We start from the raw sequence: 112,444 nt of genomic DNA on the forward strand, positions 1-112,444 counted from the left end.
ACCGGCCTCGTGCTCCTTCAGGATCCCGATGATCTGCTCGTCCGAAAAGCGGTTGCGCTTCATCCTCTGGTCCTCATCTCGGGCCAGAGCGAACTTCACAATGGATTAGGGCAGAGGGGCAACGTCATCGGCGCCGGCAGAAGGCGGCGAGATACAGACGCCCATCATGCTTGGCAAAGAATTCTGACAAGAGAGGGGCCGTCTTCTGCAAGGCATTCAAGGTCACGGCTTTTTCATGCTCGTAGGGCTCCAGCATGATTGAGCGTGGTACGGGATTAGAAGCGCTAGGAATCGTGATGTCCCAGTAGTCTCCCGTATCCGGATGATGGATAAGGTCGAAGGCGGCCGGTCCAAACTGCTCGACGGATACCAACTCGATGTCGGGGACCCGTGACATCAATCCTTTCAGGGCCCTCTCGTTGAAGAGCGACACGTGATACGGTGGCACAACATTCGCTGACGACCCCTGCGACAAGGTAGCATTCAGTTCGGAGAAGTGCGGGACCACCGTGACGAGCCAGCCTCCCGGCCGAACAAGACGGGCGTAACTGGTCAAGAACTCGTAGGGCTCGGGGATATGCTCCAGCACCGCCACTGAAGAGACGACGTCAAACCGCTCGCCGGCCGCAAGCAATTTAGCCGGGTCGTCGTTGACCACGTCAAAGTTGAACAAGCTTCTCGCAATCTCGATCGACTGGGGATTGAGCTCATTCAACGTGACCTTCCAATCGGGACGCATCTCCTGGATGAGGTTCGCGAATGCGCCTAGCCCGCCGCCGACATCGAGCCAGGCGCCTCGCTGAAGCCCGGCCGTCGCCCTGTCGACAATCTCACGCAGCACCTCGAGCGGCGCCGAGAAGGGGGTGCCAACGCCGCCTTCCTTCAGTAGGGGAAGTTCAAAAAGCTCGCGCGTCCGCGTATAATAGGCCCCGGCATAGAGCTTTTTCAGAATGTCGTCAGGAGGAAACGGGTCGACACAGACGAAGCCGCAATCGGCGCAACGCGCATGGCTGAAGCCGTACTTCTCGAAAACCGGCGTCAGCGGTCCCCCTGTGCAGGCAGGGCACCGTTTATGTCGCGGCCATTTTTCGGGGTAGCCGCCGTTTCCAAAGCATATCGCTTCGATCTCACCTCGCAGCGTCAGACTCTGCGCTTCCGTCGGCGCTTCCGCTCCCGCCTCAATCGAGGCAGGGAGCTCGCCGTCAGCGGGCGCCGCCTCTATCGCTGTGCCGACAGATTCGCTGGTCTCGTCGCTTTTGGCTGAAATCGCACTCGCTCCGTCGACGCCACGCAAATGGGTTAGTCGCGCGTCGAAGAAAACGGGCGCGCCAACGTCCATGCCGGCATCGTCGACGCTGAATGGATAGTAAAAATGTCTATACTCGTAAAATTCCCAAGTCCCTGGAGTGTTTGGAACGAGGCCTATCGAAAGAAAATACTCTCCTTTCCTAAATGGCGTATAGTCAAATTCAAGAATTACTACTCCCTTTTCTGCAGGTCGTTTTCGGTCGCTGGCATCAAAATAAGTATCTCTTGTTTCGCCTGGTCGAATATTTTGTGTGAAGTATTGCGCTACCGCGGAGAGATCATAGCGTCCATTCACGGCCAATGCTACGCCGAGGGTCTCTTCAGGGACATCTCCTTCGACGCGGTAGTGAATTCTCAACGTAAACGGCTTCAGTAGAGTCAACCGTGTCGTGAGCTCGCCAAGCGCATCGAGCATTTCGACACTATCGATAAACACCGGCCCGCGCCGGAAAATATGACGCTCGCCGTCGCCAGCTGCCTCGACGATATCCTTCAACGAGCTGCTGCCGCTCGGCGGCTCGGCCGTCGGGGCTTCAACTGTCAGCTCCGCTGTTTGGCGCCCGCTCTCAGTCCCTGCACGAGTGTCGAGGTCATCGTCGACAGTCTCGATCCAGCTTGCCGAGTCCGCCTGCTGATGCGCAGTCAAGTCATAAGCCTGGACAACGTTGATAGCCGGGCCGATCATTCGGACCTGGCCATGCTCCATCCAGATCACCCGCTGGCACAACTGCGCCAGTAAGCCCGTGCCATGGGACACCAAGAGGACGGTCCGCCCGCCCGAGCAGAGATTCCGGATGCGTCTCATGCACTTCTGCACGAACGCGGAATCACCCGCGGCCAGCGCCTCGTCGATGATCAGGATGTCGGGCTCGACGGCTGTTGCGATCGAGAATGCCAGCCGCGAATGCATGCCGCTCGAATACGTCTTGACCGGCCGTTCGATGAATTCGGCAAGACCGCTGAAGTCGATGATCTCTTCGATCTTGCGATCGATCTCATCGCGATCCATGCCGTATAGCAGGCCGCTGAGATAAATGTTCTCACGCCCGGAATACTCGGGATTGAACCCGAGGCCCAGCTCTAGGATCGCCGTAACCCGGCCGCTGATGTCGACCTTGCCGTAGGTCGGCTCCAGCACGCCTGTTATGACTTTGAGAAGCGTCGACTTGCCCGCGCCGTTCGAGCCGATGATGCCAAGGACTTCGCCGCGAGCGACTTGGAAGCTCACACCATCCAGCGCGCGGAAAACCTTGTGCCGCTTGCGACGCGTAAGAACCTCAACAGCGAGATCGATGGGTTTGGCGTAGACCTCGTATTCCTTCACGAGGCCGTCAACTCGAATGGCAATATCACTCACGGCATGAAAACCTTACACGACACTCGAAAAGTGATGACGCAGCCGAGAAAAGACGTACGACCCCAAGATGAGCATGGCCGCAGAAAAGCAGCTCAATGCAACCCAGGGCGAAATGCTCGTGATCTTGCCATGATAGATAACATCCTGATAACACCAGACAAGATAACTATATGGATTCATTGAAATCAAGAATTGCAACGGCTTCGGTACCATTCCAGGAAGATAAACAATCGGAACTAGGTAGATATTAACAGTTACGAACACTCTCACCAGTTCCGGGATATCTCTGAAGTACGGCGTTAAAGACGCCAGCAACAGAGCCCACCCCCAAAGCAGGCAAAGATGCAGCATAAAAAGAAGCGGCAAGAGCAGGAAACTTAATTGAATCTGTCCGCGCGTTATACTCGTGTAAATGAGGACGCAGGCAAAGAGCAGGCCCTGCACCGTCAGTGACGACAGAATCGTTTTCGCAACCAGAACCTCAGCTGGAAAAGTGACCTTCTTGACGATCGCCGAGTTGGCGATGACGACATTTGCAGATCGAGACAGGACATCTGCAGTCAAGATCCAGGGAGCCAGGCCAGAAAACAGATAGACCAGATAATCGGTCGGCCCGCGCTCCCCGATGCGGACGCTGAACACGACCGAGAACAAGAACGCGTTGACTGCGAACATCAGGATGGGGTGCACGGCAAGCCAAACGACGCCCGCCATCTGGCCCGCATGCAGATCCGTCATCTCACGACGCGCCATCTCACGCACGAGCCCGCGATGACGCCAGACCGAACGCGCGATATCGAGAACACCGAGCCCTAGTTCATGTGGAGCGGCAGCACGTCGCAAATGCTGTTCTCCAGCCAGTTCGCTACTCATTGTCCTCGCCTTGGATCGCCATGCCGCGCCCTAGCGCTTCTGGAACAGCAGCTAGGAATATCTCCGCACATCCGGCACGAAGTGCGCGTGGCTCATCATGCAGCGGGTGATAGTCGCTTTGTTGGCCTTCGTCCACTCGACGGTGCGGCGGATGCCGTCCTCATGCGGCACCTGTGCGGTGAAGCCGAGCTTTTCGCGGGCCTTGTCGGTGGCGGCGAAGCGCTGGCCGGAGCGGTCCCAGTCGCGTGCCGGCGTCAGGGCGATCGGGGTCGCGTTGCCGGTGGCGGCGTTGATGCGCTCGGCGAGTTCGCGGATCGAGACCTCGGCGCCCGAGCCGAGATTGTAGATCTCGCCGGGCTCGCCCCTGAGGCCGCACGCCATCAGGCCGCGCGCCATGTCCTCGACGAAGATGAAGTCGCGCGTCGCGATGCCGCCGTTCTCGACCGGCAGTGCCTCGCCGTGCAGCGATTTCCAGATGAAGGTCGGCGTGACATTGCGCCACACCGTCGCCGGCGTGCCGCGCCAGCGCCCGGCCCCCAGGATCTCGCCCGGCCCGTAGACGTTCTGGAAGCGCGCCTTGACGAAGGGCAGGCCGTGCCGGGTGAAATAGTAGTTGCCGTACATCTCGCCGATCAGCTTCGAGATCGAGTACGGGCTGTCGTGGAAGAGCGAGACCGGCGCGTCCTCGCTCGTCGCGGTGGCGCCGTCGAAGGTCTTGGCCGCGACCGCGCAGCCGGCCGCCGAATACACCACCTTCTTCAGCGTCCTGATGTCCTTCAGCCGCTCGAACAGCTTCAGCGTGGTCAGCGTGTTGTTCTCGTGATCCATCAGCGGATCGTGGATCGACGACTGGTTCCCGTGGAAGCAGGCGAGGTGATAGGCGTAGTCGAGGTCGTCGTCGAGCTCGCGCAGGATGCGTTCGCTGGTGATCGGCCCCGAGACCAGCGTCACCGCCGGGTCGTCCGGGACGTTGACCGGGTCGGCCGAGAGGAAGTTGTCGACGATGGTCAGCTTGCGCGGCTTCTCGCGCAGGATCTGCCTGACCAGGTTGGAGCCGACGAAGCCGGCGCCGCCGACGACCAGCACGTTCTGACCGCCGAAGCCGGCGCCCTGCGAACCAGACATTATGGGGAAGAACTCCGAATCGAAAATATGACTCTCAGGGCAGCGCCGCGAAGCGCGCCTCGGAGAACACCATGTAGCACAGCTGCTGGCTCGAGCGCATCGACAACATCGCTTCCCGGTCCATGTCGAAGATGATCGCCGGACCTGCGATCGAGAACTCGCGTCCGTTTACGAGCAGGCGGTCACCCTCCTGCGGCCGGCACCCGGCCTGCCCCGAGACCTGCAGGGAGACGCGGTACTTGCCCTGGGCGACGAAGCGGAGCGATGTCAGCCGGTTCTTGCGCTCAGGGACGATGTCTCCGACGTAATTGGGGAGGTGCTCGAAGCGCTCGATCATCTCGGGTCCATCGGGCACGGAGACAGTGACGAGCCCCTTGCCGTCGACCAGGACATCGAGTTCGGGACGGCGCAGATACGCCAAGGGATCGCCACGGTTGGCCCGCGCGAACAGAGACCAGGCGTCGAAGGCGTTCTCGAGGCCCTCTCCGTCGGGGTTCGCCCTGATCTCTTCCAGGCTCTTGAACTGGATACCGCCGCCTTCGCGAGGAACGGCGAAGCCCCAGGTCACGTCGATGAAGCGCCACCCGCCCAGAAAGAACACCTCCACCGCGATATGGCTCTCGCGCATGCCCTCGGTGCTGTAGAAGAACTGGACAGGCCTCGCCTTGACTCCCAGCGCCTCCATGATCGCCAGGAAAGCCTCGACATGGTTGCCGCAGATGCCGGCGCCCTCCTCCAGGCAGGTCTCGCTATTGGTCGGCAGCCTGCTCTTGGCGCGAGCGAGCAGGTAGGAGTAGCGCCCGGTGCTGAGCGCCGCCCGCACGGCGTTCGCCCCCTCGACAGCGGCGAACGCCTTGAAGAGTTCGCCCGGATCGAGATCCTTGTCCGGATAGACCGTACTGATTGCATGGGCGGCACTGCCCACACGGCAGGCCATCCGCAGGATGCCCGTCGGTTGGCTCCCGCAGTCGGCGAAGCGTGCCGGGTCGGTGCCGCGCAGATCCACGGGCCTTGCGTTGCCGGCAGGAGCCGGATTCCGGGGAGGAACTATCCCCGAAGCCGCCCGCTCATCCGACATTGCAGTCGCCGGCGCCTCGGGAGGAGGCACCAGGCCCGGACGATAGTGGACAACGGCCATTGCGATCGCCGTCACTGCGCCCAGAGCGACCAGAATTCGACTTCGCCCAGATGTCACCGCCCACGCCTCCACCGGATATATGAGGTCGCATGGCTTCCAATCGTCGTGGAACGATCTCCAACCTGGGCGTTTGTTCTACAACTTCAGATAGACAGTCAAGCCGGCGCCTTGAGATGGCTGTAGATCGCGGTGACGCCATGCTCGTCGTACCAGGCCAGCATGCGCCGGATCGTCTGCTCGAAGGAGTAGCGCGGCCGCCAGCCGAAGGTCGCGATCGTCTTCGCCGGGTCGAGCACCACGGCGGGCACGTCGTCCGCGCCCGGCTCGACTTCGGGAACCGGCTCCGACAGCGTGACGCCGAGATGGTCGACGACGATGTCGAAGATCTCCTTGATGCTGTGGCCCGTGCCGGTCGAGACGTTGAACAGCCCGGTCGGTGCGCCCTCCGCCATCACCGCGTCCATCACCGAGAAGAAATCGTCCATGTCGATGAAATCGCGCACCGTCTTCGAGCAGAAGCAGCCCTTGCCGGCCTTCAGCCTGGTGTAGAAGGTCGGGATCGGGCCGATCGCCAGGCGCGGGCCGGTGACGTTGGCGAGGCGCAGCGAGACGAAGGGCAGGCCGGAGACGGCGAGATAGTTCTCGCCGGCCTGCTTCGAGATGCCGTAGCTGGTAAACGGCCGCGCCGGCGCGTCCGCCGGGATCGGCAGCGTGTCGGGCCTGCCATAGCCGAGCGCGGTGTGGAAGTTGACGAAGCGCTTGACCCCCGCCGCCTTCGCCGCCTCGACGACATGGATCGTGCCCTCGACATTGGTGCGCGTGTCCTCGACCCAATCGTCCGGGTCCTTGTAGGCCGCGGCCGAATGGATCACATGGCTGGGCCTGAACTCGGCGAACAGCCGGTCGATCAGATCCCGGTCCTGCACCTTGCCCTCGACGACGCGCATCGCCGGATGGGCTTCCGGCAGCGAGCCGCGATGGCCCGTCGCGAAATTGTCGAGCACGAGCACCTCGTGCCCCGCCTCGAGATAGCGCTCGGTCAGGTTCGAGCCGAGGCAGCCGGCGCCGCCGGTGATCAGGATGCGCATGCCCGTCTCAGCCCTTCGCCGCCGTCTTGATGTCGGCACGGGCCTCCTTGAGATGGGTGTAGCCACCGACGACGCCCTCCTTCTCCCAGCGTTCGACCGAGAGCCGCGCGATCTCCTCGAGCGCGGTGAAGGTCACGTCGCCGAAATCGGCGAAGGTGCGCGAGGGATCGAGCAGGATCGAGGCCGCGTCGTCCGGGCCGAGCGGCTTCACCTCCGGCTCGGGGTAGTCGTTGAGCTTCATCGCCTTCACGACGGCGTCGTAGAGCTCCTTGATCGCCACGTCCTTGCCGGACGAGAAATGGTAGGTGCCGTTGCCCTTGCCGTCGGCAGCCTGGACCACGACCCTGGCGAGGTCGCCGGCATAGCAGAAATCGCGCCGCGCCGGCGTCACGAAGCACTTCTTCCCCTCTGCCAGACGCCCATAAAAAATCGGCAATGGCCCGGAGACATTGCGCGGGCCGATGACGTTGGCGAGGCGGAAGGTCACCCAGTCGACGCCGGAGAACTGGACATAGTGCTCGCCGGCTGTCTTCGAGATCGCATAGCTCGAGTTCACGGGGTTGATCGGGTGGTCGAGCTGGATCGGCTGCTGCAGCGGCTTGGTGCCGTAGCACAGCGCCGTCTGGAAATAGATCAGCCGGCCGACCTTGTGCAGCTTGCAGGCCTTGGCGATGTTGGCGCCGCCGACCGCATTGACCAGCGCGTCGGTCTCCCAATCCTCGGGATCCTTGTAGGACGCCGCGGTGTGCACGACGACGTCGGGCCTGAAGTCGGAGAAGAGCTGGTCGACCAGCTTCCAGTCCGTGATCGAGCCCTCGACCTGGGTCAGGCGCTCCTGATCGAGCAGGTTGTCGCGACGGCCGGTCGAGAAATTCTCCAGCGACATCACGGTATCGCCACGCGCGAGGAACATGTCCGCCGCCGTCGAACCCACTTGGCCGGAGCCGCCGGTAATGAAGACCTTCATGCTGCTGTTCCTGTGAGTGCGGGTTCTACTGGGCCGCGACGCGCGCGGGCTCGACCTCGTCGAGCATCCGCCGGTAGCCGGCGGCGCGGTCGTGGAAGATCTGGTGCCAGAGCTCGAGGCTGAGCAGCCCCCAGGTCTTGCGCGAGAAGCGCTCGCCCTTGTCGAAATTGGCGAGGATGGCGTCGCTGTTGAAGAATTCGCGACGGCGGTTCTTCTGGGTCGAGAAGATGTCGGCGACCATGCCGTTGAGCTCGCCCGAGAACCATTCCTTCAGCGGCACCGGGAAGCCCATCTTGTCGCGCCGCTGCGCCAGCTCCTGCGGCAGATCGGCGGCGAAGGTCGACTTGATGAAATGCTTCATCTGGCCGCCCTTGAACTTGATGTCGGCCGGGATCGTCGCGGCGAACTCGACGACCGGGTGGTCGAGCAGCGGCACCCGCGATTCCAGCCCGTGCGCCATCGACATCCGGTCCTCGACCTGCAGCAGCGCCGGCAGCAGGCACTTGAAGTCGAAATGCGTCATCGAGTCGAAATAGGCCTCCTTGCGGACATTGCGCTCGGAATTGAAGATCGCCTGGAAGCGCGAGAACACGCCGGCGAGGTCGAGGGCCGACCAGTCGACCTCGCTGCCCATGTCGGCCGAGCGGTCGATCAGGCGGAAATAGCGCTCGTCGAGCGGACCGAACAGCCCCTTGGAGAAAAGCTGCCGGATCAGCGGCTTGTATTCCTGCAGCACCGTCAGATGCGGGATGATCGATTCCGGCGTCACGACGAAGTTGCCGCTGTGCTGCGTGCCGTCGATCGAGGCCTTCAGGGCCTGTTCGAGATAGGCGATCAGATAGCGGGCGTAGCCGCCGAAGATTTCGTCGCCGCCCTGGCCGCCGAGCACGACCTTGACATGCTGCGCGGCGAGTTTCGACACCATGAACTGCGGAAACGAGCCGGGCCCGGCGACGGGCGTATCGAGGTGATAGACGACCTTCTCGATGCTGTCGCGGAAGTCGCTCGCGGTGATCTCGATCTGGTGCAGGTCGATGCCGCCGTCGCGGCAGGCGGCCTCGGCATAGGAGCTTTCGTCGTAGCCGGGGAACTCGGTGAACTTGCCATGGAAGCCGATCCGGCCCGACGCCTCCTCGCGCCCGGCGAGGATGCCGATCAGGCTGGAGTCGATGCCGCCCGAGATATAGGCGCCGACCGGCACGTCGGAGCGCAGATGAACCTTGACCGAGTCGGCGAGCCGGGCGCGCATCTCCTCGCCGAACCAGCGCGGCGTATGGCTCCAGTCGATGTCGTAATGCACGTCCCAATAGCGGAAGACGCGCACCTCGCCCTTCTCCACGGTCAGCGCATGCCCCGGCAGCAGGGTATGAACATGCCGGAACAGCGTCTTCTCGCCGATCGTGTACTGGAAGGTCATGTACTCCGCGAGCGCGTCCGGATCGGTCGCGATCTCGGGCAGCACCGGCAGCAGCGCCTTCATCTCGGAGGCGAAGTAGAGCGTGCCGTCGACCACCGTGTAGTAGAACGGCTTGATCCCGAAGCGGTCACGCGCGGCGAAGAAGCGCTCGCCGTCCCACAAGCCGAAGGCGAACATGCCGCGCAGGTGCTGCAGGCAATCGACGCCCCATCTCGCATAGGCCGCGAGCACGGTCTCGGTGTCGGAGGAGGACCGGAAATCCCAGCCGGATTTCAGCTCCGCCATCAGCTCGATGTAATTGTAGATCTCGCCGTTGAAGGTGATGACCGTCCCGTCATTGCCGGCCATCGGCTGACGACCGGCGGGCGACAGGTCGATGATGGCGAGGCGGCGATGGGCAAGCCCGCAGATATCGCCCGGAGCGCACCAGAAGCCATGGCCGTCAGGGCCACGATGGGCGATCAGTCGATTCATCGCGGCGAGCGCATTGGCAAGCTTCGCGACCGGCTGGCGCGTCAGGGAGACGGCGCCTGCAATTCCACACATGAATAGACCTTCTCTGCCGTCGGCCTCCTCGCAGCCAGGAGGCATCGACCTTAGCGAGACGAATTTGGATGACGCCGTTTAGCAGGCCGGTCGCAACTTGTCAGCTTCGCCCTCGCGGCCCCGACGGTCACATCGTGACGCCGAAGCGTTCGCCCCAGATGCCGAGGTTCACGATCCGCCAGAGCGTGAAATCGAGTGGACGTCCGCCGTCCAGCATGTCCTTGGCGAGCGCGCGCACGCCGTCGGCATTCATCAGCCCGGGATAACGGACGAGCGTCTTCTCGATGCCGTCCTCGACCAGACCGCGCAGCGGCCCGCGGAACCAGATCTGTTCCGGCGTCGCGAAGCCGAGCTTGTCGCGGCGCTCCCGTACGATCTCGGGCAGGACGTGGCTCATCCCCTTGCGCAGCACGCGCTTGGTATCTCCGCCGACGATCTTGTGGTCGTTGCCGAGCGCGAGGTCGAACTCGACCAGCGGGTGATCGAGGAAAGGGACCCGCGCCTCGATCGAATGCGCCATCGAGTTCCTGTCCTCCCAATGCAGCAGCATCGCGAGATTGGAACCATAGGTCATCGTCAGGCACAGCGAGCGGATATCGGTGACCGGCGGCAGGCCGAGCTCGTCGCTGGCCAGCTGAAAGGCGCCTTTCGGATTGCCGGCCTCACGCAGTATGTCGGTGCCGAGCCAATCATGTTGCGTCAGCGCCCGATGCTGGCGCCGCAGCACACCGGCGAGGTTCGCAGGCAGCAGCGGCACGAGATGGTTGCGGATCTGCTCGTAGATCGAGGTGCCATGATAGCGATTGCGCTCGACGATGGTGCGCAGCAACTGGTCGAACTGACGCCGCCGAGTCAGGTCGGCCATATAATAGGGAAAGCTGCCATGGTAGCCGGCGAGTTGCTCGTCGGCGCCCTGCCCGTCGAGCATCACCTTGACGCCGACCCGGCGCGCCTCCTCGAACACGCACCATTGCGCGAAGATCGAAGTCGAACCGAAGGGCTCGTCCTGATGCCAGGTGATGTCGGAGGCGCGCTGGAAGACGTCCTCGGCCTTTGGAAAGATGTAGTGCGGATCGGTATGAGCATGCGCCACGACCGCATCCATGAACGGCTTTTCGTCGACGCTCTTTTCGGCGTAGCAGGCCGAGACGGTGTTGACCCTCGAACCACCGGTGCCCGAGCCCATCATCTCGGACATCAGGCACACGATGCTCGACGAATCGAGACCGCCCGACAGGCAGGAGCCGACCGGCACGTCCGAGCGCAGATGGAGCCGCACGGAGTCGGTCAGCAATTCACGGAAGCGCGCGGCGGCCTCGCCCTCGGAGATCGACAGCGCGCCTGCCGTCGCGGGATACCAGCGCCGCACCGCGACGGTCAGCGGCCCTGACCCGCTGGCGTCGACCATGGCGCATTCGCCGCCGCGCAACTGCGCCACGCCGTCGAACATCGTCTCGGCGGTATGGTCGGCGATGCCGGAGGCGAGGAAGTCGTGGACGCGCGCGATGTTCATGCGGCCGCCGAGCCCGGGCAGACCGAGCAGCTGCTTGATCTCCGAAGCGAAGGCGGCGCCACGCGGCGTGGCGAAGAAATAGAGGGGCTTGATGCCGTAGCGGTCGCGCGCCGCGAACAGCTTCTTGTCGCGGTCGTCCCAGATCAGGAAGGCGAACATGCCGCGCAGCCGTCGAAGCGCATCCTCGCCCCACAGCATGTAGGCGCGCAACAGGACTTCGGAATCCGAATCGCTGACGAAGACCTCGCCCCGTGCGCGCATTTCCTCGCGCAGCTCGATGTAGTTGTAGATCTCGCCGTTGAAGACGAGGTGATAACGGCCGGAGGCGTCGGCCATGGGCTGCAGCCCGGCGTCGGAGACATCGATGATCGCAAGGCGTCGATGGCCGAGCGCGACCGGGCCGGCGGCACTCCCATAGACCTGCCAACCGCGGCCATCAGGCCCGCGATGCGCAACGATATCGATGCGCGCCGGATCGGGCTCGAAGCCGACAGAAGCAAACAGGCCGCACATGCGCAGGAATCTCCATCGGCGAGAGAGGCTCCTCTTATCTGAGCAGTGTCTGCGGCGAAAGCCCGGCGCATGGGGTCCGGCCACTCAGCTCTCTCGCCGGTCGGTCTTGCCCCTGCTGGCCGTCCCGATTGGACCTTGCCGGCGAAAATGACTATCAGCCGCGCTGGTGCCACGCCGGCTCGCGGCGGGGGCGGCGTTGAGGACTGCAGGCTGCATGTCCATGCGAAGATGGGATGCGGATTTGATTGGGACATGGGCGCGATGAAGATCCTGCTCCTGCATGACCTCATGCCGGCGCGGCCATTGCGCCGCCAGCTCGCCAACCAGTGTTTCCTGCTCCAGAAATACCGCCCGGGGACCGAAACCGTTCTGCACGCGGCCGGCGATCCGGTCGACGACGCGCTGCGGCATGGCGACTTCGACGCGATCGTGCTCGATGTCTCGTTCCTGTGCTGGCGCTGGGTGAAGCCCCGATCGATGTTCGAGGCGTTCCTGCGCGATTACGCCTGGGTGCCGGCGCACCCTGCGGTCAAGCTGGCCTTTCCTCAGGACGATTATGATCACCAGGCGGTGCTGGACGAGTGGCTGTCGTCCTGGCGGGTCGACGTGGTCTTTTCTCCGCTCGCGCATCTGGCGACCGTTCTTTACCCGAAGACCGCGCAGACCGGGCAGATTCGCCCCTTCCTCACCGGCTATGTCGACGATGTCGACCTCGCCATCGCCGAGCGCGGCCGTCTGCCGATCGCCGAGCGCCGGCTCGACCTCGCCTATCGGGCCCGGCCGCTGCTGCCGAATTTCGGCGAGCTCGGCCGGCTGAAGACGCGCATCGCCGAGGTCGTCGCGCCGGCTGCACGCCAGGCCGGGCTCGTCGTCGATGTCTCGACCGATCCGGCCGATACGATCTTCGGCGACGGCTGGCTGAACTTCCTCGGGTCGGCGCGCTATGTGCTGGGGACGCCGAGCGGCTCCAGCGTGATCGATGCACACGGCGAGATCGGCGCTGCGATCGCAGCCTTCACGGCGGCGCATCCCGGCGCCTCCTTCGATGAGATCACCCGGGCCTGCGTGCCGCCGGAGGCGACGCGACATCGCATGGAGGCCTTGTCGCCGCGCGTGTTCGAAACGGCGCTGAGCGGCGCCTGCCAGATCCTGGTGCGCGGCGAGTACGGGCCGCTCGAGCCGGACCGGCACTATATTCCGCTCGAGCCCGACTTCTCGAATCTCGAGGCGGTGATCGCGCGGCTCGGCGACCATGAGCGGGCCCAGCGCATCGCCGACGACTGCTTCACGCTCGTCACCACGGCCGACGAGCTGCATTATCGCCACGCCGCGGACGCGCTCGAACGCGCGGTGGCGGAGCGCTGGCTGGCGCGCGGCGACACGGAACGGGCGCAGCGAATCACGGCACGGCAGCCGGTTTCCACGGCGGAGGTGGTCGAGCGCGCCCTGTGTGCGGATATTCGGGGACGCCAGGGACTGCTCGGCGGGTTGGCCGGCCAGCTCGCCGGGGCGACGACCGGCGACCCGATCCAGATCAGCCGCTTCAACGAGCTCGGGCTCGTGGTGGCGAGCCGCTGGCAGCAGCTCGCCGGTCATGCCAGAGCCGAGACCGCGCGGGCCGAGGCGGAGCGGGACCGGACGGCGATCCTGCTGCAGCAGCTCGCCGCGGTCGAGGCCCGCGTCGAAGGATACGAGAATGCCTCGATTGCCAGGCTCGCCCGCATGATGGCAAAACGCCTGCTCCGGCGCCTCGGGTTGCGCTAGTTCGCGGGCTTGCCCGCTTCAGGAATGGATTGTTCGATGGCGTTCGGTGTCGACGAGCTTGCGGCGGGGGTCCGGCGCCTCGGTGTCCGGGAGGGCCACACCGTTCTCGTCCGCGCCGCCCTCAAGGCGATCGGCCCGGTCGAGGGCGGTGCTGCGCGCGGCTTGATCGAGGCCGTGCTGTCGGTGATCGGCCCCACCGGCACGATGGTGGGGCTCGCCTTCACCCCGGCCTATCCGCGCGGCAACCGCAATCCCGCGCATGTCTGGCGGCCCGGCACGCCGAGCGCGACCGGCGGGCTCGCCTCGGCGATGATGAACTGGCCGAAGGCATTCGGCAGCCGCCATCCCACCAATGGCTTCATCGCCATCGGTGCGCGCGCCGAGGAATTGCTGGCCGATCACGACCATACCAAGCCGTGCTTCCATCCGATGAACCGGATCGTCGAATGGGGCGGGCATATGGTCCTGGTCGGCTGCGTCAGCTCGAGCCCGGGATTCTCGACCGTGCACCTGGCGCAGGAACATCTCGGCCTTTCGACACAGACGATCCGCCCCGGCCTGTTCGGCAGCTATTTCGAGAATGATGGCAAGGTCGAGTGGTTCGCGCGCATCGACGAACCCGGCTGCAGCATGGGATTCAGTAAATTCTATGCCGACTATGTCCGCGAAGGGGAGCTTCGCGTCGGCGATGTCGGCGATGCCTATTCGCTCGGCATCGATGCCGCTGCGGCCTACGAGATTGAACGGCGCAAGCTCGAGCGTGATCATCGCGCCGCGCTCTGCGACCGCCCCGATTGCTATGGTTGCCGCGGGATCTGGCGGTACAATAAAAAAGATTGGCCGCGCTATTGGGGACGTGAATACGGGCGCCGCGTGCTTTCGCGGTTGAGGCTCGGATAGTCATGCCGGCATCCCTGTCGATGCCGGAGCATGCGTCCGGGGTTGTTGGCCGTTCGGAGCTCTGGAGAACTGCCCCTTGCGGTTTGGTCCTTCCCCGAACTGACCCAAATTGGGCCGAGACCCCTGACGCTGCCTTGGTCAGCTTGCCGGCAGCGCAAAAAAATGGCATGCGGGCCGGCCCGTGATCGAGGTTCCATGCAGCGGCTGTTTGCCTGCTCCCGGTCCGGGAGCCGGCGATCATTGAGGGCGGTAGGCCGTGTTGCAGGACGTGCATGAGGAGCCGATTCCGGTGAGTGCGGCAGCGCGGCGCCATGTCGAGCTGACCGTGCGGAGCTGGCTGGGCCTGCCGGAAGACGATCCGACGCCGGTGCCGGCGATGCCGGAAAGGCTGGTCCGCCTGTTCTTGCGCAGCGAGGAGTGGGAGATCGCCTCGCGCGACCAATGGGGCAATTTCGAGCACGGCCTGGCCGACAACGCGCTGCGCGGAGCGTTGTGGGAGCCCGAGGTCGATCAGTGGGTCGAAGCGGTCGGGCGCCAGCTCCCGTCGACGGCCAGGCGCCTGCCGATGTGGCCGCATGGCCACCGCTTCGCGCTGTGCCTGTCACATGATGTCGACGCCATCTCGACGCAGTATTCCAGGTTGCAGCTCCTGCGATTGAAACGCCGTGAGTTGCTGGCGCGGGCCACGCGCAGCAAGGAGGAGGAGCGCTTCCTGAGCGACTTCCCGCGCGCCTATTCCCTTCTGGCGGCGGGGCGTGGCAACGACGTCGCATCCGCGACGAGCGAGTCGATGGAGCGCGCCATTGCCGTCGAGGACGAGTTCGGGATCAGGGGATCCTACTTCTTCCCGGTCTGGCCGCCGCGCGAGGACAGCCCCTATGACTGCCTTTATGAGGCGGATGATCGCTATACCTATCGCGGTCGGCAGATGACGGCACGCGACATCATGATCGAGCTGGCACAGCAGGGGCATGATGTCGGCCTGCACGGGGGCTACCATACCGCGTTGAAGCTCGAGAACTTCCTGCACGAGAAGCACCTGCTGGAAGACGAAACCGGATTGTCGATCACCACGACGCGGCAGCACTGGCTGCACTGGGATGCGAGGATCACCCCCCGGCTTCACCAGCAGGCGGGCATCACAGCCGACTCCACGCTCGGCTATAATCGCAATGTGGGGTTCCGCGCCGGCACTTCGAAGCCGTATCGCTTCTTCGACGTCGGTCAGGACTGCGTGCTCGATCTGATCGAGCTGCCGATGGTCCTGATGGACGGCTCCGTCTTCTCGACCGTCGCGCTCGAGATGGACCTGGCGCGGTCCAAGCGCCTGGCGAAGCGGATCATAGACAGTACGATCGCGACCGAAGGCTGCGTCTCGCTGCTCTTCCACCCCGAGAACCTCGCCGACCCCGATACGTTCGCCCTCTATCGCTGGTGCGTGGCGTATTGCATGGAGCAGGGGGCCTGGGGCGCGTCGGTGAAGCAGATCGAACTCTGGTGGCGCGAGAGGCTGGCAAAGCTGGCTGCCGCGGGCGATACCGAGGTTGCCGCCTGATGCCGGTGCGATGCAGGTAGTTCACTGAGCGCTATGATGAATGATCAATCGCTGGATCGGCGGCCGAGACTCTGCCTGATTTCATTCTCGCCGATCGCCGACGATGCGCGCGTCCGTCGCCATGCCGACACGCTCATGGCGGCAGGCTGGGATGTGGTCGCGGTCGGGCTGCCAGGGGCCAAATCGACTCCCCCGGCCTGGAAGATCATCGACACCTTGCCTGCATTGGCTGCGCCGAGCGCGCCGGAGGCGCCGCAGGAGCCTGCAGAAGGCGCTGGTGACGGGGCTCCCGACGATGCGGTCGCGGTCGTGCCCGCTGCGAGCGAGCCGCAGGGACGGCCTCCGAGAAGCTTCGTGAGACGGCTCCTGGCCTTCTGCTACTGGCGCACGCTCGGCCTCGCCCAACGCCTTCAGCAGGCGAGCGGAATACCGGTCCGCAGCATCATCCAGCGCATCATCAACCTGCCCGGCACGATCAGCCGTCGTCTGGTCACGCCGCTGGTCCGGCGTTTCGTCCCGCAGCAGATGAAGGAGATGACGCTCAGCCAGATGCGGAGCTATCTCCCGCTGCTCAAGGCCCATGTCAGCCGCAAGGCGGCGCTCGACATCTACTGGTCCTGGGGCAACATGCAGGAGATGTATCAAAAGGCGCAGGGCGTCGAGGCCGATCTGTGGATCGCCAATGACTGGTCGACCTTGCCGATCGTCGCCCGCCTGATCGAGGAGAAGGGCGGCGTCTATCTCTATGACAGCCACGAGTTCGCGACCGAGGAATATCCCAACGATCCCTGGTGGCGGCTTTTCACGCAGCCTGTCGCCAAGGCTGTCGAGCGGACCTACATCGCGGGCGCCAGGCACAGCTTCTCGGTCTCGCCGGGGATTTCGAAGGCGTTGAACGCGCTCTATCGCCTCTCGCCGCCAAACGAAGTGCTGCGCAACATGCCGGGGCGGATCGATCTCTCCTTCCGCCCGACGGGCGAGCGCATCGAAGTGCTCTATCACGGCATCCTGTCGCCCTCGCGCGGGCTCGAGGCCGCGATCCGGAGCGTTCCGCAATGGCGTCCGGAATTCCATCTGACGATCAGGGGCCCCGGCAGTCCGGCCTATCTCGCCTCCCTGCGCAAGCTCATCAGGCAGACCGGCGTCAACGATCGGGTGACGCTGGCCGAACCCCTGCCGATGATCGAGCTCGTCCGCGCCGCAACCGCCTTCGACATCGGGTTCTTCGCCCTGCTCGACGATTCCCCGCAGAACAAATACGTGCTGCCCAACAAGTTCTTCGAGTACGTCAATGCCGGGCTGGCGCTATGCGTTTCCGACTGTCCGGATATGGCCGAGCTGCTGAATCGGCATGATCTCGGTGTCCTGATGAAGTCGACGTCTCCCGACGATATCGCCCGAGCGATCAACAGCCTGGATCGGGCCGGCATCGACCGCTTCAAGCGTCATTCCATCGCCGCCGCCGAAACCCTGTGCTGGGAGGCGGAACAGGAGAAATTGCTGCGTGCCTGCAATCAGGCTATTGGGCGCACCGTCGTGGCGGCCTGAGCGGATCCTGGCATGTGTGGCATCTGGTTTTCGGTCGGCGTCGCGCCCGATCCTCGTTTCATCGACATCGTCGCCCATCGAGGCCCCGACGGGCGCGGCTGGGAGACCTATGACAGCGTGGCGGGACCGGTCGCGCTCGGCCATCGCCGGCTGGCGATCATCGATGTCAGCGATGCGGGCCTGCAGCCCATGGCCGATGCCACGGGGCGCTATCACCTCGTCTTCAACGGCGAGATCTACAACTATGTCGAGCTGAAGGAGGAGCTGGAGGCGAAGGGCGTCCGCTTCCAGTCGCACTCGGACAGCGAGGTCCTGCTCGCCTCCTACATCCACTGGGGCGAGGACTGCCTGCAGCGCTTTCGCGGGATGTTCGCCTTCGCGATCTACGACCGGCGCGACCAGGTGCTCTTCGCGGCGCGGGATCGCTACGGCATCAAACCGCTCTATGTCCATAATTCCGCGCAGGGCATCGGCTTCGGCTCCGAGATCAAGCAGCTGCTGGAAATGCCGCATGTCGTGCGGCGCGTGAATCTCGAGCGGACCTACGACTATCTCTATGCCGGCCTGACCGATCACGCCCGCGACACGATGTTCCAGGGCGTCGAGCATATCCGTGCCGGCGAGTGCGTGAAGCTGGACCTGCGCCGCTGGCGTCCCGGCGAGCCGCTTCCGCTCCTGCGCTGGTACCGGCTGCCGGAGGTCGGTTCGATCGACATCTCCGAGGCCGAGGCGGCGGAGCGCTTCCGCGAGCTGTTCATCTCCTCGATCAAGCTGCATCTGCGCTCGGACGTGACCATCGGATCCTGTCTTTCCGGCGGTCTCGATTCCTCAGCCGTGGTCGCGCAGATCGACCGCGAGCTCGCTGGCAGCGGCGCCAGGCTCAATACCGTCAGCGCCTGCTTCGAGGGCAGCGAGGTCGACGAGAGCCGCTATATCGACATCGTCAATCGCGCCACCGCGACGATCGGCCACAAGACCTATCCGGATTTTGCCGATGTCCTCGACGCGGCCAAGACGATCACCTGGCATCAGGACGAACCCTACGGCTCATCGAGCATCTTCGCGCAGTGGTGCGTCTTCAAGGAGGCCCACGCGCAAGGCATCAAGGTGATGCTCGACGGCCAGGGAGCCGACGAAATCCTCGGCGGCTACAGCAGCGCCTTCTTCTATCATTTCCGCGCGCTGGCGGCGCAGGGCCGCTATCTCGAACTGGCGCGCGGCCTGCTGGAGCGGAAGTTCCACAACGGCGCCGGACTGGCCGAGCAGATTCGCTGGATCGATTGGCCGCGACCGCTCGCCCACCTGCTGCGCCGCAGCCGGAACATGTCGGCGCCGGCGAACATCGATTGGATCGCCTCGCCGGTCTGGCCGTCGCATCTGCGGGAGAAGGGCCCGTTCGATGCGATGGTCGCACGCGACGGCATGGAGCCCGTGACGTCGCTCGGCCGGCTCTGCGCCGCAAGCCTCCATTCGAACCTCCCGATGCTGCTGCACTGGGAGGACCGCAACTCGATGGCACATGCGATCGAGGCACGCGTGCCCTTCCTGGACCATCCCCTGGTCGATTTCTGCATCGGCCTGGGCGATCGTCACAAGGTGGTCGGCGGCGAGACGAAACGGGTGATGCGCCGCGGCCTCGAGGGCGTCCTGCCGCCCGAGATCGCGCGCCGCCGTGACAAGATCGGCTTCCAGGCCCCGGAACAGGCCTGGTACCGGGGCCCGCTCAAGGAGGGCATGCTCGCCGGCCTCGAGGAGACGATCGCACAGTTCGGCGATCTGCTCGACGTGCCCCGGACGCGCCAATTCGCCAGCGAGATGCTGGCTGGTGTGCGTCCGGTCGATTTCACCATCTGGCGCCTGGTCAATATGGGGCTCTGGGGGCGCACTTTCGCGGTCACCCTCTGACGGCCGCGATGCCGGCATCGCCCGGTTGCCGGCCCTGCGCAGGGCCGGCGACCGAACCTTGGCTTGCTTGCAATCCCGATGACGCTTGGCTAAGGCAGCCGCGGCGTGCGCCGTAGCAGGAGCCGAATTTCCGTATGTTGTTCACCTCGGCGCAGTTCATTTTCCTGTACTTGCCGATCGTCCTGGCCGGGTTCTTCCTGATCGGTAGCTTCAGCCGCCCTCTGGCGGCGGCCTGGCTCACGCTCGGCTCGCTGTTCTTCTACGGATACTGGGACGCGAAATACGTCGTCCTGCTGCTGATCTCGATCAGCATGAACTACAGCCTGGGGTATTTCCTTCAGACATCGTCGGACAAGCGGCGGAAGGGGATGGTCCTGGCGCTGGGCGTCAGCGCCAACCTGCTGCTGCTCGGCTACTACAAGTACACGAACTTCATCGTCGCCAACGTCGCTGCGATGACGGGGCTGGACTGGACCATCGACCAGATCGTCCTGCCGCTCGGAATCTCGTTCTTCACCTTCACGCAGATCGCCTTCCTGGTCGATGCCAAGCGGGGAGAGGCGCGCGAGCTCAACCCCATCCATTACGCGCTGTTCGTCACCTATTTCCCGCATCTGATCGCAGGGCCGATCCTGCATCACAAGCAGATGATGCCGCAGTTCGGCCGGGCGGAGACCTATTCGCCGACCCTGGAGAACATCGTCGTCGGACTGACGATCTTCCTCATCGGCCTGTTCAAGAAGCTGGTGCTGGCCGATGAGGTCGCTCCCTACGCCACCGCGGTGTTCGAGGCCGCAGCCGCCGGCAAGCCGCTGAGCTTCCAGGAGGGGTGGATCGGGGCGCTGTCATACACGCTGCAGCTCTATTTCGACTTCTCCGGCTATTCGGACATGGCGATCGGGCTGTCGCGCCTGTTCGGCATCCAGCTGCCGATCAACTTCAACTCGCCCTACAAGGCGTTCAGCATCATCGATTTCTGGCGGCGCTGGCACATCACCCTGTCGACCTTCCTGCGCGACTACCTCTACATCTCGCTTGGTGGCAGCCGGCGCGGCGAGCGGCGACGCTACCTCAACCTGTTCCTCACCATGCTGCTCGGCGGCATCTGGCACGGAGCGGGCTGGACCTTCGTCGTCTGGGGAGCGCTGCATGGCGCCTACCTGATCGTGAACCATGGCTGGCGCGCGGTCTGCGCGCGATGGCGGATCGAGCCGAAAGGGCCGCTCTGGGCTGCGGCCTGCTGGCTCCTGACCTTCATCGCGGTCGTCCTCGCCTGGGTCTATTTCAGGGCACCGTCGATCGGGGCCGCGCATGCCGTCCTGGGTGCGATGGCGAACCCATGGCTGGCTGTCGCCGCGCCGGCGCTGGCGCCGTCCAAGGCATGGCTCCTCTGCGCGCTGCTGCTGGCGATCGCGCTGTCGATGCCCAACACGCAGGAGTTCATGGCCTCGTTCCGTCCAGGATGGGAGTTCCGCGGACAGGGGACCCAGCCCGGCTGGTGGCGCTGGCGGCCGCAAGGAACATTCGCGCTCTACGTCGGCGGGCTCGGCGCGGCCGTGGTGCTGACCAGCATCTGGTCGACCCAGACCATCCGCGAATTCCTGTATTTCCAGTTCTGAGGAGCGGCGGATGCGACGCTACCTCGCGATTGTCCTGCTGCTGACCTGCCTGCCGGCCCTGGCCATCGCGGGCTTCAACTATGTGGTCGATCCCGTCCAGTATTTCCGCCCGGCGCGCTTCTACAAGCCGGGCATCTACACCCAGGAACGGTTCCTCTATCCGGCGCTGATCCGGCACCAGCCCTATGACGGCGTGATCATCGGCACCTCGACGGCGATGACGATCCGTCCGAGCCTGGTCAACCGGGCCTTCGGCGGCCAGTTCCTCAAGCTGACCATGAACGGCGGCCGCCCCAGCGAGCAGGCCATGGTGCTGGACGCCGCCCTCAAGCACAGCGAGACGCCGCTCAGGACCGTGATCTGGGGCATCGACCCGCATATGTGGGTCTATCCGGTCAACGACCGCAACCAGCTCTATTTCTTCCCGGAATACCTCTACAAGCCCGATCCGCTCGGCGTGCTGCGCTCGTATCTGCTCAGCCGCGACATCACGGCGATGTCGTGGACGTCGCTCTACAACCATCGCTATAATCAGGTGCCCGGCATCGACCTCGACAATGTCGGCAACTGGGTCGAGTATTTCGCCCAGTTCAAATATACCTGCAGCGCGGTCGAGACGCAGGTTTCGAAGTTCGTGCCGCGCGATGCGCGCGTGCCGGTGACGCCGCCGACGCCGGAAGCCGTCGCGCAGAACGGCGCCGTGCTGAATGCGAATTTCGAGCAGAATCTGCTGCCGCTGATCCGCGCCAACCCGCAGACGCAGTTCTATCTCTATAATCCGCCCTATTCGCGGGCCGAAGCGTTCTACCTGGCGGCCAAGGCGCCGGGAGCGCTCGAGGCCCGGCAGCGCTTCAAGGAAAGACTTGAACAACTCGCGCGCGAGAACGCTAATATACATTATTATGATTTCGAACAGTGGCGCGACATCACCGATAATCTCGATAACTATTATGACTACCAGCACCATAGCAAGGCAATCAACGACGCGATGTTCGAGTACATGGCGCGCCATCCCGGGCTTGCGACGTCCGGGCAATGGATCGAAGCGATGCGCGGGTTGAGCTATCAGGACGTCTTCAAGCAGTGCTTTCCCCAGGAGGTCGAGGCGGCGCGCGGCACGCCGCGACCCTGACGATCGGAGCGGGCGGCAATGCCAAACGGCCGGTTTCCGGCCTTCGCGCTCCGCTGACGTAGCGCGCAATCCAGCCCGGACTCGCTCGACGGCCAGCCGCGAGGTCGCGGCAGCCGAGTGTCCGCGCATCGACAGGTCCGGCACCATCGTGTAACAGGCCGGCAGCGGCGCCGGCTCTGGTTGTGGCCTCGAACCCAGCACCTTGGATCTCATGTCAGGCCTAGCAGCAGAACGCTTCGACTCCGTCGTCATGCTGACCTGGTCGGATTGGCATACCGAGCCGCGAAGCAACCGCCATCACTATGCTGTGCGCTTTGCCCGTCGCTGGCCGACCTTCTTCGTCCAGACGAACGGTCACGGCGACGCCATTACCTTCGAGCCGGTCGCAGGGCACGACATCACGATCGTCCGGATCGGGCCGATCTACAGCCCGGCTCAAGCCGCGCGCCTCGCCGCGGCGCTGCGCGAGCGCGGCGTCTCCCGGCCGCTGGTCTGGCTCTACAATCTCTTCATCGCGGGAGCGGTCGCCCGGCTGCATCCGGCCGCCGTGGTGTATCACGCGACCGAGGACTACCTCGCCAAGGCCGACAGCGTCAGCATAACGGCGAACGATCTTTCGGGGCTGGCTTCGGCGGCGATCAGGCGAGCCGACCTGGTCGTCGCGGTTTCGGAAGGGGTGGCCGAGAGCCATCGCCTCGCGGTGCCGGCCGGCAAGCCGGTCGTCGTCCTTCCGAACGGCTGCGATTTCGCTTTCTGGCAGCAGACGGGCGCGAGCGACTATAGGCGTCCCGCCGCCGGCAAGGTCGCCCTGTTCCAGGGCGGCATCAACGGCCGGCTGGATTTTCCGCTGCTGATCAGGCTCACGGAGCTGCTGCCGGACTGGCAATTCTGGTTCTGTGGAAAAGCCGCCGATGGTGGCGACGGCTGGGTCCGGCTCCAGCGCCAGCCCAATGTGAAATATCATGGCCTGCTCGACAGCGCCGGCATCGCCGAGCTCGCGCGCCAATCCCGCGTCGGGCTGATTCCGTTCAAGGACAGCGGCCTGATGCGCAGGTCGCTGCCGCTGAAGGCCTATGAATATCTCGCCTGTGGCCTGCCCGTCGTCACGACGCCGATCGATGCCCTGGCGGACCGTCCCGACCTGTTCGCGGCCGCGACGGACGCGGACGGGTTTGCCGAAGCGATCCGGCGGCTGGAATCTTCGCGCGAGGATGCCGCGATGATCGCAAGCCGGCTCGAGGCTGCATCGCGCAGTTCCTACGATATTCGTTTCGATGACCTGCTGTCCCATCTCGATCAGGTCATCGCGCGCCGCGTTCAGCTGCGTCCGGCGCTGAACGTGCTGATGCTCTACGATGATCGTTCCGCTCACGTCAGTACGGTCGCCGAGCATCTCGAGGGCTTCCGCAAGCATTCGCGGCATCGCTTCTTCTTTCTGCCCGCAACGGAGTTCGTCGGCCTGGCGGACAGCGGGGATGCCGCGCTGGACCTGTCCTGCTATGATGCGCTGATCGTCCACTATTCGGTCAGGGTTTCCGTCAGGAGCCACCTCTCGTCGGGGATCGCGGCGGCTGTTGCGGCCTATCGGGGGCCGAAACTTCTCTTCGTCCAGGACGAATACGACAACGTCGAAACGACGCGGCGCTGGATGGAGCGGCTCGGCATCGATGCGCTCTACACGACAGTCCCGCGGCAGGGGCTCGATTTCGTCTATCCGCGCGCCCGTTTCCCCAAGGTCGACTTCATTCCGACGCTCACGGGCTATGTTCCCGAAGACCCGTCCATCGATGCGTTTGCGATGCCGATGTCGGAGCGCAGGCTGCGTATCGCCTATCGCGGCCGTTCGCTCTCGCATCACTACGGGGCGCTCGCCCGCGAGAAATACAGCATCGGCGTCGATGTGAAGCGGCTCGCGCAGGCGCGGGGGGTGGCCGTCGATATCGAGGTCGACGAAGGCAAGCGCATCTACGGGAGCGACTGGTATCGCTTCATCGGCTCGGCGCGCGCGACGCTCGGCACGGAGAGCGGCAGCAATGTGTTCGATATCGATGGTAGGCTCGCAAAGCTCGCCCATGAAAACAAGGGCCTGGCATACGAAGCCTTCGCTGAGCGCTACCTGAAGGAGCATGAGGGCCTGGTGACGATGAACCAGGTTTCCCCGAAGATTTTCGAGGCGATTCGCCTGCGTACCGCGCTGGTCCTGTTCGACGGCGAGTACTCCGGCGTGGTGCGGGCCGACGACCATTACATTCCGTTGGCGAAGGACTATTCCAATATCGACGAGGTTCTTTCGCGGCTGGAGGATGTCGATTTTCTCGAAGCCATGACGGCGCGGGCCTATGAGGACGTCATCGCGACCGGCAGATATTCGCTTCGTGGCTTCGTGGAGGGGGTCGACGACTATCTGTCGCAACGGGCGATGGGGCGGCGCAGGGCGACCCTTCTCAGCACGCCGGTGGCGGCGATCTATGATGACGAGGCCGCCGACCTGCTCTTGCGGCCAGGGCCTGACGGGATGTTGCTCAGCGATGTCGTGCTTGCGCAGCAGCCCGACCGCGATCAAGTCGCGCGGATCGGCCAGGCGCTTGCCGCAGCCGCGGGCGGCAAGGACAAGGAGCCCGGGAACACGATCGACCTGCGGGGCCATGAGGGGAGCCGGAAGCGCGGCCCCGCCTTCCTTGTTCTCCGGGCTCTCTGGCGCGCTCTGCCCGAGCGGCTTCAGGTCACGCTCCTGGACCGCGCCCAGGCCCTGCTCGGTTCCGATGATCGCTCGTCCTCGCTGGCCAAGGTGACCAGACGCTTCTTGCGCGCAGTGCAGCGGCGCCGTGGCGGCGTGCTATAGCGCGGCTCGCGATCGAAGCGGGGAGGGGTGTTTCATTTGCCCGAGAATGGTCCGGACGCCGCGCTCCAAAGAGCGAGCGTCCTTTGCATGCCGTGCAGCCTCGCATCGACCCGTCCCGCTCCCAACCCGCCGCAGCCATATCAGGGGCCAGCCCAATGAGTATCAAGGTGGGTGCTGAACGTCCGCTGCGCATCGGACTGATCTCGTTCTCGGCGATCGCGGACGATCCGCGCGTGCGGCGGCAGGGCGACCTGTTCTGGGAACACGGCTGGGACGTCGTCGCGGTCGGGCTTTCCGGGGCCCGTTCGGAATCGCCGGCATGGCTCTGCCTGGAGGTTCCGGCGACCGACGAGGAGACCGCGGCGGCAGCGGTCGGGGCCGCGCCCGAAACGCGCGATCAGGCCGTCGGCTCGATCGCGCCGCAGCCTCCGACGGCGCCGAAATCCCTGCTCGACAGGGCATTGGATGTGTGGCGAACCTTGCCGGAGCCGCTGAGGCGCAAATTGCGTTCGCCCGCGAGATCGGCATTGCGGATCGCGGATGTCGCCAGCGTCTATCTTCGTGAGGAGCGCGCGACGGCGAGCTATTGGCGCATCAACGACCGCTATCCGCTGATCTACCAGCTCGCGAGCGGCCAGAAGGCGGATATCTGGCTCGCCAATGACTGGAGCGCTCTGCCCATCGTCCGGAAGCTCGCCGCCGAGCAGGGCGTTCCCTACGCCTATGACACGCATGAGCTGGCCGTCGACGAATACGCGCAGAGCTGGCGCTGGCGGCTGATCCACAGGCCGGTCATCGCTGCGGTCGAGCGGATGGGCATCGCCGGCGCCGTCGCGACGAGCTGCGTCTCGCAAGGCATCGCCGATCGTCTGCACGAACTCTACCGGTTGCCGGAGAAGCCCATGCTGATCCGCAACATGCCGCGGTACCAGGCCCATGCCTTCCGCCCCTGCGGCGAGACGATCGAGGTGCTCTATCACGGCATCGTCTACGAGGGCCGCGGGCTCGAGACCTGCATCGACAGCGTCGCGCTGTGGCGGCCCGAATTCCGCCTCACCATCCGTGGCCCGGGCCCGGAGGATTATCTCGCCGGGCTGCGCAAGCGGATCGAGGCGGCCGGGCTCGGCGGCCGGGTCGTGCTCGCGCCGCCGGTTCCGATGGTCGAACTGGTCAAGGAGGCGGCGCGCTTCGACATCGGCCTGTTCGCGCTGCCCGGCCACTCGCAGCAGAATGTCCATGTCCTGCCGAACAAGTTCTTCGAATACACCATGGCCGGTCTCGCGCTCTGCGTCTCGGATCTGCCCGAGATGACGGCGCTGCTGCGGCAGCACGATCTCGGCCGGCTGATCCCCGAGGTCACGCCGCAGGCGATCGCGGCCGCGGTCAACGGCTTCGACCGGCCGGCCATCGACGCCTGCAAGGCGCATGCGCTCGCCGCCGCCAAGCTGCTCAACTGGGAGGCCGAGGCCGATCGCCTCTATGCGGCGATCGCGCAGGCGGTGCCCGCGGCCGGAGAGGCGCAGCAGCCCGCGGCGCGGTAGAGCCGTTTCCGGAAGGAGGCGCCGGGCGCTATGCCGTGCCGGCGCGCGCCAGCTTCGCCACCAGGGTCAGCAGCTTGCCGCCCTCCGCCTCGAAGTTCAGGTCGCGGGCGCGCAGCAGCGCCGCGCGCTTGCAGGCGTCGATGCGGGCCCGGTCGAGGCCGGCGAGGCGGGCGGCGATGGTCCGCGGCGTGTCCTCGTCCAGCAGGAGGCCGCAGCCCGCCGCCTCGACCACCCGGCGAATCTCGGGCAGGTCGCTGCTGATCACCATCAGCCCGGCCTGGATGTACTCGAAGATCTTGTTGGGCATGGCGAAGCGCGCATGCGTCGTGCTGTTCGACAAGAGGAAGATACCGATATCGGCCTGCGCCGCGGCCGGAACGACCCGGTCGGGCGGAACGGCCGGCTCGAAGGCGATACGGGCGCCCAGGCCGCCGGCGAGCGCGCGCAGGTGCTGGTCGTAGCCGCCCTGGGCCGGGCCGCGGATCAGCAGGCGGTAGGCCTCCGGCCAATAGGCGACGCTTTCGATGAGAATCTCGAGGCCGCGCCGCGGGACGATGGCGCCATGGTAGAGCACGGTGATCGGATCGCCCGTCGGGCGGAAGGCGGTCTCCTGCCAGGCCGGCGTATTGGAGATCACCGTCGGCCGCGCCAGGCCGTAGCGGGCGGCGAGCGCGTCGGCGATGCCGTCGCTCACCGTGACCACGGCATCCGCCTCGCGGATGTAGCGCTCCTCGATCCGGACCACGTGCCGCCGGGCGAGGAGGCGCCAGCGCCAGCTGTCGGCGAACTCCTCCGAGGCGAACTCATGGCTGTCGTAGATGATGCGGGCGTTGCAGCCGCGCCGGGCCGCATCGGCGATCGGCAAGGCGCGCCAGTCATTGGCGATGACCAGGTCGGGAGCGAAGCGAAGCAGATCGCGCCGCGCGGCGAGCCTGGTCGCGGAGCCCCAATAGAGCAGGTCCGCACTGATCGGCAGCAGGGAGGCCGGGGCCTGCCGCAGCACCATGCCGAGCCGCACGCGCGTGTCGCTGCCCGGGCCGGGCAGGACGGTCACGGGCGTGGGCGGGGCGGCCGGCAGGGGCGCCTGCGCGAAGATGCGGACGTCGTGGCCGGCATGGGCGAGCAGGGCGGCATGACGCAGGACGCGCGAATCGTGCTGCAGGGGCGAGATGCAGAGGAGGGCGATGCGCATCAGCGGCTCCCCCCGGCCGCGACGGATGCGAGGATCCGGTCGATCTCGCGGCCGCGCTGGCGCCAGCTCGCCTCGCGCACGACGTAGTCGGCACCGTTGCGGCCGAGGGCGGCGGCCTCGTCGGGGGCCTCGCCGAGCGTCCTGACGGCGGCGGCGATGGCGGAGGGGCTGGCCGGGGGCACGACGAGGCCGGCGCCGGCCTGACGGACGATCTGCGCCTGGAAGGGCAGTTCGCTCGCGATCACCGGGACGCCGCAGGCCATCGCCTCGAACAGCTTGAGGGGGGCTACGCCCGAGGCGGAGCGGCCGTCCTGGTCCTCGATCACGCAGAGGGCCGCGAGCGCGCCGCGCAGCAGGGCGGGCACCGCCTCATAGGGCTGCCGGCCGAGCCAGAGCAGGCGGGAATCGGCTTTCGCGGCCTCGACCCTGCCGCGCTCGATGCCATCGCCGACGATGACGAGCCTGACATCCGCCGGCCAGGCCGGCTCGTGCAGGGCCGCGAGCATGGTGCCGACGCCATGCCAGGCGACGAGGCCGCCGACGAAGACGACATAGCGGCCGGCGATGTCGGCGCGAGGCCCGCCGGGCGTGAACAGGTCGGTATTGGCGCCGTTGGAGACGACGCTCACGCGCCCATGGCCGGCGAAGGCGCGGGCCCATTGCGCCAGCCCCTCGGTGACGGCGATCAGATGGGCGGCCATGCGGTACTGGGTCCGGTAGAGCCAGGCGAAGAGTGGCGCGAGCGGCTTCAGCGCCGGATAGGTCACGCCGATATCGGCCGGCTTGCCGTTGATCTCGTGCACCACGGGGATCCCGCGCCGGCGTGCCCACAGCGCGAGCGGCAGCGCCATGACATGGGAGCGGACGAAGACCGCGTCGAAGGCGCCGAGCCGGCGGGCGAGGGCGAGCTGGACCCGGCCATAGTCGAGCAGGCGGTGCAGGAAGGAGGTCCGCGCGCTGGCGCCGCCGCGGCTGGTGGCGAAGAGCTCGACATCCCAGCCGGACTGCCTCAGGCTGGCGATGATCTCGTCGATATGGGTCTGCGACGCCTGCCCCGGCCGAGGCGTCTCCAGCGAGAGATAGGCCAGCCGCAGCGGCCGGCTCATGCCACGGCGGCCGCCGGCGCAGCCAGAGCCTCGCGCACCGCCTCGATGATGTAGTCCTGCGTCGCCTCGTCGAGATAGGGATGCATCGGCAGCGCGACGACCTCCTGCGCGACGCGCTCGGAGATGGGCAGGCCGTTGCCGGCGACCGGGAAGTGCCGGTAGGCGGTCTGCTGGTGCAGCGGCTTGGGATAGTAGACCGTGGTCGGCACGCCCTTGGCCTTCAGCGCCGCCTGGAAGGCGTCGCGGCGGCCGGCATCGACGCGGATCGTGTACTGGGCCCAGGTCGAGACGCAGTCAGGCATCACGTAGGGCGTCGTGACGAGGTCCTTCAGCGCCGCGGTGTAGCGCGCGGCGACGACCTGCCGCTGCTCGATCTCCTGCGCATAGACCTTGAGCTTCTCGATCAGCACCGCGGCCTGGATGGTGTCGAGCCGCGAGTTCACGCCGACGCGGACATTGTCGTATTTGTAGGAGCCCTTGCCGTGGAAGCGCAGCGAGCGCAGCAGGTCGGCGTGCTCGTCGCTGTCGGTCAGGATCGCGCCGCCGTCGCCATAGCAGCCGAGCGGCTTGGCCGGGAAGAAGCTCGTCGTGGCGAAAGCGCCGATGCTGCCCGCGACGCGGCCCTTGTAGCGCGCGCCGTAGCCCTGCGCCGAATCGGCGATCAGCACGAGATCGTTCTCGCGGCAGAAGGCCTCGATCGGATCGTAATCGCAGGCCTGGCCGAAGAGGTCGACCGTGATCAGGGCGCGCGGCCGGAGCTCGTGCTTCCTCGCCGTTTCCAGCGCGGCGGCAAGGCCCTTCGGATCGATGTTGTAGGTCGCCTCGTCGATCTCGGCGAAGACCGGGGTCGCGCCCATCCAGGCGACGACCTCGGCCGTGGCGGCGAAGGTGAAGCTCGGGCAGAGCACGGCGTCGCCCGGGCCGATGCCGAGCGCCTCGAGCACCAGGATCAGCGCGTCGGTGCCGTTGGCGACGCCGATCGCGTGCTTCGAACCGCAGAAGGCGGCGAGGCCGGCCTCGAACTGGCCGACCTGCTCGCCGAGGATGTAGTTGCCGTCATGGACGACCTTCAGGATGGCCTCGTCCATCGCCTTGCCGATGCGCTGGCGCTGGGCCTTGAGGTCGATGAACTCGATCGCGGGACGCTCGCTCATCAGACGATCTCCTCCAGGGTATCGGGCCCGGTCTCGCGATAGCGCCGGCCGGTTTCGGGGCAGGTGAGATCGGGGCCGAGCCTGGCGCCGTTATGGCTCATCCAGCCGATGCGGCGGGCCGGAACACCGGCCATCAGGGCGAAGTCCGGCACGTCCTTCGCCACCACGGCGCCGGCGGCGATGAAGCAATAGGCGCCGAGCGTGTGGCCGCAGACAATGGTCGCGTTGGCGCCGATGCTGGCGCCGGTCTTCACCAGCGTCTTGCGGAACTCAGCCTTGCGGTTGAGGAAGGCGCGCGGGTTGTTGACGTTGGTGAAGACGCAGGACGGGCCGCAGAAGACGCCGTCCTCGAGCACGACGCCGTCATAGAGCGCGACATTGTTCTGGACCTTGCAGCCGTCGCCCATGCTGACGCGCGGGCCGACCATGACGTTCTGGCCGAGGACGCAGTCCTTGCCGATCACGGTCTGGCCGAGGACGTGTACGAAGTGCCAGATCTTGCTGCCGGCGCCGATCGCGACGCCGTCGTCGACATAGGCGCTCTCATGGATCGCGACGCCGGGAAAGCGCGGATCCTCACGCATCTCCGGCGCGGCCATCGCCCGTCAGCCCTTCAGATACTTGTCGACGAAGGGGTGGCGCTCGCCATCGGCGACGACCGGGAGCGTCCGGAACTGGGAGACCACCTCGACGCAGAAGCGGACGTCCTCGAGCCCGTAGCCGCGGCCGGCGAGGATCTCCTCGTAGCTGCGGGTGTGCAGGTCGGTGAAGCCTTCCGAGAACTCGACCTCCTCGCCGTCGAGGGTGATCGAGCGGTAGGTGGTCTTCTTGCCCTTGACGGCGTCCGGCAGGTCGTTGGCGTCGACCGAGAGGAACCAGCGCACATCGGCCTTCTCGTAGGAGAGCATGCCGCCGGCGCGCTCGGGCTGGCGCAGGCTGGCGGTCTGCGACTGCAGCGGGCCGAAGACATAGGCGAGCATGTCGAAGAAATGGACGCCGATATTGGTCGCGACGCCGCCCGACTTGGCCTCGTCGCCCTTCCAGGAGGCGTGGTACCAGCGGCCGCGCGAGGTGATGTAGGTCAGGTCGACCGCGTGGCGCTCGTTCGAGGTGGCGATGCGCTCCTTGAGCGCCTGGATCGCCGGGTGCAGCCGCAGCTGCAGGATCGTGTTGACCTTGCGGCCGGTCTGCTGCTCGATCTCGGCGAGGCCGTCGATGTTCCAGGGGTTGAGGACGAGCGGCTTCTCGCAGATGACGTCGGCGCCGGCGCGCAGGCCGAAGCGGATATGGGCGTCGTGCAAGTAGTTCGGCGAGCAGATGCTGACATAGTCGATCTGTTCGCCGCGGCGCCGCAGCTTGTCGACGTGCCGGTCGAAGCGCTCGAACTCGGTGAAGAAATGCGCCTGCGGGAAGTGGCTGTCGATGATGCCGACGGAATCGTTGGGATCGTAGGCCACCTTGAGATCGCCGCCATTGGCCTTGATCGCCGTCATGTGGCGGGGAGCGATGTAACCGGCGGCGCCGATCAGCGCGAAGCTCGTCATGATTGTCCGTCTCGATCTCGTCAGTCGCGCCGGCCGGGCGGGCCCCGCCGGCGCCGTTCTATCAGGCCTTGAAGACGTTGTCCGCCTTGATGCCGGCGCGGGCGCAGGCGTTGCGGGTGTCGACGACCAGCCGGGAGCCGGCGACGAGCGCCCGATAGTCGACGTCGTCATGGTCGGTGGCGATCAGCACCGCATCGAAGCCGGCGAGCGAGGCCGCATCGACCGGCACGCTCTTGCGGCCGGTGAGCTCGGCGTGCTCGCGGGTCGGCGGGATCACCGGGATGAAGGGATCGTGGAACTCGACATGGGCGCCGCGCTTCTCGATCAGCTCGATCAGCTTGAGCGAGGGGCTCTCGCGCATGTCGTCGATGTTCTTCTTGTAGGCGATGCCGAGGACCAGCACCTTCGCGTCGCTGAGGTTCTTGTGGCCCTTGGCGTCGAGGATCTCGGCGAGCTGGTTGACGACGCGATAGGGCATGCGCGAGTTGATCTCGCCGGCCAGCTCGATGAAGCGGGTAGCGATGTCGTATTCGCGTGCCTTCCAGGTCAGGTAGAACGGATCGATCGGGATGCAGTGGCCGCCGAGCCCCGGGCCCGGATAGAAGGGCATGAAGCCGAAAGGCTTGGTCTTGGCAGCGTCGATGACCTCCCAGACGTCGATGCCCATCGCCGCGTAGACGGTCTTGAGCTCGTTGACGAGGGCGATGTTGACGGCGCGGAAGATGTTCTCGGTCAGCTTGACCGCCTCCGCCGTCGCGGTGGAGGAGACCGGCACCGCCTTGACGACCAGCGTACCGTAGAGGGCGAGCGCCATGGCGAGCGCCTCCGCCCCGTCGCCGCCGACGACCTTGGGGATGGTCGAAGTGCCGAAGTCCGGGTTGCCCGGATCCTCGCGCTCCGGCGAGAAGGCGAGGAAGAACTCCTCGCCGCTCTTCAGGCCGGTGGCCTTCTCCAGGATCGGCCGCATGACCTCGTCGGTGGTGCCGGGATAGGTCGTCGATTCCAGCACGACGAGCTGGTCGCGGCGCAGGCGCTGGCCGATCGCCTCGGTGGTCTTCACGACATAGGAGAGGTCGGGCTCGCGATATTTGGTCAGCGGCGTCGGCACAGCGATCAGCAGCGCGTCGGGCTCGGCCATGCGGTCGAAATCGGTGGTCGCGATGAACTTGCCGGTCTTGGCGCCCTCGATGATCAGGTCCATCGGGATGTGCTTGATCGCGCTGCGGCCGGCATTGAGGTCGTCGACCCGCTTCTGGTCGATGTCGAAACCGATGACCTTGATGCCCTGGCGCAGTGCCGCGAGCGCCAGCGGGATGCCGACATAGCCGAGGCCGACGATGCCGACCACGATGGAGCGGTCGTTGACGCGTTCAATAAATCGCTGCGCGGCTGGCGAAGTCACAGTGCACTCCGGAAATGACGGCAAATAGGCCAGCGGCCCCGTTTTCTCGGGCGTGCTTCTTCCAGACTTGCCGAACCGCGTCAACATGCGCGGCGGGTTCGGCCGGAGCGATCCGCAACAGAAATCGCATGCATTCGACGGTGGAGCTTCGCCCGGGGAGGGAGCCCGGGCGGAGACAAAAACGCCGGCTGATCTCGTTGTGGGCCAGGTTCCGGCGTCGTTCCGTTAGGTCAATCCGGCCCGCCGGCCCGCGGCTGGGGCGTGGCGGACGCTCAGTGAATCTCCGGCTCCGCCACTTTCGCCGTGCCGGCGAGGTAGTCGAAATCGCAGCCCTTGTCGGCCTGCTGGATATGAGCCGCTGACATCTTGCCCCAGCCGCGCGGATAGTCGCGGTCGGGCGGCGACCAGCTCTTCAGGCGCTCGGCGATCTCGGCGTCGCTCAGGTTCACCGAGATGCTGCGCGCCTCGACATCGACTGTGATGATGTCGCCGGTCCTGACCGCCGCGAGCGGGCCCTTGATGTAGGCTTCCGGCGCGATGTGGAGGACGCAGGCGCCATAGCTGGTGCCGGACATGCGGGCGTCGGAGAGCCTGAGCATGTCGCGCACGCCCTGCTTCAGCAGCTTCTTCGGGATCGGCAGCATGCCCCATTCCGGCATGCCGGGGCCGCCGACCGGGCCGCAATTCTTCAGCACCATGACATGGTCGGCGGTGACGTCGAGATTTTCGTCGTTCACCGCCTTCATCATCGCATCGTAGTCCTCGAACACCAGGGCCGGGCCGGAATGCCTGAGCAAACGCTCCTCGGCGGCCGAGGGCTTGATGACGCAGCCGCCGGGGGCGAGGTTGCCCCTGAGCACGGCGAGGCCGTTGGCGGTCGAGACCGGCCGGTCGAGCGGGCGGATGACGTTGTCGTCATAGACCTGGGCGAGCGCGATGGTCTCGGAGATCGGCTTGCCGGTGACCGTCATGGCGCCGGTGTGGAGCTTGCTCTCCAATTGCTTCAGCAGGGCCGGCAGCCCGCCGGCATAGAAGAAGTCCTCCATCAGGAAGTCGCCGGAGGGGCGCAGGTTGGCGATCACCGGGACCTTGCGCGAGAAGGCGTCGAAATCATCGGGCGTCAGAGGCACGCCGGCGCGGCCGGCCATGGCGATCAGATGGATGATCGCATTGGTCGAGCCCGCGACCGCCATGTGAACGGTCAGCGCGTTCTCGAAGCTCTCGCGGGTCAGGATGCGGTCGGGCGTCAGGTCTTCCCAGACCATCTCGACGATGCGCTTGCCGGCGGCCGCGGCCATGCGCGGATGGGCGGCGTCGGCGGCAGGGATGGCGGAGGCGCCGGGCAAGGTGAGGCCGAGCACCTCGGCATGGCTCATCATGGTCGCGGCCGTGCCCATCACCATGCAGGTGCCGTGCGAGCGCGCGATGCCGCTCTCCATGTCGCGCCACTGCGCGTCCGAGATGTTGCCGGCCTCCTTCTCGGCCCAGTATTTCCAGACATCCGCTCCGGAGCCGAGCACCTTGCCGGCCCAGTTTCCGCGCAGCATCGGCCCGGCCGGCACGAAGATGAAGGGCAGGCCGGCGCTGCAGGCGCCCATGATCAGGGCCGGCGTCGACTTGTCGCAACCGCCGAGCAGTACGGCGCCGTCCAGCGGATGGGACCTGATCGATTCCTCTGCCTCCATCGCCAGGAAGTTGCGATAGAGCATGGTCGTCGGCTTCTGGTACTGCTCGGAGGCCGACATCACCGGGATCTCGACCGGGAAGCCGCCGGCGGCCCAGACGGCGCGCTTCACCGCCTCGGCGCGGTCGCGCAGATGGGTGTGGCAGGGGTTGATCTCGGACCAGGTGTTGAGGATGCCGATCACCGGCTTGCCCATGAACTCCTCATGGTTGAGTCCCATCTGCAGCGCCCGCGAGCGATGGCCGAAGGAGCGCAGGTCGCTGGCGCCGAACCAGCGCTTCGAGCGCAGCGTGTCGGGCGTCTTGCGGGGATGGGACATGGGGTTTCCTCAGTGCTTTGTGGTGTTGGTGCGCGAACCTCTCCGTCATTCCGGCGCGGCCCGCAGGGCCGAGCCCGGAACCCATGAACACGGAGCCATGAGGACGGGCGCGGCGATGGCGGCGGAGATTCCGCGCCGCCAGTGTTCATGGGTTCCGGGCTCTTCGCTACGCGCAGTCCCGGAAAGACGGCGAGCCTACTCCGCCGCCGCGCGCCGGCTGCCCCAGCCGGAGACGATCCTGCGCAGTTCGGCGCGCTCGCTCTCGTTCAGCTCCGGCAGGCCGGGCAGGCGCACCGGGCCGACATGGGTGCCGGTGAGGCCGAGCGCTTCCTTCACCACGGTGACGTTGGCGCCGTTGCCGTATTTCGTCCGCAGCGCCTCGAAGCCGGCGATCTCGTCGACGAGGTGGCGGGCGCGGTCGTAGTCACTGGCCTCCAGCGCCCGCCAGATCGCCAGCGAGCGCTCGGGGGCGACATTGACCAGACCGGAGGTGAAACCACGGGCGCCGAGCGCGTGGAAGGGCGCGGCCCAGCCCTCGGCGAGGCCGCAGATCCAGTTGGCGCTGGAGCCTTGCGTGGCGCGGACGCATTCGGCGAGCAGCATCATGTTTGGGGAAGCGAATTTGACGCCGGCGACATTGGGATGGGTGGCGACGCGGGCGAGATCCTTCACGCCGATCGCATCCGAGCGGATATAGGCGACGAGCGGGATCGTCAGCGCCTCGGCGATGGCGAGGATGTAGTCGGCCTGGCTCTGCGGGGCGGCGAAGGGGTCGAGCGGGTGGTGGACCATCACCGCGTCGCAGCCGGCCGTGGCGGCGAGCCTGCCGGTCGCCACCGCCTCGCGCAGCGAACGGCCGATGCCGGCGGTGACCAGCGCCTTGCCGGCGGCCGCCTCCGCCGCCACGGCATGGCTGCGCACCACCTCCTCGGTGGTCATCGGGTAGAACTCGCCGGTATTGCCGGCCGAGACGATGTTGTGGATGCCGGCTGCAGCGATGCGCGCGACGATCGCGCCGGTCAGCGCCCAATCGGCCTCGCCATCGTCCTTCCAGGCGGTGACGTGCACGCCCGAGATGCCGCGCAGCGCGGCGCGAACCCTGTCACTCATCGTAATCCAATCCTTCCGCATCGGCGCCGAAGACCTGGCGCACATGGCTCTTGGCGGAGCGCACGATATGGCTGCGCATGCGCTGCTCGGCCCGCGCCGGCTCGTGCGCGCGCAGCGCCTCGAAGATGCCGCGATGCTCCTCGAAGCCCCTGCCGCGCTCGCCGGGCTCGGCCAGCAGGGCGATGCGCTGGGCATGGTCGTACATGCGCTGGCCGTCGAGCCGGCGCTCGAGATAGAGGCAGCCCGAAATCCGGTGGATCATGCCGTGATAGGCCTCGTTCAGGTTGACGAGGTCCTCGAGGTCGCCGTGCCGGGTGGCGTGCGCCATCTCATCGATCAGGCGCGCCATCTCGGCGATCTCGGCCTCGCCGATCCGGTTGGCGGCGATATGGGTCATGACGCTTTCGAGCGCGGCGCGGCCGAGCGCCATCTCCAGCGCCTGGCGGGCGGAGAATTCGACGAAGACGCCGCGGCGCGCCTCGGTCCGGACCAGACCTTCGCTCTCGAGCATGCGGATCGCGTCCTTCACCGGGGTCGTCGAGACGCCCAGCATGTCGGCGAGCTGGCGCTCGTTCAGGCGCTCGCCGTTGCGGAAGCGGCCGGCGACGATCGCCCGGCGCAGGCGCTCATGCACATGCTCGCGCAGGGAGCGCAGCAGATGCGGCGAGACGGGTTCGATCGCGAGCGCGTTTGACATCCGGATTCCTCTGGCGCGCGCCGCCGCACGATTCGCTCCGGGCGCCGGCCTTCGCCATTGCCTCACCAGACATCACAAAGCGCAAGGGACATCAAGTCTGAAATTTCAGATTTCAAACCTGGAATTGCGTGCTATGCAGTGCCCATACGGCCGCACGACGCCGGAACGGCGGGGCCGCAGGGCTTCGTGAAGAGGGAGGATTGGAATGACGTCGATCACACGCCGCGGCCTGCTCGCCGCAGCCGGCACGATGCTGGCAGCGCCGGCCCTGGCTCAGAGCGGCTATCCGGGAAGCCGGGTCGTCACCATCGTCGTGCCGTTCGCGGCGGGCGGAACGACCGACCTGCTCGGCCGCATCCTGGCCGATCGCCTGGGCGCGCGCCTCGGCGGCAAGTTCATCGTCGAGAACCGGCCCGGCGCCGGCGGCAACACCGGGGTCGCGGCCGTCGCGAAGGCCGAGCCGGACGGCTACATGCTGACAATGGGCACGGTCTCGACCCACGCGATCAATCCGGGCGTCTACCCGAAGCTGCCCTTCGATCACGTCAAGGATTTCGCGCCGATCTCGCAGGTGGCGAGCGTGCCCAACCTGCTGATGGTCAATGTCGACCTGCCCGCCAGGACCGTGCCGGAGCTGATCGAGCTCCTGAAGAAGAATCCGGGCAAGTATTCCTTCGGCTCGTCCGGCGCCGGCACCTCGACCCATATGGCCGCCGAGCTGTTCAAGGTCTCGACCGGCACCGACATGGCGCATGTGCCCTACCGGTCGAGCGGGCAGGTGACGCAGGACCTGCTCTCCGGCCAGATCCAGCTCACCTTCGACAACATCACCATCGCCTGGCCGCATGTGCAGGCCGGCAAGATCCGCGCGCTCGCGACCGCGACGCCGAAGCGCCTGCCCGTCGCGCCCGAGCTCCCGGCGCTGGCGGAGTTCATCCCCGGCTACGACGCCAGCTCCTGGCACGGCTTCTTCGCCCCGTCGAAGGTGCCGCCCGAGATCGTCGCCAAATTGTCGAGCGAGACGCAGGCGATCATGCGCGAGCCGGCGGTGATCGAGCAGCTCAAGAAGCTCGGCGTCGACCCGGTCGGCTCGAGCCAGGCCGAGTTCGCCGCCCATATCGCGAGCGAGACCAGGCGCTGGGCGGAGGTCGCGCAGAAGGCGAATGTGAAGATCGAGTGATTTGCCGAGCTGTGTGACAAGCACGCCGTCATCCCGGACGCAGCGAAGCGGAGCTCCGGGATCCATCGTAAGGTGCCGAGCTCTACGATGGATCCCGGGTCAAGCCCGGGATGACGGGTTCTGGAACGACGCGCCAATTATCGGCCGCGAGAGGATGGTTTCGACATGACCGGTACAACCCTCACCCCCGAGAACCGCGAGAAGCTGAAGCGCGTCTCGACCGCGACGTTGACCACGGCGCTGTTCAAGCGCGGCCTGCGCAACCAGTTTATCCAGGATGTGCGGCCGCTGTCGCCGAACGCGCCGCGCATGGTCGGCGAGGCCTTCACCCTGCGCTACATCCCGGCGCGCGAGGACCTCGACCAGCTCTCGGCGTTCGAGGGCACGCAGCATCCGCAGCGCGTCGCGGTCGAGACCTGCCCGCCCGGCCACGTCATGGTGATCGACAGCCGCAAGGACGCGCGCGCCGCCTCCGCCGGCTGCATCCTGGTGACGCGGCTGCTGCAGCGCGGCGTGGCCGGCATCGTCACCGATGGCGGCTTCCGCGACAGCCCCGACATCGCGGCGCTCGGCTTTCCCGCCTATCACAGCCGGCCGAGCGCGCCGACGAACCTGATCCATCACCACGCGCTCGACATCAACGCGCCGATCGGCTGCGGCGACGTGGCGGTCTATCCCGGCGACATCGTCGTCGGCGACGGCGAGGGCGTCTGCGTGCTCCCGGCCCATCTCGCCGACGAGGTCGCGGCCGAGGCCTATGAGCAGACGGCCTATGAGGACTTCGTCGAGGCGAAGGTCCGCGAAGGGCGCGGCATCTTCGGCCTCTACCCGGCCAATGCCGAGACCAAGGCCGAATTCGCGAAATGGCGGCCGGACTGGAAGTGACCTGAGACCGCGCCCGCCGCCGAAGCGGCGGGATGAGACCCGCCGCCGAGCGGTGAAGACCGGGCGTCGTCAACGCGTCGCCCGAACGGATAGCCATGACAACAAGAGCGCAGGGGGAAATGCCATGATCGACATGTCTCGCCGTCATCTGCTCAAGGGCGGGCTCGCTGCGGCGGCCGGCCTGACCGCCGGCCCCGCGCTGGCGCAATCCTTTCCGTTCAGGCCGAACCAGCGCTACCCCGATCCGGCAGTCGAGATCCTCGATCCGGGCTTCGCCAGGTACCGGATTTATTCGAGCACAGTCGAGCAGGTCGGCACCGGCATGCGCTGGGCTGAAGGACCGGTCTATTTCCCGGACGGGCGCTATCTCCTCGTCAGCGACATCCCGAACAATCGGATCATGAAGTATGACGAGGTGAAGAACAGCTTCACCGTCTTCCGCGAGAACGCCAACTACGCCAACGGCAATGCCCGCGACCGGCAGGGCAGGCTGATCACCTGCGAGCATTCGGTGACGCGGCGCATCACCCGCACCGAGAAGAACGGCAAGATCACGGTGCTGGCCGACAGGTTCGAGGGCAAGCGGCTGAACGCGCCCAACGACGTCGTCGTCAAATCGGACGAGACGATCTGGTTCACCGATCCGCTCTTCGGCATCAACGGCGAATGGGAGGGCGCCCGCGCCAAGCCCGAGCAGGCGACGACGAATGTCTACCGGCTGGCGCCGGACGGCAGGCTCACCGCCGTGATCACCGATCTGGTCAACCCCAACGGGCTCGCCTTCTCGCCCGACGAGAAGAAGCTCTACGTCGTCGAATGGCGCGGCACGCCGAACCGCAGCATCTGGAGCTACGACGTCGAGGCCGACGGCAAGGTCTCGAACAAGGCCAAGCTGGTCGACGCCGCCGATTTCGGCGCGCTCGACGGCTTCCGCGTCGATCGCGACGGCAATCTCTGGTGTGGCTACGGCAGCAATGGCGCGCTCAATGCCGAGCCCGCCGATGTCGGCGGGCGCAAGGTCTATGGTCTCCGCGGCAAGCCGGAGGATCTCGACGGCGTCATGGTGTTCAGCCCGGCCGGCAAGCCGCTCGCCTTCATCCGCCTGCCGGAGCGTTGCGCCAATCTCTGCTTCGGCGGGCCGAAGGGCAACCGGCTCTACATGGCGAGCTCGCACTCGCTCTACGCGCTCCATGTCGAGGCGCACGGCGCCGTGTGAGGCTACCGGCCGCGCCCGCGGTGCCAAGATCCAGAGGGCCGGCGGCCGTGGGGCCGCCGGCCTTTTTCGCGTCCCGCAGGCTCAGCTCTTCAGGAAGGCGAGCATGTCCTGGTTGAGCCGCTCCTTGTGGGTGTCGGCGAGGCCGTGGGGAGCGCCTTCGTAGACCTTGAGCTCGGCGTGTGGAACGAGCGTCTTCGCGGCACGGGCGGCGGCGTCGATCGGCACGATCTGGTCGTCGTCGCCATGGAGGATCAGCGTCGGCCGGTCGAACTTCTTCAGGTCCTGCGTGAAGTCGGTGGCGGAGAACGCCGCGATCGAATCATAGGTGTTCTTGAAGCCGCCCTGCATGCCCTGCGCATACCAGGCGTCGATGATGCCCTGGCTCGGCTTCGCGCCGGGCCGGTTGTAGCCGAAGAACGGGCCCGAGGCGATGTCGCGATAGAGCTGAGCGCGGTCGGCGATCGAGCCGGTGCGCAGGCCGTCGAAGACCTCGATCGGCAGGCCGCCGGGATTGGCCGGCGTCTTCAACATCAGCGGCGGCACGGCCGAGATCAGGCCGAGCCTGGCGACGCGCCCGGTGCCGTGGCGGCCGACATAGCGCGCCACCTCGCCGCCGCCGGTCGAGAAGCCGAAGGCCGAAATCGCGCTGAGGCCGAGCGCCTCGATCACGTCCGCGAGGTCGTCGGCATAATGATCCATGTCGTTGCCGTCCCAGGGCTGGCTGGAGCGGCCATGGCCGCGGCGGTCATGGGAGACGACCCGGAAGCCGTTATTGGCGAGGAAGAAGGCCTGGTTCTCCCAGCTGTCGGAGGAGAGCGGCCAGCCATGGCTCAAGGTGACGACGGGGCCATCCTTCGGGCCCCAGTCCTTGAAGTAGAGGCTGACGCCGTCGCGGGTGGTGACATAGCTGCCGCTGACGGCCGGCTTGGCATTGGCGCTCATGATCGAACTCCTTGTCTCGGGGAACCCGGGGCTCCGGGCAGATCACGTCAGAATTTTATCGCTGACGATTAGATCGTGCACGATAGATACGGCTGCCCGGACATCATGTCAATCCCTTGCGATCAGATCGTGCGCGATTTATCTCGATGGCGAAGGAGATGCTTCATGACCACCGGCAAAGCCGCAGCGGGCGCAACCCTCAAGCTCGACGATTTTCTCTGCTTCGCGGTCTATACCGCCGGGCACGCCTTCAACCGGCTGTACAAGCCGCTGCTCGATGCGCTCGGCCTGACCTATCCGCAATATCTCGCCATGGTCGCGCTCTGGGAGAAGGACGACCGGACGGTCGGCGAGCTCGGCGAGCAGCTCTTCCTCGAATCGAACACGCTGACGCCGCTGCTGAAGCGGCTCGAGGGGATGGAGCTCGTCGCGCGCGTGCGGGACAAGGCCGACGAGCGTCAGGTGCGGCTGCGGTTGACCGCGGCCGGCAAGGCTTTGCGGGCGAAGGCGGAGACGGTGCCGCCCTGCGTGCTCGATGCGACCGGGATGACCGCCGCCGAGGCGCAGGCCCTGACCGGGGCGGTGACGAGCCTGCGCGATACCTTGCTGCGGAAAGGCTAGGCCGGATCCGATCGATCTCAGGCGAGGGCCGGCGCCTCGCCGACCAGCTCGCGCACCATCGGCACGACCTCGCGGCCATAGAGCGCGATGCAGCGCAGCAGCCTGTCCTGCGGCAGGGGGCCGGCGCTGATCTTGAGCTGGAAGCGCGACAGGCCGAGGGTCTTCACGGTCGCGGCGATCTTGCGGGCGACGGTCTGCGGCGAGCCGAGATAGAGCGACCCGCCCGCGACCTCGCGCTCGAATTCCTCGCGCGTCATCGGGCCCCAGCCGCGCTCGGCGCCGATGCGGTCGCGCATCGCCTTGTAGGCCGGGAAGAACTCCTCGGCCGCCAGCGCGTCGCTCGCTGCGACATAGCCCGGCGAATGCACGCCGATCGGCCGCTCGGCCTGGCCGAGCCGGCCCATGGCGTCGCGGTAGAGCTGGGCATAGGGCGCGAAGCGCTGGGCCGGGCCGCCGATGATGGCGAGCATCAGCGGCAGATCGTAGCGCGCCGCCCGGACCACCGATTCGGGGCTGCCGCCGACGCCGATCCAGGTCGTCAGTTCGCCGGCTTCCAGCGGTGGAAATACCGGCTGGTCCTCGAGCGGCGGGCGCAGGCGACCTTTCCAGGTGACGCGCTTCTTGCGGATCAGCTCGACGAAGAGATCGAGCTTCTCCTCGAACAGCGTCTCGTATTGACGCAGGTCAAAACCGAACAGCGGAAAGGACTCGGTGAAGGAGCCGCGCCCGAGGATGACCTCGGCGCGGCCGCTCGAGAGCGCGTCGACCGTCGAGAAGCGCTGGAAGACGCGAATCGGGTCGTCCGAGCTCAGCACCGTGACGGCCGAGCCGAGACGGATGCGGCTGGTGCGCGTCGCGATGCCGGCGAGCACGGTCTCGGGCGAGGAAACGGCGAAGTCGTCGCGATGATGCTCGCCGATGCCGAAGAAGTCGATGCCGAGCCCGTCGGCGAGCACGGCCTGCTCGACGAGGTCGCGGATCACCTGCGCATGCGGGAGCAGAACGCCGTCTGGGCCGGCGGTGACGTCGCCGAAGGTGTCGAGGCCGAGCTGGAGGGGGGCGGGCATGGGCGGGGTCCGGGACTGCGGCGCGCCGCGACTCCGGCGTCCCGGCGATCTGGCGCCGGAATCGCCACGATTCAAGAGGCCCGGGCGCCGAAGGCTCTATGCGAATTCGCCGAAATCGGTACCATGAGGAACAATAAAGATCCGCTCACCCCCAGTCGGGTGTGGCGGGTCGCAGATAATTGCTGTTGCCTCGGCAGGCTCTCCGGAGGAGCGGGTCGGGTGCGACGCTCAGGGGGACGGGTTCATGGACGGCGAGGCCGCAGCCGAGAGCGACCGCTCGATCGTGGGCAATCCGATGCTGCTGCCGTTCTTCGATCTTTCGATCGACGAGATCGAGTTGCTTTGCCGGGTCCCGGCGGAGCCTGCCGGCGCGCCGGCAGGCCCGGCCGATGGCGCGTGGTTCGTGACTTTCATGGCTGCACGAAAGGAGCAGGCCCGATAGGCGAGGTGCTTCTTGTCACGCTCGGCATGCTCGCCATCGCGGCGCTGGCATGGTGGGCGACGAATCGATGGCGGCTCTGAGGGGCCGCCCGCAGGCGATCACGCCGCCGGATCGAGCCTGGCGCGGCCGCGCATCATCACGCGGTCGACCTGAAATCCGCCGCGCCTGAGCGCGTCATGGTCCTGCGGCCAGGCGGCCGAACGCTCCAGCGAGAGCGCGATCCGCGGCAGGTCGAGCTGCCCGGCGAGCTGGTTGGCGAAGCGCAGCAGCGCGTCGACCAGATGGGTCCCAGGCAGGCGCAGCATGGCGATCTCGGAGATCTCCAGCGTCGTGCCGCCCTCGATGGTGCTGCCGACGCGGAAGCCGAACACGGCGTGCGGCACGCCGCGGGCATCCCGCAGGGCGAAGACGCCGCGCGGCCGGGAGCCGTCCTGCGAGTGATCGCGAACGAAAACGGCCCAGGCGTCCGGCGTGACGTCTGGATGCAGAAGGGCGACCAGCCCATAGACGGTGTCGGCGCTGCTCGGCACGATGCGCGCGACTTCGAAGATGTCATCGCCCGTCACATGCGCACTCCTGGGTTCGGGCGGGTAGCGTGGTTTCCCGAGGCGCCCGGGCGCATTGATCTGGGTCAAATTTGGCCCCTGCGGCGAGAAGGGCGCTTTCTGCGTTTCCAGGCATAAGTTAGACTTCGCGCATGAGCAGGAAGGTCCGATCGTGAATTGTCAGCCCGCGCCGTGCAACGCCGTAGCCCAGGGCGACGGCGCATGTGGCAACTGCATGGTCCGCCTGGTCAGCGTCTGCGCGCCTCTGTCGGAGGAGGAGCTCGCACTGCTGGAATCGCTCGCGACTCCGACGCATTTCTCGTCCGGCGACACGCTGTTCGCGCAAGCGGCCGAGGCGCATTGCGTCTACAACGTCACCAGCGGTGTGGTGCGGCTCTACAAGCTGCTGTCCGACGGGCGCAGGCAGGTGGTCGGCTTCGCGCTGCCGGGCGATTTCCTCGGGCTCGCCATGCGCGACGCCTACGGCTTCTCGGCCGACGCGATCGGCGAGGTCACGGTCTGCGCGTTCTCGCGGGCAGCCTATACCGCGCTGGTCGACGCCAAGCCGCATCTGCTCAAGCGGCTGCACGAGTTCGCGACGCATGAGCTGACGCTCGCCCATGAGCAGATGATGCTGCTCGGACGCCGCACCGCCGAGGAGAAGCTGATCTGCTTCCTGCTCGGCATGCAGCAGCGCTGGGCGCGGCTCAGCAAGCCGTCCGTCACGGTGCCGCTGCCGATGACGCGGCAGGACATCGCCGATTTCCTCGGCCTGACGATCGAGACGGTGAGCCGCACCTTCACCCGCCTGGCGAAGGAGAACACGATCCTGATCGTGCCCGGCGGCGTGCGGCTGATGAATCCGGATCGGATGAACGCCGTCGCGGCCTGAACTGCGCCGTCGCGCCGCAGTGCACAATTCCGACCTCTTGACCTGAATCAAAGCCGTTCCGCCCCCCTGTCGCTAAGCCTCCTGCTGTTGGCGCGATTGCGCGCCGGTTGAAGAAGCGGGAGTCGGATGTGACGGCGACGACAAGCCCTGTCAGGCGGATGACGGTCGGCGAGATGATCGGGATGTTGATTGCGGCGGCCTGCGTGCTGCCGCTGATCCTGATCGCTGCCATGGCCGAGAATTCCGGTTACGCCTTCCACGCAGCGCTCGGCGCTGCCGCAGCGGCCGCCAGTGTGATCCTGATCGGCAATCGCTGCTTCGACGGGACGCCCGCCGCCCCGCCGCAGGAGATCGACGGCAGGCCCAACTACAATCTGGGCCCGGTGAAGTTCGCGACGGTGGCCGCGATGGTCTGGGGCCTCGCCGGCTTCATCGTCGGGCTGATCATCGCGCTGCAGCTCGCCTTCCCGGTGCTGAACTTCGACCTGCCCTGGACGAATTTCGGCCGGCTGCGGCCGCTGCACACCTCCGCGGTGATCTTCGCCTTCGGCGGCAACGCCCTCATCGGCACCTCCTTCTATGTCGTCCAGCGCACGTCGCGGGCCCGCCTCGCCGGCGATCTTTCGCCCTGGTTCGTGGTGCTCGGCTACAACCTGTTCATCGTCATCGCCGGCACCGGCTACCTGCTGGGCATCACCCAGAGCAAGGAATACGCCGAGCCCGAATGGTATGCCGACCTCTGGCTGACCATCGTCTGGGTCGTCTATCTCCTGGTCTTCCTCGGCACGCTGATGAAGCGCAAGGAGCCGCACATCTATGTGGCGAACTGGTTCTATCTCGGCTTCATCCTGACCATCGCGGTCCTGCATATCGGCAACAACGTCGCCGTGCCGGTCTCGATCCTGTCGCCGAAGTCCTACGGGCTGTGGTCGGGCGTGCAGGACGCGATGTTCCAGTGGTGGTACGGCCACAATGCGGTCGGCTTCTTCCTGACCGCCGGCTTCCTCGCGATGATGTACTACTTCGTGCCGAAGCGCGCGGAGCGGCCGATCTACAGCTACAGGCTGTCGATCATCCACTTCTGGGCCCTGATCTTCATCTACATCTGGGCCGGGCCGCACCATCTCCACTACACGGCGCTGCCCGACTGGGCGCAGACGCTGGGCATGACCTTCTCGATCATGCTGTGGATGCCCTCCTGGGGCGGCATGATCAACGGCATCATGACGCTGTCGGGGGCCTGGGACCGGCTGCGGACCGACCCCGTGCTGCGGATGATGGTGGTCTCGCTCGCCTTCTACGGCATGTCGACCTTCGAAGGGCCGCTGATGTCGATCAAGGCGGTGAACGGCCTCTCGCACTACACCGACTGGACCGTCGGCCACGTCCACTCCGGCGCGCTCGGCTGGGTCGCCTACATCTCCTTCGGCGCGATCTACTGCCTGGTGCCCTGGCTGTGGAACCGCAAGGGGCTCTACTCGCTCAAGCTGGTGAGCTGGCACTTCTGGGTCTCGACGCTCGGCATCGTCTTCTACATCTCGGCGATGTGGGTCTCGGGCATCCTGCAGGGCCTGATGTGGCGGGCCTACACCTCGCTCGGCTTCCTCGAATACGCCTTCATCGAGACGGTCGCGGCGATGCATCCCTTCTACGTGATCCGTGCTCTCGGCGGGGGGCTCTTCCTGCTCGGCGCGCTGATCATGGCCTTCAATCTCTGGATGACGGTGCGCTCCAAGGAGGCCGCCGACACGCCGGAGGCCCGTGTGCTGCCCCCCGGCCAGCTCGCCACCGCCTGAGGATCCGTCATGACGAGCATCGAACACAAGGCGCCGCACCGCTCGCTCTGGGCCAAGCACAAGATCTTCGAGACCAATTCGATCATCCTGGTCATCGGCGTGCTGCTGATGGTCTCGATCGGCGGCTTGGTCGAGATCGCGCCGCTCTTCTATCTGAAGAACACGATCGAGACCGTGCAGGGCGTGCGTCCCTACACGCCGCTCGAACTGGCCGGCCGCGCCATCTATGTCCGCGAGGGCTGCTACAACTGCCACAGCCAGATGGTCCGGCCGCTGCGCGACGAGGTCGAGCGCTACGGGCACTATTCGCTCGCGGCCGAGAGCATGTACGACAAGCCGTTCCAGTGGGGCTCGAAGCGGACGGGGCCGGACCTGGCCCGCGTCGGCAGCAAGTACTCCGACGAGTGGCAGCGGGCGCATCTCGCCGAGCCGCGCGCGATCGTGCCGCAGTCGATCATGCCGGGCTACCCCTTCCTGGCGAAGACGGACCTGACCTTCGGCGACATCGCCGGCGAGCTGCGGGCCAACCGGGCCGGCGGCGTGCCCTACACCGATGAAATGATCGCGCAGGCCGAGACCGACCTGAAGGCTCAGGCCACGCCGGAGCATCCCGGCCAGGCCGATCTCGAGAAGCGCTATCCGAAGGCGCAGTCGCGCGATTTCGACGGCAACCCCCAGCGCCTCACCGAAGCCGACGCCCTGATCGCCTATCTGCAGGTGCTGGGCACCCTGGTCGACTTCAAGCTCTACGACGACAAGGCCAACATCCGGTGAGCACGACGATGCAAACGACCTATCACTGGCTCGCCGGCTTCGCCCAATCGGCCGGCCTCCTCTACTTCGTCGCCGTCTTCCTCGGCGTCTGCCTTTACGCCTTCTGGCCGAAGAACCGCGCTCGCTTCGAGGAAGCTGCGCTCACCCCGCTGCGCGAGGACTGACCGATGGACCAGCAGCACGATGCCCCGCATGTCGACGCCGTCACCGGCCAGGCCACGACCGGCCATGAATGGGACGGCATCCGCGAGCTCAACACGCCGCTGCCGCGCTGGTGGCTCGGCATCTTCTACGCCACGATCGTCTGGTCGATCGGCTACTGGGTGGTCTATCCGGCCTGGCCGCTGCTGACCGGCGCGACCAAGGGCGTGATCGGCTACGCCAGCCGCAACGACATCACCGTCGAGATGGCGCAGCTCAAGGCGCAGCGCGCGGCCCGGGCCGCGGGCATGGCCGACGCCACGCCGGCGCAGATCAAGGCCGATCCGGCGCTGTTCCAGATGGCGGTGGCGCAGGGCAAGGCCGCCTTCGGCGACAATTGCGCCGCCTGCCACGGCGTCGGCGGCGTCGGCGGCAAGGGCTATCCCAACCTCAACGACGACGAATGGCTCTGGGGCGGTTCGCTGGATGCGATCCAGCAGACCATCCGGCACGGCATCCGCGTGGCCGGCGACAACGATACCCGCGTCAGCCAGATGCCCGCCTTCGGACGCGACGGAGTGCTCAAGCGCGAGGAGATCATCGCCGTCGCCAGCCATGTGCGCGAGCTCGCCGGCCTGTCGACCGAGGCCAAGGCCGACCTTCCGCTCGGCCGCAAGGTGTTCGCCGACAATTGCGCGGCCTGCCACGGTGCGGACGGCAAGGGCAATCAGGAGTTGGGCGCGCCCAACCTGACCGACGCGATCAGCCTGTACGGCATGGACATGGCGTCCCTCACGGAGACGATCAGCAACAGCCGCGGCGGCGTGATGCCGGCCTGGGCCGGGCGTCTCGACGACACCACGATCAAGGCGCTGACCGTCTACGTCCATTCGCTGGGGGGAGGACAGTAGCGTGACCACGACCGAGACCGATCCCGGCGATATCCCGCTCTTCGCGACGTCGCGGAAGGTCTACCCGCAGAGCGTGTCCGGACCATTCCGGCGCGCGAAGTGGCTCATCCTGATCCTGTGCCTGGGCATCTACTACCTGCTGCCCTTCCTGCGCTGGGATCGCGGCCCGCACCTGCCCAACCAGGCGGTGCTGGCCGATCTCGCCAACAACCGCTTCTACTTCTTCTTCATCGAGATCTGGCCGCAGGAGGTCTACTACTTCACCGGGCTGCTGATCCTGGCGGCCTTCGTCCTGTTCCTGATGAACGCCGTCGCCGGCCGGGTCTGGTGCGGCTATCTCTGCCCGCAGACGGTCTGGACGGATCTCTTCCTCGCGGTCGAGCGCTTCTTCGAGGGCGACCGGCGCGAGCGGATGCGCCGCGACGCCGAGCCCTGGGGCTTCGACGCGATCTGGCGCAAGGGCGCCAAGCATCTGGTCTGGCTGCTGATCGCCTGGTGGACCGGCGGCGCCTGGGTGCTCTATTTCGCCGATGCGCCGACGCTGGTGCGCGAGCTCGCGACCTTCACCGCGCCGCTCTCGGCCTATGTCTGGATCGGCATCCTGACCTTCACCACCTACACGCTCGCCGGCATCATGCGCGAGCAGGTCTGCAAGTACATGTGCCCCTGGCCGCGCATCCAGGCGGCCCTGACCGATGACGACGCGCTGAACGTCACCTATCGCTACGACCGCGGCGATCCGCGCGTCTCGGTCAAGCAGGCCGCGAGGCTGCGGGCGGAGGGAGCGCCGGCCGGCGACTGCGTCGACTGCTTCCAGTGCGTCGCCGTCTGCCCGACCGGCATCGACATCCGGGACGGCGCGCAGATCGACTGCATCCAGTGCGGGCTCTGCATCGACGCCTGCGATTCGGTGATGACCAAGATCGGCCGGCCGACCCGGCTGATCGCCTACGACACGGACGGCAACGTCAAACGCCGGCTGGCTGGGCTCGCCTCGATCTACAGGCCGGTGCGCCTGCGCACCCTGGCCTATACGGCGCTGATCGTCGTCGTCGGCGGGGCGATGCTCTGGCAGCTCGCGACACGCAGCACCGCCGGCATCTCGGTGCTGCACGAGCGCACGCCGCTGTTCGTCACCCTGAGCGACGGCTCGATCCGCAACGCCTATACGGTGCGCCTGCTCAACAAGCGCCCGGAGACGCGGCCCTTCGCGCTGACCGTCGCCGGGCTTCCAGGCGTCCGGATCGAGGCCGTCGGCGCCGCGCCGAGCGCCGATCTCCGGCCCATCGTGATGGTCGAGCCCGATTCCTCGCGGGAGGTGCGGGTGCTCGTCACCGTGCCGGCCGGCGTGCCGCTCGCGCCCTCGCAGCCGATCACCATCACGGCTTCCGACCTCTTCGCCGGCGAGACGGTGCGCGCGAGCGACCATTTCATGGCGCCGGGGGCCCATCCATGAGCTGTTGCGGAGTCATCATCATGCCCTACGAGAACCCGCGCCCGGCCGCACCACGCCGTCCCTTCGAGCTCACCGGGCGCATGGTCGCGGCGGTGCTCGTCATGTTCTTCGGCGTGGTGGTCTCGGTCAACGCGACGATCATGACCGTGGCGCTGCGGACGATGCCGGGCGTCGAGACGCGCAGCGCCTACGAGGACAGCCAGCGCTACAATGACGAGATCGCCCGCCAGCACGAGCGCGACGCGCGCGGCTGGACCGCGACGGCGGCGCTCGCCCGGCAGGGGGAGGGCGCGGCCCTCGCCGTGACCCTGGCCGATCGGACCGGCGGGGCGCTCTCCGGCTTCGTCACCACCGCGCGTCTGCGCCATCCCGCGACGTCCGCCCAGGACCGGGAGGTGACGCTGAACGAGAACGGGGCGGGGCGCTACGAATCCCGCTTCGACCAGATCCCGGCGGGCTCGTGGATCCTCGAGCTGCAGGCGCGCCGGGGGGACGAGGTCGTCTTCCTCTCGCGCAGCCGCGTCAGCCTCGCGGAGCACTGAGATGGCGGCGCAGGATCTCTCGGTCTTCGTGCGCCATCGCGACGATGGCGTCGCCAGCATGGAGCTGGCGGTCGACGGGATACGCTGCGCCGGCTGCATGCAGGCGATCGAGGGCGGGCTCTCCCGCGAACCCGCGATCCTCGGCGCCAGGGTCAATCTCGCATTGAAGCGGGTCTCGGTCGAATGGCGCGAGGCGCTGCTGCGGCCGGAAGCGGTGGTGGACAAGCTCGCCGCGCTCGGCTTCAAGGCCTACCCCTTCGTGCCGGAGCGTCAGGCGGACGGGGCGGCGAGCGAGGAGCGGCGCCTGCTGCGCGCCCTCGGCGTCGCCGGCTTCGCCGCGATGAACATCATGCTGCTGTCCGTCGCCGTCTGGGCCGGCAACAGCGGCGACATCGACCCGACGACGCGCGACTTCTTCCACTGGCTCTCGGCGCTGATCGCGCTGCCGACCGCAGCCTATGCCGGCCGGCCCTTCTTCGAGAGCGCGCTGCGGGCGCTGAAGGCCGGTGCCGTCAACATGGACGTGCCGATCACCATCGGCGTCGTGCTGGCGCTCGCAATGTCGGTCGCCGAGACCTGGAGCCATGGCCGGCACGCCTATTTCGACGGCGTCGTCATGCTGCTGTTCTTCCTGCTGATCGGGCGCTATCTCGACCAGCTGATGCGGCGGCGGACGCGCGACCTCGCCGGCAATCTGGCCGCGCTCAAGGCCGAGACCGCGACGAAGCTCGCCGCGGACGGCAGCTGGGTGGTGACGCCGATCGCCGCCATCGCCCCGGGCGACCGGGTGCTGGTGCGGCCCGGCGAGCGCGTCTCGGTCGACGGGATCGTCGAGACGGGCCGTTCCGAGCTCGACCAGAGCCTCGTCACCGGCGAGACCGCGCCGGCAGCCATCGGCCTCGGCGGCCGCGTCCACGCCGGCACGCTGAACCTGACCGGCCCGCTGACGGTGCGCGTCGAGGCGGCGGGCGAGGGCACGCTGCTCGACGAGATCGACCGGCTGATGGACCAGGCGGTGGGCAACCGCTCGCGCTATGTGCGGCTGTCCGACCGCGCGGCGCGGCTCTACGCCCCGGTCGTCCACACGCTGGCGGCGGCAACCTTCCTCGGCTGGCTGGCCTTCGGCCTGTCCTGGCCGGAGGCGCTGATGATCGCGGTGACCGTGCTGATCATCACCTGTCCCTGCGCGCTCGGCCTGGCGATCCCGGCCGTGCAGGTCGTCGCGGCCTCCGCCCTGTTCCGGCGCAAGATCATGCTGAAGGAGGGCGACGCGCTCGAGCGCCTCGCCGAGGCCGACGTCGCCGTCTTCGACAAGACCGGGACCCTGACGCTGCCGGAGCCGGAGATCCTCAACCCCGAGGCGCTGCCGCCCGAGTGGCGGAGCGAGGTCGGCGCGCTCGCGGCGGCGAGCCGGCATCCGCTCGCGCAGGCGCTGGCCCGTGCCCTCGGCGGCGCACCTTGCGGGGGCGATATTCACGAGGAACGTGGCCAGGGCCTGTCGACCGGGCAGGGCGAGGATGAGCGGCGCCTCGGCAGCGTCACCTTCTGCGGCGCCGAGGCGGAGGCCGCCGCTGTGGCGGCGGCTCACCCCGGCGCCTCGCTGATCGCCTATCGCCATGGCTCGCGGCGCACGGTGCTGGCGCTGGGGCAGGCTCTGCGCCCCGAAGCCCGCGAGACGGTCGCCGCTCTGCGGAGGGCCGGACTCGCGGTCACGATCCTCTCCGGGGACCGTCTCGAGGCGGTGGCGCCGATCGCGGCCGAGCTCGGCGTCGCCGAGCTGCATGCCGGCCTGCTGCCGGGCGAGAAGCTCGCCCTGCTCGAGCGCATGGCGGCGCAGGGCCGCAAGGTCCTGATGGTCGGCGACGGGCTCAATGACGCGCCGGCGCTGGCGGGCGCGCATGTCTCGATCTCGCCAGTCAGCGCGACGCATCTGGCGCAGGCGGCGGCCGACATCGTCTTCCTCGGCGACAGTCTGGCGCCGGTCCAGGCCGCGCTGGCGATCGCGCGCAAGGCGCGGCGGCTGATGCTGCAGAACCTCTATTTCGCGGTGCTCTACAATGCGGTCGCGGTGCCGCTCGCGATCGCCGGGCTGGCGACGCCGCTGGTCGCCGCCGCCGCCATGTCGGGCTCCTCGCTGGTGGTGACGCTCAATGCCTTGCGGGCCCGCGCAAGCGGGCCGGAACAGGAGGCGCGCTCATGAACATCATCGTCATCCTGTTCCCGCTCGCGCTCGGGCTCGGGCTCGTCGGGCTCGGCGCCTTCTTCTGGTGCATGCGCAGCGGCCAGTTCGTCGATCTCGAGGGTGCCGCCTGGCGCATCCTGCAGGACGACGATGCCGGCGGGCCGTCCCTGAGCGACGAGCGTTAGCTCGGGAACCGATCCGACCGCGAAATCCGTGCCGGTATATACGGCCCCGTGATCGGCCGACCACGGGTCGCGTCACGGGCGCAACTCAGGACAGCCAGGCGGGCAAACGGGCGGGAGCGACGCCGGTGAGGGCGGCCGCGATGCAATCCTCGAGCGTGCCGAGCCTGACGGTGCAGCCCGAGAGCCCCGGCCCGTAATGGGCGTATTTGCCGGAGTTGGTCAGGACCACCCTCGCACGCGCGGGGAAGACGGGGCGGGTGATCGAGCACCAGCAGAGGTCGGAGACGATCTCGACGCCGCTGGCCCGCAGCTTCGCCAGCGTCCCATCCTGTCTGGCCGCGGCCACGACGTCGCGGCTGGTGGTGACGATGAGGGAGAGCTGCCGCGCCAGAGGGCGGCCGCCGAGCCTGTCGGCGACGGCGCGGCACTCGTCGAGGGAGGCGTGGGGGCTGCCGATGGCGACGAGATCGACCTCGGACGGGCCGTCGTTCAGCTTGCGCCAGCCGTCGGCGAGAGCGCCCTGCGTGACGAGGATCACGTCCTCCGGCTCGCCGCCGAGGCTTTCCGCCTCCGGCGTGATGCCCGCGATATGCAGCATGGCTGCCGCCGAGGTCGTCCCGAAGGCGGCGCAGAGCGCCTTGAGATCGTCATGGGACGGGCGCGCCTGCGCGAGGCCCGTGATCAGCGGGACGCGGTCGGGCGAGGCCAGCCCGGCGAGATAGCCGATCAGCGGCCAGGCCGCGCCGTCGGCACCCTCGGGCAGCTCGATGCGGACCGCGCGGCGCGCCTGCCGGCCTTCGTCGAGAAAGGCTCCGGCGAGCGGGGCACGGCCGGTGACGGCGATGCAGAAATCCAGGAAATCCGGATGCTTCGCCGTCCGGGCCCCGAGCACGGAATTGGCGAAGATCACGGCATTCGATTCCGACCAGCCGATCGCCTCGCCGAAAGCCGGTGGATCGGGCAGGGCGTAAGGCGCGCAGGTGAAGCTCGGGCGGCAGCCCATCCGGACATAGGCGTCGGCGAGGCGCGCGGCCGGCTCGCCGAACGCCGGTGCGACGCCCTGCCGGCGCCAGTTGGCATGGTCGACGGAGATCGCGTTCATCGTCGTCGGGATGCGGACCTTCGCGCCGAGCGCCTCCATCGCCTCGGCGAAGATGAGATTGGCCGGGCCGGCATAGATGCAGCCGTCGACATGCGCCCGCGTGACGTCGACGAGCGCGCGCGCGCCCTGCTGGCAGGCCATGGCGCAGAGGATGCGCAGGGCCTGCTGCGCTGCCGGCCCCCCCGCCCCGTCCAGCATGCGCCGGTCGTCGGGAGAGAGCTCCAGATCCTCCTGCGCGGCCGCGGCGAGCGGAATCCGGACGCGCCCATGATCGGCCGATAGGGCGTCCGGCGCGATCGTCGCCTCCGTCGCGGAGGACAGGGCGGCGAAGGCCTCGTCAGCGAGCCGAATGACGGGGATGCGGCGTCCGAACATCTCGGCGGCGACGATGGCGCCGAGCGTCAGCGTGTCCTCGGGGGCGGCGAAGACCAGGGCGGCGGGATTGCGCCCCGAGAGCGCGAGCTCCAGCAGCACGCCCGAGCCCGAGCATGAGCCTCGGCTGGTCGGCATCATCACCACCGCTCCGGCGAGCGAGGCACCATGCGAAGGGTGGTGCACGTCGATGACGATGCCGGTGGCGGGGTCGACGCCGCCCCAGAAGCTGAGAGGCTCCCGCATGACCACGAGCGGCCCCGCGGCGATCCCGGGGACGATGGCGGTCCCATTCTCCTGTCGCTGGGCTGAAGTCATGGCGCGGGTCGGCGGGTACAGGTGGGAACGGGACGAGGCCGCGCGACGGATCATCCGCCGACGCGGCCTGCTTCATTCCGGTGGTGATAGCACCGAAATTCGGGCGCGTATCGCGGCCGCCCCCGCGGTTGGCCGGAAGCGGGTCGAGCGTCGCCGCCGTCAGGCGAAGAGCGCGTCCGGGTCGGGCGTGTACCTGGCGAGCTTGTCGCGGTCGATGGTGACGCCGAGGCCCGGCAGATCGGGAATCGTCAGCCAGCCGTCCTCGTCGAGGGCGAAGGGCCTGGCGAGGATGCCGTCGACATAGGGGCTGCCGCCGATGAACTCGACCAGATCGGCATCCGGGAAGGCCGACGCCATCTGCAGGTCGGCCGCAAGACCGAGCGCCGTGTTCCAGCCATGGCCGACATATTTGACGCCGAGATCATAGGCCATCCAGGCGATGCGCCGCTGCTCGGAGATGCCGCCGACCTTGGTGACGTCGGGCTGGACGATGTCGAGCGCGCCCGTGGTCAGCCAGGGGATGAAGCTCTGGCGCCGGGTCAGCACCTCGCAGCCGGCGATCGGCACCGGGGAGGAGCGGCGCAACTCGCGGTAATCGTCGATCGCGTCCGGCCGCACCGGCTCCTCGAACCAGCCGACCTCGTAATCGGCCAGCATCTCGGCGGTGCGCCTCGCCCATTTCAGCCCGTGCGGCCAGAGCGCGTCGCTGGCGCCGGCATCGACGAAGAGCCGGGAGCGCTCGCCAGCCGCTTCGCGCGCGGCGCGCACGATCGCCTCGTCGAGCCTGGTGTCGAGCGCGCGCCCGAACGGGCCCCAGCCGATCTTGAAGGCGGTGAAGCCCTTGTCGCGATAGCTCGCGACCACCTCGCGCATGGCGTCCGGCTCCTCCATCAGGAGCGAGCAATAGGGCTGTACGCGCTCGCGATAGCGGCCGCCGAGCAGCCGGCCGACGCCGAGGCCGGTGGCCTGGCCGAGAATGTCCCAGAGCGCGATGTCGATGCCGCTGATGGTATGGGTCAGCGTGCCGCCGCGGCCCATCCAGAAGGTGTTCTGGTGCAGCTTCTCGCTGACGAATTCGGGCGAGAGCGCATCCGCGCCGAGGAACAGCGGCGCCAGCACCTCGAGCCCGGCCTGGACGAGGCGCCCGTCGGTGAAGACGCTGCCATAGCCGGTCAGGCCCTGGTCGGTGTGAACCGCGATCAGGGCGTGGATCGAATCCTCCGGCCGGATCTCGGCCGACCAGCCGCCCTTCGGGCTCTCCCCGAAGAGCGGGGCCGCCTCGATCCGGGTGATCCTGAAGGGCGGCAGCCCTGCCGGGCGGGCTGCGCGCGTCTGCCGAAGTGCCTGATCGTTCACTGTGCGTCCCTTTCCCTGCGGCGCCTGGCGACGATCGCCTCGTAGTCCATCGCGTGGTTCATCACGGTGATGTGCTCGTCGAGCGTGCGCCCGATCGCCTCGATGTCGCCGGCCTCGAACACGGCGAGGAGATCGACATGCTCCTCGACGACGCCGGCCATCGGCTTGCCGAAAGTGGCGAGGCCGAAAATGATCGTGCATTGCGGCGCCAGCGTCTCCCACAGGTCGAGCGTGACGCTGTTGCCGCCGAGCCGGCAGAGCGCGCGGTGGAAGCGCGTATCGGCGACGGCGACGCCATAGGCGTCGCCGCGAGCCGCCATCAGCTCCATCTCGGCGACCGCGCCGCGCAATGCGTCGAGATGGCCGCCGCGGTTGCGGCCGGCGGCGACGGCGCGGGCGGTCGCGCTGGCTTCGAGCGCGATGCGGGCCTCGATCAGATCAGAGACCCGCTCATTGGTGACGGGCCGCAGCCGGATGCCCTTATAGGCCTCGCTGACGACGACACCCTGGCTTTCCAGCAGGCGCAGCGCCTCGCGCACCGGCACGCGGCTGACGCCGAGCTTGCGGGCGAGGTCGACCTCGACGATGCGGTCTCCCGGCAGGATCAGCCCGGCGGCGGCGCCCGCGATGATCGCCTGGATGGCGCGGTCGACGAGCGTCTGCGGCTGGAGCGGCTGCCAGTCCGGAGGCGGGCTTCCCGCGCGCTCTCGCGCCGCGCTCTCGACTGTCGCTTCACCTCCGGCTGTCTCCGGCATTCGAATCTCTCTCGCTTGACACGTCGTCTAATCGTATACAATCATACGCAGACAAGGGCAAGGAGGGGCTCGCCATGTCGTCCACAAGCCGGGTTCGCTGCGAAGTCGATCTCGAAGCGAATGGCCGTCAGGCCGGCTATCTGCGCGCCCCGCTTTCCCGCAACACCTCCGGCTGGGGCGTCGTCGAGATCCCGATCGTCAGCGTGAGGAACGGCAGCGGACCGACCATCCTGTTCACCGGCGGGGTCCATGGCGACGAATACGAGGGCCCGATCGCGATCTCGCGGCTGGCCCGCAGCCTCGACCCGGCCGCGATCCAGGGCCGCGTCATCATGATCCCGGCGCTCAACATTCCTGCCGTGATGAACGACACCCGGCTCTCGCCGGTCGACAACCGCGACATGAACCGCTGCTTTCCGGGCAATCCGAAGGGCACTTTCTCCGAGATGCTGGCCCATTTCGTCGATGCGATGCTGCTGCCGCTCGTCGACGTCTCCGTCGATCTGCATACGGCGGGCCACTCGGGCGATTCCGCGCTCTCGACCAACATGCACTATGTCGCGGACGCCGCCCTCCGCGAGCGCACCATGGCCGCTGCCGCGGCCTTCGGCGCGCCCTATAATGTCGTGTTCTGGGGCGTCGACGAGGGCGCGACGCTGACCTCGTCGGTCGAGCGCCGCGGCATCCTCTCGCTCGGCACCGAGCTCGGCGGCTGGGGGCGCGTCAATGTCGAGGGCGTGCGCATCGCCGACCGGGCCCTGACCAACATCCTCAGGCATTGCGGGCTGATGGAGGGCAAGCCGGATACGCGCCAGCGCGACGGGTCGGCCGGCACGCGCCACATGATGGTGCGCGATCCGGCCGGCTATTCGTTCGCTCCCGCCGGCGGGCTGTTCGAGCCGCGCAACGTCGTCGGCGACGCCTGCCGGGCCGGCGAGCTCGCCGGCTACCTGCATTTCGTCGAGGACATCGACCGCGCCCCGCTCGAGGTGCGCTATCGCCGGGACGGCGTGCTGTGGATGTCGGCGGGGCCCGGCCGCGTGCAGCGCGGCGATGCCGTGGCGGTGCTGATGGAGGATTACGACGCGCAGCGCGCCGCAGCCTGAACGACTTCGTGCCTGACCATCATCCGGAGGGGAGAAGACCATGGCAAAGCACATCATTCTCGGCGCGGCGATCGCGGCGGCGACAGCCCTGGGAGGGGTTCAGGGAGCGGTGGCGCAGCGCAAGGGCGGCGAGGTCGTCATCGGCATCAGCCAGGCGCCGCCCTCGCTCGATGCGCAGATCACCTCGGCGCAGGCCGCGCGCAACATCACCCTGCATGTCTTCGAGACGCTCTACGCCCGGGACGAGAACGCCAAGCCGGTGCCGGAGCTGGCCGAGGGCGTCAGCGTCTCCCCCGACGGCAAGACCTATGTCTTCCCGCTCCGCAGGGACGTGACCTTCCACAACGGCAAGAAGCTCGATGCCGGCGACGTCGTCGCCTCGCTCGAGCGCTATCGCAAGATCGGCGCGTCGCCCGCACTCGTCGCCGCGATCGAGACGGTCAAGGCGAGCGGCGAGCACGAGGTCACGGTCACGCTGAAACAGGCCCAGTCGACCTTCCTCGACAACCTGTCGTCGCCGCGCGCGCCGATCGCGATCTATCCGGCGAGCGAGGCCGCCAAGGAGGCCGGCAAGATCGAGATCGTCGGCACCGGCCCCTACAGGTTCGTCGAGTACAAGCCGGACAGCCATGTGAAGCTGAGCCGCTACGACGGCTACGCGCCCAATCCGAAGGGCACCGGCCGCGACGGCTTCGCCGGGAAGAAGGAAGCCTTCCTCGACGGCGTGACCTTCCGCTTCATGCCGGAGGGCGGCGCGCGCACAGCGGCGCTCGAGGCCGGGCAGATCCAGTTCAACGAGACCGTCGACGGGCCGACGGCGAAGCGGCTCGCCACCGATGCGCGCTTCACCATCCACAAGGTGATGCCGTTCGGCCTGCAGGTGATCAAGTTCAACCAGGCGCAGCCGCCCGCCGACGACGTCAACTTCCGCCTCGCCGTGCAGGCGGCGCTGGACATGGAGGAGATCATGGCGATCTCCTATGCCGACATCTACCAGCTCGATCCGAGCTGGCTCTATCCCGGCGCGGCCTTCCATTCGACCGCCGGCGGCGACAAGTACAACAAGGCGGATCTGAAGCTCGCCAGGGAGCTGCTCGGCAAATCCTCCTACAAGGGCGGCAAGGTCACCTTCATCGTCGACAATCTGCGCGCCAATGTCGACACCGCGACGGTGGTGCAGCAGAAGCTCAAGGAGATCGGCATCGCGGTCGAGATCGCGGTGTCCGACTGGCCGACCGTGTCCAAGATCGGCTTCACCCCGGCGAACTGGACCTTCTGGACGCATGGTTTCGGCATCGAGCCCTATGAGGGGCCGGGCTCGGTGATGGCGCCCTGGGTGAACGGCCTGTCGCAGCAGGCGAAGGACCCGGAGATCGACCGCATCGCCGCCGCCTTCAACGCCGAGCTCGACGAGGGCAAGCGCAAGGCGCTCTACGACGCCTTCCAGAAGCACATGTACGACGCGGCCGTGGCGATGAAGGCCGGCAATTACGGGGTCTTCCAGGCCTCGACCGCCAAGCTCAAGAACTTCAAGCCCTATCGCATCCCCCGGATGTGGGGCGTCTGGCTCGAACCGTGAGCGCGGCCGGCTGACCCTCGCCTGCGGGTTGCTCCTGCAGGCTGCGCCGGCAGGCACGCCACCGTCATTTCGATCCTCGAGGAGCTGCATGGGAAGCTTCCTGATCCGCCGGCTCGCGGGCGCCGTTCTCGTGCTCGCGCTGGTGTCGCTGATGTCCTTCGCGCTGATCTGGCTCGTGCCGGGCGACCCGGCGGCGGCGTTCCTCGACGCCTCGGCGACGCCGGAGCAGGTCGCCACGCTGCGGCGTGCGCTCGGGCTCGACCTGTCGCTGCCGCAGCAGATGCTGGGCTGGTACGGGCGGATCCTCAGCGGCGATCTCGGCCAGTCGATCCTGCTCAACCGTTCGGTGAGCGCCGCGCTGATCGAGCGCCTGCCGGTGACACTGGCGCTGGCGGCGCTGGCGCTCGTCTTCGCGGTGCTCGTCGGCGTCGCCGCCGGCCTGGTCGCCGCCGTCAACCATAATCGCTGGCCCGACCAGGCGGTGATGACCGCCGCGCTGCTCGGCCTGTCGGTGCCGGATTTCTGGCTCGGCCTGGTGATGGTCCTGGTCTTCGCGGTCTCGCTCGGCTGGCTGCCGAGCGGCGGCTTCACCGCCTTCGGCCAGTCGCCGGCCGAGTGGCTGCGTGGCATGATCCTGCCGGCGCTGACGCTCGGGCTGGTCCAGGTCGGCTTCATCGCCCGGATGGCGCGCGCCTCGATGCTCGACACGCTCGGGCAGGACTATGTCCGGACTGCCGACGCCAAGGGGCTGGGGAAGCTGCGCGTCGTGCTGCGCCATGCGCTGCCCAACGCGCTGATCCCGATCCTGACCGTGATCGGCATCGTCTCCGGCGCCCTGCTCGGCGGGGCCGTCATCGTCGAGCAGGTCTTCTCGATCCCCGGGATCGGCCGGCTGATCGTCGGCGCCATCGCCGCGCGCGATTTCCCGGTGCTGCAGGGCGGGCTGCTGTTCCTCGCGGTCGTCTATCTCTCGATCAACCTTGTCGTCGACATTCTTTACGCCGTCGTCGACCCGCGCGTGAGGCTGGCATGAGCGCCGGCGCGCCGCTCGTCGGCCGCGCCGCGCTGCGGCGCCTGCTGCGCAACCGCTCCTTCGTGATCGGAGCCGCGCTGGTGCTCGCCATGGTGCTGGTCGCGCTCGCGGCCGACCTTTTGTCACCCTTCGATCCGCTGCGCAGCAATGTCCGGGCCCGGCTGGTGGCGCCGGATGCCGTCCACTGGTTCGGCACGGACCATTTCGGCCGCGACATCCTCTCGCGGGTGATGATCGGCGCGCGCATCTCGCTCGCGATCGGCGCCTTCACCGTCGTGCTCGCCGGCATCGCCGGAACGCTGTGCGGTGCGGTCGGCGGCTTCTTCCCGCGTCTCGACCAGCCGATCATGCGGATCATGGACGCGCTGATGGCGTTCCCCTCGATCGTGCTCGCCATGGTGGTCTCGGCGGTGCTCGGCGCCTCGCTCACCAATGTCGTGATCGCGCTCGCCATCGCGACGACGCCGCACACCGCCCGGATCGTGCGCGCCTCGGTGCTGCTCGAGCGGGAGCAGGACTATGTCGCCGCCGCGCGCTCGATCGGCGCCGGCGAACTGACCATCCTGTTCAGGCATGTGCTGCGCAACGTGGCCGGGCCGCTGATCGTGCGGCTGACCTATGTCTTCGCCATCGCGGTGCTGGCCGAGGCGGCCCTGTCCTTCGTCGGCGCCGGGCCGCCGCCGCCGGCCGCCTCCTTCGGCTCGATCATCGCACAGGGCCGCGATTTCATGCGCGAGGCGCCGTGGATCACGGTGTTCCCTGGCCTCGCGATCATCGTCTGCGTGCTCGGCCTCAACCTGCTCGGCGACGGCCTGCGCGACGTGCTCGACCCCCGCCTCAAGTTCTGACCCGCCGGAGCCCGCCATGAAGCGCATCCTGATCGCCGACTGCAAGCAGGAGATCTCGTCCTTCAACCCGCTGCCCTCGCAATACGAGGACTTCCTGATCCGCCATGGCGAGGGGCTCTACGAGCAGCGCGGCAGGAACCAGGAGCTCGGCGGCGCGCTCGCGGTCTTCGAGGCCCGGCCCGGGGTCGAGATCGTGCCGACGATCTGCGCGCGCGCCGGCAGCGCCGGGCTGCTGTCCGCAGAGGGCTGGAAAAGGCTGTCGGAGGAGGTGCTGGCGGCGATCTTCGCCGGGCTCGACGGCGTCGACGGCATCTATGTCTCGCTGCACGGCGCGATGGGCGCCGATGGCGAGCTCGACCCGGAAGGCCATCTGCTGGAGAAGCTGCGCCAGCGCGTCGGCCCGGACATGCCGATCGTGATCTCGCTCGACCTGCACGGCATCCTGACCGACCGGATGCTGCGGCAGGTCGACGGCTTTTCCATCTACCGGACCTATCCGCATGTCGATTTCGCCGATACCGGGCGGCGCGCCGCCGAATTGCTGCTGAAGCTGATGGAGGGCGGCGTGAATCCGGTCGCCGCCCGCGTCGTCATTCCCGCTTTGGTCCGCGGCGACGAGCTCATCACCAAGACCGGCTGCTATGGCGACCTGCTCGCCGAATGCCGCCGGCTGGAGGAGGAGGGCAGCGTGCTCGCGGCCGGGATCATGATCGGCAACCCGTTCACCGACGTGCCGGAGCTGTGCTCGCAGGTGCTGATCCTGACCGACGCGGACCGCGCCACCGCGGAGCGGGAGGCGACGCGGCTGGCGCAGGAGTTCTGGCCGCTGCGCTTCCGCATGCAGGGCAAGCTCGTGCCGCTGGAGCGGGCCATCGCGCAGGCGCGCAGCATCGACGGGCCGGTGATCTTCACCGACGCCGCCGACGCGACCTCCTCGGGCGCGTCCGGCGACAGCAATGCGATCCTCGCCGGGCTGCGCCGGGCCGGTTACGGCAAGCGCGTGCTGGCCCAGATCGTCGATGCGCCGGCCGCGGCGGCGGCGCATGCGGCCGGCGTCGGCGCGACCCTCTCGCTGACGCTCGGCGGCTCGATCGATCCCGCCCGCTTCCCGCCGATGCCGGTGCGCGCGACGGTCAGGCTGCTCTCGGACGGAGAGGCCTCTCTGGAGACGATGAAGGCGCCGCTCCGCGCCGGGCCGACCGCGGTGCTGACTTACGACAACGTCACCATCGTGGTGATGAGCCGCTCGGTCAGCCTGTTCGACCGGGCGATGTACTACGCCAACGGGCTCGATCCGGAGGATTTCGACCTGATCGTCGTGAAGTCCCCGCACACCGAGTTCCACATGTACGACCAGTGGTGCGCCCGCAACTTCAACGTCGACGCGCCCGGAGCGACCTCGGCGAACCTGAAGAGCCTCGGACACCGCATCTGCGCCCGCCCCGTCTATCCGCTCGACGAGACCGTCGCCTTCGCGCCGCGCGCGTCGATCTACGAACTGTGAGGACAAAGCCCGTGCCGAGGATCGAGGCCGTCGACTTCTTCTATCTCGCCATGCCCGTCGTCACCGAGGAGGCGGATGGCAGCCAGGACGCGCTGCTGGTGCGGGTCGCCGCCGGCGGCCTCGTCGGCTGGGGCGAATGCGAGGCGGCGCCGCTGCCCTCGATCGCCGCCTTCATCTGCCCGATGTCGCACGGCGTCTGCCGGCCCGTCGCCGATTCCGTGCTCGGCCAGACGTTGGATGGTCCGGAGGACATCGCCCGCATCGCGGCGGCGGTGGCCTACAACTCGATGGACCTGCTGCAGGCGCCGCATACCTTCTCCGGCGTCGAGATGGCCCTGTGGGACATTCTCGGCAAATTGCGCTCCGAGCCGGTCTGGCGCCTGCTCGGCTATCGCCGGAGCCATGCCAAGACGCCCTACGCCTCCGTGCTGTTCGGCGACACGCCGCAGGAGACGCTGGAACGCGCCCGCGATGCCCGGCAGCGCAATTTCCGCGCCGCCAAATTCGGCTGGGGCCCGATCGGCCGCGGCAGCGTCGAGGCCGATGCCGAGCATTTCGTCGCGGCGCGCGAAGGGCTGGGGCCGGACGGCATCCTGCTGGTCGATACCGGCCAGATCTTCATCGAGGATGTCGAGCGCGCCGCCGCGCGGCTGCCGGCGATGGAGAAGGCCAATGTCCGCTGGTTCGAGGAGCCCTTCCACGCCAGCGCCCTCGAAGCCTATGGCGCGCTCGCCCGGCGCAGCGCCACGGTGCGCCTCGCCGGCGGCGAGGGCGCCCACAACGAATCGATGGCGCGGCACCTGATCGACTATGGCGGCATCGGCTATGTCCAGATCGATTGCGGCCGGATCGGTGGCATCGGCCCGTCGAAGGCGGTGGCGGATTATGCGGTGGCGAAGGGCGTGACCTTCGTCAACCACACCTTCACCTCGCATCTTGCCCTGTCGGCGTCGCTGCAGCCCTATGCCGGCCTCGCCGATCACGAGATCTGCGAATACCCGGCGATGCCCAAGCCGCTGGCGACGGCGATCGCGGCCAACCAGCTGGCGCGCGACGCGCACGGGCAGGTCGCGGCCCCGGACGCGCCCGGGCTCGGCATCGCGGTCGCGACGGAAGCCCTGCGCGACTATCTTCAGGAGGTCGAGATCTCCGTCCGGGGCAAGCGGCTCTACAGCACGCCCCGGCTCTGAGCGGGCCGCCGGAACGCAGCCCGACATCTCAGTCCCGGGAGAGCTGACCAGCCTGATCGGAGGAGACCACTTCCCGACAGCGAAAATGTCGGGGGGTAGAGTGGTAGCGGGAGAGGGACTCGAACCCCCGACACGCGGATTATGATTCCGCTGCTCTAACCAGCTGAGCTACCCCGCCCCGATGGCGACGCGCCTGAAGGAGGCGGTCAATCGCGACGGCGCGGATATAGGGGGCGGCGGGTGTCGGCGTCAAGCCTCGATGGCGCGGTTCAGCGCAGCTTCCTCAGCCTGACCACCTTGAAATAGCCCTGGCCGACATGGACGGTCTCGTAGCGGCCGGTGGCGGCGGCCCAGCCGGTCAGGCGCGAGACCTTGAAGTCGCTGCTCCAGCCGATCGCCCGCGCCAGCGGCGCGACCAGCTTCCAGAACGGCGCGGCGAGGCCGCCATCGCCGACGAGGCGGCTGGAGATGACGATCTCGCCGCCCGGGCGCAGCACCCGGTCCATCTCGGCGAGCGCCTGCTCGGGATCGGGGACGAGCGTGATCACGAACTGGGCCGTCACCGCGTCGAAGGCGTTGTCGGCGAAGCCGAGCCGGCAGGCGTCCATCACCATCAGCCCGCGGACATGGGCGAGGCCCTGGCTCTCGACCTTGGCTTTCGCGACGCGCAGCATGTCGAGCGAGAGGTCGGCGCCGACGACCTGCCGGTCGCGCTCGAAATAGGGCAGGGTCAGCCCGGTGCCGACGCCGATCTCGAGGATGTCGCGGCCGCTGGCGCAGGCCGCCGCCACCGCCTCGCGCTGGGCGCGGGCGAGCAGGCCCTGATAGATCCGGTCGTAGAATTTCGCCCAGACCGCGTAGACGCGCTTCTGCGCGTCGAGACCATTCGTCGTCGTCATGAGGTGGCGTAGGCAGGCTCGGGCTTCGGCGCCGGCCGCGAGGCCTGGTTCGCCATGATGACGCCGCCGCCGAGCACGCGCGCGTCGGCGCCGGCATGGTCGTAGATCACGCAGGCCTGGCCCGGCGAGACGCCTTCCTCGCCCTGCGCCAGCAGGACATGGACGCCTGTCGCGTCGGCGAGGAGCCGCGCCTCGCGCGGGGCGCGGGTCGAGCGGACGCGGACCGCGACCTCGATCCCCTCCGGCGGCAGGTCCGCGAGGGCGACGTCGCCGATCCAGTTGAGGTCGCGCAGGTCGACGCGGCCGACGCTCAGCGCCTCGCGCGGGCCGACCAGCACGCGGGCGTTCTCGGCGTCGAGCGCGACGACGTAGAGCGGCTCCGCGGCGCTGATGCCGAGACCCTTGCGCTGGCCGACGGTGTAGCGCAGCACGCCCTCGTGCCGGCCGAGCACGCGGCCGTCGAGATGGACGATGGCGCCGGGCCGGGCGGCGCCGGGCTTCAGCCGCTCGATCATCTCGGCATAGCGGCCGTTCGGCACGAAGCAGATGTCCTGGCTGTCGGGCTTGTCGGCGATGGCGAGGCCGAACTCGGCGGCGAGGGCGCGGGTCTGCGCCTTGTCGAGGCCGCCGAGCGGGAAGCGCAGCAGGTCGAGCTGCTCCTGGGTGGTGGCGTAGAGGAAATAACTCTGGTCGCGGCTGGCGTCGGCGGCGCGGAACAGGCCGCGATGGCCGTTGCCGAGCTCGCGGCTCACGACATAGTGGCCGGTGGCGAGCGCGTCGGCCCCGAGCTCGCGGGCGAGGCCGAGCAGGTCGCGGAACTTCACCGTGCGATTGCATTCGACGCAGGGGATCGGCGTCTCGCCGGCGAGGTAGCTCTGCGCGAAGCGCTCGATCACGGCGTCGCGGAAGCGGCTCTCATAGTCCAGCACGTAATGCGGGATGCCGATCGCCTCGGCGACGCGGCGGGCGTCGTGGATGTCCTGGCCGGCACAGCAGGCGCCGGCGCGATGCACCGCCGCGCCATGGTCGTAGAGCTGCAGGGTGACGCCGACGACATCGTAGCCCTGGCGCTTTAGCAGGGCGGCGACCACCGAGGAGTCGACACCGCCCGACATGGCCGCGACGACGCGCGTCGCCGCGGGCGGCTTGGCGATGTCGAGCGAGTTGAGCGAGGTGGTCATCGGGGTTCCGGGACAAAGGGTCGGGGGCGGGGCACCCGAGATTTGGGCGCTCTATAGCGGTTTTGACAGGTGCGGGCCAGCATCCGGCCGGCAATTCCTGCCGGGTCGGCCGGCGGGAGCGCGCGCTTCCTGCCGGGTGGGTTCCAGGGCGATCCGTTATAACCCTTTGATATTGAAGATATCTGCCGTTGGCTCGGCTCTTGCTGGTTCGGGGCGTCGCATCGTCACGGTTCTGTTCCGGAGAGTATCCATGTCCGCCGCGCCGGTCTCGCGTTCGTCCGCGTTGCCCGAGGTCAGCTTCCCCAGCCGCCGCGCTTCCGAGGCGGGCCGGTCGGAGCCGGCGTTCAGCTTGCCGCCGGAGCCCTCCGAGCGGCCGCGCCCGCGGCTCGACGAGGAGCGGAGCGGGCAGGAGCGGACACGGCCCGACGACGCCCCCCGTACCGGCGCCGCGGCCGAGACCAGGCCGCCATCGCGAGCCGAGGATGCCGGCAAGGATGCGAAGCCGGCGGAAGCCGCAGGACGATCCGGCACGGCGAAGGTCAGCCCCGAAGCAGAGCCGGCCACGGCCGGGGAAGCCGCCACGGCCGATGGCGGCAAGAGCGCGGCTGCGGCCGGCGCAGGCTCGGTCCAGGGCAAGAGGGTCGAGGAACGCAAGGCGGTTCTGGCCACCGCCCTCGACGGGGCGCCGGTGATCGGCAAGGAGATGCCGGAGGAGCAGGCCGCCGCAGGGGCGGCGATGCAACCCCCGGCGGTGCCGCCCGTCAGCGCCGAATTTCTCGCACTCGCGGCTGCCATGGCCCAGGCAGGCGAGCCGCCGAAGCCGGAGGGCGTGGCCGCTGCACCGGACAAGGGCGCCGAGGCGGCCGGCGAGACGGGCGCCACGACGCAATCCACGGGCAGCGCGGTCGCGGTGCCGGTTCCGCCCGGTCTGCCGGCCAGGGCCGACGGCCAGGCAAGCGCGGGCGGCGAGGCGGCGGCGGCCGACATCAAGGCCGGGCTGGCGCCGCAGCTGCCGGCGGCCGGGGCCGATGGCAAATCGGGCGATGCCAAATCCGGCGACGCTCCGCAGGGCGACACGAAGACGGTGGAAGCGACGCCGGGCGACGCGCCAGCCGCCGGCCAGGCCGACGGCGAGGCGGGCAAGGCCCTGCCGACGGCGCAGAGCGGCGATGCGAAGGCGGCGGGCGAGGTCAAGCCCGCCGACTCCGCCGCCGCCGTCGCCCAGACCACGCAGGCAGCACCGGCCGAAACCGCCGGCGGGCAACAGGGCGCCGCGCCGCTGAGCCCGCAGGCCATTCTCGCCGCCGGGCCGCAGAGCCTGACCAAGCCGCAGCCGCCGCTGACCGAGCTCGACGCCGCCGCTCAGGCGACGGCGCATGCGCAGGCGGAAGCCGCCGCCAGGACGGCCTCGGCCGAGGCAGGCCGGCCGACGCCGCTGCATGTCGTCCCGGTCGAGATCGGCGCGCGCGCTCTGGCCGGCAACAAGCGCTTCGACATCAGGCTCGATCCGGCCGAGCTCGGGCGGATCGACGTCAGATTGGAGATTTCCGACAAGGGCGACGTCAGCGCCAAGCTGACGGTCGACCGGGTCGAGACGCTGCAGATGCTGCAGCGCGACGCCCGTACGCTCGAGCGCGCCTTCGAGCAGGCCGGCCTGAAGCCGAGCGAGGGCGGCATCGACATGAGCCTGCGCGATTCCGCCGACCAGTCGGGCTCGCGCCAGCAGCAGCGCCAGGACGACGAGACGCCGCGCGGCCGCCGCGCCTGGGTCCAGACCTCCGAGGACAGCGCGCTCGTCGGCGAGGTCGCGTCGCGGCCACGCGGCAGCCGCCTCGGCGGCGTCGATCTCAGCATCTGAAGGAGGGACGCGATGGCCGTCTCCAACACCAGCACCTGGAGCGCGTCGCAGATCGCTGCGGCGCAGAACAACACCGCGACCGGCAGCAACACGACGATCGCCAATAATTTCGACCAGTTCCTGACCCTGCTGACGACGCAGCTCAAGAACCAGAACCCGCTCGATCCGCTCGACACCAACCAGTTCACCCAGCAGCTGGTGCAGTTCGCCGGCGTCGAGCAGCAGCTCAAGCAAAACGAGACGCTGACCGCGCTGCTCGGCGTCAGCAAGGCGACGACGGGCGCCAGCGCGATCGGCTTCGTCGGACAGACCGTCACAGCCGACGGGGCGGCCACCCAGCTCAAGGACGGCAAGGCGGAGTGGAAGCTCAACGCCTCCAAGGGCGGCACCGGCACGATCACCATCAAGGATGCGGGCGGCAAGGTCGTCTACACCGGCACCAAGACGCTCGTGGCCGGCGACCAGACCTATACCTGGGACGGCAAGACCTCGACCGGCTCGGTCGCATCCGAGGGCGAGTACACGATCACCGTCGACGGCACCGACGTTTCCGGGGCGGCGATCACGGTCAAGACCGAGATCACCGGCAAGGTCGACGGCATCGACTTCTCGACCCAGGTCCCGACGCTTCTGATCGGGGCGATCAAGGTTTCGCTCGACAAGGTCAAATCAGTGAAGAGCACGTCCTGACGGTGGAGCCATGGACCATGCCGAAAGCCTGCGCGGTTGCTTTAGGCAAAATTTAAGTCCGTCGGGGCTAGGCTCCCGGGCAGTAGGTCTGTTGAGTTGTGTGAGAGTACCATGACCGAGCCGCTGCGACCGCGCGTCAAATATGTGATCGGGCCCGATGGCAGCCCCCTGACCATCGCCGACCTGCCGCCGATGAACACCCGCCGCTGGGTGATCCGGCGCAAGGCCGAAGTCGTCGCCGCGGTACGCGGTGGCCTGCTCAGCCTGGAGGAGGCCTGCCAGCGCTATACGCTGACCGTCGACGAGTTCCTCAGCTGGCAGTCCTCGATCGACCAGCACGGCCTCGCCGGCCTGCGCACCACCCGCATCCAGCATTATCGCCAGTAAGGCTTTCCGGGATCAGCGGAAAATTCAGGGGCGTCGGCCGAAGGGCCGGCGCCTTTCTGCTTTTTCCGGCGAGGCGTTCCATCCGACTGTGCCGTTTCCGAACCGCCGTTAACCCGGTGCTAACCATGCACCGGGAAAAACTTGCCTAGTGGTGCGTCTGCGCGTTGGTCTCGCAGGCACCGGGGGACGGAAGAACGGCGTGAACGGGCTAGTCGATCAGTTCCGGAGATTCGGCGCGGCACGGCTGGCGGCGATGCTGGCGGTGACGCTGGCGCTGATCGGTTTCTTCGCCTTCGTCATGCTGCGCATGTCGCAGCCGGCGATGGGCGTGCTCTTCGCCGACCTGTCGAGCCAGGACGTCGGCGCCATCGTCAAGGATCTCGATGCCCGCGGCGTGAAATACGAGCTGCGCGGCGACGGCCAGACCATCCTGGCGCCGCGCGCCGACGTGCCGCGGCTGCGGCTGGAGCTCGCCGGCAAGGGCATCCCGACCGGCGGCGGCGTCGGCTACGAGATCTTCGACAAGGGCGACGCCTTCTCCTCCACCAGCTTCGTCCAGAACATCAACCATCTGCGCGCCCTGGAAGGCGAGCTCTCGCGCACCATCCGCTCGATCGGCCGCGTCCAGGCGGCACGCGTCCATCTCGTCATCCCCGAGCGGCGCCTGTTCGAGCGCGACCGCGAGCCGCCGCGCGCCTCGATCGCGCTCAAGCTCGCCGGCGATCTCGACAACGCCCAGGTGCGGGCGATCCGCCACCTGGTTTCCTCCGCCGTCGACGGGCTGAAGCCCGAGCGGGTCTCGATCGTCGACGAGCGCGGCCGGCTGCTGGCCGATGGCGCCCAGGGCGAGCAGGGGCTCGTCGGCGTCGCCCTCGACGAGCGCCAGGGCGCGATCGAGCGGCGGATGAAGGGGCAGATCGAAGACATCGTCGCCAGCATCGTCGGGCCCGGACGGGCGCGCGTGCAGGTCTCGGCGACGCTCGACACGAACCGGATCGAGAGCCGGTCCGAGACCTACGATCCGGAGAGCAAGGTCATCCGCTCGAGCCAGAACCGGACCGAAGCCGCAGCGACCAGCGAGCAGCGCGAGGGCGTCACCGTCGGCAACGAGCTGCCGGGGGCGCAGCAGAACCAGGGGCAGCAGCAGGCCGCGCAGCGCGATTCCAGCTCGAAGAACGAGGAGGTCGTCAACTACGAGATCTCGCGCACCACCCGGACTGAGGTCCAGGAGGGCGGGCGCATCCGCAAGCTCTCGGTCGCGGTGCTGGTCGACGGCGTCTACAGCCGGCAGGGCAACGAGACCAGCTATCAGCCGCGCCCGCAGGAGGAGCTGGAGCGGATCGGGCAGCTGGTGCGGACCGCGATCGGCTTCGACCGCCAGCGCGGCGACCAGGTCGAGGTCGTCAATCTGCGCTTCGCGGAAGCGCCGCCGGCGCAGACCGATCTCGTCGAGCAGAGCCTGATGCAGCAGCTGCTCTCCTTCTCGCGGGAGGACCTGGTGCGCTTCGCGGAGATCGGCGTGATCGCGCTGCTCATCCTGATCGTGCTGATGGTCGTCGTGCGCCCGCTGCTCAAGCAGGTGCTGGCGCCCGACCAGGAGGTCCGCGCGCTCCCGACCTTCATGCGCAACGGGGCGCTGGTCGTCGACCAGGGCAACGGCGATCCGTCGGCGTTTCCCTCCGTCTCCGGCGGCGCGGCCGTCGGGCCCGGCGGGGAGCCGGGCCAGATCGAGGTCGAGGCGCCGTCGGAGCGGATGCTCGCGATCGCGCAGATCAAGGGCCAGCTCAAGGCCCAGTCGGTCGAGAAGATCGGCGCCATGGTCGCCCAGAACCCGGCGGATTCGGTCGCGGTGCTGCGCGGCTGGATCCATGAGAAGTCGGCGGCGTGAGGGGGCCTGAACCATGGCCATGACACGCTCCATCGCAACGCGCAGCGGCTCCGCCAGCTCCGACAACGACTCCGGCAGCTATAGCGAGGGCCCGGTCACGATCGAGAGCATGACCGGGCCGCAGCGCGCCGCCGTGATCCTGCTCGTGCTCGGCGAGGAGCATGGCCGCCTGATCTGGGAGGAGTTCGACGACGAGGAGATCCGCATCATCACGCGGGCGATGGCGGAGCTCGGCACGGTCGATTCCGACCAGGTCGAGAAGCTGATGCTGGATTTCGTCGGCAGGCTCTCCAGCGCCGGCGCGATCACCGGCTCGTTCGATCGCACCATCTCGCTGCTCGAGAAGATCCTCCCGAGCGACCAGGTCGCGCTGATCATGGAGGAGATCCGCGGCCCGGCCGGGCGCAACATGTGGCAGAAGCTCGGCAATATCGATGCGGTCGTGCTCGCGAACTTCCTCAAGAACGAATACCCGCAGACCATCGCGGTGATCCTGTCGCGCATCCGGGCGGAGCATGCCGCCAACGTGCTGCGCAACCTGCCGAACGAGCTCTCGATCGAGGTGGTCAGCCGGATGCTGCGCATGGAATCGGTGCAGAAGGAGGCGCTCGACCACATCGAGAACACGCTGCGCACGGAATTCGTCTCGACCCTGACGCAGACGCGGCGGCGTGACCCGCACGAGATGATGGCCGAGATCTTCAACGGCTTCGACCGCCAGACCGAGATGCGCTTCCTCGCCGCGCTCGACGCCACCAACCAGGAATCGGCCGAGCGCATCCGCGCGCTGATGTTCACCTTCGAGGACCTCGGCAAGCTCGATTCCGCCGGGCTGCAGACGCTGATGCGCCAGGTCGACAAGGACATGCTGGCCCGCGCCCTCAAGGGCGCCAACGAGGAGATGCGCACGTTCTTCCTCGGGGCGATGTCGCAGCGCGCCGCCAAGAACCTGCAGGACGACATGCAGGGGCTGGGTCCTCTCCGGCTCAAGGAGGTCGACGAGGCACAGATGAAGATGGTGACCCTGGCCAAGGACCTCGCCGAGAAGGGCGAGATCGTCATCGCCAAGGGCAATTCCGAAGACGAGCTGGTGTACTGACATGGCTGCGGCGAAGAAATTCATGTTCGACACCGATTTCCGCGGCAACGGCCGCAAGGCGGTCGACGAGGCGGCGCTCGCCAGCGCCCGCGCCGAAGGCTTCCACAGCGGGCTCGACCAGGGGCGGCGGGACGCCGACCAGCAGCTCTCCGCCGTGCTGGCGCAGCTGGTGCGCCATGGCGAGCGCCTGCTGTCGCAGCAGGACGAGCGGCTGGCGCAGATCGAGGCGCAGGCGGCGCAACTCGCGGTCGCGACGGCGCGCAGCCTCGCCGGGGCGGCCCTGGCCGACAAGCCGCTGGCGCAACTGCTCGCCGCCGCGCGCGAATGCCTCGCCCATGCCAGGCATGCGCCGCATCTGGCGATCCGGGTGCATGAGAGCCTGGTCGAGACCGTCGAGGGCAAGCTCGCGGTGCTGGCGCGCGAGGCCGGCTTCGCCGGCCGCATCGTCGTGCTCGGCGAGCCAGACATCGCCGTCGGCGACGGGCGACTGGAATGGGCCGATGGCGGCATCGCGATCGAACGCGCAGAGCTCGACGAGGCGGTCGGCAAGGCGGTCGAGGCCGTCTTCGGCCCGACAGCGAGGTAACACAGATGGCGAACGAGAACGACCTCAACCTGCCGCCGCTCAACCCGGCCGATCTCTCCTTCGACAATGCCGGGGCCGAATCGGTGGCGCGCTCCGGGCCGGTCCCGGTGAAGACGGCGGAGGACCTCGAGCAGGTCTTCGACGTGCCGGTCACGGTGTCGGCGGTGCTCGGCTCGTCGCGGATCGCGGTCGGCGATCTGCTGCGCGTCACGCCCGGCACCGTGCTGGAGCTCGACCGGCGCGTCGGCGAGGCGATCGACATCTTCGTCAACGAGCGCCTGGTGGCGCGCGGCGAGGTCGTGGTGGTCGAGGAGCGCCTCGGCGTCACCATGACCGAAATCATCAAGACCGACCGGTGAGCAGCCGGCCGGAACGAATGCAGCTGTCAGGGAAGGCCTGAGCCATGCGCCTCATCATCGTCGGCAGCCTGAAGGGCCAGCTCATCACCGCGGCCAAGATCGCGGTGGCGCAGGGCGCCGCCGTCACCCATGCCGAAACCGTCGAGCAGGCGTTGGCGGTGCTGCGCGCCAAGGGCGGCGACCTCCTGATGGTCGATGTCGAGCAGCCGATCGGCAAGCTCGTCGCCGCGCTCGAGAGCGAGCGCATCCGCACCCCGCTCGTGGCCTGCGGCACCTCGACCGACGCCCGGGCCGCCGTCGCCGCGATCCAGGCCGGAGCGCGCGAATACGTGCCGCTGCCGCCCGATCCGGAGCTGATCGCCGCCGTGCTCGCCGCCGTCGCCGGCGACAAGGCGAGCCTGATCTGGCGCGATCCGGCCATGGAGCGCGTGGTCCAGCTCGCCAACCAGATCGCGCGCTCCGACGCGCCCGTGCTGGTCACCGGCGAGAGCGGCACCGGCAAGGAGATGATCGCGCAGCACCTGCATCAGAAATCGCTGCGCAAGGACAAGCCGTTCGTCGCGGTGAACTGCGCCGCGATTCCCGAGAACCTGCTCGAGTCCGAGCTGTTCGGCCATGAGAAGGGCGCCTTCACCGGCGCGGTGGCCCGGCGCATCGGCAAGTTCGAGGAGGCCAGCGGCGGGACGCTGCTGCTCGACGAGATCTCCGAGATGGACGTGCGCCTGCAGGCGAAGCTCCTGCGTGCGCTGCAGGAGCGGATGATCGATCGGGTCGGCGGCACGCAGCCGGTCAAGGTGGATCTGCGCATCATCGCGACCTCGAACCGCAACCTCGCCGATGCCGTCCGCGAAGGCTCCTTCCGCGAGGACCTGTTCTACCGGCTCAACGTCGTGCATCTGCGCCTGCCGGCGCTGCGCGAGCGGCCGGGCGACATCCTGGCGCTGGCCGACCATTTCGCCAGGAAATATGCCGAGCTGAACGGCTTGCCGCTGCGGCCGATCGCGCCCGAGGCGCGCAAGCTCCTCCTCGCCAACGCCTGGCGCGGCAATGTCCGCGAGCTCGAGAACACGGTGCACCGCGCCGTGCTGCTGGCCCAGGGCGTCGAGATCGGCACCGAAGCCATGCTGACGCCCGAGGGCGAGACGCTGGGGCCGGCGAGCGGGCGCGATGTCGCGGCGCGGGCGGCGCAGACGGCCGAGGCCGTGACGCGCGGCCTGGTCGGGCGCACGGTCGCCGATGTCGAGCGCGATCTCATCCTCGACACGCTCGACCATTGTCTCGGCAACCGCACCCATGCCGCCAAGATCCTCGGCATCTCGATCCGGACCTTGCGCAACAAGCTCAGCGAATATGTCGCGGCGGGCGTCCCGGTCGCCGAGCCGGGGCAGGCGCGCACCAATACGCTCTGACGACCAGCGTCAGAGCCGCGGGACGACGAACGGGCCGGAGCGATGGCCCCGGCCCGTTTACGGCACTCAGTAATAGTAGCGGCGGCGATAATAGTAGCGTCGCGGCCGATAATAATAGCGTGGGCGATAGTAGTAGCGCCGGCGATAATAGCGCGGCCGGGCATAATAGCGCGGCCGGCGATAGTAATAGTACTGGCTGAAATCGGTGTCGGCCTTGTCGAGGCCGTCCTTGATCTCCTCAGGCAGATCCTGCGGCAGGTCTTCCGGCTTCTTGGCCGGCAGCGGCGCCGGCCTGGGCTGCGCCGCTTCCGAAGCGGCGACGCCGCCGATACTGGCCGCGGCGAGGCCTCCGAAGAGCGCCATCACGAATGAACGTCGATCCATGTCATGCCTCCAGTTGGTTCGGTCCCGACGCCGCGTCCCGCGGGCCGGATCATAGTCCCTTTCTCGCCGCCGATCACGTCCGCGGTTCGTCGGGGCCGACGGCGCGTGGGTCCGGCCGTAGGTTCCTTGCAGCGGTCAGGCGCGGAATCGCCGCCGGCCGCCGAGCTCCGGACCGGCGGTTCGTCCCGCCCCGTCATACCGCGCCCAGGGGTTTGCTGACCTCCTCGAGCGGGCGCCGCTCGGCCTTCACCGCGAACCCCCAGGCGATCGCCCCGGCCGCGATCATCAGCACCGCGCCGAAGAGATAGCCGCCGAGCACGCTGAGGCGCGAGCCGGTGTCGATCAGGATGCCGAACAGCCAGGGACCGGCCACGCCGCCGAGCCCGGTGCCGAGCGAGTAGAACACCGCGATCGCCAGAGCCCTGATCTCGAGCGGATAGGTTTCGCTCACGGTCAGATAGGCGGAGCTCGCCGCGGCCGAGGCGAAGAAGAAGACGATGCTCCAGCAGATGGTCAGCTGGCTGGCCGTCACCATCTCACGCGCGAAGAGGAAGCCGGTCCCCGCGAGCAGGACGCCGGAGATGATGTAGGTCGCGGCGATCATGGGGCGGCGGCCGAGCGTGTCGAAGAGGCGGCCGATCAGGACCGGGCCGAGGAAGTTGCCGACCGCGAAGGGCAGGATGAACCAGCCGATCAGGTTCGAGGGTATGCCGTAGAAATCGGTGAGGATCAGGGCATAGGTGAAGAAGATCGCATTGTAGAAGAAGGCCTGCGAGGCCATCAGCGCCAGCGCGACCAGCGTGCGCGGCCGGTGCGTGACGAAGAGCGTGCGGGCGACCTCCCACAGCGGCGTGTGCGGGCGCGGGCGCAGCGCGAGGGTCGGCAGCGTCGCCGCCGGCTGCGGCGGGGAGAAGGATTCGATATGGTCGACGACGGCCTCGGCCTCGCGGATGCGGCCATGGCTCATCAGCCAGCGCGGACTCTCCGGAATCCACTGCCGCAGGATCATGATGATCAGGCCGAGCACGGCGCCGACGAAGAAGGCGAGGCGCCAGCCGATATCCGGAGCCACCAGGGCGGGATCGAGCAGGACGATGGCGGCGACGCCGCCCATCGCGGCGCCGACCCAGAAGGAGCCGTTGATGACGAGGTCGGTCCAGCCGCGCACGCGGGCCGGCACGAGCTCCTGGATGGTCGAATTGATCGCGGTGTATTCGCCGCCGATGCCCATGCCCGTCAGGAAGCGGAAGAGCAGGAAGCTCCACAGGTTCCAGGAGAAGGCGGTGGCCGCGGTCGCGCTCAGATAGACCAGGACGGTGATGGTGAAGAGCTTCTTGCGGCCCAGCCGGTCGGTGAGCCAGCCGAAGAACACCGCGCCGAAGACGGCCCCGGCGAGATAGGCGGCGCCGGCGATCCCGACATCGGTGTTGCTGAAGCGCAGGGTCGGGCTTTCCTTGAGCGCTCCCGAAACGGCGCCGGCGAGCGTGACCTCGAGCCCGTCGAGGATCCAGGTGATGCCGAGCGCGACTACGACGAGCGTGTGGAAGCGCGACCATGGCAGCCGGTCGAGCCTGGCCGGAATGTCGGTGACGATCTCGCCAGTGCTCCGGCGTGCCTCGTTCACGAGCGTTTCCCTTCGACAGACGGTCTTGGCGCCGCTTCAAAGGCGACGGGCGGCCGGAAGCCGCCCGTCAATCGGTTGTCCTCTCAGCGATAGATCACGCGCCGGCGCACGACGGTACGGTGCGGACGGCGCACGACGGTGGTGCGGCGCACCACGACCGGGCGTCTGTACGGGGCAGGCCTGCGCACGACGGTGGTGCGGCGCACGACGACGGGACGGCGGTAGACCGGCCGGCGGACCACGGTGGTGCGCCGGACCACGGTCTGGCTGTATTCGGCATCGGTCTTGTCGAGCCCGGCCTTCAGCGCCGGGGCAAGCTCTTCCGCCGCCGCGGGCGCTGCCGTCGCCGCCCGGGCGGCACCCAGGCCGCCGACGCCGGCGGCGGCAAGGCCGCCGAAGAGGCTCAGCATGAACGAACGTCTATCCAAGGCATCCTCCAGGAGATTTCGGCCCCACGGCCGAGATCGTCGACCCCCGCGCGAGTTGGCTGGCCGAATGCGGCCAGAACGCGGCCATTCGATAACAGCCCGTTCAGGGAAAGGTTCCAGACGGGATTTTTTGAGGCGTCTTAACCACTCGTTCACCATGCGCTCGGCAAGAATTGCCGGGTACGGCTCGCGCCCGGCGACGGGCGACGCGTGGGAGCGGCGACTTCATGAGCGATGTGACGGCGGGCAGCGGCGGCGGCATGGCGATGCCGACGCGCGGCCAGATGGGCGCGCTGCTCAACCGGCCGGACCTGTTCCTCGCCATCGGCGTGATGGGCATCCTCGTGGTGCTGATCTTCCCGCTGCCGGCGGTCCTGCTCGACCTCCTGCTGGCGCTCTCGATCATCCTGTCGGTGCTGGTCCTGATGACGGCGCTGTTCATCGAGGAGCCGCTGGAGTTCTCCGCCTTCCCGACCGTGCTCCTGATCGTGACGATGCTGCGGCTGGCGCTGAACCTCGCCTCGACGCGGCTCATCCTGTCGCATGGCCATGAGGGCAGCGCCGCCGCCGGCCACGTCATCGAGGCCTTCGGCAACTTCGTGATGGGCGGCAATTTCGTGATCGGGGTGATCGTCTTCGCCATCCTGATCATCGTCAACTTCGTCGTCATCACCAAGGGTTCGGGCCGCATCGCCGAGGTCGCGGCGCGCTTCGCCCTCGACGCCCTGCCGGGCAAGCAGATGGCGATCGACGCCGACCTCTCGGCCGGGCTCATCGACCAGGAGCAGGCCAAGCAGCGGCGCAAGGCGCTCGAGGACGAAGCCAATTTCTTCGGCTCGATGGACGGCGCCTCGAAATTCGTGCGCGGCGACGCGATCGCGGGGCTGCTGATCACCTTCATCAACGTGATCGGCGGCATCATCATCGGCGTGGCGCAGCAGGGCATGGGCTTCGGCGCCGCGGCGCAGAGCTATACGACGCTGACCGTCGGCGACGGCCTGGTCAGCCAGATCCCGGCGCTGATCGTCTCGACCGCAGCAGGCCTGCTGGTCTCGAAATCGGGCGTGCGCGGCGCCGCCGACAAGGCGCTCGGCAAGCAGCTCTCGGGCTATCCGAAGGCGCTCGGCATGTCGGCCGCGGTGATGGCGCTGATCGCGGTCCTGCCCGGCATCCCGATGCTGCCCTTCCTGGCGCTCGCCGCCGGCTCGGCCTGGCTGGCACGGCATTTCGGCAGGCTCGCCAAGGCCCGGGACGCGGAGGCGGCCGTGCAGGCGCAGGCGGCCTCGCCGCTGGCGCCCGACGGCACGCCGAAGGAAGAGACGCTCAACGACCTGCTCAAGCTCGACGAGCTCAAGATCGAGATCGGCTACGGGCTGCTGCCGCTGGTCAACGCGCCGGGGGGCGCCGACCGGCTGACCGACCAGGTCAGGGCGCTCCGGCGCCAGCTCGCCGCCGAACTCGGCTTCGTCATGCCGGCGGTGCGCATCGTCGACAACGTCCAGCTCGAGGCCAACCACTACTTCATCAAGATCAAGGAGATCGATGCCGGCCACGGCATGGTCTATCCCGGCCAGTACATGGCGATGGACCCGATGGGCGGCAGCGTGACGCTGCCCGGCCACAACGTGCTGGAGCCGACCTTCGGCCTGCCGGCGACCTGGATCGACGGCGCGCTGCAGGACGAGGCGCAATTGCGCGGCTACACCGTCGTGGACGCGGCGACGGTGATCTCGACCCATCTCACCGAGGTGCTGAAATCGCACATGCCGGAGCTGCTCTCGCATGGCGAGGTGCAGAAGCTGCTGCGCGAATTGCCCAAGGACCATGCCGACCTGGTCAAGGAGATCGTGCCGCAGCAGATCTCGACCACCGGCATCCAGCGCGTGCTGCAATTGCTGCTCTCCGAGCGGATCTCGATCCGCGACCTCGGCACCATCGTCGAGGGCATCGCCGAGGTCGCCGGCGCCCTCAAGAATCCGCGCGACATCGCCGAGCATGTCCGCGTCAGGCTCGCCCGCCAGATCTGCGCGCAGTTCTCGAACCAGCACGGGCAATTGCCGATCATCACGCTGTCGCCGGCCTGGGAGAGCGTCTTCGCCGAATCGATCGTCGGCCAGGGCGAGGATCGCCATCTCGCCATGCAGCCCTCGCGCCTGCAGGACTTCGTCCATGTCGTGCGCGAGAAGTTCGAGGAGGCGGCCCGGCTCGGCGAGATGCCGGCGCTGGTCACCTCGGGCATGGCGCGGCCCTTCGTGCGCCAGATCATCGAGCGCTTCCGCCGCGAGACGCCGGTGCTCTCGCAGAGCGAGATCCACCCGCGGGCGAAGCTGAGGACCGTGGGGAGCGTTTGACGGAGATCAGCGCCGGCTCACCACCACGAGATAGCGCGCCGGCTCCGGGCCGGGATTGCTGAAGCGGCAATCGCTCGGCGGGCCGAGCTCCATGCAGTCGCCCGGCCCCAGCCGCGTGATGCTGCCGCCCTCGTCGAAATCGAGCAGGCCGGACTGCATCCAGATCTGCTGGCGGATGAAGGCGTAGGAGCTGGCGGGATAGGCGATCGCCGCGCCGGGCGGGAGCTCGCCGGCGACGAGTTCGAGGTCGCCGTTGCCAGCCGGCGAGATGGCGCGGCGGATGAAGCCGGTCTCCGGGTCGCGCCAGACCGGCTGGTCGGCGGCGCGGCGGAGACGCTCGCCGGCATTCTCGATCCGCGCGAGCAGGTTCGAGAGGGTCAGGCCGAAGGCGCCGGAGAGCCGGCCGAGCAGGACCGCGGTCGGGCTCGCCTCGCCGCGCTCGATCCGGCTGATCATCGCCCGCGAGACGCCGGAGCGCTCGGCGAGATCGTTCAGGCTCCAGCCGCGGACCTCGCGCTCGTTGCGCAGCCGTTCGGCCAATCTTGACGCGAGATCGTCCATCATCATACCCTCTATTCTCTTATAATAGAGCGCGGCGCGGGCGTTGGCCAGATGGCGAGGCGGCGTCGCGTCGCCGGCGACGGCCGCATCCCGGCCAGCATCGCCGCTCCCCTCCACACATCAAGCGCAGCCCATGTCCCGCAACGCCGCCCTCTTCGCGCTGATGTGCCTCGTCTGGGGGCTGACCTGGCTACCGATCAAGGTCGGGGCGCAGCATGTGCCGCCGGTCTTCCTCGCCGCCTCGCGCTTCGTCATCGCCGGCACGCTGATGCTGGCCTGGGCCGGACGGGACGCGCTGCGGGTGCCGGCCGGAGCCTGGACGCGCGTCGTCATGACGGCGCTGCTGCTGAACACCGGCAACTATACCCTGCTGTTCTGGGGCACCGCCCAGGCGCCGACCGGGCTCGCGGCGATCGTCAACTTCGCCACCATCCCGATCTTCACCATCATCGCCAGCCGCATGATCGAAGGGCACGGGATCGGCAGGCGCAAGCTCGCCGCGATCGGGCTCGGCGCGGTCGGACTCGGCTTCCTGTTCTCGACGCGGGCGCTGGGCGGGCTCGCCGCGGCGCAGGGCGGGCCGCTCGAGCTCTGGGGGCTGGCCGCCGTCGCGGCCGGCACGCTGCTCTACTGCTTCGGCGCGGTCCGGTCGCGGCCGGTGATGGGCCGCATCCCGACGCTGACGCTGGCCGGCTGGCAGACGCTGATCGGCGGCTTCGGGCTCTGCCTGATGTCGGCCCTGCTGGAGGATGTCAGGCCGGCCCATTTCGGCGCGCTGCTGTCCTGGCCGGTGCTGCCGGCGCTGGCGGTCCTCGTCGTCGGCGGCTCGCTGATCGGCTTCACCATCTATCTGCGGCTGGTGCGCGACTGGGGCGCCTTCCGGGCCGGGCTCTACGCCTTCATCAGCCCGGCGGTCGCGGTGGGGGCAGGGGTGCTCGCGCTGGGCGAGCCGTTCGGTCCGGCGGAGGCGGTCGGCAGCCTGCTGATGTTCGGGGCGGCGGCGATCGCGCTGAAGCGCTGAGGCCTCATTCGGGCTTGTCGATGTGCAGGGCTGCCGCCTTCGCCGCCGCCTGCTCCTGCGCCTTCACCTGCGTCTCGTGCGCCAGCGCCTTGCGCAATTGCGCGCGCTCGAAGGCGAGCACGATCGGCAGCGAGAACACCAGCGGAAGGATCAGGTAGAACAGCCGCCAGATCAGCAGGGCGGCGAAGACGGCGGGCGCCGGCACGCCCGGCATCACCGCCAGGAAGACCGCCTCCATCACGCCGACCCCGCCCGGCACCTGGCTGAGCAGGCCGGCCGAGAACGAGATCAGGAAGGCGCCGAGCACGATGAAGAAGCCGGGATTGCCCTGCTCCGGCAGGGCGAAATAGATGATGCCGGCGGCGCCCATCAGCTCCAGCGGGGCGGCGAGATATTGCCGGGCCACGATCGGCAGGCGCGGATAGACCAGCTCGAACGTGCCGATCCTGAGCGGCCTGAAGCGCAGCCAGGAGCCGATCGTATAGAGCAGGCAGAAGGCGAGCAGCGCGAAGCCGATCAGGCGCGCCTGCTTGTCGCCGATGCCGAACCAGTCGGAGAGGCGATGGAGCGGGCGCAGGATCTGCGGCTCGCCGACCAGGACGAGCCCCATCAGCAGGATGGTGCCGAAGGCGAAGGTGAAGGAGCAGAGCGCGACCAGCACCGCGATCTCGGCGGCGCTCAGGCCTTTGGCATGGTAGGCGCGGTAGCGCACCATCCCGCCGGAGAAGACCGAGGCGCCGATATTGTGGGAGAGGGCGTAGGTCACGAAGGAGCAGAGCGAGATATAGGCCCAGGAGATGCCCTTCTCGCGGTGGAGGTGCAGAAGCGCGATCCGGTCGTACCAGGCGAGCGCGGCATAGGCGACGAGCGTGGCGAGGCCGGCATGGAAGAAGGCGCCGGGCGGGATCAGCGCGATCTTCTGGCCGATGCCGAGGGCGACGATCTTGAACGCGTCCCAGAGCCCGGCCTGCTCGAGCTGGGCCGCGACCGCCTCGTTGGTCAGGGCCTCGGTCTTGAGCTTGTCCCAGAGCAGGTCGACGGACCAGATGACTGCGACGAGGCCGATCAGCGGCCAGAGATAGTCGAGGTACTTTTTCATCGAACCCGCGAGCAGCCGAAGGCGAGAGCAGAGCCCATATGCGATTCACGGCTTGTGCATGCAGGGGGGGCTGGACGCAAGTCGTGCGGTCTCTCTGCCAAAGCCGGCCCGGCAGGGCAAGCGCCGGCGCCGGAAGACCCGAGTGCCGGCTCGGCCGGGTGCGTCGCAAGCGACACCTTGTCGCGAAGGGGACGCTGCCGCCGACGCGCTGCGGGCCCGACGGCGCCGGGCGCAAGAGGGCGGATCTGCGGCGGCGCGCGCCGCGGCGAGGGGCCGGCCGCGCTCCGCCGAGGGAGCTCGGCGGCCGCATTTCGACCACGTCCTGACCATCGCTTGGGCACAGGCCGGTTGACGCCTCCGAGGACGCATGCCTTCCTGCGCTGCCGATCATAAGAAAAGAGGCGAAACGCCTCGCATTCGGATCATGGACCGATGTCAGCAGAGGGGATCAGCAATGGATGAACACAAGTTGCGCGAACTGGTTGCGGGCGTGAAGGACGGGGCGGTCTCGCGGCGCGCCTTCATCCAGCGTCTGGCCGCGGTCGGCATCGCGGCCCCGATCGCCAGCCAGATCCTGGCCTGGAACGACGTCGCCATGGCGCAGGCGTCGCTGCAGTACAAGCCGACCAAGGCCGGCGGCGGCGGGCCGCTCAAGATCCTGCTCTGGCAGGCGCCGACGCTGCTCAACCCGCATTTCGCCAGCGGCACCAAGGACCAGATCGCCGGCCGCATCTTCTTCGAGCCGCTCGCCGGCTGGGACAAGGAGGGCAACCTCACGCCGCAGCTCGCCGCGGAGGTTCCGACCAAGGCCAATGGCGGGCTCTCCGCCGATGGCAAGGAGGTGATCTGGAAGCTGAAGCAGGGCGTCAAATGGCATGACGGCAAGCCGTTCACCGCCGACGACGTCGTCTTCACCTGGGAATACGCCGCCGATCCGGCGACCGCGGCCTACACCACCGGCGCCTACGCCAACATCAAGGTGGAGAAGATCGACGACCACACGGTCAAGGTCATCTTCAAGGAGCCGACGCCGTTCTGGGCCGATCCCTTCGTCGGCGTCGCCGGCCAGATCCTGCCGAAGCATCATTTCGGCGAGTACAAGGGCGCCAAGTCGCGCGAGGCCCCGGCAAACCTCAAGCCGGTCGGCACCGGTCCCTACAAGTTCGTCGACTTCAAGCCGGGCGACATCCTGATCGGCGAGCGCAATCCCGATTATCACGTCAAGAACCAGCCGCATTTCGACACGATCGAGGTCAAGGGCGGCGGCGACGCGGTCTCGGCGGCGCGGGCCGTGCTGCAGACCGGCGAGTTCGACTATGCCTGGAACCTGCAGGTCGAGGACGAGGTCCTGAAGCGGATGGAGACCGGCGGCCGCGGCAAGATCAGCGCGGTCGCCTCGGGCGACATCGAGTTCATCATCCTCAACACCACCGATCCGTGGACCGAGGTCGACGGCGAGCGCTCCAGCGTCAAGACCAAGCACCCGACCCTGTCGGATCCCAAGGTGCGCCAGGCGATCAACCTGCTGATCGACCGCGATTCGATCCAGAAGTTCATCTACGGCCGCGGCGGCACCGCGACGGCGAGCTTCGTCAACGAGCCGAAGCAGTTCAAGTCGCAGAAGCTGAAATACGAGTTCAACATCGAGAAGGCCAACAAGATCCTCGACGAGGCCGGCTACAAGCGCGGCGCCGACGGCATCCGCGAGAAGGACGGCAAGAAGCTCAAATACGTCTACCAGACCTCGATCAACGCCCCGCGCCAGAAGACGCAGGCGATCATCAAGCAGGCCTGCCAGAAGGCCGGCATCGACCTCGAGCTGAAGTCGGTGACGGCGTCGGTGTTCTTCTCCTCCGACGTGGCGAACCCCGACACCTACACGAAGCTCTATGTCGACATGGAGATGTACACGACCACGCAGCCGCAGCCCGATCCGGAGCGCTTCCTCAACCAGTTCACCTCCTGGGAGATCGCCAACAAGGAGAACAAGTGGCTGGGCCGGAACGTCTCGCGCTATTCGGACCCGGAGGCCGACAAGGCCTACAAGGAGGCGCAGAAGGAGCTCGACCCGGTCAAGCGGGCCGCGCTGCTGATCAAGGTCAACGAGATCTTCTGCGAAGCCAACGTCATCCTGCCGCTGCTCTCGCGCACCCGCGTCGCCGCCTCGGCGACGAGCCTGATGCACGATCACAGCGGCTGGGACGTCGACACCTGGAACGTGGCGGCCTGGTATCGGAGCTGAGGCCGGCAAGGCCGCCCGCGGCGCGCTGAGCAGCGCCTCGCGGGCGGACACCGTCCTCCGCTCGGCCGGTCCGGCCTGACGGCGGTTCGCCGCCGCCAGGCCCGTCAGGCTATCCCCGCGACCCGTCCGTTCCACGGGAATCCCAGATGGCGACCTATCTTCTGCGGCGATTGCTCATCGCCATTCCGAGCCTGCTCGGCATCAGCCTGATCCTGTTCACGGTCCTGGCCCTGGCGCCGGGCGATCCGTTCTCGGAAATGGCGACCAACCCCAACGTCCCGCCCGAGGTCCGCGAGGCGCTGCGCGCCAGCTTCGGCCTCAACGACCCGATCATGGTGCGCTATCTGCGCTGGCTCGCCGCGATGGCGCAGGGCGACTGGGGCTTCTCCTTCGCCAGCCGCATCGACGTCGACGACCTGATCCTGCAGCGCGTGCCCACCACGCTCTTCGTCGTCGGCTCCTCGCAGATCCTGGCGCTGTGCATCGCGCTGCCGGTCGGCATCTACGCGGCGACGCGGCCCTATTCGGTCTTCGACCAGATCGCCAACACGCTCGCCTTCGTCGGCTTCTCGCTGCCGACCTTCTTCACCGGGCTGCTGCTGATCCTGCTGTTCTCGATCAAGCTCGACTGGTTCCCGTTCGTCTATCGCTCCGACATCGCCGCGACCGGCTGGCGCTGGTACTGGGAGCTGTTCCGCCAGGCGATCATGCCGATCACCGTGCTCGGCCTGTTCCAGGCGGCCTCCTATACGCGCTATGTCCGCTCGGCGGTGCTCGACGTGATCCGGCTGGACTATGTCACCACGGCACGCGCCAAGGGGCTCAGCGAGAAGACCGTCACGCTGCGGCACATCACCCGCAACGCGCTGATCCCGGTGGTGACGCTCGTCGCCCTGCAGATGCCGGCGGTCTTCGGCGGCGCGATCGTCACCGAGCAGATCTTCCGGATTCCCGGCATCGGCTCGCTGCTGATCGACGCGATCCTCGCCAACGACACCCCCGTGATCATGGCCGTGACCTTCGTGTTCGCCTGCCTGGTCGTCCTGTTCAATCTCATCGCGGACCTGCTCTATGGCTGGCTCGACCCTCGCATCTCCTTCCGCTGAGCCCGCGGCCGTCGCCGCCGCGGCCTCCGTCTCGGTTTCGCCCGGGCGCGAGACCTGGCGGCGGTTCCGGCGCCATCGGCTCGCCATGGCGAGCACGATCGTGCTCGGCCTGCTGATCCTCGGCGTCGTCGTCGGCCCGTGGTTCTGGACCGTGCCGATCAACGAGATCGACTTCGCGGCGCAGCTCCAGGGCCCGTCCCTCGAGCATCCGTTCGGCACCGACGATCTCGGCCAGGATCTGCTGGCGCGGATGATGTACGGCGGCCGCATCTCGCTCGCCGTCGGCCTCGCCGCGATGGTGGTCGCGACCACGGTCGGCGTCGTGATCGGCGCTGTCGCCGGCATGTCGCGCAAGATCGCGGATCCCGTCCTGATGTGGGTGACGGACCTGTTCCTGTCGCTGCCGCAGCTGCCGCTGCTGCTGCTCGTGATCTACCTGTTCCGCGAGCAGCTGAAGGCCATCTTCGGGGTCGAGGGCGGCGTCTTCATCCTGATCGTCGTCGTGATCGGCGGCCTGCGCTGGATGCCGGTGGCCCGGCTGGTGCGGGCGCAGTTCCTGTCGCTGCGCGAGAAGGAGTTCGTCGAGGCCGCCAGGGCCCAGGGCGCCACCAGGTTCCGCCAGATGACGCGGCACATCCTGCCCAACGCCCTCGGCCCGGTGATCGTCGCCTCGACCATCGAGGTCTCCTCGGCGATCATCGCGGAATCGACGCTCTCCTTCCTGGGCCTCGGCTTTCCGCCCGATATCCCGACCTGGGGGCGCCTGCTCTTCGACGCCAAGGACCAGCTCGACACCGCTCCGCACTGGGCCCTGTTCCCGGGCGCGGCGATCTTCCTGACGGTGCTGTCGATCAACTTCATCGGCGACGGCCTGCGCGACGCGCTCGATCCGCGCCGCGTCATCTGACGCGGCGAGGTGCTTCCGGCGGACGAGCCCTTCGGCTCGAGCCGCCGGCCGTCCCGCCGAGGCAGCCGGGCGATGCCGCGTCGCCCGATCGCGAGGGGCGCCGCGTCTGCGCTCGAGGGGAGGCGACTGGTAGATTGGAATTCGCGAGTTGAAGTAATTAAAAAGTATTCGTTGCGAATATGGTACAGTCGGATGCAGTTGTAGCGCTGACGATCCGTTGAGGCGCATCGGTGCTTTTCTTTTTTTGACGCAGCGAACAGGGTCCCCGCCGATCGGAAACGTTCCGATCGGCTGGTTCGGGGTCCTTTATGTCCAGAATTCGTTCCGCGACGACGTGCCGTCGTTCCCGTCCGCTCCCCGGCATGGGCGGGCGTCTGCCGTCCTTGCTGACGAGCACGGCCCTCGCCTTGGTCGCGGCGTCGGCGGCCGGCGCGCAGGAGCGGTCCGGGAGCCAGCTCCAGCTCGAGGAGATCGTGGTCGAAGGCCCGGCCAACGCTGCCGGCGTGCCCGCCCCGTTCGCCGGCGGGCAGGTTGCGCAAGGCAGCCGGCTCGGCCTGCTCGGCAATGCCGGGACGCTGACATCGCCCTTCAGCGCGACGAGCTATACCGGAGAGCTCGCACGCAACCTGCAAGCCTCGACCGTCGCCGATGCGCTGATCCTCGATCCGTCGGTGCGCAGTTCGCACCCGGCCGGCGGGATCGTCGATTCCTTCAATATCCGCGGATTCCCGATCGGCGAGGGCAATAGCGGCGAGATCGCCTTCGACGGCATTTACGGCGTCGCGCCGAACTATCGCGTCTTCACCGACTATGCCGAGCGCATCGAGGTGCTGAAGGGGCCGGCCGCGGCGTTGACCGGCATCGCGCCCAATGGCGGCGTCGGCGGCGTGATCAACGTCGTGCCCAAGCGCGCCGAGGCCGATATCACCCGTATCGGCGCCGAGTTCTCGTCGAAGGCCCATGGCGGCGCGACCTTCGACATCGCCCGCCGGTTCGGCCCCGACCGCGCGTTCGGTCTGCGTGCCAACGGCTCCCTGCGCGGCGGCGACACGGCGGTCGAGCGACAGTCCGAGCAGACCGGCATCGCGTCGCTCGCGCTCGACTATCAGGGCGAGCGCTTCCGCAGCTGGCTCTACGGCCTCGCCCAGCGCGACGATTTCGACGCACCGTCGCGCCCGTTCCTGATGACGCGGGGCCTGCCGGTGCCATCCGCGCCGAGCGGACGCGAGAACGTCATCCAGCCCTGGGAATGGTCGCGCATCGAGGACCGCTCGGTGCTGTGGAAGAACGAGGTCGATCTCACCGACCAGATCACGATGTTCGGCAATGTCGGCGGCTCGCAGACCCGCGTCGAGCGCTTCTTCGGCCTGCCGACGATCCTGAACGCGCGCGGCGACACCAGCCATCTGCCGCAATATTTCGACCTCGGCATCGGCCGCCAGAGCTACGAGGCCGGCATCCGTGCCCGGTTCGAGACGGGCTTCGTCAAGCATTCGCTGACCCTGCAGGCGTCCTATTATCGCGAGACGCTGGAGCGGGCGCTGACGAACGGCGCGCCGGTCCTGTCGAACATCTACGCGCCGGGCTGGAGCGCCCCGCAGCTCGCGAGCCGGGCCCCGCGCACGCGCCTGTCCGACAGCGACCTGACGAGCTTCGCGCTCGCCGACACCATGTCGGCCTTCGACGAACGGGTGATGCTGACGCTGGGCGTCCGCCGGCAGTCGGTCGCCTCGCACAATTACGCAGCGGGCACCGGCATCCTGACCTCGGCCTATGACGAGAGCGCCACCACGCCCGTCGTCGGGCTCGTGCTGCGGCCGCTGGATCACCTCTCGGTCTACGCCAATTACGTCGAGGGCCTGAGCCGCGGCGACGTCGCCCCGGCCACGGCGAGCAATGCCGGCGAGACCTTCGCGCCTTACCGCACCAAGCAGTACGAGGCCGGCGTCAAGCTTCAGTATGGCAGCTTCGGCGCCTCGCTCGCCGGCTTCCAGATCGACAAGCCCAGCGGCGAACTGAATGGCGGCGTGTTCTCCGTCACCGGCGAGCAGCGCGTGCGCGGGCTCGAGCTCAGTGTCTACGGCGAGGTGACGCCGCAGCTGCGCCTGCTGGGCGGCGCCTCGCTGCTCGACGGAAAGCTGACCAGGACCGCGGTCGCCGCCAATCTCGGCAACCGGCCGATCGGCGTCGCGCCGGTGCAGCTCAATCTCGGCGCCGAATGGGATGTGCCCTGGCTCAGGGGGCTGACGCTGACCGGGGCGCTGATCCACACCGGCAAGCAGTATGTCGATGCGGCCAACACCCAGTCGCTGCCGGACTGGACGCGGGTCGATCTCGGCGCGCGCTATGCGACCGAGATCGCCGGGCGCAGGACGGTGTTCCGCGCGACGGTGCAGAACGTCGCCGACAGCAAGTACTGGTCGAGCGTCGCCTCCTTCGGCACCTTCTATGTCGGGGCGCCGCGCACGCTCAGGCTGTCGATGTCGGTGGATCTGTAGGGAACGCGGCCCTGCTCACATCTTCTTGCCGTCCTTGCCGAACTGCTTGAGGAAGGCGGTGAGATCCTTGATCTCCTGCTCGTTCTTGATGCCGGCGAAGACCATCTTGGTGCCGGGGATCTTGGCCTTCGGGTCCTTGATGTACTCGGCGAAGGTCGCCTCGTCCCAGGTCAGGTTGGCGCCCTTGTTCGCGGCCGAATAGCTGTAGCCCTCGACCTCGCCGGTATGCCGGCCGAACAGGCCGTTGAGGTGCGGGCCGACCAGGTTCTTGGCGCCTTCGCCGATCTGGTGGCAGGCGCGGCACTTGTTCCACGAACGCTCCCCGGCGGCGACGTCCTGCGCCCGCGCGCCGGTCGTGACCAGGGCGGCGGCGAGGGCAGCGGCGATGATGGGCAGTCTCATGCGTCTATCCTGATTGCGGGAGAGAAGGTTGAGCCGCCGAAAGCGGCGGCGTGGCGAGCGGCTGTCAGCCGAACATGTCGGCGGTGATCGCCGCATACCAGCCGATGTTCTCGGCCTGGTTCTCCTTGCGCAGCTCGGCGCTCTCGCGCGGCTGGGAGACGAAGGTCTCGGTGGCGGCGATCTTGCCGTCCCTGGCCTCGTAGCGGCCGCCGACCTTGACGGTGTCGTCGGTCTCGATCAGCGACCAGCAGGTGTTGATGTAGCGCGCCGGGAAGGTCCGGGCGTTGGTGAGCTCGCCGCGGATCACCATGGCCGCGACCTTGGCCTGGCTGTTGGCGGCGAAGGCGGATTTCGGCATGTCGCCGGCGATGCAGGCGTCGCCGAGCACGAAGATGTTCGGATCGGCGACGGACTTCATCGTGGCGGGGTCGATGGTGCAATAGCCGCCGGCGGGCGCGAGGCCGGCCGCCCGGGCGATCTCGCCGGCCATCTGCGCCGGGATGACGTTGACGAAGGCGCAATCCTTGTAGGTCTCGAAGCCGGTGACGACGGTGTTCGTCTTCGGGTCGACGGATTTGATGCCGTCATGGACCTTGGGGCCGAGCCATTCGATCATCGAGCCGTAATGCTTCTCCCAGCCCTCCTGGAAGACGCCCTGCTTCGAGAAGCTCTCCTTCGGGTCGAGGACGAAGATCTTGCAGTCGCCCCTGCCGCTCGCCTTGAGCGCATGGGCGAACATCGAGACGCGCTCATAGGGGCCGGGCGGGCAGCGATAGGGGTTGGGCGGGGCGATCATCACGAGCGTGCCGCCATTTTGCACGGCGTCGAGCTTCTGCCTGACGAGCTGCGTCTGCCGGCCGGGCTTCCAGCCATGCGGCATCGCCTCCTCGGCCTCCTTCGACCAGCCGGGGACGGAATCGTATTTCAGGTCGATGCCGGGCGAGACGACGAGGCGGTCATAGGGCAGGCGGTCGCCGGTCGAGAGCACGACCTCCTTCCTGTCCCGGTCGATCCGGGTGGCGCGGGCGCGGGCGAGCGTGACGCCGTGGTTCTTCGCCAGCGCGTCGTAGCGATGGCTGATCTCGTCATAGCTCTTGAAGCCGCCGATGAAGAGGTTGGAATGGAAGCAGGTCTGGTAGGCCTCGTTCTCCTCGACCAGGGTCACCGCAACGGCGCCGTTCGAATCCCTGGCGACGTATTTCGCCGCGGTCGCGCCGCCGGCTCCGCCGCCGATCACGACGACGCGCGGCTTGCCCTGGCCGAGCACGGCCGGCGAGGCGATGGCGAAGCTTCCGGCGGCGGCGAGGCCGGACAGGAATGAGCGGCGGCTGGCAAGCATGATGTCCTCTCCCGTTCCCATCGTGACGGCTGGTGTCCTGCGAATGCTATCCGACCTTCAGATAGGCGAAGCCCCTGGCCTGCATCGCGGCGACGGCCGCGACGCCGGACGGCACGAAGCTCACGAACTCCGCCTTGCGCGCCTTGCCCTTGTCGATCTTCAGCCGCGCGAAGGTGATCTCGCAGAGATGGACCTTCAGCCCGTTCCTGGCGACGTCCTCGACGCGCTCGAAGATCTTCGGGACCATGACCTCGTCGCGCCAGCTCGTGTCCTCGAGTGTCTCCAGGAAGAACTTCACGCCGGGGCCGTGCGCGACGATGGCGAGCTGGAGCGCGAACGGGTCGGCGCCATAGGCGGAGTAATGGTTCGCGATGTTCTGCAGCATCTGGACGAAGCGCGGCGGGTCGCCGAAATCGCAATGGTAGAGGCAGGCGATGTCGGCCTCCTTCCGGAGCTCGGCGAGCGCCATCTGCCGGGGCGCTGCGAGCGCCGGCGCCGCCGCGGCGACGACGCCGCTCGCCGCCGCCAGCATCAGGGCCCGGCGCGAAGCCTGCTGCGTTTCCTCCGACATCGTGTCCACCTCCGCTGACCGGGCCATGCGCCCGGCTAAGGCTGGAGCCGGATCCGATCAGGCTGTGCCAGCCAGATCGATGAACCCGCCTCCCATTTCGAGGTGGAGACCGCTTTACCGTTCAGCGTGTGCAGCAGGCTGATCGGAACGGGCTCCAGGCTTCAGACTCGCATAGTAGGCGGCGAGGGCTGCGATCTCCTCGCCGGAGAGCCGGGCCGCCACCGCCTGCATCACCTTGTTGTCGCGCTGGCGCTGCCGATAGGCGTTCATCAGCGCGACGAACTGCTCGGCCGGATGGCCGGTGATCGCCGGGATGCCGCCGACCTGCCTGCCGCTGCTCTGGTGGCAGCTCGTGCATTCGGACGAGAGATATTCCCCGAGTGCCCGGTCGCCCTCCGCCCTGGCCGGCGCGCTGGCCAGCATCAGCCCGAGCATCGCAAGCTGGACGGCGCCGGCCAGCGGCATCAGTCGACCTTCGGCGCGGTCTTGGCATCGGGCGTCACGTCGAGCACCGCCGCCCGTCCGGTGATCGTCACCTGCTGCTTGCAGTCGCTCATGCACGGCTCCCTGCCCCAGAAGGCCTTCTCCGTGGTCTCGCGGTCGTCGTCGTAGAAGGCGGCCGCGTTCGGCAGCTTCACAGAGGTAAAGTTCTTATCGGACAGTTCGAAGTCCTCGTCCTTCACGATGTCGTTGAGGTAGAGGAGATAGGCGGTGACGGCGTAGATCTCGTCCGGCGAGAGCGAGCGCGCATTGCCGAAGGGCATGGCGCGGCGGACATAGTCGAACACGGTCGACAGGTCGGACCAGAACGAGCCGATCGTCTTCTCCGGACGGTCCGACCGCAGCGAGCCCTGGCCGCCGGCCAGCACCGGCCAGCGGCCATTGCCCTGGCCGAATTCCCCGTGGCAGCTGGCGCATTGCGCCTGGAAGATCTCGTCGCCCTGCCTGACCGTGCCCTTGCCGGGCGGCAGGCCCTTGCCGTCGGGGCGCACGGATATGGCCCAGGCCTGGATCTCCTCGGGCAGCGCCTCGCGGCCGAGGCCGAGTTTCGCCGCCGGCGCGGGAGCGCCCGTCGCGGCCTTTGCCGGCGGATGCGCCTGCGCCGACTTGGCCGGGGCGGCCGCTTTGGTCTGCGCGATCAGCGGGGCGGCGGCCAGCACCGCGGCCGCCGCGAAGCCCGCGAGCAGGAGGGGGCTAGCCGATCTCGACATTCTCGGTCTCCCCGTTCGCCTTCACATGCCAGGTCTGGATGCCGTTGTTGTGATAGATCGAGTTGGTGCCGCGGATCTTGCGCAGCTCGTCCTTGGTCGGCTGGAGATAGCCGGTCGAGTCGATGGCGCGGGACTGGATCAGCAGATCCTGCCCGGCCCAGTCGAAATCGACGTAGAAGCGGGTCAGGGACTTGTCGAGGGCCGGCCCGTCGATCCGCGCATGCTGCCAGTTCCGGCCGCCGTCGAGGGTGACGTCGACGCGCTTGATGGCGCCGCGCCCGGACCAGGCGAGGCCGGTGAGGACGTTGCGGCCCTTGTGCCGGAGCGGGGCCTGGGGCGAGGGATTGGTCACCACCGACTTGGCGTCCATGACGAAGGTGAAGCGGCGCGAGCGGCCATCGGCCAGCAGATCGGTGTATTTCGAGGTTTCCTCGCGGGCCTGCCAGGGCATGTCGCCGACCTCGATGCGCCGGAGCCATTTGACCCAGAGATTGCCCTCCCAGCCCGGGATGACGGCGCGCAGCGGGTAGCCCTGGTCGGGCCGCAGCGCCTCGCCGTTCATGGCGAAGGCGATCAGCACGTCGTCGAGCGCCTTGTCGAGCGGCAGCGAGCGGTTCATGCCGGAGGCGTCGGCGCCTTCCAGCATCAGCCATTTCGCCTGGGGCTTCAGCCCGGCCTCCGCCAGCAGCAGCTTCAGCGGCACGCCGGTATACATGACGTTGTGGACCATGCCGTGGGTGAACTGGCAGCCGTTGAGCTGCGCGCCGCGCCACTCCATCCCCGAATTCGCCGCGCATTCGAGGAAATGGATGCGGTTCTGCCGCGGCATCCGCCTGATGTCCTCCATGGTGAAGACCAGCGGCTTTTCGACCAGGCCATGGATCATCAGCCGGTGGCTGGCGGGATCGATCTCGGCGATGCCGCCGTGATGGCGCGAGAAGCACAGGCCGGACGGGGTGATGATGCCGTCGAGCTCGTGCAGCGGCGTGAAGCTGACCGAGGATTCGGGCGAGGCCGTCAGCCAGGGGACGTCGCGGCGGATCACGTGCCTCTCGAAGCGCGAGGGCATGCCGTAGGGCCGCTTGTCGACACCCTCGCCGAGATAGCGGTTCCAGTCCTGGACCTCGGTGATCAGCGGATCGGGCTTGCCCGCTTCGGCGCGGGCGGTTCCGGCGCCGGCGAGGCCGGCTCCGGCGAGCGCCGCCCCGCCGAGGAAGCGGCGGCGGCTCAGCGCATCGGGTCTTGCGGGAGAGGTCATGCCTCGTCTCCTCGTCCTTCGCGGGTCACGGTGGTGGCGGCGCTCATGCCCCGCTCACCTTCACGGCGTCGTTCGGCTTGATCGTGATGGTCCGGGCCGCGGCGACATGGTCGCGCACCACATCCCAGATCGGCGGCCCCTGCGTGCCTTCGTTGACGCTGGCCCAGCCGGCGACGACGTAGCGCTTGCCGGCCTCGATCGGCCGGCCCGACTTCAGATGGGTCAGGCCGGAAATGCGGCTGCCCATCGACTTGCCGACATCGATGGCGTAGCCCATGCCGCCGGTGCGGACCATGTCGCCGCCGCCCTGGAAATAGGGGTCGGGGTGGAAGATGTTGTCGGCGACGTCCTCGAGGATGTCCTTGAGCTGCTGGCCGGTCATCTCCATCCGGTAGCAGTTCGGATAGGTGATCGCGGTCGCGTTGCTGATCGCTTCCCAGGTGATCGGCTCACCCGGGAGCAGCGTGCCGCCCCAGCGGAAGCCGGGCGAGAGCGCGATCTCGGCGTCGCGCTGGCTCAGCATGGCGTCGCAGATCAGATCGTCGAAGGTGCCGTTGAAATTGCCGCGCCGGTAGAGCAGCGACTCGGTGCGGCCGATCTCCTTCGCCAGCTCCGTCGCATAGGGCGCGCGCAGCTTCGTCACCAGCGCCGCCATCTCCGGGTCGGGCGCGACCGCCTCGCTGAAGACCGGCATCAGCTTGAAGCGGATATCGGAGACCTTGCCGTCCTTCACCGCGATGTCGAGGCGCGAGACGAACTTGCCGTGCGAGCCGGAGGCGACGAGCACGGTCTGCCCGACGCGAATCAGGCCGGGCATGGCGTCATGCGTATGCGCGGTCAGGATGATGTCGATGCCCTTGACGCGGCTCGCCAGCTTGCGGTCGACATCGAAGCCGTCATGCGAGAGCAGCACGACGATCGCGGCGCCTTCGGCACGGGCTTCCTCGACCTGCTTCTGCAATTCGTCCTCGCGGATGCCGAACTCCCAGTCGGGGAACATCCAGCGCGGGTTGGCGACGGCGGTGCGCGGCAGCGCCTGGCCGATCACCGCCACCTTGACGCCGCCCTTCTCGAAGAGCTTGCGCGGCGGGAAGACCGGCTCGTTCCATTCCTTGTCGCGGATGTTCTGGGCGAGGAAGGCGAAGGGCGCGGCCTCGACGATCTCCTTGACGCGCTCGGCGCCGAGCGTGAACTCCCAGTGCGAGGTCATCGCGTCGAGCTTCAGGGCCGACATGACCTCGACCATGTCCTGGCCCTTGGTCTGGAGCGCGCTCCAGCTGCCCTGCCAGGTGTCGCCGCCGTCGAGCAGCAGGACCTTGTCGTCGCCGCGCTCCGCCCGCACGGCCTTGATCAGCGTCGCGATCCGGTCGAGCCCGCCCATCCGGCCATAGTTGCGCGCCAACGCGACGAAGTCGTCCGAGGTCAGCGCGAAGGCGTCGGCCGAGCCGGCGGCGATCCTGAAGTGCTCGCGGAAGGCGGCGTCGGTCAGGTGCGGCGGCAGTCCCCTGACCTCGCCGACGCCGAGATTGACCGCCGGCTCGCGGAACTGCAGCGGCATGAGCTGGGCGTGGATGTCGGCGACGTGCAGGATGGTGACCTGCCCTTGCGGCTCGAAGCGCAGAATGTCGGCCTGCGACAGCTTCTGCTGGGCGGCGGCGCGCCCGAGCGGGCCGAGGCCGGAGCCGGTCGCCAGTGCCGCGGCGACCGCCGTCGCCTGCAGGAATTCGCGTCGTGAGATCATGACTCGTCCTTTGGATCCGCGCACATCGCGATCCAGAGCTTGGCAATCGGAGTTTTCGTCGTCGCTGCGAGGAGCGTAGCGGCGGAGCAATCCGGGGGCGCAAAGACCTGCAGCGTCCGGATTGCTGCGCGTGCGCTCACGCCGACGGCTGGCGTCAGCCCACCGTCAGCTTGTTCTTGGCAGTGTATTCCGAGCCGTCGTCATCCTTCCAGATGAAGGTGAACTCGCCCGATTCCGTCGCCTTGAAGAAGAAGGACTGGTAGGGATTGGCCGAGATCGCCGGGTGCCAGTCGGCCGAGAAGACCGGCTTGCCGTTGAAGCTCGCCGAGAACTTGTTGATGATCTTGCGCGGGATCGTCTCGCCCTTCGAATCCTTGCGCTGTCCGGATTCCATCTCGTGCGAGATCAGCGTCTTGATCTCGATCAGCTCGCCGGCGGCGGCCTTGGCCGGAACGCGCACGCGGGGCGTGGGCTTGGTCGTCATGGGGTTTCCTCGCCTTGTTCTCTGTTCTGTCGACGCTGATGCGGAGGCGTCAGCCGCCGCAGCCGCCGATCGTGACCTTGATGTTGGCCTTGGCGGTATGCAGAGCGCCGTTCGACATCTCGGCGACGCAGATCACGTCCTGCGTCTGGGCGAGCCGCATGCGCGTCGCCGCCGACGCCTTTCCGCAGGCGGGCGTGAACTGGTAGCTGACGATGCCTGGCAGCGGGTTGCCCTCGGCGAAGACGTGCACGGCCTTGACGTAGTCGGTCTCCGTCATCGGGCTCTCGACCTCGACATTGATCGGGACCACGAGGCCGTTCTCGGCGATCTCGGGCACGTCGAGCCTGATCTTGCCGGAGGCCATCGGCTTGTCGCCGTAGAGCTTCTTGATCTCGGCGGCGACGGCCTTCTCGTCGGCGAAGGCGAGACGCGGCGCGATCGCCGCGGCGGCGACGGCCCAGGCCGCGACCTTCACCGCATCGCGGCGCGACAGCGCCGGTCGTTTCGTCTGCATGCGAGCTCCTCCCTGGATTTCGTCTTGTTTTCGCTCTTGACGGCGCGACGGTCGGTCGCACATCATTTGCACGTATCGTGATATTGTTTTTTGTGAATGTAAAGCCCCCTGAGAGGGCCGACGGCGAGACCGCAGGATAAGCGGCCCAGCTTCAAAGAGGGAGACCGTTTTGCCGATCCGCCTGCGAGGCCGGGCGATCGGAGCGGGCTCCGGGGAAACGAAAGGGAGAGGGATGAAGCTTCCGATCATCGGAGCGGCTGCACTGGCGGCCGTCATGACAGTGGCGGCCGGACCGCTGACCGCGCAATCGCCGCCGCAGGACGAGAGCGAGAAGGAGATCGAGCGGTATCGCCAGATGCTCTCCGACCCGTTCTCGAATCCGGGCTTCCTCGCGGTCGACCGCGGCGAGGCGCTCTGGGCGGAGAAGCGCGGAGCCAAGAACGTCTCGCTGGAGGGCTGCGACCTCGGCGAGGGGCCGGGCAAGCTCGAAGGCGCCTATGCCAAGCTGCCGCGCTATTTCGCCGACGCCGACAGGGTGATGGACACCGAGCAGCGCCTGCTCTGGTGCATGGACAAGCTGCAGGGGCTCGATACCAAGGACGTGGTCCAGCGGCGCTTCTCCGGACCGGCGAGGGCCTCGGACATGGAGGATCTCGTCGCCTTCATCGCCAACAAGTCGAGCGAGATGACGATCCAGCCGCAGCTCTCCCATCCCAAGGAGAAGGAGATGGCAGCGGTCGGCGAGGCGCTCTTCTACACGCGCGGCGGCGTCAACGACTTCTCCTGCGCCACCTGCCATGCCGAGGAGGGCAAGCGCATCCGCCTGCAGGGCCTGCCCAACCTCTCGGTCAAGGGCAAGACCGCGCAGGAAACGATGGGCTCCTGGCCGACCTACCGCGTCTCGCAGAGCGCGCTGCGGACGATGCAGCATCGGCTCTGGGACTGCTATCGCCAGCAGCGTTGGCCGGTGCCGGAATACGGCTCGGACGCGCTGACCGCGCTCACCGTCTTCCTGCAGAAGCAGGCTGAAGGCGGTGAGATCAAGGTTCCGTCGATCAAGCGCTGAGGGGCAACGCCATGATGAGGACAGTCATTTCCCTGGCGGCCCTGCTGGTCGCCGCGGGCACGGCCGCCGCCCAGGAGCGGCCGCCGCAGGCCGTGATCGACGCTTATCTGAAGGCGACCTTCGGCAAGGCGTCGGCCGAATGGCAGGCCAGGATCACGCCGGACGAATCGCTTTCGGTCTGCAATGCGACCCGCAACAATCCCTCCTCGGCGCAGGGCGAGGCGATGATGAAGCGGGAGCAGGCGCGTGTCGTCTATCCCGCCGACGGCAAGTTCCTCGGCGACTGGAAGAAGGGCTATCAGGTCGCCAATAACGGCCGCGGCGGCCAGTTCTCCGACCCGCCGGGCACGGTCTCCGGCGGCAACTGCTTCGCCTGCCATCAGCTCGACCCGAAGGAGGTCAGCTACGGCACGCTCGGGCCGAGCCTCGCCGCCTATGGCAAGGACCGCAAATACGATCCCGCGACGATCAAGGACGCCTATACCAAGATCTACAATTCGATGGCGGTGGTGCCCTGCTCGAACATGCCGCGCTTCGGCGTCAACAAGGTGCTGGACGAACAGCAGATCAAGGACGTGATGGCCTATCTGTTCGATCCGGAATCGCCTGTGAACAAGTAAGGGTGGCTCGTATTGCGGCCACATTCGTCATTGCGGGCGCAGCGAAGCAATCCAGAGGGGACGTAGGTCTCTGCCGCCCCCGGATTGCTTCGTCGGCTTCGCCTCCTCGCAATGACGGCGAGGGAAGCACCCGCCTTTGGAACTCACTGCACCGATCGATCCTCGGAGTGCTCCATGCTGACGCGCCGCCTGTTCGTCACCGCCGGTGCCTGCGCCTTCGCCTCGTCCTCGCTCGCACAGGTGGTCGCGACGCTGGGCTCGGGCGACGGGACGCTGACCGTGCTCAGCGACGGCAGCTTCGAGCTGCCGCTCTCGATGCTGGCGCGGGACGTCGCGCCGGCCGAGCTCGCCGCCGAGGCCAAGCAGAACGGGCCGATGCGCTCGGTGCTCAACGTCACCTGCCTGCGCCGCGGCAAGGACGTCATCCTGTTCGACTGCGGCTCGGGCGCGAACTTCCTGGCGGGCTCCGGCAAGCTCGGCGAGAGCCTGAAGGCGGCCGGGATCGAGCCCGATGCGGTGACGCATGTGCTGTTCACCCATCTCCATCCCGACCATTTCTGGGGTGCGCTCGACGAGTTCGACAGCCCGGCCTTCGTCAATGCGCGCTGGCTGGCGGCTGCGCCGGAGATCGCGTTCTGGAGCGATCCGAAGGTCTATGAGCGCCTGCCCGGGGACCGGCACGCCTTCGCCGCCGGAGCGCAGCGCATCGCCAGGGAGCTGGGCGAGCGGCTCGAGCGGCTGGAGCCCGGCCGCGAGTGGCTGGCGGGCATCGAGGCGGTGGCGACTCCCGGCCATACACCGGGCCATGTCTCGTTCTCGGTCCAGGCGGCCGAAGGACCGGTGATGGTGCTCGGCGACGCCCTGACGCACCCACAGGTCTCGTTCGCGCGGCCGGAGTGGCGTCCGGCTTCCGATCACGACGCCGATCTCGCCGTCGCGACGCGGCGCAGGCTGCTCGACCGGCTCAGCCAGGACAGGGCGCAGGTGATCGGCTACCACCTGCCCGGGGCGGTCGGGCGCGTCGAACGGCAGGGCGCGGCCTACCGGTTCGTCGCCGCCTCCTGAGGCGCGGCCGCACCGTCCTTCGCCGGAATCCGTCAGACGAGGACAGCAACTCCGCGCCAGACGACATAGGCGCCGACGAGCGCGACGATGCCGGCGAAGACGCGCGTCAGCATGGTCTTGCGGGTCGACAGCCGCTGCGCCAGCACCGTGCCGCCGATCCCGCCGGCGATTCCGCCGCCGACGAACAGCGCCGCGACATGCCAGTCGACCAGGCCCGAGAGCGCGTAGGAGACCGCCGTGGTGACCCCGAAGGCGGCGACCGCCACCAGCGAGGTGCCGATCGCCATGATCATCGGCATGCGCGCCGCGGTCATCAGCCCGGGGACGATGAGGAAGCCGCCGCCGATACCGAAGAAGCCGGAGAGGGTGCCGACGGCGCCGCCCATGCCGAGGAGGCGCGGCAGCAGCGTCGGCGCGCTCTCCTTGCGCAGCGGCGCGAACGCGGCGCCGTCGCTCCGCTTGCGCAGCAGCATCGCGATGGCGATCGCGATCATCAGCAGGCCGAAGAGCAGCAGCAGCTTCTGCCCGTCGAAGCGCTTGCCGAGGGCCGAGCCGGCGGCCGCGCCGGCGATGCCGGCCACGGAGAAGGCCAGGGCGCAGGGCCAGCGCACATTGCCGGCGCGCGCATGACCGACGAGATTCGAGACGGCGCTGAGCGCGACCGCCACCGAGCTCGTGCCGATCGCGACATGCGGCGAGGCGACGCCGACGACATAGACGAGCAGCGGCACGGCGAGGATCGAGCCGCCGCCGCCGATCAGGCCGAGAACGAAGCCGACCAGCGAGCCGGAGCCGACCGAGGCGAGGTCGCCGGAGACGATCATGACGTGCTTGCTCTCACAGGGTGTCGAGCGGGACCTTCAGGAAGCGCTTTCCGCTCTCGTCCGGCTTCGGCAATTCGCCGGCCTTCATGTTCACCTGCAGCGAGGGAATGATCAGCCTGGGCATTGCGAGGGTGGCATCGCGCTTCTCGCGCATCGCGACGAACTCGTCTTCCGAGATGCCGTCGCGGACATGGATGTTGTGCTCGCGCTGCTCGGCGACGGTGGTCTCCCAGCGGATCTCGCGGCCGTTCGGGCCGTAGTCGTGGCACATGAACAGGCGGGTCTGCGGCGGCAGCGCCAGGACGCGCCTGATCGAGCGGTAGAGCGTGCGCGCGTCGCCGCCCGGGAAGTCGGCGCGGGCGGAGCCGCCATCGGGCATGAACAGCGTGTCGCCGACGAAGGCGGCATCGCCGATGACATGGGTCATGCAGGCCGGGGTGTGGCCGGGCGTGTGCATGGCGAAGGCCTCGAGGCCGCCGATCATGTAGCTGTCGCCGTCGGCGAAGAGGCGGTCGAACTGGCTGCCGTCGCGCTGGAACTCGGTGCCCTCGTTGAAGACCTTGCCGAAGGTCTCCTGGACGATGGTGATGCGGTCGCCGATGCCGATCCTGCCGCCGAGCTTGCCCTGGATATAGGGCGCGGCCGAGAGATGGTCGGCGTGGACATGGGTCTCGATCAGCCAGGCGACCTCGAGCCCGTGCTCGCGGACGAAGGCGATGATCTCGTCCGCCGATTCATAGGCGATGCGGCCGGCGGCGTAGTCGATGTCCATCACCGAATCGATGATGGCGCAGGCCTTCGAGCCGGGGTCCTTCACCACATAGCTGACGGTGTTGGTCTCGCCGTCGAAGAAGGCGGTGACCTCGGGCTTGGCCGACAGGTCGACCGGGTGCGGGATCGCTGTCATGGTTCTCTCCTCAGGCTCGGCCTGGCTCGGCCGGTCGAACGGATGGGGTCCTGCCGGCGGCGAGCCGGCGGGCGAGGGCCATGCCGGCGAGCATCGCGGCCAGGAAGATCAGGGCCGGAACCCCGCCGGTCAGGGCCGAGACCAGGGCCGGGCCGGGGCAGAAGCCGGCGAGGCCCCAGCCGACGCCGAACAGGGCCGCGCCGGCGACGAGCCGCGAATCCGGCCGGCTCGCGGCCGGCAGCGCGAAGCGCTCGGCCAGCAGCGGGCGCCCCCGCGCGAAGGCGAGCCGGTAGCCGAGCATGGTGACGGCGATGCCGCCGGCCATCACGAAGATCAGGCTGGCATCCCAGCCGCCCGTCGGGATGGCGGCGAGGTCGAGGAAGTTCAGCACCTTCGCCGGGTTCGACATGCCGGCAAGGATCAGGCCGAGCCCGAAGATCAGGCCGATGGCGAACTGGACGAGGATCGACATGGGGTGCCTCACAGCAGGTGCCGGACGACGAAGACGGTCGCGATCGCGCTCGCCATGAAGGTCGCGACCGCGATCAGCGAACGCAGGGACAGGCGCGACAGGCCGCAGATGCCGTGGCCGGAGGTGCAGCCATTGCCCCAGACCGAGCCGAAGCCGACGAGGAGGCCGGCGGCAACGAGCACGGGCGTGGTCGCCGCGATCTGCGCAAGCGGCCAGGCCGACGTCGCGGCGTAGACGACGAGCGGCGCCAGGACGAGGCCGGCGACGAAGGCGAGCCGGCCGGCCGCCTCGCCGTCGGGCTCGGGCGGCAGCAGGCGGGCGAGAATCCCGCTGATGCCGGCGATCCGGCCCTGGAACAGCATGAGCAGCACGGCCGCCAGGCCGATCAGGGCGCCGCCGGCCAGCGAGGCCAGCGGCGTGAAGCTCGTCTCGATCATCTCAGCGCCGCTCGGCCGGGCAGGTGCTGATGCCGAGCAGCGTGTAGGCCGGGCAGAAGCGCATCGCGGCCGTCGCCAGCATCACGGCGCCCCAGGCGGTCAGGGCATATTTCCAGGAGCCGAGCGGGGCGACCCAGTCGGAGAGCGGCGGCACGAAGGCGGCCGCGGCCAAAACCAGACCGAGGACGAAACGGATTGTGCGATCGAGCGTGCCGACATTGACCATGGCTGCCTCCTGGGCTATCAGTTGCGCTAAATCATATATATGGAAAATATGATATGTCAATCGCGCCTTCGATCGCTCCGGAGCAGATGCCGCCTCCGCGAATCGAGGAAGCGGCGGCGCTGCTCGCCGCCATGGCGAGCCCGCGCCGGCTCGCCATTCTGTGCCGGCTGGTCGAGGGCGAGGCCGGCGCCGCCGAGCTGGCGCAGATCACCGGGCTGAGCCCGGCGGGCGTCGCCTCGCACCTGGCGCAATTGCGGCGGTTCGGCCTGATCGCGGCGCGGCGGCAGGGCGTGGCGGTGCTGTTCTCGCTGGCGAGCGCGGAGGCCGAGGCGGTGCTGCAGACGCTGCACGGGCTCTATTGCGCGCAGCCGCCGGGCCTCAGCCGCGCCGCCAGAGGCCCGTGATCGAGCCTTCCATCAGGAAGGCGATGCCGATCCTTGCGCCGATCATCATGCCGGCGATCGCCAGCGGCCAGGACAAGGCCAGCATCGAGCCGGCCGAGATGCCCTGTCCGATCGTGCAGCCGCCGGCCAGCACCCCGCCGCCGCCCATCAGCACGGCGCCGAGGAGGTGGCGGCGCATCTCGCGGTCGTCGTCGAAGGCCTCCCAACGGAACTCGCGATCGTAGAGTGCCGACAGGAAGGAGCCGAGCGTGACTCCGGCGAGCGTGCCGATGCCGAATTCGAGAAGGGCCGATGGGGCGCTCAACACGGCGTAGAGCGCCCGCCCGACCGGCGAGACGAAGGTCAGGCTCTGCGCCCGCGGGACGGTGTCGAAGGCGTCGACGGCGATGCCCGTCGCCCACCAGCCGGCGACGACGGAGAGGCCGAGCGTCGCTCCCGCCAGCAGCAGCCGCGGCGAGCGCCGCAGCCGCGGGTCGATGGCGACCGCCGCGATCAGGACGAAGGCGGCGAAGGTGGTGATCGCGGCCCGCGCATTGGGAGCGCCGAGATAGGAGAGGACGCCGGCGATGTCGCCCTTGAGGCCGCCGGGGAGCGGCCAATAGACCTTTTCCAGCACGTCGATCCGCACCGGGGCGAGCATGCCGCGCAGCGTCGCATAGGCGACCGCGCCGAAGACCATCATCACGATCAGGCTGCGCAGGTCGCCGGAGCCGAGCCGGACGAGCGAGCCGAAGCCGCAGGTGCCGACCAGGGCCATGCCGAGGCCGAAGAGCGTGCTTCCCACCGCGATCGAGAGCCAGGGCAGGGCGGGCTGGACATAGGTCGAGTTCGCGGGGTCGAGCAGGCCGAGCCCGACCAGCCCCTGCGCGCCGATCAGCGCGATCGCGAGGGCGAGGCCGAAGATCCGCAGCCGGCGGGTGTCGCCCCCCATCCAGGCGTCCTCGACCGAGCCGAAGGAACAGAGCCGCGCGCGCCGCACGGTGAAGCCGCAGGCGGCCCCGACGGCCACGCCCGCGAGCGTCGCGCTCCAGGCGGAGAGCTCGATCATGGCAGGGGCCGATCGGGGCGGTGCTGGCTCACGATTTCCCGGCTTCGGTCCCCGGCGGGCCGCAGAAGATGTCGTAGATCACCGCGATGACCCGCCGGACGTCGTCATTGGCGAGGCTGTAATAGATCGCCTTGCCGTCGCGGCGGGTGGTGACGAGCTGGTCGAGGCGCAGCCGGGCGAGCTGCTGCGAGACCATGGGCTGGCGCAGCGACAGCAGGTTCTCGAGCTCGGTCACGGTCCGCTCCCGTTCGGCGAGCAGGCAGAGCAGGAGCAGCCGGTTCTCATGCGAGAGGGCCTTGAGGAAGTCGCTGGCCTTGCGGGCCTTGCGCATCAGCTGGTCGAGCTCGGGCGAGAACTCGGCGCCGTCGCGGAGTTCGGTTTCGAGCGCTTTCGAGACGATCGCGGTCATTGTGTCCGTGTGCCAGAGCGTTGAACATCGTCGGGAGTCTCAATGACAGCAACCAGCCGCCCGAGCAAACCCCAGAACATGTCGTCGTTGAGATAGCCGGTGATGCGGCCGATCTCCCGGCCGTCCTCCACCAGCACGAAGGTGGGCGTCGCGATCACCGGCTCGCGCAGCGCCCCGCCACGCACGCCGCCGGCCGGCAGGTCGACACGCCGCAGCGGTGCCGCCTTGCCTTCGGGGGTCTTCGCGTAGACCGGGGCGACCTCGCGCTCGAAGCGCAGGCAGAACGGGCAGCCATTGCGCGTGTACATCACGAGCTCGGCGGCGGCGGCCGGCCGTGCCGCCGCGAGCGACAGCACCAGCGCCGCCGCGGCCCAGCAATATCTCGCGCTTGCAATCATCCGCAGAACATAGTCGTATTCATATGTTTATACCAGAGCTCGCCGGGCCGAGCGCCGGTCCCGATCGACTTGCATCGCAAGTCGATCGGAAAAGCGGTCTCTGACTCAAGGTGAGAGACGGATCTGCCGACCGGATCCGGCTCTGGTGCGGAGGCGACGCCATGATCACACGACGCGGCTTGCTGGCAGGCGCGATGGCGGCGGCCGGCCTCGCTCCGGCCCGGGCGAAGGCGCGGCTCGGCGAGGACGGGCTCTATCAGCTCGACTGGTATCTCGAGAGCTTCCTCGACCTCGGCGAGGATCTCGCCGGCGCGAGCCAGGGCGGCAAGCGCTTCGCGATCCTCTGGGGCCTGCGCAACTGTCCCGCCTGCCGGCGCATGCACGAGGTTCATCTCGCCGACCCGGTGATCGAAAGCTATATCCGCGACAATTTCGCGGTGCTGCATCTCAACATCCTCGGGGCGCGCGAGGTCACGGATTTCGACGGGACGAAGCTGACCGAGAAGGCACTGGCGGCGCGCTACGGGATCGAGGGAACGCCTTCCATCCAGTTCTTCCCCGCGAGCGTAGCGGGGCTCGCCGCGCGGGCGCCGAAAGAACGGGAGGTCGCGCGCATGGCCTCTCTGCCCGATCCCCAGGCCTTCATCGCGCAATTCCGGGCCGTCCGGAACGGCATGTGACGACGCCGTCCGATGCGGCCTGCGCCAGCCCGGGCATGATGTCGCGGCGCGGGACGATCGAAAGGGCTTGACCTTGCCATCGTGGGAAGGTGCAGGCTGCCGGCATCGTCGAATGAAGGACATCGCCATGTGCTCTTGCCAGCAACCTGCGAACGCCGCCTCGGCCGCCGCGCCGTCTCCCGATGAGGCGATCAGCGTCCGGGTGGAGGACATGAGCTGCGGTCATTGCGCCGGCACGATCAAGCAGGCCATCGAGAGCCGGCTTCCGGGCGCGGCCGTCGTGGCGGACCCGGTTTCCAAGCTGGTCAGCGTGCGCGGCAGCACGGATCTGGCCGCGATCAAGGCGGCCGTGACCGCCGCGGGCTATACGCCCAGCGCCGCGCCGGCCGGCTGAGGCCGGCCCCGCCGATGCGGCATCAGCGAACCAGGATCTTCACCATGGATCATGCGCTTTCTCTATCGCGCCGCAGCCTGATCACCGCGCTTGCGCAGGCCGTCGCCGCCCTGTCGCTGCCGCGCCTTGCGCTGGCCGGCGAGGCGCTGCCGAAGATGACGGTGACCCGCGATCCGAACTGCGGCTGCTGCGGCAGCTGGGTCGCGCATGTCCGGGCCGCCGGCTTCACCGTCGAGGTGGTCGAAGTCGCCGATGTCGCGCCGCTCAAGCAGAGGCTCGGCGTGCCTGACGCGCTCGCCTCGTGCCACACCGCCGAGATCGGCGGCTATGTCGTCGAGGGCCATGTTCCGGCCGAGGCGATCAGGCGGCTGCTGGTGGAGCGGCCGCAGGCGACGGGCCTCGCGGTTCCGGGCATGCCGTTGGGCTCGCCCGGGATGGACGTGCCCGGGCAGGCGCCCGACCGGTACGAGGTCGTCATCTTCTCCGCCGGCAGACAGAACGTCTTTGCGCGCTATCGCGGGCTGCAGCCGATCTGAGGCCGGCGGGGCAGGGCGCCTGCTGCCGGGCTCGTCCGGCCTCACGGAGCGGCGCGATCCCTCGTCCTCGGGAAGGGGCGGGCTGCGGGCAGGACAGCGGCCAAGTGCCGGTGCGGGCGCTCTCGGGCCGGCCGTTGAAAATACATTTGTGTCATAAAACATTCATTTGTATGGTCCAGGGCAAAACCGCCGCCCCGCACGGACGGAGGCGGCCCGCATTCCCCACCGCGGGAAGCGTGCTCGGAGGGACCTATGCGCCGGATCGTGCAAATCTCGGACACTCATCTCAGTCCGACCAAGCCGCATTTCGCCTGCAATTGGCAGCCGCTCACGGCCTGGCTGGCGACGCAGGCGCCGGATCTCGTGGTCCATACCGGCGACGTCACGGTCGACGGCGCGGATGTCGCCGAGGACATGCGCCATTGCCGGGAGCTCCTGGACGGTGTCGGCGTCCCGGTGCTGAGCATCCCCGGCAATCATGATGTCGGCGAGGCTCACCATCCGCACCAGCCGGTCAACGCGGCGCGTCTGGCGCGCTGGCGCGAGCATCTCGGGCCGGATTTCTGGGTGCATGACGTCGAGGGCTGGCGCCTGATCGGCCTCAATTCGATGCTGTTCGGCAGCGACGAGGCCGAGGAGGAGCGCCAGCTCGGCTGGCTGGAGCGGCAGATCGCCGAGGCCGACGGGCGCCGTCTCGGCTGGTTCCTGCACCGGCCGCTCTTCGTCGAGACGCCCGGCGAGGGCGACAAGGGCTATTGGAGCGTGCCGCCGACGCCGCGGGCGCATCTCCTCGACCTGGTCCGCAGGCATCAGGTCGCCTTCGTCGCCAGCGGCCATCTGCATCGCGCCCACGACATCGAGGTCGACGGCACGCGCTATATCTGGGGTCCGTCCTCCGGCTTCGTCGTCGGCGAGGCGCTGCAGCCGGGGATGGCCGGCACGACGACGCTCGGCGCGGTGACCTACAGCTTCGACGGCCGGGACTACGAGGCGGCGATCCACGAGATCGGCGGGCTCGAGACGCTGTGGATCGACGACGTGATCCATGAGGTCTATCCGCCGCGCGCCGCCTGAGGCCGCTTCGGCCCCGAGGGCCGCGATCCGGCGTCGCCCGCAAGACGTCTTCAGTTCCTGCACAGAAAGGCGAGCGACGTGGCAACTGTCACTCTGTCTTCCATCGCCAAGTCCTTCGGCACGACGCGCGTGCTCGGCGGCGTCGATCTCGACATCGCCGATGGCGAATTCCTGACGCTGGTCGGCCCCTCCGGCTGCGGCAAGTCGACCCTGATCCGGATCATGGCCGGCCTGGAGCACCAGGATGGCGGCGCGGTCGCGATCGGCGGCCGGCCCGTCGACCATCTGCGCCCGCACGAGCGGCGCGTGGCGATGGTGTTCCAGTCCTATGCGCTCTATCCGCATATGAGCGTGCGCCAGAACATCGCACTGCCGCTGACCATGTCGCGGTTGAAGCTCTGGCAGCGCCTGCCACTGCTGCGGGCGCTGTCGGCCGGACGCCGCGCGCTGATGCGCGGCATCGAGGCCGATGTCGCGGCGGCGGCCGAGCAGCTCCAGCTCGGCCATCTGCTCGATCGCAAGCCGGCGCAGCTGTCCGGCGGGCAGCGCCAGCGCGTCGCGCTCGGCCGCGCCATGGTCCGGCACCCCGACGTCTTCCTGATGGACGAGCCGCTGTCCAATCTGGACGCCAAGCTGCGCGTCCATATGCGCACCGAGCTGGCCGAGCTGCACAAGCGGCTGGGGGCGACCTTCGTCTACGTCACGCACGACCAGGTCGAGGCGATGACGATGTCGGACCGCGTCGCGATGATGGATTCCGGCACGATCCTGCAGCTCGGCACGCCCTCCCGGCTCTATGAGAAGCCGGCTTCGCTCAAGGTCGCGCAGTTCATCGGCAGCCCGGCCATCAACCTCTTGCCGGCAAATGTCGGGCCGGGCGGCCGGCTCGAGCTGTTCGGCCGGCCGATGGCGCTGGCGGTTCGGCAGGCGCAGGGGCAGGCGGTGACGCTCGGCCTGCGCTCCGAAGCGCTGTCGCTGGTGCAGGGCGAGCCCGGCGGAACCGGCCGCGCATGGTTCTCGGCCCGGCTGCGGCGCAAGGAGAATCTCGGCTCCGAATACATCCTGCATTTCGATCTCGCCGGGCGCGACATGCCGGGCGTGACGATGCGCGCCGCGCCGGCCATCGCCGCCGGCGTCGCCGAGGCGGCCGAGGTCACGCTCGGCTTCGACGAGACGGACTGCCATCTCTTCGCCGCCGATGGCGAGCGGATCGAGCCGCGCGGCGCAGGTGCCGCGACCGCCGCGATCGTGCCGCTGAGGGCCTGACGATGACGCTCGCGCTCGACATGCCCGCGCAGCTCGCATCCGGCAGGCGCCGGCGTCTGCGGATCGAGCGCGTCACCGGGCTCGGCTTCGCCATGCCGGCGCTCGTCCTGCTGCTGCTGACAATCCTGGCGCCGCTCGCCGTGCTGGTCGTGCTCAGCCTCACCAGCTACGAGTTCGGCGGTGTCGACCTGGATTTCGTCGGGCTCGCCAATTTCCAGAAGGCGCTGGCCGATCCGATCATCCGCCGCTCGCTGCTCAACACGCTGGTTTATGTCGCCATCGTGGTGCCCGGCGGCGTCTTCGGGGCGCTGCTGATCGCGATCCTGATCCACCGGCGGACGCGCTCGCGCTCGCTCTACGAGGTCATCTACTTCCTGCCGGTGACCTCGACGCTGATCGCGATGGCGACGGTCTGGCAGTTCCTGCTGCATCCCTCGCTCGGGCCGATCAACGGCCTGCTGAAATGGCTCGGCATCGGCCCGGTCGCCTTCCTCAGCGAGCCCTCGACGGCGCTGGCGACGCTCGCCGTGATCGGCATCTGGCAGATCCTCGGCTTCAACATGATCCTGTTCCTGGCCGGGCTGACCGCGATCCCGCGCGATCTCTACGAGGCCGCCGACATCGACGGCTGCTCCAGCGGGATCGACCGCTTCCTGACCATCACCTGGCCGCTGCTCGGGCCGACGACGATGTTCGTGGTGATCACCACCATGATCACCGCCTTCAAGATCTTCGACACGGTGGCGGTGATGACGCGCGGCGGGCCGGTCGGCTCGACCGAGGTGCTGCTCTACAACATCTATCTCGAAGGCTTCCAGTATTTCCACACCGGCTATGCCGCGGCGCTGACCTTCATCTTTCTCGCCTTCATTCTGGTCTTCTCGGCCGTGCAGACCTTCGCCCTCGACAAGAAGGTGCATTACTGATGCCGGCTCCGGGTCCTTCCGTCGCAATGATCTCGCCGGCGCATTCGGCGGCGCGCCGCTTCCTCTCGCTCATGCTGATCCACGGCGTGCTCGTCGCCGGGGCGGTGTTCATGCTGGCGCCGTTCATCTGGATGCTGGTGACCTCGATCAAGCCGCCGGCCGAGATCTTCAGCGCCGAGATCGCGCTCTGGCCGAAGCAGTTCTACGGCGTCGAGAACTACCGCTTCGCCATGGAGAAGGCGCCGCTGCTGCGCTTCGCGCTGAACGGCGTCATCCTCTGCGCCGGCATCCTCGTGGTGCAGCTGCTGGTCGCGATCCCCTGCGCCTACGCGCTGGCGAAGCTCGACTTTCCAGGCCGCAACCTGCTCTTCGTGCTGGTGCTGCTCGGCCTGTGCATCCCGGTCCAGGTGCCGGCGATGCCGCTCTATATCGGCCTCGCCCAGCTCGGCCTGCTCAACACCTATTTTTCGATGATGGTGCCGTTCTTCCTCTCGGTCTTCGCCATCTTCCTGTTCCGCCAGTTCTTCCGCAGCTTTCCCGACGACATCATCAACGCCGCCCGGCTCGACGGGATGAGCGAGTTCGAGATCGTCTGGCGCATCGTCACGCCGAGCGCCTGGCCGGCGATCGCCGCCTTCGCGGTGTTCTCGACGGTGGCGCACTGGAACGATCTGTACTGGCCGCTGATCGTCATCTCCGATGCGAGGCTGGCGCCGCCGCCGCTCGGGATGATGTTCTTCGCCGACGCCGAGACCGGCTCGAACTACGGCGCGCTGACCGCGGCGGCGACGATCCTGACCGCGCCGCTCGTCCTCGCCTTCCTGATCGCCAGACGCAGATTCATCGACGGCATCACAATGACCGGCGTGAAATAAGCCGACCCCGCGAAACGCCCGAGCCTACAAAATCCAACTCTCTCAAGGAGATCACCGATGAAAGCTTTCGGTAGGACGCTGGCCGCCGCGGCGCTGGCGCTGGCCGCTTCGACGGCGGCGCGCGCCCAGGAGGTCACGCTCGACGTGCTCTACGCCTTCCCGGCCTTCGCGAAGTTCCACGAGCCCATCGCCGCTGAGTTCATGAAGAAGAACCCGGGCATCAAGATCAATTTCCGGGCGCCGGCAGCGAGCTATGACGAAGGCCATCAGGCGATGCTGCGTTCGTCGGTGACCAACCAGCTGCCGGACGTCTACTATTCCGGCTTCCACCTGCTGACCGAGCTGGTCGAGACGCTCGACAAGCGCAAGCAGGTCGTCGATCTCGGGACGCTCCTCAAGGCCGAGCCGGAGGCCTGGCGCAAGGCCAATTATTCCGATGCGCTGCTGTCGCTCGGCCAGGTCGCCGGCAAGCAGGCAGGGCTCGCCTTCAACGCCTCGACGCCGCTGATGTACTTCAACGCCGAGCTGGTGAAGAAGGCCGGCGGCGATCCCGAGAAGATGCCGGACAACTGGGCCGACACCATCGCGCTCGCCAGGAAGATCCGCACCGCCGACGTCGCCGGCCTCGCCTACAACATCCACGACTGGCCGGACGACTGGCTGTGGCGCGGCATCGTGCAGCAGGGCGGCCACACCCTGCTCGACGCCAGCGGGGAGAAGGTCGCCTTCGGCGGCGATGTCGGCCTGAAGGCGCTGGAGACGCTGCGCAGCTTCGTCACCGAGGGCGGCATGCCGCTGATCGACTGGGATCAGTCGCGCCAGCAGTTCATCGCCGGCAAGATCGGCATCTTCTTCGACACGCCGGCCCGCCTGCGCCAGGTCACCGACCTCGTCGGCGAGCGCTTCACGCTGAAGACCGCGCTGTTCCCGATCGACGACAAGGCCAAGGGCACGCTGCCGACCGGCGGCAACGCGGCGATCATCACCGCCAAGGATCCGGCCAAGCAGAAGGCGGCCTGGGAGTTCGTGAAGTTCGTCACCGGTCCCGAGGCGCAGAAGATCGTCGTCGAGACCTCGGGCTACATGCCGACCAATCTGCGTGCCGGCGAGGACGCCTTCCTCGGGCCGTTCTACAAGGACAACGCCAATTTCCGCACCATCAACGGCCAGGTGAACCGCGCCTCGCCCTGGCAGGGCTATCCCGGCGGCAATTCGGTCCGCATCTGGCGCCAGCAGCGCGAGGTGATCGCCGGCGTGATGCGCGGCGAGATCCAGCCCAGGGCCGGCATCGAGCGCATGGTCTCCGAGACCGAGGGGCTGATGAAGTGACCGGCTCGCCCTGACGCATTCACGATCGCCGCCCGGCCTCTGCGCCGGGCGGCACGCCTTTTCCGCCACTGCACCGAGACGCCATGATCATCGCCCAGCTCAGCGATTTCCACGCCAGGCCGCATGGCCGCCCGGCCTATGGCATCGTCGACACCAATGCCGCCATCTCGGGCGCGGTCGACGCCGTGCTGGCGCTCGATCCGGCGCCGGATTGCGTGCTCGTCACCGGCGACCTCGCCGATTGCGGCCTCGCCGAGGAATACGCGATCGTCAGCGCGGCGCTGCGGCGGCTGCCGATGCCGGTCTATGTCCTGCCGGGCAATCACGACCGGCGCGAGAGCTTCGCGGCGGTACTGGGCTCCGGCTATGGCTATCTGCCGAAGGCCGGCTTCCTGCACTACACGGTCGAGGATTTCCCGGTCCGCCTGATCGGGCTCGACACGGTGATCGCCGGCGAGGATGGCGGCGAGATCTGCGCCGAGCGCGAGGCCTGGCTGGCGGAGCGCCTGCGCGAAGGGCAGGGGCGGCCGACCCTGATCTTCATGCATCACCCGCCCTTCGCAGTCGGCGTCGACGGCATGGACGTGATCCCCTGCCGCGTCTCCCGGCGCTTCCCGGCTCTGATCGCGGACCATCCCGAGATCGAGCGCGTGCTCTGCGGGCACTATCACCGCCCGATCCAGCGGCGCTTCGCCGGAACGATCGGCTATGTCGCGCCCGGCACGGCGCATCAGGTCGCGCTCGATCTGCGCCCGGGCACGGAGAACCAGTTCGTGATGGAGCCGCCGGCCTTCGCCGTGCACGTCTGGCGCCCCGAGACCGGCATCGTCAGCCATCTCCAGCCGATCGGCGATTATGGACCGCGCCGGCCCTTCGTGCTCGACCCGGCCTATCCCGGCAAGCCGCAGGCCGCCCATGCCTGAGCCGCGCCTCCTCGCATTGCTCGACGGGGCGGCCGCGATCGCGCGGCAGGCCGCCGAGCTCCTGGTCGACATGCAGGACGGCGAACTCGCCGTCGCGCGCAAGGATTTCCGTGACGTCGTGACCGCGGCCGATCTCGCCTCGGAGCGGCTGGTCATCGACGGCTTGCGGCGGCTGACGCCCGGGGCGGCGATCCTGTCGGAGGAGGCCGGCTTCTCCGGCGCGGCGTCGGCGCCGCGCTGGATCGTCGACCCGCTCGACGGCACGGTGAACTATGCCGGAGGGCTGCCCTGGTTTTCGGTGACGATGGCCTATCAGGAAGAGGGCCGCACGCTGCTCGGCCTGACGCATGCGCCGCTCGCCGGGCTCGTCGCGCATTATGCCGAAGGCGGCATGGCGACGATCAACGACCGGCCCGCCGCGGTCTCGGCGACGGCGAGCCTCGCCGATGCCGTGGTCTCGATCTGCCTGACCTCGCATTATGCGCCGGAGGAGCTGGCGCGGACCAATGAAGTGATCCGCCGGCTCTCGGGGCTCTGCCGCGGCGTGCGCGTGCTGGTCTCCGGCGGGCTGGAGATGTCGCTGGTCGCGGCCGGGCGGCTCGACGCCTTCATCGGTCTCAAGGCGGACATCGTCTCGCATGCGGCGGCGATGCCGCTGGTGCGCGCCGC

The 112,444-nt window shown here is 68.0% G+C and carries 104 protein-coding genes and 1 tRNA gene (1 of these 105 cut by a window edge); 57 read left to right on the forward strand and 48 right to left on the reverse strand.

Going from position 1 to position 112,444, the window contains the following annotated elements:
* Positions 1-124: 124 nt before the first annotated feature.
* From CS1GBM4_RS07385 to asnB (CS1GBM4_RS07420), 8 genes are all read right to left on the reverse strand, one after another.
* On the reverse strand, positions 125-2,665 hold the full coding sequence (locus CS1GBM4_RS07385; protein WP_186418063.1) for an ATP-binding cassette domain-containing protein: 2,541 nt from the start codon (positions 2,663-2,665) through the stop codon (positions 125-127).
* A 12-nt stretch (positions 2,666-2,677) separates the two neighbouring features.
* Entirely contained in the window at positions 2,678-3,538 is an 861-nt protein-coding gene (locus tag CS1GBM4_RS07390; protein ID WP_186418064.1) for an ABC transporter permease, read from the reverse strand.
* Positions 3,539-3,589: 51 nt separating this feature from the next.
* Entirely contained in the window at positions 3,590-4,663 is a 1,074-nt protein-coding gene (locus CS1GBM4_RS07395) for an NAD-dependent epimerase/dehydratase family protein (protein WP_186418065.1), read from the reverse strand.
* Positions 4,664-4,697: 34 nt separating this feature from the next.
* Positions 4,698-5,669, reverse strand: a complete 972-nt coding sequence (locus CS1GBM4_RS07400; protein ID WP_186418066.1) for a transglutaminase domain-containing protein — start codon at positions 5,667-5,669, stop codon at positions 4,698-4,700.
* Between the two features lie 287 nt (positions 5,670-5,956).
* Positions 5,957-6,889: an NAD-dependent epimerase/dehydratase family protein gene (locus CS1GBM4_RS07405; protein ID WP_186418067.1), complete on the reverse strand. Its 933-nt coding sequence runs from the start codon at positions 6,887-6,889 to the stop codon at positions 5,957-5,959.
* Positions 6,890-6,896: 7 nt separating this feature from the next.
* Positions 6,897-7,856: an NAD-dependent epimerase/dehydratase family protein gene (locus CS1GBM4_RS07410; RefSeq protein WP_186418068.1), complete on the reverse strand. Its 960-nt coding sequence runs from the start codon at positions 7,854-7,856 to the stop codon at positions 6,897-6,899.
* Positions 7,857-7,881: 25 nt separating this feature from the next.
* A complete protein-coding gene (gene asnB / locus CS1GBM4_RS07415; protein ID WP_186418069.1) occupies positions 7,882-9,819 on the reverse strand; it encodes an asparagine synthase (glutamine-hydrolyzing) in 1,938 nt (645 codons plus the stop codon).
* A gap of 127 nt (positions 9,820-9,946) precedes the next feature.
* A complete protein-coding gene (asnB, locus tag CS1GBM4_RS07420; protein WP_186418070.1) occupies positions 9,947-11,845 on the reverse strand; it encodes an asparagine synthase (glutamine-hydrolyzing) in 1,899 nt (632 codons plus the stop codon).
* Between the two features lie 252 nt (positions 11,846-12,097).
* Here asnB (CS1GBM4_RS07420) and CS1GBM4_RS07425 point away from each other — a divergent pair, with 252 nt between their 5' ends.
* The 9 genes from CS1GBM4_RS07425 to CS1GBM4_RS07465 all read left to right on the forward strand — a co-directional run bounded on the left by CS1GBM4_RS07425 (position 12,098) and on the right by CS1GBM4_RS07465 (position 26,651).
* Positions 12,098-13,609, forward strand: coding sequence for a hypothetical protein (locus CS1GBM4_RS07425; RefSeq protein WP_186418071.1), 1,512 nt, complete (start codon positions 12,098-12,100; stop codon positions 13,607-13,609).
* A 36-nt stretch (positions 13,610-13,645) separates the two neighbouring features.
* Positions 13,646-14,509: an AAC(3) family N-acetyltransferase gene (locus CS1GBM4_RS07430; RefSeq protein WP_186418072.1), complete on the forward strand. Its 864-nt coding sequence runs from the start codon at positions 13,646-13,648 to the stop codon at positions 14,507-14,509.
* A 256-nt stretch (positions 14,510-14,765) separates the two neighbouring features.
* Entirely contained in the window at positions 14,766-16,064 is a 1,299-nt protein-coding gene (locus CS1GBM4_RS07435; RefSeq protein WP_186418073.1) for a polysaccharide deacetylase family protein, read from the forward strand.
* Positions 16,065-16,418: 354 nt separating this feature from the next.
* Positions 16,419-17,612: a glycosyltransferase gene (locus CS1GBM4_RS07440; protein ID WP_186418074.1), complete on the forward strand. Its 1,194-nt coding sequence runs from the start codon at positions 16,419-16,421 to the stop codon at positions 17,610-17,612.
* Between the two features lie 12 nt (positions 17,613-17,624).
* The gene (asnB, locus tag CS1GBM4_RS07445) at positions 17,625-19,517 is read left to right on the forward strand and encodes an asparagine synthase (glutamine-hydrolyzing) (protein WP_186418075.1); all 1,893 of its coding nucleotides are present in this window, start codon (positions 17,625-17,627) and stop codon (positions 19,515-19,517) included.
* A 134-nt stretch (positions 19,518-19,651) separates the two neighbouring features.
* A complete protein-coding gene (locus CS1GBM4_RS07450) occupies positions 19,652-21,136 on the forward strand; it encodes an MBOAT family O-acyltransferase (RefSeq protein WP_186418076.1) in 1,485 nt (494 codons plus the stop codon).
* A 10-nt stretch (positions 21,137-21,146) separates the two neighbouring features.
* Positions 21,147-22,268: a hypothetical protein gene (locus tag CS1GBM4_RS07455; RefSeq protein ID WP_186418077.1), complete on the forward strand. Its 1,122-nt coding sequence runs from the start codon at positions 21,147-21,149 to the stop codon at positions 22,266-22,268.
* Between the two features lie 250 nt (positions 22,269-22,518).
* On the forward strand, positions 22,519-25,110 hold the full coding sequence (locus tag CS1GBM4_RS07460; RefSeq protein ID WP_348522314.1) for a glycosyltransferase: 2,592 nt from the start codon (positions 22,519-22,521) through the stop codon (positions 25,108-25,110).
* Positions 25,111-25,277: 167 nt separating this feature from the next.
* Positions 25,278-26,651 carry a glycosyltransferase gene (locus CS1GBM4_RS07465; protein WP_186418079.1) on the forward strand — a complete coding sequence of 458 codons (1,374 nt, stop codon included), beginning with the start codon at positions 25,278-25,280 and terminating at the stop codon, positions 26,649-26,651.
* A gap of 28 nt (positions 26,652-26,679) precedes the next feature.
* On the opposite strand, the gene CS1GBM4_RS07470 is transcribed toward CS1GBM4_RS07465, so the two are convergent.
* The 9 genes from CS1GBM4_RS07470 to CS1GBM4_RS07510 all read right to left on the reverse strand — a co-directional run bounded on the left by CS1GBM4_RS07470 (position 26,680) and on the right by CS1GBM4_RS07510 (position 36,859).
* Positions 26,680-27,843 carry a glycosyltransferase gene (locus CS1GBM4_RS07470; protein ID WP_186418080.1) on the reverse strand — a complete coding sequence of 388 codons (1,164 nt, stop codon included), beginning with the start codon at positions 27,841-27,843 and terminating at the stop codon, positions 26,680-26,682.
* Positions 27,843-28,949: a glycosyltransferase gene (locus CS1GBM4_RS07475; RefSeq protein ID WP_186418081.1), complete on the reverse strand. Its 1,107-nt coding sequence runs from the start codon at positions 28,947-28,949 to the stop codon at positions 27,843-27,845. The genes CS1GBM4_RS07470 and CS1GBM4_RS07475 overlap by 1 nt, the downstream gene beginning before the upstream one ends.
* Entirely contained in the window at positions 28,946-30,103 is a 1,158-nt protein-coding gene (locus CS1GBM4_RS07480; protein ID WP_186418082.1) for a DegT/DnrJ/EryC1/StrS family aminotransferase, read from the reverse strand. The genes CS1GBM4_RS07475 and CS1GBM4_RS07480 overlap by 4 nt, the downstream gene beginning before the upstream one ends.
* Positions 30,103-30,687 carry an acyltransferase gene (locus CS1GBM4_RS07485; protein ID WP_186418083.1) on the reverse strand — a complete coding sequence of 195 codons (585 nt, stop codon included), beginning with the start codon at positions 30,685-30,687 and terminating at the stop codon, positions 30,103-30,105. The genes CS1GBM4_RS07480 and CS1GBM4_RS07485 overlap by 1 nt, the downstream gene beginning before the upstream one ends.
* Positions 30,688-30,708: 21 nt before the next feature.
* Positions 30,709-31,647, reverse strand: coding sequence for a Gfo/Idh/MocA family oxidoreductase (locus tag CS1GBM4_RS07490; RefSeq protein WP_186418084.1), 939 nt, complete (start codon positions 31,645-31,647; stop codon positions 30,709-30,711).
* 61 nt (positions 31,648-31,708) lie between these two features.
* On the reverse strand, positions 31,709-33,049 hold the full coding sequence (locus tag CS1GBM4_RS07495) for a nucleotide sugar dehydrogenase (protein ID WP_280177686.1): 1,341 nt from the start codon (positions 33,047-33,049) through the stop codon (positions 31,709-31,711).
* Positions 33,050-33,321: 272 nt separating this feature from the next.
* Positions 33,322-35,052 carry an L-arabinonate dehydratase gene (gene araD / locus CS1GBM4_RS07500; protein WP_186418086.1) on the reverse strand — a complete coding sequence of 577 codons (1,731 nt, stop codon included), beginning with the start codon at positions 35,050-35,052 and terminating at the stop codon, positions 33,322-33,324.
* A gap of 195 nt (positions 35,053-35,247) precedes the next feature.
* Positions 35,248-36,162: a dihydrodipicolinate synthase family protein gene (locus tag CS1GBM4_RS07505; RefSeq protein ID WP_186418087.1), complete on the reverse strand. Its 915-nt coding sequence runs from the start codon at positions 36,160-36,162 to the stop codon at positions 35,248-35,250.
* A complete protein-coding gene (locus tag CS1GBM4_RS07510) occupies positions 36,155-36,859 on the reverse strand; it encodes a GntR family transcriptional regulator (RefSeq protein WP_244607107.1) in 705 nt (234 codons plus the stop codon). The genes CS1GBM4_RS07505 and CS1GBM4_RS07510 overlap by 8 nt, the downstream gene beginning before the upstream one ends.
* A gap of 205 nt (positions 36,860-37,064) precedes the next feature.
* Here CS1GBM4_RS07510 and CS1GBM4_RS07515 point away from each other — a divergent pair, with 205 nt between their 5' ends.
* The 3 genes from CS1GBM4_RS07515 (at position 37,065) to CS1GBM4_RS07525 (ending at position 40,140) form a co-directional block, all read left to right on the forward strand.
* Positions 37,065-38,039 carry a tripartite tricarboxylate transporter substrate binding protein gene (locus CS1GBM4_RS07515; protein WP_186418088.1) on the forward strand — a complete coding sequence of 325 codons (975 nt, stop codon included), beginning with the start codon at positions 37,065-37,067 and terminating at the stop codon, positions 38,037-38,039.
* A 165-nt stretch (positions 38,040-38,204) separates the two neighbouring features.
* Complete coding sequence (locus CS1GBM4_RS07520) at positions 38,205-38,924, forward strand: ribonuclease activity regulator RraA (RefSeq protein ID WP_186418089.1); 720 nt, start codon at positions 38,205-38,207, stop codon at positions 38,922-38,924.
* 127 nt (positions 38,925-39,051) lie between these two features.
* Positions 39,052-40,140, forward strand: coding sequence for an SMP-30/gluconolactonase/LRE family protein (locus tag CS1GBM4_RS07525; RefSeq protein ID WP_186418242.1), 1,089 nt, complete (start codon positions 39,052-39,054; stop codon positions 40,138-40,140).
* A gap of 81 nt (positions 40,141-40,221) precedes the next feature.
* Here the strand turns inward: CS1GBM4_RS07525 and CS1GBM4_RS07530 are convergent, their stop codons facing one another.
* Entirely contained in the window at positions 40,222-41,082 is an 861-nt protein-coding gene (locus tag CS1GBM4_RS07530) for an alpha/beta hydrolase (protein ID WP_186418090.1), read from the reverse strand.
* Positions 41,083-41,247: 165 nt separating this feature from the next.
* Here CS1GBM4_RS07530 and CS1GBM4_RS07535 point away from each other — a divergent pair, with 165 nt between their 5' ends.
* Positions 41,248-41,703 carry a MarR family transcriptional regulator gene (locus CS1GBM4_RS07535; protein WP_244607108.1) on the forward strand — a complete coding sequence of 152 codons (456 nt, stop codon included), beginning with the start codon at positions 41,248-41,250 and terminating at the stop codon, positions 41,701-41,703.
* 17 nt (positions 41,704-41,720) lie between these two features.
* On the opposite strand, the gene CS1GBM4_RS07540 is transcribed toward CS1GBM4_RS07535, so the two are convergent.
* Positions 41,721-42,770, reverse strand: coding sequence for an LLM class flavin-dependent oxidoreductase (locus CS1GBM4_RS07540; protein WP_186418092.1), 1,050 nt, complete (start codon positions 42,768-42,770; stop codon positions 41,721-41,723).
* 244 nt (positions 42,771-43,014) lie between these two features.
* Here CS1GBM4_RS07540 and CS1GBM4_RS07545 point away from each other — a divergent pair, with 244 nt between their 5' ends.
* Positions 43,015-43,212 (forward strand): hypothetical protein, encoded by a 198-nt coding sequence (locus tag CS1GBM4_RS07545; protein ID WP_186418093.1) that lies wholly within the window; start codon positions 43,015-43,017, stop codon positions 43,210-43,212.
* Between the two features lie 98 nt (positions 43,213-43,310).
* Here the strand turns inward: CS1GBM4_RS07545 and CS1GBM4_RS07550 are convergent, their stop codons facing one another.
* Positions 43,311-43,778, reverse strand: coding sequence for a hypothetical protein (locus CS1GBM4_RS07550; RefSeq protein WP_186418094.1), 468 nt, complete (start codon positions 43,776-43,778; stop codon positions 43,311-43,313).
* A gap of 214 nt (positions 43,779-43,992) precedes the next feature.
* On the opposite strand from CS1GBM4_RS07550, the gene CS1GBM4_RS07555 reads away from it, so the two are divergent.
* From CS1GBM4_RS07555 to ccoS, 9 genes are all read left to right on the forward strand, one after another.
* Positions 43,993-44,649 carry a helix-turn-helix domain-containing protein gene (locus tag CS1GBM4_RS07555; RefSeq protein ID WP_186418095.1) on the forward strand — a complete coding sequence of 219 codons (657 nt, stop codon included), beginning with the start codon at positions 43,993-43,995 and terminating at the stop codon, positions 44,647-44,649.
* A gap of 173 nt (positions 44,650-44,822) precedes the next feature.
* On the forward strand, positions 44,823-46,445 hold the full coding sequence (gene ccoN, locus CS1GBM4_RS07560; protein WP_244607126.1) for a cytochrome-c oxidase, cbb3-type subunit I: 1,623 nt from the start codon (positions 44,823-44,825) through the stop codon (positions 46,443-46,445).
* A gap of 9 nt (positions 46,446-46,454) precedes the next feature.
* Positions 46,455-47,219, forward strand: coding sequence for a cytochrome-c oxidase, cbb3-type subunit II (gene ccoO, locus CS1GBM4_RS07565; RefSeq protein ID WP_186418096.1), 765 nt, complete (start codon positions 46,455-46,457; stop codon positions 47,217-47,219).
* Positions 47,220-47,227: 8 nt separating this feature from the next.
* Positions 47,228-47,383, forward strand: a complete 156-nt coding sequence (locus tag CS1GBM4_RS07570; RefSeq protein ID WP_186418097.1) for a cbb3-type cytochrome c oxidase subunit 3 — start codon at positions 47,228-47,230, stop codon at positions 47,381-47,383.
* 3 nt (positions 47,384-47,386) lie between these two features.
* Positions 47,387-48,271, forward strand: a complete 885-nt coding sequence (gene ccoP / locus CS1GBM4_RS07575) for a cytochrome-c oxidase, cbb3-type subunit III (protein WP_186418098.1) — start codon at positions 47,387-47,389, stop codon at positions 48,269-48,271.
* Position 48,272: 1 nt separating this feature from the next.
* The gene (gene ccoG, locus CS1GBM4_RS07580) at positions 48,273-49,727 is read left to right on the forward strand and encodes a cytochrome c oxidase accessory protein CcoG (RefSeq protein WP_186418099.1); all 1,455 of its coding nucleotides are present in this window, start codon (positions 48,273-48,275) and stop codon (positions 49,725-49,727) included.
* 20 nt (positions 49,728-49,747) lie between these two features.
* Positions 49,748-50,269: a FixH family protein gene (locus CS1GBM4_RS07585; protein WP_186418100.1), complete on the forward strand. Its 522-nt coding sequence runs from the start codon at positions 49,748-49,750 to the stop codon at positions 50,267-50,269.
* Between the two features lies 1 nt (position 50,270).
* Positions 50,271-52,469, forward strand: a complete 2,199-nt coding sequence (locus CS1GBM4_RS07590; RefSeq protein ID WP_186418101.1) for a heavy metal translocating P-type ATPase — start codon at positions 50,271-50,273, stop codon at positions 52,467-52,469.
* Entirely contained in the window at positions 52,466-52,636 is a 171-nt protein-coding gene (ccoS, locus tag CS1GBM4_RS07595; protein ID WP_186418102.1) for a cbb3-type cytochrome oxidase assembly protein CcoS, read from the forward strand. Before CS1GBM4_RS07590 ends, ccoS begins: the two co-directional genes overlap by 4 nt.
* Before the next feature lie 85 nt (positions 52,637-52,721).
* Here the strand turns inward: ccoS and CS1GBM4_RS07600 are convergent, their stop codons facing one another.
* The 3 genes from CS1GBM4_RS07600 to CS1GBM4_RS07610 form a co-directional block, all read right to left on the reverse strand.
* Positions 52,722-54,356, reverse strand: a complete 1,635-nt coding sequence (locus tag CS1GBM4_RS07600; RefSeq protein ID WP_244607109.1) for an aconitase family protein — start codon at positions 54,354-54,356, stop codon at positions 52,722-52,724.
* A 231-nt stretch (positions 54,357-54,587) separates the two neighbouring features.
* Complete coding sequence (locus CS1GBM4_RS07605) at positions 54,588-55,784, reverse strand: mandelate racemase/muconate lactonizing enzyme family protein (RefSeq protein WP_244607110.1); 1,197 nt, start codon at positions 55,782-55,784, stop codon at positions 54,588-54,590.
* Positions 55,781-56,539, reverse strand: a complete 759-nt coding sequence (locus tag CS1GBM4_RS07610) for a GntR family transcriptional regulator (RefSeq protein WP_186418104.1) — start codon at positions 56,537-56,539, stop codon at positions 55,781-55,783. The genes CS1GBM4_RS07605 and CS1GBM4_RS07610 overlap by 4 nt, the downstream gene beginning before the upstream one ends.
* A 74-nt stretch (positions 56,540-56,613) precedes the next feature.
* Between CS1GBM4_RS07610 and CS1GBM4_RS07615 the strand changes: the two genes are divergently transcribed.
* From CS1GBM4_RS07615 to CS1GBM4_RS07640, 6 genes are all read left to right on the forward strand, one after another.
* Positions 56,614-57,645, forward strand: a complete 1,032-nt coding sequence (locus tag CS1GBM4_RS07615; RefSeq protein WP_186418105.1) for a succinylglutamate desuccinylase/aspartoacylase family protein — start codon at positions 56,614-56,616, stop codon at positions 57,643-57,645.
* Positions 57,646-57,685: 40 nt separating this feature from the next.
* On the forward strand, positions 57,686-59,224 hold the full coding sequence (locus CS1GBM4_RS07620; RefSeq protein WP_186418106.1) for an ABC transporter substrate-binding protein: 1,539 nt from the start codon (positions 57,686-57,688) through the stop codon (positions 59,222-59,224).
* A gap of 88 nt (positions 59,225-59,312) precedes the next feature.
* Positions 59,313-60,257: an ABC transporter permease gene (locus tag CS1GBM4_RS07625; protein ID WP_186418107.1), complete on the forward strand. Its 945-nt coding sequence runs from the start codon at positions 59,313-59,315 to the stop codon at positions 60,255-60,257.
* Positions 60,254-61,105 carry an ABC transporter permease gene (locus tag CS1GBM4_RS07630; protein WP_186418108.1) on the forward strand — a complete coding sequence of 284 codons (852 nt, stop codon included), beginning with the start codon at positions 60,254-60,256 and terminating at the stop codon, positions 61,103-61,105. The genes CS1GBM4_RS07625 and CS1GBM4_RS07630 overlap by 4 nt, the downstream gene beginning before the upstream one ends.
* A 16-nt stretch (positions 61,106-61,121) precedes the next feature.
* Positions 61,122-62,609, forward strand: coding sequence for a M81 family metallopeptidase (locus CS1GBM4_RS07635; RefSeq protein ID WP_186418109.1), 1,488 nt, complete (start codon positions 61,122-61,124; stop codon positions 62,607-62,609).
* An 11-nt stretch (positions 62,610-62,620) separates the two neighbouring features.
* On the forward strand, positions 62,621-63,799 hold the full coding sequence (locus CS1GBM4_RS07640) for a mandelate racemase/muconate lactonizing enzyme family protein (RefSeq protein ID WP_244607111.1): 1,179 nt from the start codon (positions 62,621-62,623) through the stop codon (positions 63,797-63,799).
* Positions 63,800-63,900: 101 nt separating this feature from the next.
* On the opposite strand, the gene CS1GBM4_RS07645 is transcribed toward CS1GBM4_RS07640, so the two are convergent.
* The 3 genes from CS1GBM4_RS07645 to mnmA form a co-directional block, all read right to left on the reverse strand.
* Positions 63,901-63,977: transfer RNA gene (locus CS1GBM4_RS07645), tRNA-Met, on the reverse strand.
* Positions 63,978-64,068: 91 nt separating this feature from the next.
* The gene (locus CS1GBM4_RS07650) at positions 64,069-64,698 is read right to left on the reverse strand and encodes a class I SAM-dependent methyltransferase (RefSeq protein WP_186418110.1); all 630 of its coding nucleotides are present in this window, start codon (positions 64,696-64,698) and stop codon (positions 64,069-64,071) included.
* Positions 64,695-65,879, reverse strand: a complete 1,185-nt coding sequence (mnmA, locus tag CS1GBM4_RS07655; RefSeq protein ID WP_186418111.1) for a tRNA 2-thiouridine(34) synthase MnmA — start codon at positions 65,877-65,879, stop codon at positions 64,695-64,697. Before mnmA ends, CS1GBM4_RS07650 begins: the two co-directional genes overlap by 4 nt.
* Before the next feature lie 250 nt (positions 65,880-66,129).
* Here mnmA and CS1GBM4_RS07660 point away from each other — a divergent pair, with 250 nt between their 5' ends.
* The 8 genes from CS1GBM4_RS07660 to CS1GBM4_RS07695 all read left to right on the forward strand — a co-directional run bounded on the left by CS1GBM4_RS07660 (position 66,130) and on the right by CS1GBM4_RS07695 (position 74,155).
* Positions 66,130-67,737, forward strand: a complete 1,608-nt coding sequence (locus CS1GBM4_RS07660; protein WP_186418112.1) for a flagellar hook-length control protein FliK — start codon at positions 66,130-66,132, stop codon at positions 67,735-67,737.
* A 12-nt stretch (positions 67,738-67,749) separates the two neighbouring features.
* The gene (locus CS1GBM4_RS07665; RefSeq protein WP_186418113.1) at positions 67,750-68,427 is read left to right on the forward strand and encodes a flagellar hook capping FlgD N-terminal domain-containing protein; all 678 of its coding nucleotides are present in this window, start codon (positions 67,750-67,752) and stop codon (positions 68,425-68,427) included.
* A 111-nt stretch (positions 68,428-68,538) separates the two neighbouring features.
* Entirely contained in the window at positions 68,539-68,814 is a 276-nt protein-coding gene (locus CS1GBM4_RS07670) for a DUF1153 domain-containing protein (protein WP_057191455.1), read from the forward strand.
* 199 nt (positions 68,815-69,013) lie between these two features.
* Positions 69,014-70,702, forward strand: coding sequence for a flagellar basal-body MS-ring/collar protein FliF (gene fliF / locus CS1GBM4_RS07675; RefSeq protein WP_186418114.1), 1,689 nt, complete (start codon positions 69,014-69,016; stop codon positions 70,700-70,702).
* A 109-nt stretch (positions 70,703-70,811) separates the two neighbouring features.
* Positions 70,812-71,801 carry a flagellar motor switch protein FliG gene (gene fliG, locus CS1GBM4_RS07680; protein ID WP_244607127.1) on the forward strand — a complete coding sequence of 330 codons (990 nt, stop codon included), beginning with the start codon at positions 70,812-70,814 and terminating at the stop codon, positions 71,799-71,801.
* Position 71,802: 1 nt separating this feature from the next.
* On the forward strand, positions 71,803-72,387 hold the full coding sequence (locus CS1GBM4_RS07685; protein ID WP_186418116.1) for a FliH/SctL family protein: 585 nt from the start codon (positions 71,803-71,805) through the stop codon (positions 72,385-72,387).
* 5 nt (positions 72,388-72,392) lie between these two features.
* Positions 72,393-72,746: a flagellar motor switch protein FliN gene (gene fliN, locus CS1GBM4_RS07690; RefSeq protein WP_186418117.1), complete on the forward strand. Its 354-nt coding sequence runs from the start codon at positions 72,393-72,395 to the stop codon at positions 72,744-72,746.
* 44 nt (positions 72,747-72,790) lie between these two features.
* Positions 72,791-74,155: a sigma-54 dependent transcriptional regulator gene (locus tag CS1GBM4_RS07695; protein WP_186418118.1), complete on the forward strand. Its 1,365-nt coding sequence runs from the start codon at positions 72,791-72,793 to the stop codon at positions 74,153-74,155.
* Positions 74,156-74,221: 66 nt separating this feature from the next.
* Here CS1GBM4_RS07695 and CS1GBM4_RS07700 read toward each other — a convergent pair whose 3' ends face one another.
* The 3 genes from CS1GBM4_RS07700 to CS1GBM4_RS07710 form a co-directional block, all read right to left on the reverse strand.
* On the reverse strand, positions 74,222-74,539 hold the full coding sequence (locus CS1GBM4_RS07700) for a hypothetical protein (RefSeq protein ID WP_186418119.1): 318 nt from the start codon (positions 74,537-74,539) through the stop codon (positions 74,222-74,224).
* A 193-nt stretch (positions 74,540-74,732) separates the two neighbouring features.
* Positions 74,733-76,163 carry an MFS transporter gene (locus CS1GBM4_RS07705; protein ID WP_186418120.1) on the reverse strand — a complete coding sequence of 477 codons (1,431 nt, stop codon included), beginning with the start codon at positions 76,161-76,163 and terminating at the stop codon, positions 74,733-74,735.
* A gap of 83 nt (positions 76,164-76,246) precedes the next feature.
* Positions 76,247-76,591: a hypothetical protein gene (locus CS1GBM4_RS07710; RefSeq protein WP_186418121.1), complete on the reverse strand. Its 345-nt coding sequence runs from the start codon at positions 76,589-76,591 to the stop codon at positions 76,247-76,249.
* A 227-nt stretch (positions 76,592-76,818) separates the two neighbouring features.
* Between CS1GBM4_RS07710 and flhA the strand changes: the two genes are divergently transcribed.
* Complete coding sequence (gene flhA, locus CS1GBM4_RS07715; protein WP_186418122.1) at positions 76,819-78,942, forward strand: flagellar biosynthesis protein FlhA; 2,124 nt, start codon at positions 76,819-76,821, stop codon at positions 78,940-78,942.
* Between the two features lie 6 nt (positions 78,943-78,948).
* Here the strand turns inward: flhA and CS1GBM4_RS07720 are convergent, their stop codons facing one another.
* Positions 78,949-79,503: an XRE family transcriptional regulator gene (locus CS1GBM4_RS07720; protein ID WP_186418123.1), complete on the reverse strand. Its 555-nt coding sequence runs from the start codon at positions 79,501-79,503 to the stop codon at positions 78,949-78,951.
* A 133-nt stretch (positions 79,504-79,636) separates the two neighbouring features.
* On the opposite strand from CS1GBM4_RS07720, the gene CS1GBM4_RS07725 reads away from it, so the two are divergent.
* A complete protein-coding gene (locus tag CS1GBM4_RS07725) occupies positions 79,637-80,524 on the forward strand; it encodes an EamA family transporter (protein ID WP_186418124.1) in 888 nt (295 codons plus the stop codon).
* A 4-nt stretch (positions 80,525-80,528) separates the two neighbouring features.
* Here CS1GBM4_RS07725 and CS1GBM4_RS07730 read toward each other — a convergent pair whose 3' ends face one another.
* Positions 80,529-81,623: a YbhN family protein gene (locus tag CS1GBM4_RS07730; RefSeq protein ID WP_186418125.1), complete on the reverse strand. Its 1,095-nt coding sequence runs from the start codon at positions 81,621-81,623 to the stop codon at positions 80,529-80,531.
* A 454-nt stretch (positions 81,624-82,077) separates the two neighbouring features.
* Here CS1GBM4_RS07730 and CS1GBM4_RS07735 point away from each other — a divergent pair, with 454 nt between their 5' ends.
* The 4 genes from CS1GBM4_RS07735 to CS1GBM4_RS07750 all read left to right on the forward strand — a co-directional run bounded on the left by CS1GBM4_RS07735 (position 82,078) and on the right by CS1GBM4_RS07750 (position 88,376).
* Complete coding sequence (locus tag CS1GBM4_RS07735; protein ID WP_186418126.1) at positions 82,078-83,865, forward strand: peptide ABC transporter substrate-binding protein; 1,788 nt, start codon at positions 82,078-82,080, stop codon at positions 83,863-83,865.
* A 146-nt stretch (positions 83,866-84,011) separates the two neighbouring features.
* Positions 84,012-84,971, forward strand: coding sequence for an ABC transporter permease (locus tag CS1GBM4_RS07740; RefSeq protein ID WP_186418127.1), 960 nt, complete (start codon positions 84,012-84,014; stop codon positions 84,969-84,971).
* The gene (locus CS1GBM4_RS07745; RefSeq protein WP_186418128.1) at positions 84,937-85,878 is read left to right on the forward strand and encodes an ABC transporter permease; all 942 of its coding nucleotides are present in this window, start codon (positions 84,937-84,939) and stop codon (positions 85,876-85,878) included. Before CS1GBM4_RS07740 ends, CS1GBM4_RS07745 begins: the two co-directional genes overlap by 35 nt.
* A gap of 383 nt (positions 85,879-86,261) precedes the next feature.
* Entirely contained in the window at positions 86,262-88,376 is a 2,115-nt protein-coding gene (locus CS1GBM4_RS07750) for a TonB-dependent siderophore receptor (RefSeq protein ID WP_348522315.1), read from the forward strand.
* A gap of 15 nt (positions 88,377-88,391) precedes the next feature.
* On the opposite strand, the gene CS1GBM4_RS07755 is transcribed toward CS1GBM4_RS07750, so the two are convergent.
* The 9 genes from CS1GBM4_RS07755 to soxY all read right to left on the reverse strand — a co-directional run bounded on the left by CS1GBM4_RS07755 (position 88,392) and on the right by soxY (position 95,896).
* A complete protein-coding gene (locus CS1GBM4_RS07755) occupies positions 88,392-88,778 on the reverse strand; it encodes a cytochrome c family protein (RefSeq protein WP_186418130.1) in 387 nt (128 codons plus the stop codon).
* A 64-nt stretch (positions 88,779-88,842) separates the two neighbouring features.
* Positions 88,843-90,117: an NAD(P)/FAD-dependent oxidoreductase gene (locus CS1GBM4_RS07760; RefSeq protein WP_186418131.1), complete on the reverse strand. Its 1,275-nt coding sequence runs from the start codon at positions 90,115-90,117 to the stop codon at positions 88,843-88,845.
* 46 nt (positions 90,118-90,163) lie between these two features.
* The gene (locus CS1GBM4_RS07765) at positions 90,164-90,688 is read right to left on the reverse strand and encodes a DsrE family protein (protein WP_186418132.1); all 525 of its coding nucleotides are present in this window, start codon (positions 90,686-90,688) and stop codon (positions 90,164-90,166) included.
* 114 nt (positions 90,689-90,802) lie between these two features.
* Entirely contained in the window at positions 90,803-91,153 is a 351-nt protein-coding gene (locus CS1GBM4_RS07770; RefSeq protein ID WP_244607113.1) for a c-type cytochrome, read from the reverse strand.
* Complete coding sequence (locus tag CS1GBM4_RS07775; RefSeq protein ID WP_186418133.1) at positions 91,153-91,899, reverse strand: cytochrome c; 747 nt, start codon at positions 91,897-91,899, stop codon at positions 91,153-91,155. Before CS1GBM4_RS07775 ends, CS1GBM4_RS07770 begins: the two co-directional genes overlap by 1 nt.
* The gene (gene soxC, locus CS1GBM4_RS07780; protein WP_186418134.1) at positions 91,883-93,157 is read right to left on the reverse strand and encodes a sulfite dehydrogenase; all 1,275 of its coding nucleotides are present in this window, start codon (positions 93,155-93,157) and stop codon (positions 91,883-91,885) included. The genes CS1GBM4_RS07775 and soxC overlap by 17 nt, the downstream gene beginning before the upstream one ends.
* A 43-nt stretch (positions 93,158-93,200) precedes the next feature.
* The gene (gene soxB, locus CS1GBM4_RS07785) at positions 93,201-94,898 is read right to left on the reverse strand and encodes a thiosulfohydrolase SoxB (RefSeq protein WP_186418135.1); all 1,698 of its coding nucleotides are present in this window, start codon (positions 94,896-94,898) and stop codon (positions 93,201-93,203) included.
* Between the two features lie 154 nt (positions 94,899-95,052).
* The gene (gene soxZ / locus CS1GBM4_RS07790; RefSeq protein ID WP_186418136.1) at positions 95,053-95,382 is read right to left on the reverse strand and encodes a thiosulfate oxidation carrier complex protein SoxZ; all 330 of its coding nucleotides are present in this window, start codon (positions 95,380-95,382) and stop codon (positions 95,053-95,055) included.
* 49 nt (positions 95,383-95,431) lie between these two features.
* The gene (soxY, locus tag CS1GBM4_RS07795) at positions 95,432-95,896 is read right to left on the reverse strand and encodes a thiosulfate oxidation carrier protein SoxY (RefSeq protein WP_186418137.1); all 465 of its coding nucleotides are present in this window, start codon (positions 95,894-95,896) and stop codon (positions 95,432-95,434) included.
* Positions 95,897-96,128: 232 nt separating this feature from the next.
* Here soxY and soxA point away from each other — a divergent pair, with 232 nt between their 5' ends.
* The 3 genes from soxA to CS1GBM4_RS07810 all read left to right on the forward strand — a co-directional run bounded on the left by soxA (position 96,129) and on the right by CS1GBM4_RS07810 (position 98,647).
* Positions 96,129-96,962 (forward strand): sulfur oxidation c-type cytochrome SoxA, encoded by an 834-nt coding sequence (soxA, locus tag CS1GBM4_RS07800; RefSeq protein WP_186418138.1) that lies wholly within the window; start codon positions 96,129-96,131, stop codon positions 96,960-96,962.
* Between the two features lie 14 nt (positions 96,963-96,976).
* The gene (gene soxX, locus CS1GBM4_RS07805; RefSeq protein ID WP_186418247.1) at positions 96,977-97,582 is read left to right on the forward strand and encodes a sulfur oxidation c-type cytochrome SoxX; all 606 of its coding nucleotides are present in this window, start codon (positions 96,977-96,979) and stop codon (positions 97,580-97,582) included.
* Positions 97,583-97,756: 174 nt separating this feature from the next.
* The gene (locus CS1GBM4_RS07810) at positions 97,757-98,647 is read left to right on the forward strand and encodes an MBL fold metallo-hydrolase (protein ID WP_186418139.1); all 891 of its coding nucleotides are present in this window, start codon (positions 97,757-97,759) and stop codon (positions 98,645-98,647) included.
* A gap of 32 nt (positions 98,648-98,679) precedes the next feature.
* On the opposite strand, the gene CS1GBM4_RS07815 is transcribed toward CS1GBM4_RS07810, so the two are convergent.
* From CS1GBM4_RS07815 to CS1GBM4_RS07835, 5 genes are read right to left on the reverse strand one after another with little or no spacing between them, the layout of a single operon-like run.
* Positions 98,680-99,471, reverse strand: a complete 792-nt coding sequence (locus tag CS1GBM4_RS07815) for a sulfite exporter TauE/SafE family protein (protein WP_186418140.1) — start codon at positions 99,469-99,471, stop codon at positions 98,680-98,682.
* A 13-nt stretch (positions 99,472-99,484) separates the two neighbouring features.
* Positions 99,485-100,378: an MBL fold metallo-hydrolase gene (locus CS1GBM4_RS07820; RefSeq protein WP_186418141.1), complete on the reverse strand. Its 894-nt coding sequence runs from the start codon at positions 100,376-100,378 to the stop codon at positions 99,485-99,487.
* Between the two features lie 10 nt (positions 100,379-100,388).
* Complete coding sequence (locus CS1GBM4_RS07825; protein ID WP_186418142.1) at positions 100,389-100,850, reverse strand: DUF6691 family protein; 462 nt, start codon at positions 100,848-100,850, stop codon at positions 100,389-100,391.
* 8 nt (positions 100,851-100,858) lie between these two features.
* Entirely contained in the window at positions 100,859-101,287 is a 429-nt protein-coding gene (locus tag CS1GBM4_RS07830) for a YeeE/YedE family protein (RefSeq protein ID WP_186418143.1), read from the reverse strand.
* Between the two features lies 1 nt (position 101,288).
* Positions 101,289-101,513 (reverse strand): DUF2892 domain-containing protein, encoded by a 225-nt coding sequence (locus CS1GBM4_RS07835; protein WP_186418144.1) that lies wholly within the window; start codon positions 101,511-101,513, stop codon positions 101,289-101,291.
* A gap of 53 nt (positions 101,514-101,566) precedes the next feature.
* On the opposite strand from CS1GBM4_RS07835, the gene CS1GBM4_RS07840 reads away from it, so the two are divergent.
* Positions 101,567-101,917, forward strand: a complete 351-nt coding sequence (locus CS1GBM4_RS07840) for a metalloregulator ArsR/SmtB family transcription factor (protein WP_186418145.1) — start codon at positions 101,567-101,569, stop codon at positions 101,915-101,917.
* On the opposite strand, the gene CS1GBM4_RS07845 is transcribed toward CS1GBM4_RS07840, so the two are convergent.
* The 3 genes from CS1GBM4_RS07845 to CS1GBM4_RS07855 are packed head-to-tail and all read right to left on the reverse strand — an operon-like array spanning position 101,892 to position 103,730.
* Positions 101,892-102,965: a YeeE/YedE family protein gene (locus CS1GBM4_RS07845; RefSeq protein ID WP_186418146.1), complete on the reverse strand. Its 1,074-nt coding sequence runs from the start codon at positions 102,963-102,965 to the stop codon at positions 101,892-101,894. The genes CS1GBM4_RS07840 and CS1GBM4_RS07845 overlap by 26 nt on opposite strands.
* A gap of 28 nt (positions 102,966-102,993) precedes the next feature.
* Positions 102,994-103,374, reverse strand: coding sequence for a metalloregulator ArsR/SmtB family transcription factor (locus tag CS1GBM4_RS07850; protein ID WP_186418147.1), 381 nt, complete (start codon positions 103,372-103,374; stop codon positions 102,994-102,996).
* On the reverse strand, positions 103,371-103,730 hold the full coding sequence (locus CS1GBM4_RS07855) for a thioredoxin fold domain-containing protein (protein ID WP_244607114.1): 360 nt from the start codon (positions 103,728-103,730) through the stop codon (positions 103,371-103,373). The genes CS1GBM4_RS07850 and CS1GBM4_RS07855 overlap by 4 nt, the downstream gene beginning before the upstream one ends.
* Positions 103,731-103,933: 203 nt before the next feature.
* Between CS1GBM4_RS07855 and CS1GBM4_RS07860 the strand changes: the two genes are divergently transcribed.
* The 10 genes from CS1GBM4_RS07860 to CS1GBM4_RS07905 form a co-directional block, all read left to right on the forward strand.
* Positions 103,934-104,452, forward strand: a complete 519-nt coding sequence (locus CS1GBM4_RS07860) for a thioredoxin family protein (protein ID WP_186418149.1) — start codon at positions 103,934-103,936, stop codon at positions 104,450-104,452.
* A gap of 112 nt (positions 104,453-104,564) precedes the next feature.
* Positions 104,565-104,846, forward strand: coding sequence for a heavy-metal-associated domain-containing protein (locus CS1GBM4_RS07865; RefSeq protein WP_244607115.1), 282 nt, complete (start codon positions 104,565-104,567; stop codon positions 104,844-104,846).
* Positions 104,847-104,890: 44 nt separating this feature from the next.
* A complete protein-coding gene (locus tag CS1GBM4_RS07870; RefSeq protein ID WP_186418150.1) occupies positions 104,891-105,382 on the forward strand; it encodes a DUF411 domain-containing protein in 492 nt (163 codons plus the stop codon).
* A 252-nt stretch (positions 105,383-105,634) separates the two neighbouring features.
* Positions 105,635-106,456: a metallophosphoesterase gene (locus tag CS1GBM4_RS07875; protein ID WP_186418151.1), complete on the forward strand. Its 822-nt coding sequence runs from the start codon at positions 105,635-105,637 to the stop codon at positions 106,454-106,456.
* A gap of 78 nt (positions 106,457-106,534) precedes the next feature.
* On the forward strand, positions 106,535-107,722 hold the full coding sequence (locus tag CS1GBM4_RS07880; protein WP_186418152.1) for an ABC transporter ATP-binding protein: 1,188 nt from the start codon (positions 106,535-106,537) through the stop codon (positions 107,720-107,722).
* Between the two features lie 20 nt (positions 107,723-107,742).
* Positions 107,743-108,648 carry a sugar ABC transporter permease gene (locus CS1GBM4_RS07885; RefSeq protein ID WP_244607129.1) on the forward strand — a complete coding sequence of 302 codons (906 nt, stop codon included), beginning with the start codon at positions 107,743-107,745 and terminating at the stop codon, positions 108,646-108,648.
* On the forward strand, positions 108,648-109,523 hold the full coding sequence (locus CS1GBM4_RS07890; RefSeq protein ID WP_244607116.1) for a carbohydrate ABC transporter permease: 876 nt from the start codon (positions 108,648-108,650) through the stop codon (positions 109,521-109,523). Before CS1GBM4_RS07885 ends, CS1GBM4_RS07890 begins: the two co-directional genes overlap by 1 nt.
* Positions 109,524-109,580: 57 nt before the next feature.
* On the forward strand, positions 109,581-110,852 hold the full coding sequence (locus CS1GBM4_RS07895) for an ABC transporter substrate-binding protein (protein ID WP_186418154.1): 1,272 nt from the start codon (positions 109,581-109,583) through the stop codon (positions 110,850-110,852).
* 83 nt (positions 110,853-110,935) lie between these two features.
* Positions 110,936-111,775: a phosphodiesterase gene (locus CS1GBM4_RS07900; protein WP_186418155.1), complete on the forward strand. Its 840-nt coding sequence runs from the start codon at positions 110,936-110,938 to the stop codon at positions 111,773-111,775.
* Positions 111,768-112,444, forward strand: the 5' portion of a protein-coding gene (locus tag CS1GBM4_RS07905) for an inositol monophosphatase (protein ID WP_186418156.1). The gene runs 115 nt beyond the window's last position; 677 of the gene's 792 nt are visible here — the first part of the coding sequence; it begins with the start codon at positions 111,768-111,770; its stop codon lies beyond the right edge, outside the window. Before CS1GBM4_RS07900 ends, CS1GBM4_RS07905 begins: the two co-directional genes overlap by 8 nt.

It is taken from the genome of Allobosea sp. CS1GBMeth4, assembly GCF_900185715.1.
Lineage (GTDB): Bacteria > Pseudomonadota > Alphaproteobacteria > Rhizobiales > Beijerinckiaceae > Allobosea.

Excerpts from the sequence above, each read along its gene's own strand:
- ccoO (WP_186418096.1), top strand. The coding sequence starts at position 46,455 with ATGACGAGCATCGAACACAAGGCGCCGCACCGCTCGCTCTGGGCCAAG.
- CS1GBM4_RS07720 (WP_186418123.1), bottom strand. The coding sequence starts at position 79,503 with ATGGACGATCTCGCGTCAAGATTGGCCGAACGGCTGCGCAACGAGCGC.
- CS1GBM4_RS07515 (WP_186418088.1), top strand. The coding sequence starts at position 37,065 with ATGACGTCGATCACACGCCGCGGCCTGCTCGCCGCAGCCGGCACGATG.
- CS1GBM4_RS07870 (WP_186418150.1), top strand. The coding sequence starts at position 104,891 with ATGGATCATGCGCTTTCTCTATCGCGCCGCAGCCTGATCACCGCGCTT.
- CS1GBM4_RS07530 (WP_186418090.1), bottom strand. The coding sequence starts at position 41,082 with ATGAGCGCCAATGCCAAGCCGGCCGTCAGCGGCAGCTATGTCACCACC.
- soxX (WP_186418247.1), top strand. The coding sequence starts at position 96,977 with ATGAGGACAGTCATTTCCCTGGCGGCCCTGCTGGTCGCCGCGGGCACG.
- CS1GBM4_RS07590 (WP_186418101.1), top strand. The coding sequence starts at position 50,271 with ATGGCGGCGCAGGATCTCTCGGTCTTCGTGCGCCATCGCGACGATGGC.
- CS1GBM4_RS07760 (WP_186418131.1), bottom strand. The coding sequence starts at position 90,117 with ATGCTTGCCAGCCGCCGCTCATTCCTGTCCGGCCTCGCCGCCGCCGGA.
- CS1GBM4_RS07535 (WP_244607108.1), top strand. The coding sequence starts at position 41,248 with ATGACCACCGGCAAAGCCGCAGCGGGCGCAACCCTCAAGCTCGACGAT.
- soxB (WP_186418135.1), bottom strand. The coding sequence starts at position 94,898 with ATGATCTCACGACGCGAATTCCTGCAGGCGACGGCGGTCGCCGCGGCA.
- ccoN (WP_244607126.1), top strand. The coding sequence starts at position 44,823 with ATGATCGGGATGTTGATTGCGGCGGCCTGCGTGCTGCCGCTGATCCTG.
- soxC (WP_186418134.1), bottom strand. The coding sequence starts at position 93,157 with ATGACCTCTCCCGCAAGACCCGATGCGCTGAGCCGCCGCCGCTTCCTC.
- CS1GBM4_RS07555 (WP_186418095.1), top strand. The coding sequence starts at position 43,993 with ATGGTCCGCCTGGTCAGCGTCTGCGCGCCTCTGTCGGAGGAGGAGCTC.
- CS1GBM4_RS07835 (WP_186418144.1), bottom strand. The coding sequence starts at position 101,513 with ATGGTCAATGTCGGCACGCTCGATCGCACAATCCGTTTCGTCCTCGGT.
- CS1GBM4_RS07735 (WP_186418126.1), top strand. The coding sequence starts at position 82,078 with ATGGATGAACACAAGTTGCGCGAACTGGTTGCGGGCGTGAAGGACGGG.
- soxZ (WP_186418136.1), bottom strand. The coding sequence starts at position 95,382 with ATGACGACCAAGCCCACGCCCCGCGTGCGCGTTCCGGCCAAGGCCGCC.
- CS1GBM4_RS07620 (WP_186418106.1), top strand. The coding sequence starts at position 57,686 with ATGGCAAAGCACATCATTCTCGGCGCGGCGATCGCGGCGGCGACAGCC.
- CS1GBM4_RS07695 (WP_186418118.1), top strand. The coding sequence starts at position 72,791 with ATGCGCCTCATCATCGTCGGCAGCCTGAAGGGCCAGCTCATCACCGCG.
- CS1GBM4_RS07430 (WP_186418072.1), top strand. The coding sequence starts at position 13,646 with ATGGCGTTCGGTGTCGACGAGCTTGCGGCGGGGGTCCGGCGCCTCGGT.
- asnB (WP_186418070.1), bottom strand. The coding sequence starts at position 11,845 with ATGTGCGGCCTGTTTGCTTCTGTCGGCTTCGAGCCCGATCCGGCGCGC.
- CS1GBM4_RS07840 (WP_186418145.1), top strand. The coding sequence starts at position 101,567 with ATGTCAATCGCGCCTTCGATCGCTCCGGAGCAGATGCCGCCTCCGCGA.
- CS1GBM4_RS07520 (WP_186418089.1), top strand. The coding sequence starts at position 38,205 with ATGACCGGTACAACCCTCACCCCCGAGAACCGCGAGAAGCTGAAGCGC.
- CS1GBM4_RS07450 (WP_186418076.1), top strand. The coding sequence starts at position 19,652 with ATGTTGTTCACCTCGGCGCAGTTCATTTTCCTGTACTTGCCGATCGTC.
- CS1GBM4_RS07900 (WP_186418155.1), top strand. The coding sequence starts at position 110,936 with ATGATCATCGCCCAGCTCAGCGATTTCCACGCCAGGCCGCATGGCCGC.
- CS1GBM4_RS07765 (WP_186418132.1), bottom strand. The coding sequence starts at position 90,688 with ATGTCGGAGGAAACGCAGCAGGCTTCGCGCCGGGCCCTGATGCTGGCG.
- CS1GBM4_RS07585 (WP_186418100.1), top strand. The coding sequence starts at position 49,748 with ATGCCCTACGAGAACCCGCGCCCGGCCGCACCACGCCGTCCCTTCGAG.
- ccoP (WP_186418098.1), top strand. The coding sequence starts at position 47,387 with ATGGACCAGCAGCACGATGCCCCGCATGTCGACGCCGTCACCGGCCAG.
- CS1GBM4_RS07825 (WP_186418142.1), bottom strand. The coding sequence starts at position 100,850 with ATGTCGATCCTCGTCCAGTTCGCCATCGGCCTGATCTTCGGGCTCGGC.
- CS1GBM4_RS07625 (WP_186418107.1), top strand. The coding sequence starts at position 59,313 with ATGGGAAGCTTCCTGATCCGCCGGCTCGCGGGCGCCGTTCTCGTGCTC.
- CS1GBM4_RS07670 (WP_057191455.1), top strand. The coding sequence starts at position 68,539 with ATGACCGAGCCGCTGCGACCGCGCGTCAAATATGTGATCGGGCCCGAT.
- CS1GBM4_RS07635 (WP_186418109.1), top strand. The coding sequence starts at position 61,122 with ATGAAGCGCATCCTGATCGCCGACTGCAAGCAGGAGATCTCGTCCTTC.
- CS1GBM4_RS07425 (WP_186418071.1), top strand. The coding sequence starts at position 12,098 with ATGGGCGCGATGAAGATCCTGCTCCTGCATGACCTCATGCCGGCGCGG.
- CS1GBM4_RS07775 (WP_186418133.1), bottom strand. The coding sequence starts at position 91,899 with ATGTCGAGATCGGCTAGCCCCCTCCTGCTCGCGGGCTTCGCGGCGGCC.
- CS1GBM4_RS07455 (WP_186418077.1), top strand. The coding sequence starts at position 21,147 with ATGCGACGCTACCTCGCGATTGTCCTGCTGCTGACCTGCCTGCCGGCC.
- CS1GBM4_RS07850 (WP_186418147.1), bottom strand. The coding sequence starts at position 103,374 with ATGACCGCGATCGTCTCGAAAGCGCTCGAAACCGAACTCCGCGACGGC.
- CS1GBM4_RS07860 (WP_186418149.1), top strand. The coding sequence starts at position 103,934 with ATGATCACACGACGCGGCTTGCTGGCAGGCGCGATGGCGGCGGCCGGC.
- CS1GBM4_RS07395 (WP_186418065.1), bottom strand. The coding sequence starts at position 4,663 with ATGTCTGGTTCGCAGGGCGCCGGCTTCGGCGGTCAGAACGTGCTGGTC.
- soxY (WP_186418137.1), bottom strand. The coding sequence starts at position 95,896 with ATGCAGACGAAACGACCGGCGCTGTCGCGCCGCGATGCGGTGAAGGTC.
- CS1GBM4_RS07630 (WP_186418108.1), top strand. The coding sequence starts at position 60,254 with ATGAGCGCCGGCGCGCCGCTCGTCGGCCGCGCCGCGCTGCGGCGCCTG.
- CS1GBM4_RS07405 (WP_186418067.1), bottom strand. The coding sequence starts at position 6,889 with ATGCGCATCCTGATCACCGGCGGCGCCGGCTGCCTCGGCTCGAACCTG.
- CS1GBM4_RS07895 (WP_186418154.1), top strand. The coding sequence starts at position 109,581 with ATGAAAGCTTTCGGTAGGACGCTGGCCGCCGCGGCGCTGGCGCTGGCC.
- CS1GBM4_RS07865 (WP_244607115.1), top strand. The coding sequence starts at position 104,565 with ATGAAGGACATCGCCATGTGCTCTTGCCAGCAACCTGCGAACGCCGCC.
- CS1GBM4_RS07725 (WP_186418124.1), top strand. The coding sequence starts at position 79,637 with ATGTCCCGCAACGCCGCCCTCTTCGCGCTGATGTGCCTCGTCTGGGGG.
- CS1GBM4_RS07545 (WP_186418093.1), top strand. The coding sequence starts at position 43,015 with ATGGACGGCGAGGCCGCAGCCGAGAGCGACCGCTCGATCGTGGGCAAT.
- araD (WP_186418086.1), bottom strand. The coding sequence starts at position 35,052 with ATGTCCCATCCCCGCAAGACGCCCGACACGCTGCGCTCGAAGCGCTGG.
- CS1GBM4_RS07685 (WP_186418116.1), top strand. The coding sequence starts at position 71,803 with ATGGCTGCGGCGAAGAAATTCATGTTCGACACCGATTTCCGCGGCAAC.
- fliN (WP_186418117.1), top strand. The coding sequence starts at position 72,393 with ATGGCGAACGAGAACGACCTCAACCTGCCGCCGCTCAACCCGGCCGAT.
- CS1GBM4_RS07490 (WP_186418084.1), bottom strand. The coding sequence starts at position 31,647 with ATGACGAGCTTCGCGCTGATCGGCGCCGCCGGTTACATCGCTCCCCGC.
- CS1GBM4_RS07475 (WP_186418081.1), bottom strand. The coding sequence starts at position 28,949 with ATGAGCCGGCCGCTGCGGCTGGCCTATCTCTCGCTGGAGACGCCTCGG.
- CS1GBM4_RS07610 (WP_186418104.1), bottom strand. The coding sequence starts at position 56,539 with ATGCCGGAGACAGCCGGAGGTGAAGCGACAGTCGAGAGCGCGGCGCGA.
- CS1GBM4_RS07510 (WP_244607107.1), bottom strand. The coding sequence starts at position 36,859 with ATGTCAAACGCGCTCGCGATCGAACCCGTCTCGCCGCATCTGCTGCGC.
- CS1GBM4_RS07505 (WP_186418087.1), bottom strand. The coding sequence starts at position 36,162 with ATGAGTGACAGGGTTCGCGCCGCGCTGCGCGGCATCTCGGGCGTGCAC.
- soxA (WP_186418138.1), top strand. The coding sequence starts at position 96,129 with ATGAAGCTTCCGATCATCGGAGCGGCTGCACTGGCGGCCGTCATGACA.
- CS1GBM4_RS07470 (WP_186418080.1), bottom strand. The coding sequence starts at position 27,843 with ATGCGCATCGCCCTCCTCTGCATCTCGCCCCTGCAGCACGATTCGCGC.
- CS1GBM4_RS07660 (WP_186418112.1), top strand. The coding sequence starts at position 66,130 with ATGTCCGCCGCGCCGGTCTCGCGTTCGTCCGCGTTGCCCGAGGTCAGC.
- CS1GBM4_RS07885 (WP_244607129.1), top strand. The coding sequence starts at position 107,743 with ATGCCCGCGCAGCTCGCATCCGGCAGGCGCCGGCGTCTGCGGATCGAG.
- CS1GBM4_RS07755 (WP_186418130.1), bottom strand. The coding sequence starts at position 88,778 with ATGAGACTGCCCATCATCGCCGCTGCCCTCGCCGCCGCCCTGGTCACG.
- CS1GBM4_RS07770 (WP_244607113.1), bottom strand. The coding sequence starts at position 91,153 with ATGCCGCTGGCCGGCGCCGTCCAGCTTGCGATGCTCGGGCTGATGCTG.
- CS1GBM4_RS07480 (WP_186418082.1), bottom strand. The coding sequence starts at position 30,103 with ATGAGCGAGCGTCCCGCGATCGAGTTCATCGACCTCAAGGCCCAGCGC.
- CS1GBM4_RS07820 (WP_186418141.1), bottom strand. The coding sequence starts at position 100,378 with ATGACAGCGATCCCGCACCCGGTCGACCTGTCGGCCAAGCCCGAGGTC.
- CS1GBM4_RS07570 (WP_186418097.1), top strand. The coding sequence starts at position 47,228 with ATGCAAACGACCTATCACTGGCTCGCCGGCTTCGCCCAATCGGCCGGC.
- flhA (WP_186418122.1), top strand. The coding sequence starts at position 76,819 with ATGAGCGATGTGACGGCGGGCAGCGGCGGCGGCATGGCGATGCCGACG.
- CS1GBM4_RS07810 (WP_186418139.1), top strand. The coding sequence starts at position 97,757 with ATGCTGACGCGCCGCCTGTTCGTCACCGCCGGTGCCTGCGCCTTCGCC.
- CS1GBM4_RS07815 (WP_186418140.1), bottom strand. The coding sequence starts at position 99,471 with ATGATCGTCTCCGGCGACCTCGCCTCGGTCGGCTCCGGCTCGCTGGTC.
- CS1GBM4_RS07650 (WP_186418110.1), bottom strand. The coding sequence starts at position 64,698 with ATGACGACGACGAATGGTCTCGACGCGCAGAAGCGCGTCTACGCGGTC.
- asnB (WP_186418069.1), bottom strand. The coding sequence starts at position 9,819 with ATGTGTGGAATTGCAGGCGCCGTCTCCCTGACGCGCCAGCCGGTCGCG.
- CS1GBM4_RS07410 (WP_186418068.1), bottom strand. The coding sequence starts at position 7,856 with ATGAAGGTCTTCATTACCGGCGGCTCCGGCCAAGTGGGTTCGACGGCG.
- fliG (WP_244607127.1), top strand. The coding sequence starts at position 70,812 with ATGACCGGGCCGCAGCGCGCCGCCGTGATCCTGCTCGTGCTCGGCGAG.
- CS1GBM4_RS07740 (WP_186418127.1), top strand. The coding sequence starts at position 84,012 with ATGGCGACCTATCTTCTGCGGCGATTGCTCATCGCCATTCCGAGCCTG.
- CS1GBM4_RS07485 (WP_186418083.1), bottom strand. The coding sequence starts at position 30,687 with ATGCGTGAGGATCCGCGCTTTCCCGGCGTCGCGATCCATGAGAGCGCC.
- asnB (WP_186418075.1), top strand. The coding sequence starts at position 17,625 with ATGTGTGGCATCTGGTTTTCGGTCGGCGTCGCGCCCGATCCTCGTTTC.
- CS1GBM4_RS07390 (WP_186418064.1), bottom strand. The coding sequence starts at position 3,538 with ATGAGTAGCGAACTGGCTGGAGAACAGCATTTGCGACGTGCTGCCGCT.
- CS1GBM4_RS07540 (WP_186418092.1), bottom strand. The coding sequence starts at position 42,770 with ATGCCCGCCCCCCTCCAGCTCGGCCTCGACACCTTCGGCGACGTCACC.
- CS1GBM4_RS07845 (WP_186418146.1), bottom strand. The coding sequence starts at position 102,965 with ATGATCGAGCTCTCCGCCTGGAGCGCGACGCTCGCGGGCGTGGCCGTC.
- CS1GBM4_RS07830 (WP_186418143.1), bottom strand. The coding sequence starts at position 101,287 with ATGATCGAGACGAGCTTCACGCCGCTGGCCTCGCTGGCCGGCGGCGCC.
- CS1GBM4_RS07665 (WP_186418113.1), top strand. The coding sequence starts at position 67,750 with ATGGCCGTCTCCAACACCAGCACCTGGAGCGCGTCGCAGATCGCTGCG.
- CS1GBM4_RS07875 (WP_186418151.1), top strand. The coding sequence starts at position 105,635 with ATGCGCCGGATCGTGCAAATCTCGGACACTCATCTCAGTCCGACCAAG.
- ccoS (WP_186418102.1), top strand. The coding sequence starts at position 52,466 with ATGAACATCATCGTCATCCTGTTCCCGCTCGCGCTCGGGCTCGGGCTC.
- CS1GBM4_RS07890 (WP_244607116.1), top strand. The coding sequence starts at position 108,648 with ATGCCGGCTCCGGGTCCTTCCGTCGCAATGATCTCGCCGGCGCATTCG.
- mnmA (WP_186418111.1), bottom strand. The coding sequence starts at position 65,879 with ATGACCACCTCGCTCAACTCGCTCGACATCGCCAAGCCGCCCGCGGCG.
- CS1GBM4_RS07615 (WP_186418105.1), top strand. The coding sequence starts at position 56,614 with ATGTCGTCCACAAGCCGGGTTCGCTGCGAAGTCGATCTCGAAGCGAAT.
- CS1GBM4_RS07730 (WP_186418125.1), bottom strand. The coding sequence starts at position 81,623 with ATGAAAAAGTACCTCGACTATCTCTGGCCGCTGATCGGCCTCGTCGCA.
- CS1GBM4_RS07745 (WP_186418128.1), top strand. The coding sequence starts at position 84,937 with ATGGCTGGCTCGACCCTCGCATCTCCTTCCGCTGAGCCCGCGGCCGTC.
- CS1GBM4_RS07700 (WP_186418119.1), bottom strand. The coding sequence starts at position 74,539 with ATGGATCGACGTTCATTCGTGATGGCGCTCTTCGGAGGCCTCGCCGCG.
- CS1GBM4_RS07460 (WP_348522314.1), top strand. The coding sequence starts at position 22,519 with ATGCTGACCTGGTCGGATTGGCATACCGAGCCGCGAAGCAACCGCCAT.
- CS1GBM4_RS07600 (WP_244607109.1), bottom strand. The coding sequence starts at position 54,356 with ATGCGGGAGCCTCTCAGCTTCTGGGGCGGCGTCGACCCCGCCACCGGC.